General features: G+C 63.9%; 92 protein-coding genes and 1 pseudogene (2 of these 93 cut by a window edge). 49 read left to right on the top strand and 44 right to left on the bottom strand.

All coding sequences use genetic code 11. From position 1 onward, the window contains the following. From DGA31_RS01015 to DGA31_RS00980, 8 genes are all read right to left on the bottom strand, one after another. Window positions 1-912, bottom strand: the 5' portion of a protein-coding gene (locus DGA31_RS01015; protein WP_109511263.1) for a ligase-associated DNA damage response DEXH box helicase. 1,563 nt of this gene lie to the left of the window's left edge; 912 of the gene's 2,475 nt are visible here — the first part of the coding sequence; it begins with the start codon at window positions 910-912; its stop codon lies off the left edge, out of view. A 191-nt stretch (window positions 913-1,103) separates the two neighbouring features. Further along, window positions 1,104-1,868: an ABC transporter ATP-binding protein gene (locus tag DGA31_RS01010; protein WP_056834705.1), complete on the bottom strand. Its 765-nt coding sequence runs from the start codon at window positions 1,866-1,868 to the stop codon at window positions 1,104-1,106. Window positions 1,869-1,875: 7 nt separating this feature from the next. Next, a complete protein-coding gene (locus DGA31_RS01005; RefSeq protein WP_109511262.1) occupies window positions 1,876-2,988 on the bottom strand; it encodes a succinylglutamate desuccinylase/aspartoacylase family protein in 1,113 nt (370 codons plus the stop codon). 11 nt (window positions 2,989-2,999) lie between these two features. Then, complete coding sequence (locus DGA31_RS01000; protein ID WP_056834709.1) at window positions 3,000-3,710, bottom strand: ABC transporter permease; 711 nt, start codon at window positions 3,708-3,710, stop codon at window positions 3,000-3,002. Continuing rightward, window positions 3,707-4,435 carry an ABC transporter permease gene (locus DGA31_RS00995; protein ID WP_056834711.1) on the bottom strand — a complete coding sequence of 243 codons (729 nt, stop codon included), beginning with the start codon at window positions 4,433-4,435 and terminating at the stop codon, window positions 3,707-3,709. The genes DGA31_RS01000 and DGA31_RS00995 overlap by 4 nt, the downstream gene beginning before the upstream one ends. Before the next feature lie 72 nt (window positions 4,436-4,507). Next, a complete protein-coding gene (locus DGA31_RS00990) occupies window positions 4,508-5,290 on the bottom strand; it encodes a transporter substrate-binding domain-containing protein (protein ID WP_056834713.1) in 783 nt (260 codons plus the stop codon). 284 nt (window positions 5,291-5,574) lie between these two features. Further along, the gene (locus tag DGA31_RS00985; RefSeq protein ID WP_109511261.1) at window positions 5,575-7,278 is read right to left on the bottom strand and encodes an ATP-dependent DNA ligase; all 1,704 of its coding nucleotides are present in this window, start codon (window positions 7,276-7,278) and stop codon (window positions 5,575-5,577) included. After that, entirely contained in the window at window positions 7,275-8,309 is a 1,035-nt protein-coding gene (locus tag DGA31_RS00980) for a ligase-associated DNA damage response exonuclease (protein ID WP_056834717.1), read from the bottom strand. The genes DGA31_RS00985 and DGA31_RS00980 overlap by 4 nt, the downstream gene beginning before the upstream one ends. A 333-nt stretch (window positions 8,310-8,642) precedes the next feature. Here DGA31_RS00980 and DGA31_RS00975 point away from each other — a divergent pair, with 333 nt between their 5' ends. After that, complete coding sequence (locus DGA31_RS00975; protein WP_109511260.1) at window positions 8,643-9,146, top strand: GNAT family N-acetyltransferase; 504 nt, start codon at window positions 8,643-8,645, stop codon at window positions 9,144-9,146. A 59-nt stretch (window positions 9,147-9,205) separates the two neighbouring features. On the opposite strand, the gene DGA31_RS00970 is transcribed toward DGA31_RS00975, so the two are convergent. After that, window positions 9,206-10,096: a DMT family transporter gene (locus DGA31_RS00970; protein ID WP_109511259.1), complete on the bottom strand. Its 891-nt coding sequence runs from the start codon at window positions 10,094-10,096 to the stop codon at window positions 9,206-9,208. An 85-nt stretch (window positions 10,097-10,181) separates the two neighbouring features. On the opposite strand from DGA31_RS00970, the gene DGA31_RS00965 reads away from it, so the two are divergent. Next, window positions 10,182-11,513 carry an aminotransferase-like domain-containing protein gene (locus DGA31_RS00965; RefSeq protein ID WP_109511258.1) on the top strand — a complete coding sequence of 444 codons (1,332 nt, stop codon included), beginning with the start codon at window positions 10,182-10,184 and terminating at the stop codon, window positions 11,511-11,513. Window positions 11,514-11,589: 76 nt separating this feature from the next. Here DGA31_RS00965 and DGA31_RS00960 read toward each other — a convergent pair whose 3' ends face one another. The 4 genes from DGA31_RS00960 to DGA31_RS00945 all read right to left on the bottom strand — a co-directional run bounded on the left by DGA31_RS00960 (window position 11,590) and on the right by DGA31_RS00945 (window position 15,688). Beyond that, window positions 11,590-12,198 (bottom strand): DUF4304 domain-containing protein, encoded by a 609-nt coding sequence (locus tag DGA31_RS00960; protein WP_109511257.1) that lies wholly within the window; start codon window positions 12,196-12,198, stop codon window positions 11,590-11,592. Next, the gene (locus DGA31_RS00955) at window positions 12,185-12,604 is read right to left on the bottom strand and encodes a GFA family protein (protein ID WP_109511256.1); all 420 of its coding nucleotides are present in this window, start codon (window positions 12,602-12,604) and stop codon (window positions 12,185-12,187) included. Before DGA31_RS00955 ends, DGA31_RS00960 begins: the two co-directional genes overlap by 14 nt. A gap of 669 nt (window positions 12,605-13,273) precedes the next feature. Then, window positions 13,274-14,311 carry a sensor histidine kinase gene (locus tag DGA31_RS00950; protein WP_241509503.1) on the bottom strand — a complete coding sequence of 346 codons (1,038 nt, stop codon included), beginning with the start codon at window positions 14,309-14,311 and terminating at the stop codon, window positions 13,274-13,276. A gap of 90 nt (window positions 14,312-14,401) precedes the next feature. Beyond that, a complete protein-coding gene (locus DGA31_RS00945; RefSeq protein WP_161959127.1) occupies window positions 14,402-15,688 on the bottom strand; it encodes a DUF4303 domain-containing protein in 1,287 nt (428 codons plus the stop codon). 139 nt (window positions 15,689-15,827) lie between these two features. Between DGA31_RS00945 and DGA31_RS00940 the strand changes: the two genes are divergently transcribed. Then, entirely contained in the window at window positions 15,828-17,099 is a 1,272-nt protein-coding gene (locus DGA31_RS00940) for a DUF2254 domain-containing protein (protein WP_109511254.1), read from the top strand. 409 nt (window positions 17,100-17,508) lie between these two features. On the opposite strand, the gene DGA31_RS00935 is transcribed toward DGA31_RS00940, so the two are convergent. The 3 genes from DGA31_RS00935 to DGA31_RS00925 form a co-directional block, all read right to left on the bottom strand. Continuing rightward, entirely contained in the window at window positions 17,509-19,971 is a 2,463-nt protein-coding gene (locus DGA31_RS00935) for a TonB-dependent siderophore receptor (RefSeq protein WP_109511253.1), read from the bottom strand. A 113-nt stretch (window positions 19,972-20,084) separates the two neighbouring features. Then, the gene (locus tag DGA31_RS00930) at window positions 20,085-21,035 is read right to left on the bottom strand and encodes a FecR domain-containing protein (RefSeq protein WP_109511252.1); all 951 of its coding nucleotides are present in this window, start codon (window positions 21,033-21,035) and stop codon (window positions 20,085-20,087) included. Further along, the gene (locus DGA31_RS00925; protein ID WP_109511251.1) at window positions 21,032-21,538 is read right to left on the bottom strand and encodes a sigma-70 family RNA polymerase sigma factor; all 507 of its coding nucleotides are present in this window, start codon (window positions 21,536-21,538) and stop codon (window positions 21,032-21,034) included. The genes DGA31_RS00930 and DGA31_RS00925 overlap by 4 nt, the downstream gene beginning before the upstream one ends. Window positions 21,539-21,713: 175 nt before the next feature. On the opposite strand from DGA31_RS00925, the gene DGA31_RS00920 reads away from it, so the two are divergent. Further along, complete coding sequence (locus tag DGA31_RS00920; protein ID WP_109511250.1) at window positions 21,714-22,046, top strand: antitoxin YezG family protein; 333 nt, start codon at window positions 21,714-21,716, stop codon at window positions 22,044-22,046. On the opposite strand, the gene DGA31_RS00915 is transcribed toward DGA31_RS00920, so the two are convergent. The 5 genes from DGA31_RS00915 to DGA31_RS00895 all read right to left on the bottom strand — a co-directional run bounded on the left by DGA31_RS00915 (window position 22,043) and on the right by DGA31_RS00895 (window position 28,491). Further along, the gene (locus tag DGA31_RS00915) at window positions 22,043-22,429 is read right to left on the bottom strand and encodes a hypothetical protein (RefSeq protein WP_193551481.1); all 387 of its coding nucleotides are present in this window, start codon (window positions 22,427-22,429) and stop codon (window positions 22,043-22,045) included. The genes DGA31_RS00920 and DGA31_RS00915 overlap by 4 nt on opposite strands. Window positions 22,430-22,483: 54 nt before the next feature. Continuing rightward, window positions 22,484-25,000, bottom strand: a complete 2,517-nt coding sequence (locus DGA31_RS00910; RefSeq protein ID WP_241509502.1) for a PAS domain S-box protein — start codon at window positions 24,998-25,000, stop codon at window positions 22,484-22,486. A gap of 146 nt (window positions 25,001-25,146) precedes the next feature. Then, on the bottom strand, window positions 25,147-27,624 hold the full coding sequence (locus DGA31_RS00905; RefSeq protein ID WP_109511248.1) for a penicillin acylase family protein: 2,478 nt from the start codon (window positions 27,622-27,624) through the stop codon (window positions 25,147-25,149). Window positions 27,625-27,790: 166 nt separating this feature from the next. Continuing rightward, window positions 27,791-27,994 (bottom strand): SEC-C metal-binding domain-containing protein, encoded by a 204-nt coding sequence (locus DGA31_RS00900; protein WP_056834744.1) that lies wholly within the window; start codon window positions 27,992-27,994, stop codon window positions 27,791-27,793. Next, window positions 27,991-28,491 carry an LEA/WHy family protein gene (locus DGA31_RS00895; protein ID WP_056834745.1) on the bottom strand — a complete coding sequence of 167 codons (501 nt, stop codon included), beginning with the start codon at window positions 28,489-28,491 and terminating at the stop codon, window positions 27,991-27,993. The genes DGA31_RS00900 and DGA31_RS00895 overlap by 4 nt, the downstream gene beginning before the upstream one ends. A 113-nt stretch (window positions 28,492-28,604) precedes the next feature. Between DGA31_RS00895 and DGA31_RS00890 the strand changes: the two genes are divergently transcribed. Beyond that, on the top strand, window positions 28,605-29,144 hold the full coding sequence (locus DGA31_RS00890; RefSeq protein ID WP_109511247.1) for a hypothetical protein: 540 nt from the start codon (window positions 28,605-28,607) through the stop codon (window positions 29,142-29,144). A gap of 96 nt (window positions 29,145-29,240) precedes the next feature. Beyond that, entirely contained in the window at window positions 29,241-31,667 is a 2,427-nt protein-coding gene (locus tag DGA31_RS00885) for a TonB-dependent receptor (RefSeq protein ID WP_109511246.1), read from the top strand. A 163-nt stretch (window positions 31,668-31,830) separates the two neighbouring features. Here DGA31_RS00885 and DGA31_RS00880 read toward each other — a convergent pair whose 3' ends face one another. Together DGA31_RS00880 and DGA31_RS00875 are read right to left on the bottom strand one after the other, a co-directional pair. Further along, entirely contained in the window at window positions 31,831-32,301 is a 471-nt protein-coding gene (locus DGA31_RS00880; protein ID WP_109511245.1) for a YchJ family protein, read from the bottom strand. Window positions 32,302-32,304: 3 nt separating this feature from the next. Then, the gene (locus DGA31_RS00875; RefSeq protein WP_056834753.1) at window positions 32,305-32,802 is read right to left on the bottom strand and encodes a DUF6231 family protein; all 498 of its coding nucleotides are present in this window, start codon (window positions 32,800-32,802) and stop codon (window positions 32,305-32,307) included. 297 nt (window positions 32,803-33,099) lie between these two features. Here DGA31_RS00875 and DGA31_RS00870 point away from each other — a divergent pair, with 297 nt between their 5' ends. The 3 genes from DGA31_RS00870 to DGA31_RS00860 all read left to right on the top strand — a co-directional run bounded on the left by DGA31_RS00870 (window position 33,100) and on the right by DGA31_RS00860 (window position 34,988). Next, complete coding sequence (locus tag DGA31_RS00870; protein WP_056834755.1) at window positions 33,100-33,807, top strand: PA1041 family peptidoglycan-binding anchor lipoprotein; 708 nt, start codon at window positions 33,100-33,102, stop codon at window positions 33,805-33,807. Window positions 33,808-33,961: 154 nt separating this feature from the next. Next, window positions 33,962-34,237 (top strand): DUF1145 domain-containing protein, encoded by a 276-nt coding sequence (locus DGA31_RS00865; protein ID WP_109511244.1) that lies wholly within the window; start codon window positions 33,962-33,964, stop codon window positions 34,235-34,237. Continuing rightward, window positions 34,230-34,988, top strand: a complete 759-nt coding sequence (locus tag DGA31_RS00860; RefSeq protein ID WP_056834759.1) for a hypothetical protein — start codon at window positions 34,230-34,232, stop codon at window positions 34,986-34,988. The genes DGA31_RS00865 and DGA31_RS00860 overlap by 8 nt, the downstream gene beginning before the upstream one ends. Window positions 34,989-34,997: 9 nt before the next feature. Here DGA31_RS00860 and DGA31_RS00855 read toward each other — a convergent pair whose 3' ends face one another. Further along, window positions 34,998-35,462 carry a CopD family protein gene (locus DGA31_RS00855; protein ID WP_109511243.1) on the bottom strand — a complete coding sequence of 155 codons (465 nt, stop codon included), beginning with the start codon at window positions 35,460-35,462 and terminating at the stop codon, window positions 34,998-35,000. 148 nt (window positions 35,463-35,610) lie between these two features. On the opposite strand from DGA31_RS00855, the gene dinG reads away from it, so the two are divergent. The 5 genes from dinG to DGA31_RS00830 all read left to right on the top strand — a co-directional run bounded on the left by dinG (window position 35,611) and on the right by DGA31_RS00830 (window position 41,688). Further along, window positions 35,611-37,755, top strand: coding sequence for an ATP-dependent DNA helicase DinG (dinG, locus tag DGA31_RS00850; RefSeq protein WP_109511242.1), 2,145 nt, complete (start codon window positions 35,611-35,613; stop codon window positions 37,753-37,755). A 118-nt stretch (window positions 37,756-37,873) separates the two neighbouring features. After that, window positions 37,874-39,022, top strand: a complete 1,149-nt coding sequence (locus DGA31_RS00845) for a serine hydrolase domain-containing protein (RefSeq protein ID WP_109511241.1) — start codon at window positions 37,874-37,876, stop codon at window positions 39,020-39,022. A gap of 153 nt (window positions 39,023-39,175) precedes the next feature. Beyond that, on the top strand, window positions 39,176-40,279 hold the full coding sequence (locus DGA31_RS00840; RefSeq protein WP_109511240.1) for an OmpA family protein: 1,104 nt from the start codon (window positions 39,176-39,178) through the stop codon (window positions 40,277-40,279). Between the two features lie 130 nt (window positions 40,280-40,409). After that, window positions 40,410-41,057: a pyridoxamine 5'-phosphate oxidase gene (gene pdxH / locus DGA31_RS00835; protein WP_109511239.1), complete on the top strand. Its 648-nt coding sequence runs from the start codon at window positions 40,410-40,412 to the stop codon at window positions 41,055-41,057. A gap of 166 nt (window positions 41,058-41,223) precedes the next feature. Continuing rightward, complete coding sequence (locus DGA31_RS00830; RefSeq protein WP_109511238.1) at window positions 41,224-41,688, top strand: outer membrane lipoprotein; 465 nt, start codon at window positions 41,224-41,226, stop codon at window positions 41,686-41,688. An 11-nt stretch (window positions 41,689-41,699) separates the two neighbouring features. Here the strand turns inward: DGA31_RS00830 and nhaA are convergent, their stop codons facing one another. Then, the gene (nhaA, locus tag DGA31_RS00825) at window positions 41,700-42,884 is read right to left on the bottom strand and encodes a Na+/H+ antiporter NhaA (protein ID WP_109511237.1); all 1,185 of its coding nucleotides are present in this window, start codon (window positions 42,882-42,884) and stop codon (window positions 41,700-41,702) included. A gap of 241 nt (window positions 42,885-43,125) precedes the next feature. Between nhaA and DGA31_RS00820 the strand changes: the two genes are divergently transcribed. Continuing rightward, complete coding sequence (locus tag DGA31_RS00820; protein WP_109511236.1) at window positions 43,126-44,220, top strand: PLP-dependent cysteine synthase family protein; 1,095 nt, start codon at window positions 43,126-43,128, stop codon at window positions 44,218-44,220. A gap of 14 nt (window positions 44,221-44,234) precedes the next feature. Here DGA31_RS00820 and DGA31_RS00815 read toward each other — a convergent pair whose 3' ends face one another. Continuing rightward, window positions 44,235-45,944 (bottom strand): GMC family oxidoreductase, encoded by a 1,710-nt coding sequence (locus tag DGA31_RS00815; protein ID WP_109511235.1) that lies wholly within the window; start codon window positions 45,942-45,944, stop codon window positions 44,235-44,237. Between the two features lie 240 nt (window positions 45,945-46,184). Here DGA31_RS00815 and DGA31_RS00810 point away from each other — a divergent pair, with 240 nt between their 5' ends. After that, the gene (locus DGA31_RS00810; protein WP_109511234.1) at window positions 46,185-47,255 is read left to right on the top strand and encodes a helix-turn-helix domain-containing protein; all 1,071 of its coding nucleotides are present in this window, start codon (window positions 46,185-46,187) and stop codon (window positions 47,253-47,255) included. Here DGA31_RS00810 and DGA31_RS00805 read toward each other — a convergent pair. From DGA31_RS00805 to DGA31_RS00775, 7 genes are all read right to left on the bottom strand, one after another. Then, a complete protein-coding gene (locus DGA31_RS00805) occupies window positions 47,168-48,781 on the bottom strand; it encodes an NAD(P)/FAD-dependent oxidoreductase (RefSeq protein WP_109511233.1) in 1,614 nt (537 codons plus the stop codon). The genes DGA31_RS00810 and DGA31_RS00805 overlap by 88 nt on opposite strands. A 268-nt stretch (window positions 48,782-49,049) precedes the next feature. Next, complete coding sequence (locus tag DGA31_RS00800; RefSeq protein WP_109511232.1) at window positions 49,050-49,733, bottom strand: COG3650 family protein; 684 nt, start codon at window positions 49,731-49,733, stop codon at window positions 49,050-49,052. Between the two features lie 166 nt (window positions 49,734-49,899). Next, window positions 49,900-50,601 carry an ABC transporter ATP-binding protein gene (locus DGA31_RS00795; RefSeq protein ID WP_056834782.1) on the bottom strand — a complete coding sequence of 234 codons (702 nt, stop codon included), beginning with the start codon at window positions 50,599-50,601 and terminating at the stop codon, window positions 49,900-49,902. Continuing rightward, window positions 50,602-51,369: a high-affinity branched-chain amino acid ABC transporter ATP-binding protein LivG gene (gene livG, locus DGA31_RS00790; RefSeq protein WP_056834784.1), complete on the bottom strand. Its 768-nt coding sequence runs from the start codon at window positions 51,367-51,369 to the stop codon at window positions 50,602-50,604. Next, window positions 51,366-52,622: a high-affinity branched-chain amino acid ABC transporter permease LivM gene (locus DGA31_RS00785; RefSeq protein WP_109511231.1), complete on the bottom strand. Its 1,257-nt coding sequence runs from the start codon at window positions 52,620-52,622 to the stop codon at window positions 51,366-51,368. Before DGA31_RS00785 ends, livG begins: the two co-directional genes overlap by 4 nt. Further along, entirely contained in the window at window positions 52,619-53,548 is a 930-nt protein-coding gene (gene livH / locus DGA31_RS00780; protein WP_056834788.1) for a high-affinity branched-chain amino acid ABC transporter permease LivH, read from the bottom strand. Before livH ends, DGA31_RS00785 begins: the two co-directional genes overlap by 4 nt. Before the next feature lie 201 nt (window positions 53,549-53,749). Beyond that, complete coding sequence (locus DGA31_RS00775) at window positions 53,750-54,877, bottom strand: branched-chain amino acid ABC transporter substrate-binding protein (protein WP_109511230.1); 1,128 nt, start codon at window positions 54,875-54,877, stop codon at window positions 53,750-53,752. A gap of 418 nt (window positions 54,878-55,295) precedes the next feature. Between DGA31_RS00775 and DGA31_RS00770 the strand changes: the two genes are divergently transcribed. Next, complete coding sequence (locus DGA31_RS00770) at window positions 55,296-55,601, top strand: DUF2288 domain-containing protein (RefSeq protein WP_056835340.1); 306 nt, start codon at window positions 55,296-55,298, stop codon at window positions 55,599-55,601. A 216-nt stretch (window positions 55,602-55,817) separates the two neighbouring features. Here DGA31_RS00770 and DGA31_RS00765 read toward each other — a convergent pair. After that, window positions 55,818-57,975 (bottom strand): annotated as a pseudogene (locus DGA31_RS00765) (putative bifunctional diguanylate cyclase/phosphodiesterase); the annotation flags it as partial. 273 nt (window positions 57,976-58,248) lie between these two features. On the opposite strand from DGA31_RS00765, the gene DGA31_RS00760 reads away from it, so the two are divergent. Next, the gene (locus tag DGA31_RS00760; RefSeq protein WP_109511228.1) at window positions 58,249-59,574 is read left to right on the top strand and encodes a spinster family MFS transporter; all 1,326 of its coding nucleotides are present in this window, start codon (window positions 58,249-58,251) and stop codon (window positions 59,572-59,574) included. 198 nt (window positions 59,575-59,772) lie between these two features. On the opposite strand, the gene rapA is transcribed toward DGA31_RS00760, so the two are convergent. Next, the gene (gene rapA, locus DGA31_RS00755; RefSeq protein WP_056834796.1) at window positions 59,773-62,619 is read right to left on the bottom strand and encodes an RNA polymerase-associated protein RapA; all 2,847 of its coding nucleotides are present in this window, start codon (window positions 62,617-62,619) and stop codon (window positions 59,773-59,775) included. A 229-nt stretch (window positions 62,620-62,848) separates the two neighbouring features. Here rapA and DGA31_RS00750 point away from each other — a divergent pair, with 229 nt between their 5' ends. The 3 genes from DGA31_RS00750 (at window position 62,849) to DGA31_RS31020 (ending at window position 63,709) form a co-directional block, all read left to right on the top strand. Beyond that, entirely contained in the window at window positions 62,849-63,193 is a 345-nt protein-coding gene (locus tag DGA31_RS00750; protein WP_109511227.1) for an aspartate-semialdehyde dehydrogenase, read from the top strand. A gap of 74 nt (window positions 63,194-63,267) precedes the next feature. After that, a complete protein-coding gene (locus tag DGA31_RS29945) occupies window positions 63,268-63,423 on the top strand; it encodes a hypothetical protein (protein ID WP_109511226.1) in 156 nt (51 codons plus the stop codon). Window positions 63,424-63,595: 172 nt separating this feature from the next. Beyond that, complete coding sequence (locus DGA31_RS31020; RefSeq protein WP_056834800.1) at window positions 63,596-63,709, top strand: hypothetical protein; 114 nt, start codon at window positions 63,596-63,598, stop codon at window positions 63,707-63,709. 205 nt (window positions 63,710-63,914) lie between these two features. Here the strand turns inward: DGA31_RS31020 and DGA31_RS00740 are convergent, their stop codons facing one another. Together DGA31_RS00740 and DGA31_RS00735 are read right to left on the bottom strand one after the other, a co-directional pair. Beyond that, complete coding sequence (locus DGA31_RS00740) at window positions 63,915-64,385, bottom strand: MaoC family dehydratase (RefSeq protein ID WP_056834802.1); 471 nt, start codon at window positions 64,383-64,385, stop codon at window positions 63,915-63,917. Window positions 64,386-64,422: 37 nt separating this feature from the next. Continuing rightward, window positions 64,423-65,367: an alpha/beta hydrolase gene (locus DGA31_RS00735; RefSeq protein ID WP_109511225.1), complete on the bottom strand. Its 945-nt coding sequence runs from the start codon at window positions 65,365-65,367 to the stop codon at window positions 64,423-64,425. Window positions 65,368-65,777: 410 nt separating this feature from the next. Between DGA31_RS00735 and fadD1 the strand changes: the two genes are divergently transcribed. Then, a complete protein-coding gene (gene fadD1, locus DGA31_RS00730) occupies window positions 65,778-67,469 on the top strand; it encodes a long-chain-fatty-acid--CoA ligase FadD1 (RefSeq protein WP_109511224.1) in 1,692 nt (563 codons plus the stop codon). A 184-nt stretch (window positions 67,470-67,653) separates the two neighbouring features. Here the strand turns inward: fadD1 and DGA31_RS00725 are convergent, their stop codons facing one another. Continuing rightward, on the bottom strand, window positions 67,654-73,212 hold the full coding sequence (locus tag DGA31_RS00725) for an NEL-type E3 ubiquitin ligase domain-containing protein (RefSeq protein ID WP_109511223.1): 5,559 nt from the start codon (window positions 73,210-73,212) through the stop codon (window positions 67,654-67,656). A gap of 339 nt (window positions 73,213-73,551) precedes the next feature. On the opposite strand from DGA31_RS00725, the gene DGA31_RS00720 reads away from it, so the two are divergent. The 20 genes from DGA31_RS00720 (at window position 73,552) to DGA31_RS00620 (ending at window position 99,029) form a co-directional block, all read left to right on the top strand. Further along, window positions 73,552-75,174, top strand: coding sequence for a methyl-accepting chemotaxis protein (locus DGA31_RS00720; RefSeq protein WP_109511222.1), 1,623 nt, complete (start codon window positions 73,552-73,554; stop codon window positions 75,172-75,174). Between the two features lie 9 nt (window positions 75,175-75,183). Then, on the top strand, window positions 75,184-75,720 hold the full coding sequence (locus DGA31_RS00715) for a chemotaxis protein CheW (RefSeq protein WP_056834812.1): 537 nt from the start codon (window positions 75,184-75,186) through the stop codon (window positions 75,718-75,720). Further along, entirely contained in the window at window positions 75,717-77,033 is a 1,317-nt protein-coding gene (locus DGA31_RS00710) for a CheR family methyltransferase (protein WP_109511221.1), read from the top strand. The genes DGA31_RS00715 and DGA31_RS00710 overlap by 4 nt, the downstream gene beginning before the upstream one ends. Next, window positions 77,030-77,719 carry a chemotaxis protein CheW gene (locus tag DGA31_RS00705; protein WP_109511220.1) on the top strand — a complete coding sequence of 230 codons (690 nt, stop codon included), beginning with the start codon at window positions 77,030-77,032 and terminating at the stop codon, window positions 77,717-77,719. Before DGA31_RS00710 ends, DGA31_RS00705 begins: the two co-directional genes overlap by 4 nt. After that, a complete protein-coding gene (locus DGA31_RS00700) occupies window positions 77,716-80,130 on the top strand; it encodes a hybrid sensor histidine kinase/response regulator (protein WP_109511219.1) in 2,415 nt (804 codons plus the stop codon). Before DGA31_RS00705 ends, DGA31_RS00700 begins: the two co-directional genes overlap by 4 nt. Beyond that, window positions 80,127-81,137, top strand: coding sequence for a chemotaxis response regulator protein-glutamate methylesterase (gene cheB, locus DGA31_RS00695; RefSeq protein ID WP_109511218.1), 1,011 nt, complete (start codon window positions 80,127-80,129; stop codon window positions 81,135-81,137). The genes DGA31_RS00700 and cheB overlap by 4 nt, the downstream gene beginning before the upstream one ends. A gap of 45 nt (window positions 81,138-81,182) precedes the next feature. Continuing rightward, window positions 81,183-82,190 carry a response regulator gene (locus tag DGA31_RS00690; protein WP_056834822.1) on the top strand — a complete coding sequence of 336 codons (1,008 nt, stop codon included), beginning with the start codon at window positions 81,183-81,185 and terminating at the stop codon, window positions 82,188-82,190. A 176-nt stretch (window positions 82,191-82,366) separates the two neighbouring features. Next, entirely contained in the window at window positions 82,367-83,635 is a 1,269-nt protein-coding gene (locus tag DGA31_RS00685) for a cystathionine gamma-synthase family protein (RefSeq protein ID WP_109511217.1), read from the top strand. A 133-nt stretch (window positions 83,636-83,768) separates the two neighbouring features. Next, window positions 83,769-85,205 carry an amino acid permease gene (locus DGA31_RS00680; RefSeq protein WP_109511216.1) on the top strand — a complete coding sequence of 479 codons (1,437 nt, stop codon included), beginning with the start codon at window positions 83,769-83,771 and terminating at the stop codon, window positions 85,203-85,205. A 51-nt stretch (window positions 85,206-85,256) separates the two neighbouring features. Beyond that, window positions 85,257-86,147, top strand: a complete 891-nt coding sequence (locus DGA31_RS00675) for a LysR substrate-binding domain-containing protein (protein ID WP_109511215.1) — start codon at window positions 85,257-85,259, stop codon at window positions 86,145-86,147. A gap of 9 nt (window positions 86,148-86,156) precedes the next feature. Then, window positions 86,157-87,545 (top strand): threonine synthase, encoded by a 1,389-nt coding sequence (thrC, locus tag DGA31_RS00670; RefSeq protein ID WP_109511214.1) that lies wholly within the window; start codon window positions 86,157-86,159, stop codon window positions 87,543-87,545. Continuing rightward, window positions 87,542-87,979 (top strand): Lrp/AsnC family transcriptional regulator, encoded by a 438-nt coding sequence (locus tag DGA31_RS00665; protein WP_056834830.1) that lies wholly within the window; start codon window positions 87,542-87,544, stop codon window positions 87,977-87,979. Before thrC ends, DGA31_RS00665 begins: the two co-directional genes overlap by 4 nt. 129 nt (window positions 87,980-88,108) lie before the next feature. Beyond that, entirely contained in the window at window positions 88,109-89,149 is a 1,041-nt protein-coding gene (locus tag DGA31_RS00660; RefSeq protein ID WP_109511494.1) for a homoserine dehydrogenase, read from the top strand. A gap of 13 nt (window positions 89,150-89,162) precedes the next feature. Then, window positions 89,163-90,581, top strand: coding sequence for an aldehyde dehydrogenase family protein (locus tag DGA31_RS00655; RefSeq protein WP_109511213.1), 1,419 nt, complete (start codon window positions 89,163-89,165; stop codon window positions 90,579-90,581). A gap of 125 nt (window positions 90,582-90,706) precedes the next feature. Beyond that, a protein-coding gene (gene prfB, locus DGA31_RS00650; RefSeq protein WP_109511212.1) for a peptide chain release factor 2 occupies window positions 90,707-91,802 on the top strand; the annotation gives its coding sequence in 2 pieces (ribosomal slippage) (window positions 90,707-90,778 and window positions 90,780-91,802; 1,095 coding nt in all). A gap of 246 nt (window positions 91,803-92,048) precedes the next feature. Continuing rightward, window positions 92,049-93,551: a lysine--tRNA ligase gene (lysS, locus tag DGA31_RS00640; RefSeq protein ID WP_109511211.1), complete on the top strand. Its 1,503-nt coding sequence runs from the start codon at window positions 92,049-92,051 to the stop codon at window positions 93,549-93,551. A gap of 223 nt (window positions 93,552-93,774) precedes the next feature. Beyond that, window positions 93,775-95,052, top strand: a complete 1,278-nt coding sequence (locus DGA31_RS00635) for a flavohemoglobin expression-modulating QEGLA motif protein (RefSeq protein WP_056834854.1) — start codon at window positions 93,775-93,777, stop codon at window positions 95,050-95,052. Between the two features lie 203 nt (window positions 95,053-95,255). After that, window positions 95,256-96,125 (top strand): alpha/beta hydrolase, encoded by an 870-nt coding sequence (locus DGA31_RS00630; protein WP_161959134.1) that lies wholly within the window; start codon window positions 95,256-95,258, stop codon window positions 96,123-96,125. Then, entirely contained in the window at window positions 96,122-96,430 is a 309-nt protein-coding gene (locus DGA31_RS00625; protein ID WP_109511209.1) for a PA3694 family proteiin, read from the top strand. Before DGA31_RS00630 ends, DGA31_RS00625 begins: the two co-directional genes overlap by 4 nt. 58 nt (window positions 96,431-96,488) lie before the next feature. After that, complete coding sequence (locus DGA31_RS00620) at window positions 96,489-99,029, top strand: ATP-binding cassette domain-containing protein (protein WP_109511208.1); 2,541 nt, start codon at window positions 96,489-96,491, stop codon at window positions 99,027-99,029. Between the two features lie 38 nt (window positions 99,030-99,067). Here the strand turns inward: DGA31_RS00620 and DGA31_RS29745 are convergent, their stop codons facing one another. Next, window positions 99,068-99,238, bottom strand: coding sequence for a hypothetical protein (locus DGA31_RS29745; RefSeq protein ID WP_153811663.1), 171 nt, complete (start codon window positions 99,236-99,238; stop codon window positions 99,068-99,070). Window positions 99,239-99,815: 577 nt separating this feature from the next. Here DGA31_RS29745 and ycaC point away from each other — a divergent pair. Together ycaC and DGA31_RS00610 are read left to right on the top strand one after the other, a co-directional pair. Beyond that, a complete protein-coding gene (ycaC, locus tag DGA31_RS00615) occupies window positions 99,816-100,448 on the top strand; it encodes an isochorismate family cysteine hydrolase YcaC (protein ID WP_109511207.1) in 633 nt (210 codons plus the stop codon). 74 nt (window positions 100,449-100,522) lie between these two features. After that, a complete protein-coding gene (locus DGA31_RS00610; protein ID WP_109511206.1) occupies window positions 100,523-102,136 on the top strand; it encodes an MFS transporter in 1,614 nt (537 codons plus the stop codon). 30 nt (window positions 102,137-102,166) lie between these two features. Here the strand turns inward: DGA31_RS00610 and DGA31_RS00605 are convergent, their stop codons facing one another. Next, window positions 102,167-104,611 carry a TonB-dependent receptor gene (locus DGA31_RS00605; RefSeq protein WP_082481275.1) on the bottom strand — a complete coding sequence of 815 codons (2,445 nt, stop codon included), beginning with the start codon at window positions 104,609-104,611 and terminating at the stop codon, window positions 102,167-102,169. A gap of 180 nt (window positions 104,612-104,791) precedes the next feature. On the opposite strand from DGA31_RS00605, the gene DGA31_RS00600 reads away from it, so the two are divergent. From DGA31_RS00600 to DGA31_RS00585, 4 genes are all read left to right on the top strand, one after another. Further along, the gene (locus DGA31_RS00600; RefSeq protein ID WP_109511205.1) at window positions 104,792-105,739 is read left to right on the top strand and encodes an aldo/keto reductase; all 948 of its coding nucleotides are present in this window, start codon (window positions 104,792-104,794) and stop codon (window positions 105,737-105,739) included. Window positions 105,740-106,043: 304 nt separating this feature from the next. Next, the gene (locus DGA31_RS00595; RefSeq protein ID WP_109511204.1) at window positions 106,044-106,502 is read left to right on the top strand and encodes a cell division protein; all 459 of its coding nucleotides are present in this window, start codon (window positions 106,044-106,046) and stop codon (window positions 106,500-106,502) included. Next, window positions 106,499-108,937, top strand: coding sequence for an alpha/beta hydrolase (locus DGA31_RS00590; protein WP_161959126.1), 2,439 nt, complete (start codon window positions 106,499-106,501; stop codon window positions 108,935-108,937). Before DGA31_RS00595 ends, DGA31_RS00590 begins: the two co-directional genes overlap by 4 nt. Window positions 108,938-109,035: 98 nt before the next feature. Then, window positions 109,036-109,401, top strand: a complete 366-nt coding sequence (locus tag DGA31_RS00585) for a hypothetical protein (protein WP_109511203.1) — start codon at window positions 109,036-109,038, stop codon at window positions 109,399-109,401. 54 nt (window positions 109,402-109,455) lie between these two features. On the opposite strand, the gene betT is transcribed toward DGA31_RS00585, so the two are convergent. The 4 genes from betT to DGA31_RS00565 all read right to left on the bottom strand — a co-directional run bounded on the left by betT (window position 109,456) and on the right by DGA31_RS00565 (window position 113,449). Next, window positions 109,456-111,426 (bottom strand): choline BCCT transporter BetT, encoded by a 1,971-nt coding sequence (gene betT, locus DGA31_RS00580; protein ID WP_109511202.1) that lies wholly within the window; start codon window positions 111,424-111,426, stop codon window positions 109,456-109,458. Window positions 111,427-111,587: 161 nt separating this feature from the next. Beyond that, window positions 111,588-112,370, bottom strand: a complete 783-nt coding sequence (lptF, locus tag DGA31_RS00575) for a lipotoxin F family OmpA-related lipoprotein LptF (RefSeq protein ID WP_056834878.1) — start codon at window positions 112,368-112,370, stop codon at window positions 111,588-111,590. 59 nt (window positions 112,371-112,429) lie between these two features. Then, window positions 112,430-112,843: a DUF4398 domain-containing protein gene (locus tag DGA31_RS00570; RefSeq protein ID WP_056834879.1), complete on the bottom strand. Its 414-nt coding sequence runs from the start codon at window positions 112,841-112,843 to the stop codon at window positions 112,430-112,432. A 279-nt stretch (window positions 112,844-113,122) separates the two neighbouring features. After that, the gene (locus DGA31_RS00565) at window positions 113,123-113,449 is read right to left on the bottom strand and encodes a hypothetical protein (protein WP_109511201.1); all 327 of its coding nucleotides are present in this window, start codon (window positions 113,447-113,449) and stop codon (window positions 113,123-113,125) included. 135 nt (window positions 113,450-113,584) lie between these two features. On the opposite strand from DGA31_RS00565, the gene ppc reads away from it, so the two are divergent. Further along, window positions 113,585-115,343, top strand: the 5' portion of a protein-coding gene (ppc, locus tag DGA31_RS00560) for a phosphoenolpyruvate carboxylase (protein ID WP_056834883.1). The gene runs 878 nt beyond the window's last position; the window shows 1,759 of its 2,637 coding nt (coding positions 1-1,759); its start codon is at window positions 113,585-113,587; the stop codon falls past the right edge of the window.

Below are 115,343 nucleotides of genomic sequence, written 5' to 3'. Positions count from 1 at the left end.
GCGCTCCACCCAGTCACGCACCTCGCGTGACAGCGAGCCGTGGTGCAGGGCAATCAACCCGGCCCAGTCCGGCCGGGCGCCGAGCAGAGCCTGGTACCACAGCTCCGATTGCGCCCGGGTATTGGTGAACAGCAAACAGCTGCGGCTGCCGTCGACTTCGGCCACCACCTGCTTGAGCATGCTCAGGCCCATGTGTCCGGACCACGGAAAGCGCTCCAGCGTCGCTGGCAGCAGGGTGTCGACCTGCAAGTCCTTGATGACCTTGCCTTGCACCGTGATGCCGGCATCGCCCAGCAGCACCTGGCGGGCGTGTTCCTGGTTGCCCAGGGTGGCCGAGATGCCCCACACGATCAGGTGCGGATGCCAGCGCCGCAATCGGGCCAGTGCCAATTGCAGTTGTACGCCGCGCTTGTTGCCGATCAGTTCATGCCACTCATCGACCACCACCATCTGCAGGTTGCCCATGGCGGCCTGGGCATCGGCGCGAGCCAGCAACAGGGTCAGGCTTTCAGGGGTGGTGACCAGGGTCGTGGGCAGGCGCCGGCCCTGGCGCGCACGCTCGCTGCTGGAGGTGTCGCCGGTGCGCAGGCCCACTGACCAGGCAATCGCTTGATCGGCCAGCGGCGCCAGTAACGAGCGCTGGGTGTCGGCTGCCAGGGCGCGCATGGGCGTGATCCAGATCAGCGTCAGCGGTGCGCTCTTGTCCTTGCCTTTGGGCGGCGTTTTCGGGGTACGGACAAACGCATTGAGGGCCGCCAGCCACACGGCATAGGTCTTGCCCGAGCCGGTGCTGGCATGCAGCAGCCCCGACTCGCCACGCTTGACCGCTGACCACACCTGCTTCTGGAACGGGAACGGTGTCCAGCCCAGAGAGGCGAACCATGACGTTGCAATGTCGGGCTGTTTGCTCATGCGCGGTGGCAGGTTCCTGAAGGGGTCAGGATACGGACCACAGGCCCGGGCCATTGGTGCGATCCGGCCCGGAGACGCTCTGCCAAATATTTTCACCCTGGCGCAGGAGCGACCAACCGTCGCGAAAGGGCCGGTACAGACACAGCATTTTTCAGCGTCTGTCCCTCGGTCTTCGCGACCGTTGGTCGCTCCTACTTCAGATTGCCGCTCAGAAACTGCTTCAGGCGCTCGCTCTGCGGGTTGTTCAACACCTCGTCCGGGTGCCCCGATTCCTCGATTCGGCCCTGATGCAAAAACACCACCTGGGTCGCGACCTTGCGCGCAAAGCCCATCTCGTGGGTGACCAGGATCATGGTCCGGCCTTCCTCGGCCAGGCCCTGGATCACCTTGAGCACTTCGCCCACCAGCTCAGGGTCCAGTGCCGAGGTCGGTTCGTCGAACAGCATGATGTCCGGCTCCATCGCCAAGGCCCGGGCGATGGCCACGCGTTGTTGCTGACCGCCGGACAGGAACGCCGGGTACTGATCGGCCACTCGCTCGGGCAGGCCGACCTTTTCCAGGTACTTGCGCGCCCGCGCCTCGGCTTCGGCCTTGGGCACGCCCAATACCCGGCGCGGGGCCATGGTCACGTTTTCCAGCACCGTCATGTGCGCCCACAGGTTGAAATGCTGGAACACCATGGCCAGGCGCGTGCGCAGGCGTTGCAGTTCGTCGGCGTCGGCCACGCGCATGCCACCGCTGTCCTGGACCATGCGCACCGGCTTGTCGTCCAGGCTCATGGCGCCGTCGTTGGGCTGTTCGAGAAAGTTGATGCAGCGCAGGAAGGTGCTCTTGCCCGAGCCGCTGGCGCCGATCAGGCAGATCACGTCGCCACTCTTGGCCTTGAGCGACACGCCCTTGAGCACTTCGTTGTCGCCGTAGCGCTTGTGCAGGCCTTCGATGGTCAGTTTGTACATAAAGTCCTCAAGGAGAAAGCAGGTAGCCGCTGCGGTGGGCCTGGGTGCCGGCGACGTGGGCGATGACCATCCCGGCGGTGGTCATGCGGCGCAGCGAGCGGGCATACAGCAGGCCGGCCTGCGGGGCGCGGACCTGGGTCACGGTGTCGTTGAGCGGGTCGATGATATCGGCCAGCAGTTGTCCGGCCTCGACGTATTCACCGGGCATGGCGCAGAACACCAGCAGCCCGCCGAACGGCGTGGTCACCGGGTCCACGGCCGCCAGGGGCGTGGCCGGGTAGAGCAGTTCGGGCGGCTCGATCCGCTCGCCGTCGATGGCACCGAAATCGGTCAGGTAAAGAATGATGGCCTGGCAGTCGCGGCTGGCCACGGCATGGCTGACATCGGTCTGGCCACGCAGCTCCACCGTCACCGAAAAGCTGCCCATCGGCACTTGCGTGCCAAAGCGTTGCTGCAACTGCCACCAGACCAGGGTGAAGCACTCATCGAACGACTGGCCGCCCGAGTCGGTGGCCAGCAGATTGGCCTGCGAGCCCAGATAGCGCGCCAGGGGTTCGACCTGTGGCCAGGCTTCGGGCGTGGTGTACAGGTGCTCGACCGCCTCGAAGTCGCAGTGCAGGTCCAGCACCATGTCGGCATCGCAGGCCAGGCGCTGCAACACCAAGCGCTGCGATTGCAACTGTGTGCTGGCGCCGTGCTCAAGCAGGGCCTGGCGCAAGTGCGTGCGGATCAGCCGGGCATTGGCCTGCACATCGGCTGTCAGCAGGTCCTGCACGGCATTGCCGACCTGTTGCGCCAGGTCGACGAAATGGCGATTGAAGTTCTGCCCGCTTTCCAGCTCGTAGCGGCCCAGCGGCGTGTCCATCAGCACCTGTTCCAGGCCGGCCGGGTTGGCCACCGGCACCACGACGATCTCGCCCTTGAGCTTGCCGGCGCGCTCCAGTTCGTCCAGGCGCTGCCTGAGGTACCAGGCCACCAGCATGCCTGGCAGCTCGTCGGCGTGCAGCGCCGCCTGGATATACACCTTGCAGGTGCCGTTGTCCGGGCCGTAGTGAAAACTGTGAATCTGCCGCGCGGTGCCCGGCACCGGCGACAGCAGGTCATGAGTAAGTTGGCGCATGAGAGGCGGTCCTAGTGAGCGGGGCCGAGAAAGGCCAGCCAGCGCCGTTCGGCCAGGCGAAACAGCCCGACCAGGATGAACGTGACACTCAGGTACAGCAGGGCGGCGATGCCGAACGACTGAAAGGTCATGAAGGTCGCCGAGTTGGCATCCCGCGCCACCTTGAGAATGTCCGGCACGGTGGCGGTGAAAGCCACCGTGGTGGAGTGCAGCATCAGGATCACTTCATTGCTGTAGTACGGCAGCGAGCGGCGCAGCACCGACGGCATGATCACATGCGCATACAGCTTCCAGCCGCTCAGGCCGTAGGCCTTGGCCGCCTCGATTTCGCCGTGCGCCATGCTGCGAATGGCCCCGGCAAAGATCTCGGTGGTGTAGGCGCAGGTATTGAGCGTGAAGGCCAGCAACGTGCAGTTCATGGCGTCGCGGAAAAAACTGTCGAGCAGCGGCTGTTCGCGCACCGCGGCAATGCTGTAGATGCCCGTGTAGCAGATCAGCAACTGGATATACAGCGGCGTGCCGCGAAATACATAGGTGTAGAACTGCACCGGCCAGCGCAGCCAGAAGCTGTCCGAGACGCGGGCGATGGACAGCGGGATCGACAGGCAGAAGCCGATGGCAATCGAGGCGCTGAGCAGCCACAGGGTCATGGCCAGGCCGGTGATGTGCACCCCGTCGCTGTACAGGAAGGGGCGCCAGTACTCCTGGAGCAATTCGATCATCGTCTGGCCTCCCGGCTGCCGGCGGCGTAACGCCGTTCGGCCCAACGCAGGGCCAGGTTGGAGGCGCTGGTGATCATCAGGTAGATGAAGCCGGCCACCACCAGGAAATAGAACAGTTGATAGGTGCTCTTGCCGGCATCCTGGGACGCCTTGACCAGATCGGCCAGGCCGATGATCGACACCAGTGCGGTGGCCTTGAGCAGCACTTGCCAGTTATTGCCGATGCCCGGCAGGGCGAAGCGCATCATCTGCGGGAACACCACATGGCGAAAGCGCTGGCCGCGCTTGAGGCCATAGGCGACGGCGGCCTCGACCTGCCCGCGCGGCACCGACAGGATCGCGCCCCTGAAGGTTTCGGTGAAATACGCCCCGTAGATGAACCCCAGGGTAATCACCCCGGCGCTGAACGGGTCGATCTCGATGTATTCCCAGCCCATGGCGTCGGTGAACAGGCTCAGCCAGGTCTGCAGGCTGTAGAAGATCAACAGCATCAGCACCAGGTCCGGCACGCCGCGGATCAGGGTGGTGTAGATCTGTGCCGGCACGCGCAACACTGCACTGCCTGACAGTTTGGCGCTGGCGCCCAGCAGCCCGAGCACAATGCTCAGCAGCAGCGACAGCACCGAAAGTTTGAGGGTCATCCAGGTGCCTTCGAGCAACAGCGGGCCGAAGCCCCTGAGGCTGAACGCCGAGAGTCCCAGGTGATTGAGCAAGGTGTCGAGCATGGATAAAGACTTCCAGCGGTCAGCAACGAGAACGCCCGGCGAGCGCAGTGGCTCACCGGGCGTCGGGCTTTTTTATTTGCCGCTGTACAGGTTCAGGTCACCGAAGTGTTTTTTCTGGATTTCGGCGTAGGTGCCGTCAGCGTGTAACGCTTTGATACCTTTGTTCAGGAGTTCCTTGAGCTCAGTGTTACCTTTGGCGATACCGATGGCGGTCTTGGACGGCAGCAGCGGGTTGTCGACCGGTTCGCTGACTTCATAGTCGGCGCCCTTGGGCGACTTCAGAAAGCCCAGTTCGGCTTGCAACATGTCCTGGATCGAGGCGTCCAGACGGCCCGAGGTCAGGTCGGCGTAGACCTGGTCCTGGTTGGCGTAGGCCTTGGTGGTCACCCCGGCCTTGTCCAGTACGGCCTTGGCGTAGGCTTCCTGGATGGTGCCTTGCTCGTAGCCGACGGTCTTGCCCTTGAGGGTGGCCAGATCGGTGCTCAGGCCTGCCCCCTTTTTGAACACCAGCGAGGTCGGGCCGGAGAACAGCTCATCGGAGAAATCGATGGCCTTTTCGCGTGCCGGGGTCACGGTCATCGACGAGATCACACCGTCGAACTTGCGGGCCTTAAGGCCCGGAATCATGCCGTCGAAATCGCTCTCGACCCATTTGCAGGTGACTTTCAGTTCCTTGCAGATGGCATTGCCCAAGTCAATGTCAAAGCCTTGCAGGCTGCCGTCGGCGGCCTTGGACTCGAACGGTGCATAGGATGGATCGACACCAAAACGCAGTTCCTTGTATTCCTTGGCCATCGCGCTACCGGCGGCGACGCACAGAGCCAGTGCGGACAGGGTCAACCATGCTTTTTTCATGCTCAGTTCCTAAAACCAGAAGAGGGCGCAACAGCCTTCAAGACTGCTACCGGCGGATGCCAGACAGTCATCAGGTAGCAATTTCTGAACCAACGGACAAAACATGTGTTTGAAATATAAGGAGGTGTCGCAATTGTGTCTTTTTGCTACATCTGGAGATCAACGCTTCTGTAGGCGCGGCTTCAGCCGCGAAAGACCGAGCACGTTCGCGGCTGAAGCCGCTCCTACGGATCCGTGAGGCCCCAAAAAAGAGCATTATTGCTTGCTTGCACTTGTTTGGCGCATCAGCCCAGCAGGTCCTGCAACGTCGCCAGGCTGTCGGCTTCCTCCACCGGCTTGTCATGGCGCCAGCGCAACATCCGCGGGAAGCGTACGGCGATGCCGCTCTTGTGCCGCTTCGACAGGGCGATGCCTTCAAAGCCCAGCTCGAATACCAGGGTCGGGGTCACGCTGCGCACCGGGCCGAATTTCTCTACCGTGGTCTTGCGGATGATGGCGTCCACCTTGCGCATTTCTTCATCGGTCAGTCCTGAATACGCCTTGGCAAACGGCACCAGCGTGCGTTCGCGGGCGTCGGGTGGGCCGTCCCACACGGCGAAGGTGTAGTCGCTGTAGAGGCTGGCACGCCGGCCATGGCCGCGCTGGGCATAGATCAGCACCGCATCGACACTGAACGGGTCGAGCTTCCATTTCCACCACACGCCCATGTCCTTGGTGCGCCCCACGCCGTAGAGCGATTCCCGCGCCTTGAGCATCATGCCTTCGACGCCCAGGCTGCGCGCGGCTTCGCGTTGGCGCGCCAGATCGTCCCAGTCATGCCCGGTGATGACGGGCGAGGGCAGCAGCACCGGGCTCTGGCTGGTCTGGATCACCTGTTCCAGTTGCGCGCGCCGTTCATGCTGCGGGCGGCTGCGCCAGTCGTGGCCTTGCCACTCCAGCAGGTCGTAGCCGAGCACCACCACCGGTGCATCGCCGAGAATCTTCTTGCCCAGGGTCTTGCGGCCGATGCGTTGCTGCAACAAGGCAAACGGCTGTACCCAGGGCTCAGGCGCCTCGGCGTCACTGTCCAGCGCAAACTCGCCCTCGACCGCAGGCGCAGTGTCCGGCGCCTTCCAGACCACGATCTCGCCATCGATCACGGTGCCATCGGGCAGGCACTGCGCCAGGCTGTGCAGCTCTGGAAAGCGCTCGGTGACCAGCTCTTCGCCCCGCGACCAGACCCACAAGCGGCCCTCGCGCTTGACCACCTGCGCCCGAATGCCGTCCCACTTCCATTCCACCTGCCAGTCCTCGGCAGGCCCCAGCAGCGCCTCGAACTGCTCCACCGGTTGCTGCAGCGCGTGGGCCAGGAAAAACGGGTAGGGCTGGCCGCCGCGCTGGGCATGCTCATCGTCCGACTCCGGGGCGATCAGCTTCAGATAAGACGGCGCCGTGGGGCGGTGCGACAGGTCGGTATAGCCCACCAGGCGCTGGGCCACGCGCTTGCTGTCCAGGCCGGCCATGGTCGCCAGGGCGCGGGTCACCAACAGTTTGGAAACGCCAACGCGAAAGCTGCCGGTGATCAGCTTGATGCACACCATCAGGCTGCTGCGATCCAGTTGCGCCCACAACGCCGGCAACCGTTCGGCCAGCACCTCGGGCGCCAGGCCGCGCAGGGGCAGCAGCTTTTCTTCCAGCCACACCGCCAGGCCTTCGTCATTGTCATGGTCGGCGTGCGGCAACAGCAGCGACAGGGTTTCAGCCAGGTCGCCCACGGCCTGGTAGCTTTCCTCGAACAACCACGGCGCCAGCCCGCTCAGTTCGGTGGCCTGCTCGCGCAGCACACGGCTGGGCACCAGTTGGCGCGGACGCCCGCCGGCCAGGAAGAACACCGCCCAGGCCGCGTCGTCCGGGGCGGCCTGGGTAAAGTAATCGTGCAGGGCGGCCAGCTTGGCATTGCTGGACGTGGTGGCGTCCAGGCGCGTGTACAGCTCGGCAAAGGCTTTCATGTCGATTGCCCGGTGGCTGGTGTGGTGGCCGCTGCGGCGTCGTCTTCCTCGTCACCGTATTCGGTGTCGAAGCCCTGGGCGTCCAGGCCCAGCTCGCGCAGGTAGCGCACCAGGATCGGCACCGATCCGTGGGTGACCATCACCCGTTCGGCGCCGGTCTGCTCGATGGCCCACAGCAGGCCGGGCCAGTCGGCGTGGTCGGACAAGACAAAGCCGCGGTCCACGCCGCGCCGCCGGCGCGTGCCGCGCAGCATCATCCAGCCGCTGGCAAAGGCATCGCTGTACTCGCCGAAGCGCTTCATCCAGGTGCTGCCGCCGGCCGACGGCGGGGCGATGATCAGCGCCTGGCGCAGAATGGGATCGGTTTTCTTGAAGTCGCCGGCGTACCGGGTCTCGGGAATGCGGATGCCGCCGGCGCGATACACCCGGTTCAGCGGCTCCACCGAGCCGTGCGCCAGGATCGGGCCGATGTCGGAGTCGATGCCATGCAGGATGCGTTGTGCCTTGCCGAAGGCATAGGCGAACAGCACGCTGGCCTTGCCTTGCGCCGCATTGCTGCGCCACCAGTCATTGATGCCGGCAAAGATCTGCGCCTGCGGGGTCCAGCGGTAGATCGGCAGGCCGAAGGTCGACTCGGTGATGAACGTGTGGCAACGCACCGGCTCGAAGGTCTCGCAGGTGCCGTCGGGCTCGACCTTGTAGTCACCGGACGCCACCCAGACCTCGCCCTGGTATTCCAGGCGCACCTGCGCCGAGCCCAGCACATGCCCGGCCGGGTGCAGGCTGATGGTCACGCCGTGATGGGTCACGGTTTCGCCGTAGGCCAGGGTCTGCAGGTTGATGTCCTGACCCAGGCGCCAGCGCAGGATGCCCTCGCCACTGGCCGTGGCCAGGTAATGCCCGCTGCCGGTGCGCGCATGGTCACCATGGCCGTGAGTGATGACGGCGCGGTCCACCGGCCGCCACGGATCGATATAAAAGTCTCCGGGCGGGCAATACAGACCTTCGGGACGGGCAACGACAAGATCCATGGGGCAACCAGTGCAATGGGCGTGTCAGTTATGAGCCGCCGCGCCCCGCGCAAGTTCAGCGCTCTAAACCACCGCCTTTGCACCTCGATCTGTAGGAGCGGTCGCGAATGTGCAGATCCGAGCGCCGACCGGCCCCTCCCACCCGTGCGGCTCATCGCGGGGTGCGCGGTTTATTGTCCGAGGGGGCGGGCGCTGCCACACATTGATGCAGTGTCACAGTTGCCATTGGCGGCGTTTTGTAAACAATAGCGGCCCTGATGTTTCTGCTGCCGAGACCTGCATGTCCGTTTCTCTTGTTTATATAGACGCCACGTCGCGACCCAAGGCCCTTTCATGACTGAACTCACCATCGAACTGATTCCGGCCGGACCCGATGATATCGATATGATCAGCAACCTGTACCAGTTCTACGCCTACGAGTCTTCGGACTGGGAGTCTCAGGACGTCGAAGAGGATGGTCGCTTCTATGTGCATGAAGGTCACCTGATCCGTTATTGGGAAGAGCAGGACTGGAGCGCCAACCTGTTGTGGGTCAACGGCCAACTGGCGGGGTTCGTGCTGATCGAACGCAGCGAAGTGCCGGGTATCGATGCGCTGGAACTGGCCGACCTGTTCATCCTCAAGCGCTACCGACGCAAGGGCATCGGCAGCGCCATGATGGAGCAGGTGCTGATGGGCGGCCATGAAAACTGGCTGGTGCGTTACTTCCCGCAGGACGAAGTCGCTCATGCCTTCTGGACCAAGGTCCTTGAAGCGCTGCCCCGCCCGACCCGCGCCATCGACCTGGACGACGATCCCAACCTGGTCAATTACCTGGTGACCCGGGTCATGCATTGAGCCATACAGGGTGGCGGACCTCATGACTTGCCGGGCAACTCGGACAACGACCCGCTGGATCATGACCGGGCAAACCGCCTCGCCCCGACCACGCAGCCGATCACCGCGACGGTCACTGCCAGCATGCCCGGGCTGACCGGCTCGCCGAGCAGGGTCGCCGCCAGCGCCAGGCCAAAGAACGGTTGCAGCAACTGCAACTGGCCCACGGCCGCCACGCCGCCCTGGGCCAGCCCGCGATACCAGAACACGAAGCCCACCAGCATGCTGAACACCGAGACATAGCCCAGGCTGAGCCAGGCTGGCAGGGTAATGGCGTCCAGGGTTGCCGGCAGTGTCCACAGGCTCAGCACCAGCATGAACGGCAAGGCCAGCACCAGCGCCCAGCAGATCACCTGCCAGCCGCCGAGCGTCCTGGACAACTGTGCGCCTTCGGCATAGCCCAGGCCGCAGGCCAGGATCGCCAGCAGCATCAGCCCGTCGCCCAGCAGGTTGGCGGCCACGCCCTGGCTGAAGGCAAAGCCGGCGACCATCAAGCTGCCCAGCCCCGAGAACAGCCAGAACACCGGGCGGGGACGCTCGCCGCACCGCAGCACGCCAAACAGCGCGGTGGCCAGTGGCAGCAGGCCGACAAACACGATGCTGTGTGCCGAGGTCACCTGTTGCAGGGCCAGGGCCGTCAGCAAGGGAAAGCCCACTACCACGCCGGCGGCGACGATACCCAGTGACAGCCACTGTGAGCGGGCCGGGCGTGGCTGGCGAAACAGCCACAACACGCTCAGCGCCAACACTCCGGCAATGCTGGCTCTGGCAAAGGTCAGAAACAGCGGCTCGAACTGCGCCACCGCCAGACGCGTCGCGGGCAGCGAGCCACTGAAGATGATTACGCCGATCAGGCCATTGAGCCAGCCGGCCAGTGCAGGCGTCGGTTGCAGGGCAAGAGTAGGGGGCATCGGGGCTGACTCATGGCGGTTGCGAGAACCCCATGCTAGGCACCACTATCAGCACAATCAAAAAATTGTCATGGATACATTGCCCATGCCCCGTGCACGTTACAAATCCCTGGTCGACAGTCTGGCGGCAGACATTCGGGCCGGTCGCCTGCTGCCCGGATCACGTCTACCGACTCACCGTCAACTGGCCAGCGAGCAAGGGCTGGCGCTGGTCACCGCCTCGCGGGTCTATGCCCAGTTGCAGACCATGGGCCTGGTCAGCGGCGAGACCGGGCGTGGGACCTTCGTGCGCGACCCTTCGCTGTCAACCGGACTGGGCATTGACCAGAAGCAGGTGGCGGTCGGCATGGCGGATCTGAATTTCAATTACCCGGCGTTGCCGGAGCAGGCCGACTTGTTGCGCAGTGCCTTGCGCCATCTGGCAGCGAGCGGTGACCTGGACGCGCTGCTGCGCTACCAGCCTCATGCCGGGCGCGCGCATGAGCGTGCCTGTGTGGCGCGACACCTGGCGGCGCGCGGGCTGATGGTGAGCGCCGCGCAGGTGCTGATCGTCAATGGCGCGCAGCAAGGACTGGCCGTGACGCTGATGGCGCTGTTGAAGCCGGGGGATGTGATTGCCGCCGATGCCTTGACCTATTCGGGCTTCAAGGTGCTGGCCGAGGCCCTGCATCTGGAAATCGTCGCCATCCCGGTGCTGGCGCACGGCCCGGACCTGATGGCACTCGCCAAGCTCTGTGAACGGCGGCGGGTGAGGGCGGTGTACAGCATGCCGACGCTGCACAATCCGCTGGGCTGGGTCATGGATACCGCGCAACGGGCGCAGCTGGTGGACATCGCTCGCCGCCACGACCTGCTGCTCATCGAAGACGCCGCCTATGCCTTTCTGGTCGAAGACGCACCGCCACCACTGGCCAGCCTGGCGCCGGAGCGCACGGTGCATGTCTGCGGGCTGTCCAAAAGCGTGGCCACCGGATTGCGCGTCGGCTTTATCAGCGCGCCGCTGGACCAGGTGCCGGCGCTGGAGCGCATCATTCGGGCGACCACCTGGAACACGCCGGGCGTGTTGACCGCCATCGCCTGCCAGTGGCTGGCGGACGGCACGGTGATGCAGCTTGAAGAACAAAAACGCCAGGACGCACAGACCCGCCAAGGCATTGCCGCCCAAGTGCTGCAAGGGCTGGGCGTGTGCAGCCATCCGGCTTCGTATTTTCTCTGGTTGCCCCTGGTCGAAGACGCCCGTGCCGAGCCGATTGTCGCCGCGTTGCAGCGCGAGCAGGTGGCCGTGTCCAGCGCCGAACCCTTTGCCATCACCCGCCACGTCCCGCAGGCTTTGCGCCTGGCGCTGGGTTCGGTGGACCTGACCACGCTGCGTACGGCGCTGGAAAAGGTGAAGTGGGTGGTGGAGGCGCATACCTGATTGCCGCGCGTGACGCGGGAGCGACCCACGGTCGCGAAAGGGCCGGCGCAGGCCCACCATTTCTGGCGCCTGGCGATCAGTTTTCGCGACCGCAGGTCGCGCTTACCTGCGCCAGCTCTGCCTTGAGCGTGGTAGCCCGTTCCGGCGCCCGGGCCAGGCCGATCTGCACCAGGTCATGGGCACGCTCGCTCTGGCCCAGGTGCATGGCAATGCGCGCCAGGTGCAGGGCGGTGCGGCCGTGGATCGTGTCCGGGTCTATTTCGCGCTGCAGCAAGGCCTCATAACTTTGCGGGTAACGGGCATGTTGGGCAAAGAACGCTCGCCCCACGCGTGCCCATTCGCTGAGGATGAACGCGATGGTTTCTTCGGCCTCGGCTGCATCGGCGCTGTAGGCCCAACCGAAGGCCGGCCCGGTGGGAGGATCGATGCGGTCACGGAAGATGCAGTGCGACTCGGTCATGGCTTGTGCAGTAACCGGCAAACCACCCTCGGGCGGGATAAAGTCCAGGTGTGCCCCCAGGTTCAGGTAGCACTGGTCGCCACCGCGCGCACCCTGCACGTTGAACACATGAATCAGCGGCCCGTCGAGTCGGCGCAAGGTCTGGCCCGAGCCCTTGAAGCCTTCGGCGCGCAGCACCGGATACAGCCTTTGCGCCAGAAGCTTGAAAAAATCATTGCGGTTCATGGGGCATGGCCTCAAGGAGTTGAACCATGGCCGTGTCAGACCAGGGCAGACGCGAATCCAGCCAGACATGCCGGCTCTTGCCTGGCACCCACGGCGTATCCAGCGTGGCCACGGCCAGTGAAATCCAGTCGGCAAACTGCCCGCTGGTATCGTGCCAGAACAGCGACGACCCGCAGTGCGCACAGAACTGCCGGGTGACGCCGGGCGAGGATTGATAACCCTTTAGCGCCTCAAGGCCGCTGACGATCGACAGCGCTGTGCGCGGCACGCTGGCATAGGAGGCGAAGGCGGCGCCGTGGGCTTTCTGGCATTGCGTGCAGTGGCAATGGCTCAGCGCCTTGAGTTTATTGAACAGTTGATAGCGAATGGCGCCGCACAGGCAACTACCGTGGTGAAGTGCTTGCATGCAATGAAAGCCCCTGGGGTTCATGAGGGATCACCCTGTGTTGCTGACACAGCGCTTTCGTGCAGCAAACATGGAATCGGTGTAGGAGCGCGCTTGCCCGCGACTGGGCGCGAAGCGGCCACAAAATTGATGAAACGCTGCAATTTTACGACTGCTAACGCAGCCGGTCGCGGGCAAGCGCGCTCCTACACCGGCTCCATGTCTGCTGCGCGAAGGCGCTCTCACCAAACATAAAATAACTTATTGATTTTATTGGCTATAAAATTCACACCTGTAGGAGCGCGCTTGCCCGCGACCGAGTGCGAAGCGCTCGCAGAAATCTGTGAAACGCTGCAATTTTACGACTGCTGCGCAGCCGGTCGCGGGACAAGCGCGCTCCTACACCGGGTCCATGTCTGCTGCGCGCAAGCGCTCTCACCAAACATAAAATAACTTATTGATTTTATTGGCTATAAAATTCACACCTGTAGGAGCGCGCTTGCCCGCGACTGGGCGCGAAGCGGCCACAAAATTGATGAAACACTGCAAATTTACGACTGCTAACGCAGCCGGTCGCGGGACAAGCGCGCTCCTACAGTATTGAATTTAATATCTAATAAAATCAGTAAGTTATTTTTTCTGATGAAAGCCCACAGGCTATCCGGTTTTCAAGCCCATGACACCTTGCGGCTAAAGCGATGGCCCATCGACCCTGGCCGGCAGCACCAGCTCCACCACCGTGCCATTGTCGTTGCGCCAGACTGGCGTCGCACCCAGCTGCGCAGCAAAGCTGCCAATGATCTTCAGGCCCAGGCTGTGCCGTCCGGCCGAGGGTTCGGGGCCGGCAAAGCCACGGCCATCGTCGGCCACGCGCAGACGCAGGGTGTCGAGCGGCAGGCGTTCCAGTGACACACGAATGGTGCCCGGCTGGTTGGGCGCAAAGGCGTGCTTGAGGGCATTGGTCACCAGCTCTGCGACCAGCATCGACAAGGTGGTCAGGCGGGTCAGGTCCAGGCGCACATCGCCGGGCTCGACAATGCACCGGACAGCGTTCTGGCCGCTGACGCTGAGCAGGTCCTGGCACAGTTCGGCCAGGCACGCCGAGGCCGGCAGGTCGGCGCGGCTGGGGTCGTACAGGCGGCGGTGGATGCGCGAAATGATCTGCAGGCGCTCTTGCGCATCGCCCAGCACCGCAAGGGCGTCGGCACCACGTTGCACCTTCTGGCGGCCGACATACAGGATGCTGGAAATGAACTGCATGTTATTGGCCACCCGGTGCTGCAGCTCGGTAAACATGAAGTTCTGTTGCTCATAAAGCTGGCCAATGACCTGTTTGTCGCGGCGCAGGCGCGTGCTGCTGCGCTGCATGTAGTGGATCAGGGCAATGTCCACGGCCACGATAAAGGCATAAAACGCCAGCGCCAGCAGGTCGCTGCCACTGGTGGAGAATGGCTTGCCCGGTGAGATGAACCAGGCCCATGAGGCAACCCCCGACAACACCGCGCACAGAATGCCCGGGCGGGTGCCGCAGAAGAAGGCAGTGAGAATGACCGCCGGAAAAAATGTCAGGAAAGGAAAGCCGACCGGCAGGTCGTCCATCAGGTGCAGGCGTGCATACAGGCTGGCGCCGAAGATCCCCAGGCTGGCGGTGTAGGCGAGCCATACGCAGTTGCGCAGCAAGGCCGCAAACGCGAAGACGCGTTGCAGGAGTGGCCGTTTTTCAGACAAGCAATTCCCCCAGGGGCGGCGGATCAGTGAGCGGGCGATGCGGATGGCCCGGCATCCTATCCCAGCCGCCTGGCCTGTGGGGAGGTATTTTCAGCCTGGCAGCGGCCTGACGGTCATCGCTGCCAGGCCGCTGTCAGCCCGCTCGCGCACCTGCTCATCTTCATCGGCCTGTGCGGCCCGCAAACCCTGCACGGCGCGCTGCCAATCCGCCTCTTCAAGGTCACGATGATTCAAGGCCTCCACCGCATGCCGACGGATCGCAACCTGCGACACGCCCAGGCCACGCAGCGCTTCGCTGACATCGGCAGGAGTGCCGTCCATGCCGCCGTTTTGTTCGCCCAGAGTGTCTTCGATCATTGCCGTCCATTCCGGGCGCTGTTCCAGCAAGCGCTGCAGCGGCGCGTAATCAAGCACCGGGCGGCGGGCGCCCTTGCGGCGAAAGCTGTCGAAAGGGGCGCAGAAGCCGCTGACGGCAACCTCCTGGGCCTGCTCGATCAGCCAGTCGAAATCACCCAGGTAACCCAGGGCGCTGGCGCACCAGTTACGCAGGGGCGCCTGCCGGGTGCGCAAGGCCTGCTGGCGCAAAGCGTCAATCACGACCGGGTCGGCACGTCCCGCCAGGCCCAGAATGCGGGCGGCAGGCGTGGCGTCCTTGCGATGCATCAATTGCTCGATCAGGCCCTGCTGCGCGGCGGCGCCGTGGGCGATCAGCCAGGGTTCGGCGACTTCGCCGGACACGCCATCAACGCGGTGCAGGCGCCCAAGGTAAAATGCCGCCTGCTCGGCCTCCGATTGTGTGGCCACGGCTTTCAAGGTGGTCTCGATGGCCAGCTCTACCGGAAACAGGGATTCGAACTGCTGGCGACTGATGCTGCGCCGGGCCAATCCGATATCGCCGTCGAAATCGTGAAAGATCACCACGAAATCGGCCGTCACCCCGGGATGTCCGGCAAAGTGCGCCCCCAGCGCCCGGGCGGCCCGCGCCACACTGACCATAAAGCGGCGCTCGGCGTGGCGCCACTGGCGCGGGCCGGCGCGATTGGCAAAGGCTTGCAGGGTCTCATCCAGCGCCAGCAGCGCCGGTGTGGCGTATTCGGTGTCCAGGTCGTGGCGCCAGTCCGCCGGGTTCCATTTCACCGAGCTGAAGCTTTGATCCGTCTCGTCGGCAAAGTCTTCGTCCAGGGCCTGCAGGCTGTTGAAGGCCAGGGAGGGCAGCGACAGCACCGCTTCCTCTTCACGGTAACTGCCATGAAAAGCGGCCGCATACAACGGTGCCCCGGCCTGGTCGAGGTGCGCGTGCAGTGCCTGGCGGGCCGAGTCGAACATGTGCTGCTCAAAGGCTTGCCAGTTCATGGCCCGGTCGTGATAGGTGCTCATGGAAGGTCCTTGTCGATGATCGCAGCGCAGGATCATAGCAACACCGGGGCCGTACTGAACCTTGGGCGCATGCGTCGATCAATCAGTCATGCCTGAGCCTCAGGCCAACCGATCAATACGGATGCAAGGACAGTCGAACATGGTGGCACGCTGGCAGTGGCTGTTGACGCAATCGACCAAGCGGCTGTGGTTCCGGGCCAGCCTGTTCTCCTTGCTGGGCGTAGTCACCGCGCTGATGGCCATGATCCTGAAGGATTATGTGCCGATCACCCTGTCGGCAAAGATCGGTGCCGACGCGGTCGACAAGATTCTGGGCATCATTGCGTCGAGCATGCTGGCGGTCACCACGTTTTCGCTGAGCACCATGGTCGCCGCCTACAGCGCGGCCAGCAGCAGTGTTACCCCGCGTGCCACGACGCTGCTGATGGAGGACAGCACGACCCAGAATGCGCTGGCCACCTTCATTGGTTCGTTCCTGTTCAGCCTGGTGGGCATCATCGCCCTGAGCACCGGCGCCTATGGCTCGCAAGGCCGGGTCGTGCTGTTTGCCGTGACCCTGGTGGTGGTGATCCTGATCGTCTACACACTGCTGCGCTGGATCGATCATCTGTCGCGGCTGGGGCGGGTAGGAGAGACGATCGACCGGGTCGAAGCGGCCACCCTCAAGGCGGTCCGCGATCGCGCCGAACGCCCTTGCCTGGGCGCCTGTGCCTACCCGGCCGGGCTGGCCAGGGCCGATACGCAGGTCATTGGCAGCCAGGCGATTGGCTATGTGCAACACATCGACGTGCAGGCGCTGGAAGGGCTGGCCGACACATATTGCCTGCAGATTTTCCTGGAGGTCGTGCCCGGCGACTTCGTGCATGAAGGCACCGCGATCGCACAGCTCGCGTTTCAGGAGCCCGCTTCAGCGCAGCAGACTGATCGGCTCATCGAGGCCCTCCTGGCGTCGCTGACCATCGGCCTGCGCCGCACCTTCGAGCACGACCCGCGCTTTGGCGTGTCGGTGCTGTCGGAGATTGCCTCGCGGGCCTTGTCACCGGCCGTCAATGACCCCGGCACCGCCATTGATGTGATCACCCGTGGCGTGCGGGTCTTTGCCGCACTGGGCAAGCCTGCGGCCGCAACACAGGCCCCTCCGGCATGCACCCGGGTGTACCTGCGCTGCCTGCAAGCCAGTGATTATTTCGAGGACTTTTTCTCACCCATTGCCCGTGACGGTGCCAGCCTGATCGAGATCAACCTGCGGCTGGTCAAGGCGCTGGCCAGCCTGCGCCAGATGCAGCCCGGCTGTTTCAAGGCGCTGTGTGACCAGCACATCGAACTGATCTGCGCGCGGGCCGAATCAGCCATGACCCTGGCGCACGACAAGCAACGCCTGCGCGAGTGTGTGGCCCGGCTGGCCGAGTGACCGGACCTGGCTTGACTTGACGCATGCCCGAACCGGACCGGACTTGACGCATGCCTGGTGGGCGCGCGCTTGCCGGTATGCCGGACCACCGCGACCGAGTGCGAAGCGCTCGCAGAAATCTGTGAAACACTGCAATTTTACGACTGCTGCGCAGCCGGTCGCGGGACAAGCGCGCTCCTACACCGGGTCCATGTCTGCTGCGCGAAAGCGCTCTCATCGAACATAAAATAACTTATTGATTTTATTGGCTATAAAATTCACACCTGTAGGAGCGCGCTTGCCCGCGACTGGGCGCGAAGCGGCCACAAAATTGATGAAACGCTGCAATTTTACGACTGCTGCGCAGCCGGTCGCGGGCAAGACGGATGGCCGCCCCCGCGTTCCTGCGGGGGACGTCGGACTCATGCCATCACCAGTTGTAGGTGACGTCCGCTGTCAACGTGCGGTTCTGGCCGTAATAACAGTCCAGGTCGCTGCCGCAGCTGCTGACGTATTTCTTGTCCGTCAGGTTTTCCAGGTTGAGCTTGAGCGCCACACCCTTGACGTGCAGTGGGGATTTTTCCAGGTCGTAGGACAGCATCGCGTCATACACGGTGTAGGACGGAATCTGGAAGGCGTCGTCATAGTCGGAACCGTAGTTGCCACGCACATAACGCACGCCCAGTCCGGCGCCCAGCCCGGCCAGGGGGCTGGCATCGAAACGGTAGTCGACCCAGGCCGAGGCGGTCAGCGGCGGACGCGAGGCCACGGTCCGGCCTTCACGGCCGTCGTTGCTGCTGTGCCATTTGTTCTGGTTGCGCGACACGGCCGCCATCAGGCGCAGGTTCTGCGTGACATTGAGCTTGCCTTCCAGCTCTACGCCGCGTGAGCGTACGGCACCGCTCTGGGTGCTGAACATCGGGTTGGCCAGGTCGGTGGTGAGCATGTTTTCCTGGTCGATCTGGTACACCGACAGCTGGATAAACCCGTCGATGGCCTGGGGCTCGTACTTGATGCCCGCTTCGTACTGTTTGCCGCTGGTAGGCTCGAACGGGCTGCCACTGGCGTCAGTGCCGGTCTGCGGCAAGAACGATTCGGCGTAGCTGATGTACGGCGTCAGGCCATTGTCGAACTGATAACCCAGGCCGGCGCGGCCCGTGAACTGCTCATCCTTGACGTTACTGTGGGTGCCGGCCAGCGGCGCCTTGTTATCGGTCTCGGCAAAATCATAACGACCGCCCAGGTTCAGGAACCAGTTGTTCCAGCGCAGTTGTTCCTGGGCATAGAGGCCGGTCTGGCGGATGGTGTTGTCCCAGCGATAGGGCGCGGTGAAGTTGAACGCACTGCCATACACCGGGTTGTACAGGTCGATGCCTGCGCCGCTGCGGTCGTAGCGACCCAGAAACTGCGAGTTGAAGTGGTAGTAATCCAGGCCCAGCAACACGGTGTGGTCCAGCGCGCCGGTGGTGAATTTCGCCTGGGCGATGTTATCGATGCCGTAGACCTTGTTGGTCTGCGCCCAATCCACTCCGTAGCGGGTCTGGTAGCTGCGGTCGTTCAGGCCGGTGACCGGGTTGGCGGGAAAGGCATAGCCGTGCAGCGGTGCCACATAGCGGTCGTCGACGTAGGCGTAGCGGGCGTTCTGCCTGAGGGTCCAGACGTCGTTGAGTTCGAAGGCCGCTTCATAGCCGACCACGAACTGCTCGCGATCGTAGCGGTTCACCCCCGGCTCGCCGATGAACAGCGAGCGGCTGATGCGTCCGTTGGGCGTGCTGTACAGCGTGCCGTAGGCCGGCAGGCCCTGGGCTTCGGGGGTGTCGCGGTCTTTCTGGTACTGGGCGAACAGGGTGATGCGGGTGCGTTCGTTGGCAAGCCAGGTCAGGCTTGGCGCCAGCAGCAGGCGATTCTGGTCGGCATAGTCGATGGACGAGCCGCTGTCGTTGACCACGCCGTTCAGGCGATACAACCACTGGCCCTGATCGTCGAGCGGGCCGGCCACATCGAAGGCGCCGTACTTGCGGTCAAAGCTGCCACCGCCCAGCTTGATTTCATGCAGCGGTGTGGCGGTCGGGCGCTTGCTGACCATATTGACGATACCGCCGGGCTGGTTCTGGCCGTACAGCACCGAGGCCGGGCCCTTGAGCACCTCGATGCGTTCCAGGGTGTACGGGTCGATCTGCAGGGCGCCGCCGGTGCTGCCGCCGCCGTAGGGCAGGTGCAGGCCATCGAGGTACAGCGGGGTGGGCGAGAAGCCGCGCGAGGTGGGCTCGTCGAACACCTTGACCCGGTCCGAGAAACCGCCATCGGTCATGCCCGGGGTGTAGCGCAGGGCTTCGGTCACGGTCCTGGCGCCGCGCAGCGTGATTTCGTCGCGGGTGACCACGTTGATGGTCTGCGGGATTTCGCTCAGCGCGCTGTCGGTCTTGCTGCCGCTGGCGCTGCGTCTGGCCACGATGCCCTCGACCGGTCCCCACGCCGACTCAAGGGCTGTGCCGGAAACCGTCGTGGCGCCCAGGGTCAGCGCATCGCCTGCGCTTGCGTCGGCCCGCCTGGCCAGCCCATACACGCCCTCGCTCAAACGCACGGCTTCAAGCCCGGAGCCGGCCAGTAACGTGGCCAGGCCTTGTTCCACGCTGAACGGGCCGTTGAGTCCTTTCGAGGACAGGCCACGGGTCAGCTCCGGGGCGAACTGCACCGTCACCTGCGCCTGGGCGGCGAACTGCGCCAGTGCCTGCGACAGGCGGGTGGCCTGGATGCTGTAAGGATGCGTACCGCTGGCCGGCGCCGCCCAGCCGGCAGCAGGCAGGCCATTGAGCGCGGCGGCGAACACACACAGTGCCAGCAGGCGGCGCTTGCCGGGTACGAGGGGCGATGGAGGCGAGCGGTGACTCATGAAGTGTGTCCTTCGATTAGAGTTGGCAGATTCATATCAAAGGACTGATGACCCGAAAAAAGGGGCCAGTTTATTTTTGCTGCTCCGCCATCGCAGGCGCGGCCGGATGGCACTCATGGCCCGGCCGATTTCACCGTGACCCAGTAGCGCGTCCGGGCCAGGACCTGCACCGGGAGGGTGGTCGGTAGCGCCGCGAGAATGGCGTCGGTGTTGTCCAGTTGAAAGCCGCCGCTGATGTGCAATCCGCGTATCGAGGGATCGCAGCGCAACAGGCCGGGACGGTAGCGCCCCAGCTCCCGTATAAAATCCTCCAGCGGCATGTCGTCGGCGATCAACCGGCCCTTGCTCCATAGCGTGTCCTGCTCGATGGCGGTCTGCGTCGGTCCGATGCCGGTTGCATTGAAGCGGACCTGTTCGCCGGCGCTGACCACCCTGGGCACGCCTTGCTTCGGGCTGGCGCGCACCTGACCTTCGAACACCGCCAACTGCGTTTGCGCCTCACGCTGGCGTACGCTGAAACGGGTGCCCAAGGCCTGCATCCGGCCGTCCCGGCTTTCGACACTCAAGGGTCGATGCACCGGGCTGTCACGGTCGGCGCCGCTCTTGATCAGCAACTCGCCACGCAGCAAGCGGATCAAGCGCTGTTGCGCGCTGAAATGCACATCCACGGCGGTGTCGGTATTGAGGTCGAGCAGGCTGCCGTCAGCCAGTTCGATCTGCCGGCGCTCGCCCACGGCGGTGCGGTAGTCAGCGGTCCATTCGCGCCACGGCGCAGAGCGATAGCCCAGGTAGCCGGCCGGCAATACCGCGGCCAGCACCAGCAAGGTCTTGAGTGCCTGGCGTCGCTGGCGATTCAGGGTGCCCATGGCCATGGGCGGCGGCAGCAGCCCCAGTTGCTGCTGGACCCGCTGGACCCGCTGCCAGGCGCGTTCATGTTCCGGCTCGGCGCAGCGCCAGCGATCGCAGGCCTGCTGCTGGCTGGCACTGAGCGGGCCGTCGTGCATCAGCATCAGCCAGTGCGCGGCTTGCCGGGCGACGTCGCGGCTGATCGGCGCCTCCATCATTGATCCCACTCGAACAGGATGCAGGCCTCGAAGGCCTGGGCCATGTGCCGCTTGACCGTACGCTCGCCAATCTCCAGTTGGCGGGCGATCTGCGCGTAGTTCAGCCCTTCCAGCTGGGCGAGCAGAAACACCGTGCGCACGACGGGCTTGAAGGTGTCGAGCAGCGCGTCCAGCGCCGACAGGGTCTCGCGCATCTGCCACAGGTCCTGCGGCGACAGCGCCAGGGTCTCGGGCATCAGTGCGAGCATGTCCAGGTACGCCTGCTCCAGCGATTGACGGCGCAGGTGGTCATACACCAGGCGCCGGCCGACGGTCGCCAGATAGGCGCGTGGGCGTGTAAGGTTCAGGGGGTGCGCGGCTTTGCGCTGTGCTTGCAGCAGCCGCATGAAGGTGTCTTGCGCCAGGTCCGCGGCCTGGCTGCAGCAGCCCAGCCGGCGATACAGCCAGCCCTTGAGCCAACTGTTGTGCTCTGCGTACAAAAGCCCGAGATGATCGTTGCCCACGGCGCACTCTCCCTGAAGAAGCGCGCAAGATAAATGGTAATGATTCTCAAATCAATAAGGCTTGCCTTGTGCATCCCGGCAACAAACGCACCGCTGCGGTCATTGATACGGTAAAACAGGAAACTTTTGCACGTTCATTGCCTCTGACCGTGCGACGAAATGAATCAGGTGAGCCATGACAAGGGACGATGCGATTTATCAGGAGTTGGGCGAGATCTTGCTGGCCATTGTGCCCAAGCGCGCCTGTGTGGCGTATCTGGATGCCTGGGTTTCCCGCGAGGCCGACCATGCCAGGCTGCAGTTCAACTACCTGGACGAGCAGGGTGAGTTGCAGGCATTCATGTCGCCCAATGCCCGTACCGATCACGACATCCTGATGCTGCTGGCCCGGTTGCGCGAGTTCTTCGTGGTCAACGGCCTGTATGCCGGTGGCCAGCCCTGGAGCGGCTGCCAGGTCACCCTGCCACTCGACAGTGCCAGGGTCAGTGTGGATTTCACCTACGATTAACGGCCGGGGTCGTAGGCCGACAGGGCGACGTCCCACTCGATCACATGGTCCTCGACCGCCACGCGCCACTCACAGGCCGGCAACGCGTTGCGCAACTGGCTCAAACACAGGCACCAGTGCTGCACGCCGATCCAGGTGGCCTCATCGGTGTTGTCGGGCAACGTGCTTGAACCGCTCAGGACCGTGTATTTGTCGTGCACGGCGTCGTAGGTGGCATTGACATCCAGATCAAACGACGACCAGTTCAGGCCCTCGCCGCTGGCCAGATAATCCTCAATGGATCGATCCTTGCTGAAACGCCCGGCGATGGCCGTGGCTTCGGCTTGCTGATCAGGTGTCAGCGGGGTATCGCTCATGGCGGTGCAGTAGATGGCAATGGCCATGGAACCTCTTGAGCCGCACGCGGTGTCGAGCGGCCAATGGAAGGGGAAGGGCGACTACACCGAACGCTCGATCAACTGCGCCACCCGTGCCGCAATATCGTCACGGCGAAACGGCTTGGCCAGCACTTCAAATGCCTGCAACTGCGCAGGCTTGAGGTTGGCATAGCCGGTGATGATCAACACCGGCAGGTCCGGTATCGACTGGCGGACTTCGACGGCCAGTTGCGCGCCGGTCTTGTTGGCCATGAGGTGATCGGTGATCAGCAGGTCGGGGCGCAGGCCGGCTTCGATCATCTGCAGGGCATTGTGCGCCGTGGCCGTGTCGGTCACCTGGTAGCCCAGGTCGCGCAGTTGCAGGGCCGTGGCGTAGCGCGCCAGGTCTTCGTCATCGACCAGCAGAATATGCGTGGGGCAGGGCGCGACCGGTGCGCTGGCCTGCGCGTCGGTTTCACGGGCGACAGCCGCTTCGGTCACCGGCAGCCAGAGCATCACCTGCGTGCCCTGGCCATCCTGCGAGGTGATGTCGAAGCCGCCGCCCGATTGCAGCGCCAGGCCCTGCACCATCGACAGGCCCAGTCCCGTGCCCTTGCCCACGCCCTTGGTCGAATAGAACGGCTCGACGCAGTGCTTGAGGGTTTCTTCGTCCATGCCGCGGCCATTATCGGCCACCACCAGTTGCACATAGTGACCGGCGCCCAGGCCGTTGACCTGGCCGTCGCTGACGACTGCCAGGTCGGCGGTGATGCTCAGTTGCCCGCCCTCATCCATCGCATCGCGGGCGTTGACGGCCAGGTTGAGCACTGACAATTCCAGTTGGTGCGGGTCGACGAACACCGCTGGCAGTTGTTCGGGAATGTCGATCAGCACCTCGAACAATGGCCCCAGCGAACGCTCGACCAGTTCGTTCATGTTGTTGATCAGGCTGTGCAGGGCCACGGCCTGTGGCTTGAGGGTCTGGCGCCGGCCGAAGGTCAGCAGGCGACCCACCAGGATGCGTGCCCGGTCGGCCGCCTGCAACGCGCCGTCGATCAGGCGGCTGTGCTGCGGGTCAGGCGAGCGCCGGCGAATCAGCTCCAGCGAAGCCATGATCGGGGTCAGCAGATTGTTGAAATCGTGGGCCATGCCGCCGCTGAGCTGGCCGATCATTTCCAGCTTGCGCGACTCGTGCAACTGCACGATGGCCTGCTCGCGCTCGGCAAGGCTGGCGGCCACACGCTGTTCAAGGCTGTCATTGAGCTCGCGCAGTTCAAGCTCGGCCTGGATGCGCGCACTGATGTCGACGCACACGCACAGCAAGCCATTGAATTGTTGCTGGTCATCATGCAGCGGCGTGATGTGGTTCTGTACCCAGACCAGGCGGCCGTCGGGGCGGGTATAGCGCTTGGTGATTTCGAAAGGGGTGGCGTTGTCGAGGTTATGCCCGCCGGCCAGGGTATGCAGCGTGGCGTCATCAGGGTGGGTGATGGTTTCGATGGGCCGCTGGAGCAGGTCCTCACGGCGGCGGCCGACGATGGTGCAGTACTGATCATTGACCCGCACCAGGGCGCCGCTTGAGTCACAGACAGCAATGCCGGCGCCGGCCTGGTCAAACATCGCCGACAACTGCGCCGAACTGGTGCGCAAGGCTGCCTCGGCACGGGCATGATCGATCCACAGCCAGCCCAGCTTGGCGGCTTCCTCGGCCAGCAGGACCTCGTGGCTGTCGAAGCCGGTCGAGCGGTTGCGCTGCACATCAAGCACCGCCTCAAGCTGGCCGTGACGCAGCACCGGCACCAGCAGGCGTGACGCGGGTGCGAGGCTGACGCCCTGTTCAGGCGCCACCTGAAGTACGCTTTTGCCTGCAAGCAACGGCGTCAGTTGTTGCGCATCCAGTTGCAAGGGCAGGCACAGCTCAGGCGTGTCAGAAGGGGCGTGAGGCGAAAGCCGGTCATCGGCGCTGGCGCTCTCGACCAGAAAGGCCTGTGCATCGCCCAACACCTCGCACAGCCGTGTGAGCACCAGGGTCTGCATCTGCCTGGGCGCGGTGATCGAAGGCAAAAGCTTGCCCAGCTCCAGGGCAAAGGCCTGGCGCCGCTCGAACTGCACCCGCTCGGTGGTCTCGGTGACGATGCACAGCACGCCGCCCACCGAGCCGTCGGCTTCGCGCACGGCCGAGTAGGACACATCGAACCAGACGTTTTCACCGCGACCATGGCGCTCGATATAGAACGGCCGGTCCTTTGCCGAAAAGGTCTGGCCGGTCTCGCGTACCCCGCGCAGCAGCGGTTCCAGGTCGTCCCACAGTTCACGCCAGTGCTCGATGGCCGGCCGGCCGAGGGCGGCGGGGTGCTTGTTGCCGATGGTCGGCGCATACGCGTCGTTGTACAGCGCGACATACTCCGGGCCCCAGAACACCACGATCTGCGCCTGCACCGGCAAGACGGTGCTCATCAGGGTTTTCAGGCTGGCCGGCCACTGGTCGGGCATGCCCAGGGGAGAATGTGCCAAGGCACCGTTTTGCAACAGCGCACTCATTTCCCCGCCGTGGGCAAGAAAATCCCAGGTGCAGGGCGCGGCTTCGCCAGTATTCATCCTGCTGAGCAGTTCCATGACTGAGTAGGCTCGAGTGGCACAGGGTGGAATAAGTGATCTGGCGGTTAGAGCGGCAAAGGGGGATGGATGTTCCCCAAAAGGTCGATACGGCCGCGCTCGCAGCAGGTGCAAGGCGGCCGTGCGGGTTATTTTTCCGGGGTCAGGGTCAGGCGCTGTTTACCGTAGCCGCGCTCATAGTTCTGCTGTTGCAACGGCAGGGTGGTGTACTGGCCCTTGAACCAGGCCTCGATACTGTTGGCGTGGTAGGGGCTGGCCGGGTTGCCGGACTGACCGGTGGAAACCTGCGCCTGCAGTGGCTCGGCCTGACTGAAGTCGACCAGCATGCGCAGGCTGGCGACCGGTCGTGTGTCAAAGTCCTGGCCCCAGGCCACTGGCGTGGCGTTGAGCGTGGTGTTGTCGCCACCGATCGGCACCGCCGCCCCACGCGCAAAGTTGCCGTCGTCGCCCAGATAACGCGCCAACGGGGCGCGTGAGGGCGTCCAGTCCAGACGATGCAGGTTGCCCCATTGCCATGCCTTGCGGTCCTGGCCCAACCGGCTTTCGCCGGCAGTGATCGTGGCCGCCAGGCTGCGCGCCAGGATGGCTGGCTTGTCTTCCTGCTGCGGGGTGCGGGTGTCGTTCCAGAACGGGCTGTCCTCGCGGCCCAGCAGGTGATCGACCTGCGGCGACCAGGCCGAGCGGGCCTGGGTCACCAGTGCCTGCCAGGCCGGGCTGTCGGTCGGGCCCAGTTCATCGGCAAAGATCTGCTGCGCACTCTGCTGCAGGAACAGCTCGAACAGCGCCGCATCGGCCGAGGTGGCGCTCAGCTTGCCGTCGAAGGCCATCAGCCGGCTGTAGGCCTCGCGGGCCTTGGCGCGGTCGGTCTCGGGCAGGGCATCGATGGCCTGCTTGAGCGGCTTGATCATGCCGGGCGCCTCGAACATCTGCTTGAGTTTTGCCGCCAGGGGCGTGGTCTGGTCGTTTTGCAGGGCAATGCTGCTGCGGCTGTCATGCTTGCCGTTGCCGGCCACTTCGGCCAGGCGTTCGGCGCGTTCCGGGTAGCCCCAGGTGTTGGACAGCTGCATGCCATAGCCCTTGGGGATCACGCGGTTATTGGCGGTGCCCAGCCAGCCCTGGCGCGGGTCCTGGTCGTAGGGGTGCAGCATGGCGTCGGCAAAGCCGTCCCAGTCGTAACGGCTGTCCCAGCCCGGTGACGGCACCAGGCCCTGGCCATCGCGGCGGTTCGGGTAACGACCGGTCACCTGCCAGGCAATATTGGAGGCGGTGGCAAACACCATGTTCAGGCCGATGGCGCGGATCTCGCGGGTGCTGTCGAAGCCTTTGTCGACTGTGCCGGCCCGCGACAGATCGAAGAACGCGTCCAGGCTCTTGTCGTCCTTGAAGTCCGGCATCTGCAGCGCCAGGCCCAGCGCATTGGCCGACTGGCCGGCGTCGAGCAAGGTGCCGTGGCGGGTGGCATAGACGGTCTCGCGCACCGGCTGGCCGCCCTTGACCAGGAAGGTTTCCTGATGACTGGCCGCTGGCAGCCACTTGCCGTCGGCCTGGTACATCAGGCGATTGTTGTCGCGGCCGAGCTTTTCCAGAAACAGGTCCTGGTTGTCGCCCTTGAGGTTGCCCATGCTCCAGGCCAGCTTGCCGTTGAAACCGCTGAGAAACAGCGGCATGCCGGCCAGGGTCACGCCGGACACCTGGTACTTGGGTGCGCGAATCTGCACCAGGCTCCAGGCCGAGGCGGGGCCGGCCGGCACCTGCATCTCGCCGGCCAGCAGGCTGACGCCGCTGCGGGTGCGTGGCGGCGCCAGCGCCCAGTTACTTGAAGCGGCAGCGCCCAGCAGGTTGAAGTCCGCCAGTTGCATCGCCACCTTGTTCAGGTCGTTGAGCGCCGATGCTTGCCCGGCCAGGCTCAGGCCCTTGAGCTTTTCGGCCTCGGCCACCGGCAAGGCCTCGTCGGGGTAGGTCGGCAGCAGCCAGGCGAGCCGGTCGGCGCCGACTTTCTGGTTGAGGGCCAGGGCGGCCAGTTCCTGTTGCAGGTTGACCGACAGATTGAAGCTCAGCAGGCTGAAGATCAGCGCCGAATCCTCAGGCTGCCAGTACTCCAGGCGCATGCCGGCACTGGCCAGGTCGCCCGGCAGCTTGTCGCGGTAGCGGAACAGATAGGCGTTGACGCCGCGGGCATAGACTTCGAAGAACCGCTGCAGGCGCGGCGACGAGGCCTTGTACAGCTCACTGGCACTGCGCTTGAGGTTGGCCGCGCGCATCAGCCGGTCGACCGGCAACGCCTCGGCACCCGCCACCTCGGCCAGTCGCCCCTGGGCCAGCAAACGCATATGCAGCATCTGCCCGATGCGGTCGCCGGCATGCACGTAGCCCAGGGTAAACAGCGCGTCATGGAACGAGCTGCTTTCAATCAGTGCCATGCCCTGCGGGTTACGCCTTACCGAGACGTTCTGTGCCAGCCCCTTGACCGCAAAGGTGCCAGCGTCAGGCAACAGGGTCGAGGCATCGCCACCGCCCAACTGGCAGCCGGCAAGGCCCAGAAAAGTGGTGGCCAGGGCGGCGGTACCAAAACGGGAAAAGGCATGAAACGAGGCGGGCGAGGCCATGGCGAAACTCCGGCGACGAGGCAACTGCAAAGGTCGCTACGTTAGAGAGCAGGCTGGCGACGCGCAAGCGCGCAGGCGAGGTTTATTGCGGAATATTTCCCAAGGCATTACCCACGCATGAAAACGGCCTGCAAGGCAGGCCGTTGACGTGAAGCGAGGCGTTGTATCAGGCGCCGTGGCACTTCTTGAACTTCTTGTCGCTGCCGCACGGGCACGGGTCGTTGCGACCGACATCCTTCAGGGTGTTGCGCACCGGCTCCTGAGGGGCGTGGTTGCAGTGCGGACCATGGACATGACCGTGATCATGGGCGTGATGGTCATGATCATGGTCGTGGTTGCAGTCAGGGCCATGGACATGGGGCTGGTTCATCTGGGGTACTCCGTCATTGAATCGGCGGGTAGTATCTCGCCATTGAAGCCAATACGCACGCTGTCCCTGAACAGCAGGCCGGTCTTGAGCTTGCCTTCGAGCCGGTAGGGGATCGGCCGGTCGCGGTGCTTGAGGCGCTGGGCAATGGGCTTGGCGTAGCGCCACAGGTTGGTGCGCACCGGCACCACCAGCACTTCATGGCTGTTGCCGGCGACAAAAAACCAGTCGCTGACCTTGTCGTCGATCAGCGGCATGCCGTCGAGCTCCACCGTGTAGCGCAGGCTGCGCACCAGCAGGCGAGTGTCATTGGGGTTGTCGATCTCGAAATACAGGCGCAGGTCCTGTTGCAGCAGGCGAATCTTGACCGCCTCGACCTTGAGCAGGCGCACATGCGGCGGCTGATAGGCCGATGCGCCCCACCAGCTGGAGCACCCGCTGAGCCCGCACAGCAAAAAGACGATCATCAGGGTTCTGTGCATGGGGTGTTGAGTGGTCATGGTGCGCTCCGTTCACGACATCGGTGGCAAGGGGATGGACCGTCCAGCCCCTCGGCTTGTCGCTGCGATTGACGCTGCGCCATACTCGGGCCACATGGTGAAGAGTGCCCATAATGCCCTTTTACGAGATCGTCTTCAGCGGTCAGGTGCTCGAAGGCGCCCAGCCCGATAATGTCAAAGCCAACCTGGCCCGGTTGTTCCAGGCCGATGCCCAGCGCATGACCCTGCTGTTTTCCGGGCGCCGGCTGGTGCTCAAGAACAATCTTGATGCCCAGGCGGCGGAAAAATACCGTTCCACCCTGGCGCGTGCCGGTGCTTTGGTCGAGATGCTCGAGATGCCGCCACACATAGAAGAAGTGGAGCTGGCGCCGCCGCCGGACGCACCCACGTGGCTGAAAAAGGCCAGGCCGGCCGACGGACGGTTGCAAGTGGTGCCGCGCGACAACTATATGGCCGCGTTCGCTGCCGTCGATGCCCCGGACCTGTCGCTGGCCGAGGTCGGCAGCCCGATGCAGGACCCCAGGCCTGCGCCCCAGGCGCCACGGCTGGACCTGACCGGCCTGAGCCTGGCACCGGCCGGCAGTGACATGGGCCAGGCGAAGAGGCCACCGGCCGGTCCGCCGCCGGACACTTCGCATCTCAAGTTGCGCTGAAAACAACAGGCCAGAAAATATTGCACCGGCCCTGTCACTTTTCGCTTTTCATCCGGCTAGGGGACATCGACCTGTATTCCCGACCGGAGTTGCTCCATGTCCCGCTCTCTCGACACCGTATTACGGCCCGGCCTGCTGGCCGTCGCCATTGCCCTTGGTACGCCGTTGGCCAGCCCCGCCCTGATGGCGGCCAGCCAGGCAAGCGGTGTCAGCGCCTATGACCTGCCGGCCGGTGCCCTGGCCGGCACCCTGAACCAGATTGCCAGCCAGGGCGGCCTGGCCCTGAGCCTGGACCCTGCGCTGGTGGCCGGCAAGCGCAGTGCGCAAGTGCGTGGCCAGTACGATGCGCCGTCTGCCTTGCGCGAGGCGTTGCGCGGCACCGGCCTGCAACTGGTGCAGAGCGGCGCCGGGACCTACACGCTGATGGCGATCGAAAGCGGCGCGATCAACCTTTCGGATGTGAACATCAATGCCAGCGCCACGGCCCGTGAAGGCAGCGAGGCGGCGGGCTATCGCAGCGAGAATGTCAGCAACGTCGGCGCGCTGGGCAGCATGAAGCTGCAGGACACACCGTATTCGATGAGCGTCATGCCCCAGGCCATGCTCAAGAACATCCAGGCCACCTCGCTGGACGATGTGATCAAGCACAACCCGTTCACCCAGATGTACTCGCCCACCAGCGCAGGCTACGCCAGTGCCGTGAACATGCGCGGCTTCAGCAGCGCCGGCAGCCTGAATATCGCCAATGACGGCCTGCGCTTCACCAATGGCGCCGACGGCAACAATTACCTCGAAGAGCAGGAGCAGGTGGAAATCATCACCGGCTTGAGCGGCTTCCTGTATGGCCCGGCCTCACCGGGCGGGCTGGTCAACTACGTGCTCAAGCGCCCGACCTACGAGCGCTACAACAGCGTGACCCTGGGCAATGCCGGTGGCGACAACTATTACCTGCACGGTGATTTCGGCGGCCCGATCGACCCTGAGGGCCGGTTTGCCTACCGCGTCAACGTCCTGACCCAGGACGGCGAGACCGCCATCGACATGAACAAGCGCCGCCGCGAAATGCTTTCGGTGGCGCTGGACTGGAACGTCACCGACGACCTGCTGCTGCAGTTCGATGCCTCGCACAAGAAAACCGAACAGCGTGGCCTGAGCAGCTACTGGTATTTCGGCAATGAAGCGTTTCGCCCCAGCGCTGCGTCATTGAAGAACGACGAGCTGTACAGCCAGAAATGGTCGTACTCCGACTTCGAAAGCGACAAGGCCGGTGTGCGCGGCACCTGGCGCCTGGACGACACCTTCACCTTGCGCGGCGCGTTCTATGCCACGCAATACACCAGCAAGAACGCCTACACCGGCCCGACCGTCTACAGTGCCGGCCGCTATTCGCAGCCGTTGTACGCCTTCGCGCCCATCGACACCGAAGAGAAGACCGGCTACCTGTTTCTGGATGCGGCCTTTGATACCGGGTTTATCGGTCACAAGCTGACCGCCGGTTACCAGGGCAATACTTCGCGCCAGCGCCAGTACGAAGACCACATTCCGTACCCGGGCCCGCAATACGTCTCGCCAGTCGGTGAAATCCCGCTGAGCGAGCGGCCGCAGGTCGGCAAGCCGTCCTACTCCATCGGCCATGGTGACCAGCGCCTGGCCAATGTCACCGAGACCAACAACTTTTTGATCGGCGATGTCATCACCTTCAACGAGCAATGGTCGACCATCCTTGGCGTGACCCATACCCGGATCAAGACCTACGCCAACGAGTTCGTCTACGCCCGGGCCTTCGGCAGCCCCGAGACCGAGACGCGCTATGACCAGAGCGAGACCTCGCCCAGCCTCTCGCTGATCTACAAGCCAGTGCCCTGGCTGACCACCTACGTGACCTACATCGAAGGCCTGCAGTCCGGCGGCGTGGCGCCCAGCGGCACGGCCAATGCCGGCCAGACCTTTGCCCCGCAAGTCAGCGAACAGTATGAAATCGGCGCCAAGGCCACGTTCGGTGAAACCCTGCTGACCCTGGCGCTGTTCAATATCGAGAAGCCCAACGGCTACACCACCGGCGGTAACGTCTATGTGGTCGATGGTCGCCAGGAGAACAACGGCCTGGAATTCAGCGTGACCGGCAAGGTGCTGCCTGAGCTGACCGTGGTGGGCGGTTTTACCTTGCTCGATCCGCAGGTGAAGAAAACCGGCGTGGCCGCCAACGACGGCAATGTGCCGACCAATGTCGCCAAGCAACTGGCCAAGGTGTATGCCGAATACGACCTCAATCCGGTGCCGGGCCTGGCCCTGACCGGTGGCGCGTTCTACACCGGCAAGCAGTACACCGATCTGGCCAATGACTATGACCTGCCGGCCTTCACCACCTTCGACGCCGGCGCCCGCTACCGGATGAACATTTCACAGAACGACCTGACCTTGCGCATGAATGTCAGCAACCTGACCAATAAGGAGTACTGGCTCAACAGCAGTTACCTGGGCGACCCACGCACCGTGACGTTCTCGGCCCAACTGGAGTTTTGATCGCCGGCTGACAGGGGCAGCGGTCGCGAACGCGAATGCTGAGACTCTTTCGCGACCGTTGGTCGCTCCTACGGGATAGGTGGCGTGCGCAGGGTCTGGGCGCGGCACAACCATTGGAGCGATCAGCAGTCGCGAATGCTGACGAACCGGCGGCGCAGGTCTGTCAGACATACCCCGCGCAGCACTTCTTGAACTTCTGTTCGCTGCCGCACGGGCAGGTATCGTTGCGCCCGGCCTTGAACGCGACCGTGGGGTCGATGAAGTACCAGCGCCCCTGGCTCTGCACGAAGGCCGAGCGTTCGCGGTGGCTGTGTTCGCCGCTTTCGTCATGCCAGCGGGCGGTGAAGGTCACGAAGGCATGCTCGGGCTTGCCGCCCAGCACCTCGGTGTCTTCCACCTCCAGCCCCAGCCAGGTGCTCTGCGCGCTCCACCGGGCAATCGCCTCGCGGTCCAGGCCTGGTTGCTGCGCCGGCAGTGTGGTAGCCAGCAGGTAATCCACCCGCCCCAGCACATAGGCGCTGTAGCGCGAGCGCATCAGTTTTTCGGCGCAGGGCGCCGGCAGGCCGCCGTGGTAACGGTCGCAGCAGGCCAGCAACAGGTCCCCGCTGCCGCAGGGGCAACTTGTACTACTCATCGATCACCACCAGTATTTGCCAAAGTTTTCCGGGTTGGCCCAGAACTTCGCGTTCAGCCAGTCAGGCACCTGCTTGTATTCGCGCAAGTCGTAGGTGAACAGCGTCAGGACCTGTTCGTCACGGGCAAAGCGTTCGCTGGCCTGCAGGGCCAGGGAGAAGAAATCGGTTTCCTGCCAGCCGCAGGCCACCAGGTCGGCCAGCACCGCGATGCGGCTGGCATTGAGGTTGCGGATGCCGCCCAGCAACTGCAAGCCTTCACGGCGCGGAATGTGTTCCAGGCAATCGACCACTATTGCCAGGTCGAAGCGTTGTGCGGCCAGTTCGGCCGGCAGCGGGCCTGGCGCACTTACCGCCACTTCCGTCTCGGGGTGCGCTTCGCGAAACGCCTGCAGGGCCGGAAACTCATGGGCACCGATCAGCAACAGACGCTGCGGGGCGTAGCGGTCGAGCAGGGCGGCCAGCGCCTGCTGGGGCGTGCGGGTAGAAAAACCGGCGGTCATCAAAAATCCTCGTGAAAGCCTGCAAGACAGCCTGGCAATGAAAGAAACACGCCTGCGCAGTCTACTGGATCAGGTTGGCGTTCGACACGCACGCGTCTATTTCAGGCCTTGGCTTAAAAGCTTGGCCGTCGCCCGGATTCAAGGCCAAAACTGCATCTGCAAGCAGATCACCGGTCCATGAACTTAAATGCTTGCGGGGGGTGAACCTTCTTGAATTCACAACGGACAAACCTTAGCGCAATGGCAAAGTGCCGTCGCATCAGCGGCAGAACCGCCGCCCCATGGGAGTAAACAATAATGACCATGTTTCGGACAGCAGTACCTTTGATTCTGGTGACCAGCGTGTTGACCGGCTGTGCCGGTCTGCAAAAGACCGATTGGCCCAAATGCGCCGCCGGTGGCTTTCTCGGCGGGGCGGCGGTGGGTGCATTCCAGACGGCGGCCGTGGCGGCCAGCCTGGGTGGCGCGGTGGGGGTAATGGCCGGTGCCTATTGCTGGGTGCACGGTGATGGCGACGACGATGGCGACGGCGTGATGAACAGCGTCGACAAGTGCCCCGATACGCCACGAGGCACACCGGTCGACGCCACCGGTTGCCCGTTCCCGCCGCCGGCCCCTGAAGTCATGCCGGTCGCTCCGGTGCCACCACCGAGCGAAGAAGTCATCGTGATCAACAAGGAAGTGCTGTTCGAGTTCGACTCGGCGCGCCTGACCCCTTCGGACCGCAATGGCCTGGACGCGGTAGCCACTCGCCTGCGTAACGAGGCCCCCAATGTGCAATTGCGCGTGACCGGCCATACCGACAGCGTCGGCAGCGATGCCTACAACCAGAAGCTTTCCGATCGTCGTGCCCATTCGGTCACCGACTACCTGATCGGTGCCGGCATCCCGCGCGCCTCGTTCGTCTCGGTGAGCGGTGAGGGCGAGGCCCGTCCCGTGGCCGATAACAGCACCGCCGACGGCCGTGCGCAGAACCGCCGCGTGGAAATCAAGATCAACCGCTAACGCTCCTGCCTTCGATCTGCGGCCTGGCCCTTGAGGGCCAGGCCGGCAGTCTGTCCCGTGTGTTCAATGCTGTATCGGCGCTGGCATAGTCCTTATGCTTGGCGTTACTGTGCGTGCTGGAAAAGGCAGGCATTACAACGATCGGGGGCATGACATGAAGCTGTTCTGGGGGCTGGGCAAACTGTTGACGCTGGGGTTCTGGATCGTGGTGCTGGTCAGTGCGGTGATCGATACGCCCAAACCGTTCGGTGCGCTTATCTCGATGGCCGCCCTGCTGATCCTGCTCATTCATGTCTTCGAAGTGCTGTTCTTCAATGCCAGCTTGCGCGGGCGCACGCACCCGTGGCGTGATCGCGGCAAGATCATCCTGTTCGGCATCTTTCATCTCCAGGCCATCGGCCGCTCCCACCTCGGAAACCGTCATGCGTAAATTGCTGTTGCTCACCGCCTTGTGCAGCCCGATGGCCATGGCCCAGACCCTGGTGGTCGAGGCCAACTCGCTGATGCGCCTGCCGGCCAGCGGCACCACCTTGCAGCTCGATCGTCTTGAGGTCGCCGATTATGGCACCTTGCTGGTGCCGGGCGGCGTCACCGAACTGAAGGTCGGGCAACTGCTGCTCGGCCATGAAGCGCGTATCGCCATCGTGCCCAGTGCCCAGCCGCTGAGCGTGCAGGTGAGCCACGCACAGTTGGGCAGCGGCAGCCAGATCACTGCCCGTGGTGCACCTGGCACTTACCAGAAGTTCGCCACGCCAGGACGCACGCTGACGTTGCGCGTGCAGCAACTGGACGCCGAGCAGTTGTCGGTGGACGCCCGGGGCGGCGCTGGTGCGCCGGGTTTTGTCGGCCTCGATGGCGCCAATGGCCAGGCGCCGGGCTGCACCTGGGGGCAGGCCGGTCGAGGGTATGACGGTGATGCCGGAAGCAATGGCCATAACGGCGCGCCCGGCGGCCAGGTGCGCCTGGAGCTGCCACTGGCGTATGCCGCCGAACGCATCAAGGTCAATGTCGACGGCGGTGCCGGCGGGCCTGGCGGCAGCGGCGGCAAGGCCGGCAAGGGGGGTGATTCCAAGGGTTGCATCGTCTACCGTGCCGACGGCGGCAAGGCCGGTGTGTCGGGCCAGGCCGGTCAGGCCGGCAGCGCGGGGCCGGCGGGCACTGTGAGTGTGCAGCGGTTTTAAGCCGGCCCTTTACAGCGAAGGCCGGGCTGCGGCAATCGCCACCACCGCCAGACCAATCAACAGGTTGATGCCCACCAGCCGCCGAATGCGCCCCAGCACCGCCGCGCCTTCGGCCCATTGCTGGGCCTGCACGGCTTTTTTCAGCTCGGGCAACTGTAACGAATGAATGCGCAGAAACAGCGCGACCATTACCACATACAGGCCCATCATCACCTGCACGTAGCGCGGCGCATGCTCAAGGCTCGGGTAGTTGAGGTGGACCATGCCGACCCCGGTCACCGGCAACACCACCACCGCGGCCCAGACCCAGACGAAAAAGCGCGGGAACACCTCGACCCACAGCTTCAGGCGCGTCGGCCCCTCAAGCGCTGCGATGATGGCCGGGCGCAGCACCATCCAGGCGAAAAACATGCCGCCGACCCAGACCAGGGCGGCCAGGACGTGCAGGGTGTAGACAGAAGCGAAGGCGGTCATGCAAAACTCCAGAGGTGCCGTTCGGCCGGCTGTAACGTTTTTTACCAATGCGCGTTCTGCGCGATTGAAAATAGCGCGCTATGATAGCGCCCACCCGCAAACACTGAAAATTTATCCAGCCTTTCAGGGCTGCGTCTGAACCGAGCCGATGATCACCACAGAACTCAAATCCCAGATCCAGGGCGCCTACACGCGTTTTCTGGAAGCCAAAAGCCTCAAGCCGCGCTATGGCCAGCGCCTGATGATCGCCGAGGTGGCCAAGGTGCTGGGTGATGTAAAAACCGACGACGAAGGCCGCCGCCTGGGCGACCCGGCCGTGGTCGCGGTGGAGGCGGGCACCGGTACCGGCAAGACCGTCGCCTATGCCATCGCCTCGATTCCCGCGGCCAAGGCGGCCGGCAAGCGGTTGGTGATCGCCACCGCCACGGTCGCCCTGCAGGAGCAGATCGTCTACAAGGACCTGCCCGACCTGATGCGCAACAGCGGGCTGAATTTCAGCTTCGCCCTGGCCAAGGGGCGCGGGCGCTACATGTGCCTGTCCAAGCTCGACATGCTGCTGCAGGAGGGCGACCAGACCAATGCCACTGCGCAACTGTTCGAAGAGGAAGGCTTCAAGATCGAAGTCGACGAAGCCAGCCAGAAGCTGTTCCACAGCATGTTGCAGAAACTGGCCGGCAACAAATGGGACGGCGACCGCGACAGCTGGCCCCAGGAGCTGGAAGATCAGACCTGGTCACGCCTGACCACCGACCACAGCCAGTGCACCACACGCCATTGCCCCAACTTCCAGCAGTGCGCCTTCTACAAGGCCCGCGAAGGCATGGGCAAGGTCGATGTGATCGTCACCAACCACGACATGGTCCTGGCTGACCTGGCGCTGGGCGGCGGTGCGGTATTGCCCGACCCGCGCGACACCATGTACGTGTTCGACGAAGGCCATCACCTGCCCGACAAGGCCATCGGTCACTTCGCTCATTACACCCGGCTGCGCTCCACCGCCGACTGGCTGGAGCAGACCGCCAAGAACCTGACCAAACTGCTGGCCCAGCACACCCTGCCCGGTGACTTGGGGCGCCTGATCGAACAGGTGCCTGAGCTGGCTCGGGAGATCAAGGGCCAGCAGCAGTTCATGTTCGCCGCCTGCGAGCAACTGGCCGACTTTCGTGCCGGTGAAGACATGGAAGGCCGCGAGCGGCCGCGCCACCGCTTTATCGGCGGGGTCATCCCGGAGCACATTCGCGACATTGGCATCGAACTCAAGAAGGGCTTTTCACGCCTCAACGACCTGTTCACGCGCCTGACCGACCTGCTTAAAGAGGGCATGGACGGCGAGGTGAGCATCGGCATCGCCAGCCACCAGGCCGAAGAGTGGTATCCGCTGTTCGGCAGCCTGCTGGCGCGTGCCGAGGGCAACTGGGAACTGTGGACGGCATTTACCGCTGAAGACCCCGAAGACAACCCGCCCATGGCCCGCTGGCTGACCCTGGCCGACAGCGGTGCGCTGTTCGATATCGAAGTCAACGCCAGCCCGATCCTGGCCGCCGAGATGCTGCGGCGCAACCTGTGGAATGTCGCTTATGCGGCACTGGTGACCTCGGCCACCCTGACGGCACTGGGCAAGTTCGACCGCTACCGCATGCGCGCCGGCCTGCCTCGGGACGCGGTCACCGCCGTGGTGCCCAGCCCCTTCCACCATGCCGACGCCGGCGTGTTGCGGGTGCCGGACCTCAAGGCCGACCCGCGCGATGCGCCCGCGCACACGGCCGCGATCATTCGTGACTTGCCCGCGCTGGTCGAAGGTTCGCGCGGCAGCCTGGTGCTGTTCTCGTCACGTCGGCAGATGCAGGACGTGTTCGATGGCCTGGAGCGCGACTGGCGCAAGCAGGTATTCATCCAGGGCAACCTGTCCAAACAGGAAACGCTGAACAAGCACAAGGCGCGGGTCGACAGCGGCGAGTCCAGCGTGCTGTTCGGCCTGGCCAGCTTTGCCGAAGGGGTCGACCTGCCCGGCGCCTATTGCGAGCATGTGGTGATCGCCAAGATTCCTTTCGCGGTGCCGGACGATCCGGTCGAAGCCGCGCTGGCCGAATGGATCGAGGCGCGCGGGGGCAATCCGTTCATGGAAATCGCCGTGCCCGACGCCTCGCTGCGCCTGATCCAGGCCTGTGGCCGGCTGCTGCGCACCGAGGCTGATCGCGGCACCATCACCTTGCTCGATCGCCGGGTGGTCACCCAGCGCTATGGCAAGGCGATTCTCAATGCGCTGCCGCCGTTTCATCGCGAGATTTCCTGAGGTTCACAACGCCTGCAAACACTGGAACAATGCAGGCCAATTTTGTGTCGGGCCTTCGCGGCGGCTCCTGCGGTTCAATGCAGGAGCCGCCGCGAAGACCTTGATAAGGAGCCCCCCATTGCAGATCCAGGGTCATTTCGAGCTTGAATTCGAAGCTGTGCGCGAAGCGTTCGCGGCGTTGTTCGACGGCCCCCAGGAGCGAGGCGCGGCCTTGTGCATCCAGGTCGGTGGCCGCACCGTGCTCGACCTGTGGGCCGGTACGGCCGACCAGCAGGGCAGTGAGGCCTGGCACAGCGATACCCTCGCCAACCTGTTTTCCTGCACCAAGCCCTTTGCCGCCGTGACGGCCCTGCAACTGGTCGAGGAGGGCAAGCTCCACCTCGATGAACCCGTGGCCCGTCTCTGGCCTGAGTTCGCCGCCGCCGGCAAGGCGTCGATCACCCTGCGCCAGTTGCTGTGTCACCGGGCCGGCCTGCCGGCGCTGCGCGAGACCCTGCCCGCCGAGGCCCTTTACCAATGGGACACCATGACCGCGGCACTGGCCGCCGAGACCCCGTGGTGGACGCCCGGCCAGGAACACGGCTATGCCGCGATCACCTATGGCTGGCTGGTGGGCGAGATGTTGCGCCGCGCCGACGGTCGCCAGCCGGGCGATGCGATTGTGGCGCGGGTGGCCCGCCCACTGGGGCTGGACTTTCATATTGGTCTTGCCGACGAAGAATTCCACCGGGTGGCGCACATCGCCCGTGGCAAGGGCAATGCCGGCGATGACGCCGCCCAGCGCTTGCTGCATGCCACGATGCGCGAGCCTGACTCGATCACGGCCCGTGCCTTCACCAACCCGCCGTCGATCCTGACCAGCACCAACAAACCCGAGTGGCGCCGTTTCCAGCAACCTGCCGCCAACGGGCATGGTCATGCACGCAGCCTGGCGGGCTTCTATGCCGGCCTGCTCGACGGCAGCCTGCTGGGCTCTGACATGCTCAACGAACTGACCCGTGAACACAGCGTGGGCCAGGACCGTACCCTGTTGACCTCGACCCGCTTCGGCTTGGGCTGCATGCTCGACCAGCCCGAGGTGGCCAACGCCACCTACGGGCTCGGGCCGCGGGCCTTCGGCCATCCGGGGGCGGGCGGCTCGGTGGGTTTTGCCGACCCCGATTACGACGTGGCCTTCGGTTTTGTGACCAATACCCTGGGCCCTTACGTGCTGATGGACCCCAGGGCGCAGAAACTGGTGGCGGTGCTGCGTGAGTCTTTGCAATAACAATCGCCCATAAGTACTTGTAAAATACCGACTGTCAGTTAATGAGGCCGAACCTGAACCACAGGACGGTTTCTTTTTCCAACGCAGCCGTGATGCGTGTTATATGGACGCTCCTGCGTTCTTCTGTCTGATCAATCTTGCTGTAGGCCTTCCATGTCCGTGAATAAAAGCCTCGTTCTTGCCCTGTGCATCGCCGTGACCGGCTGCGCCCAAACGCCAAAAACCGACTCTGCCAGTGCTGCAGGCCCCTGGTACTGGCCGTTCAGTTCCGAAGCCACCGCTGATGCCAGCCCGCAAGAGGCCGCAGGCAAGGCTGCGCAAAAGCCTGAGGTCAAGCCGGCGCCGGCGGTAGCCGCCAAGTCCGAGAGCGACAGCAAGTGGTACTGGCCATTCGGCTCGGACGCGACCGCCGATGCCAAGGCGCAACCCTCGGCCGACAAGGCAGCGCAGAAACCCGAGGCCAAGCCGGCGCCGGCCCTGGTGGCCAAGTCCGAGACCGACAGCAAGTGGTGGTGGCCGTTCGGCGCCAGCAACAGCGCCGACACGCCACAGGCGGCCAAGGCCCTGCCGATGCCGGATCCCAAGATCACCCAGGCCTGGCTGGACGAGTACGAGCCACGCGTGCGTCTGGCCATCAAGGACAGCAATTTTCAGGTCGAGCGTCGTGAAGACCTGCTGATCGTCACCGCGCCGGTCGACGGCTCGTTCAACCCGGATCGCCCCGCCATGCTGCTGCCGGTGAGCCTGGGTCCGATCACCCGCCTGGCCAAGGCGGTCGAGGCCGACCCGAAGACGGCTGTACTGATCCTGGGCCATGCCGACACCACCGGTGCTGCGGCCGCCAATCAGAAAATCAGCCAGGAACGCGCGCAGTCGATCTCTGCCATCTTCCGCCTCAGTGGTCTTGAGCGTAATCGTCTGAGCAACCGTGGCATGGGCGCGGTCATGCCGCGTGCCGCCAATGACAGCCCGCAGGGTCGTGCGCTCAACCGCCGTGTGGAAATCCTGCTGACTCCACAAGACACCATGCGCGCCCTGATGAGCCGCTACGAAGTGCCAGCGGTTGCACCGACCATGGTCGCCGTGCAGGACGCCAAGCCGGCCGCCCCGGCACCCGCGGCGAAAAAGGCCGCCCCGGCCAAGAAAGAAACGGCCAAGAAAGCCACTGTAGCCAAGAAAGCCGCTACGCCGGCGAAGAAGGCCCCGGCCAAGAAAGCCGAGCCCGCCAAGAAAAGCAATACCCAGGCCAGCAACTGACCTGTGACCGTACCGCCTGCGTCCTCGGCTTGAGGGCGCAGGCCTGCACGGTCTGCGCTTCGAACTACCCGCTGCCAGGCGGTTGTGCTTAACTGCCAGGCCTCGCACCGTTTCGAAGGAGCCCCGCCCCATGACCTCTTCCCTGGCCGATATGCGCCGCGACTACACCCGTGACGGCCTGACCGAAGCCCAGGCGCCGGACGAACCCTTTGCCCTGTTTCACCAATGGTTCACCGAGGCGGTCAAGACCGAACAGGCGCCGGTGGAAGCCAACGCCATGACCCTGGCCACGGTCGATGCCGACGGTCGCCCGCATTGCCGCGTCTTGTTGCTCAAGGCGCTGGACAGTCAGGGCTTCACCTTCTTCACCAACTACGACAGCGCCAAGGGCCAGCAACTGGCGGCACAGCCGTTCGCCGCCATGACCTTCTTCTGGCCGACCCTGGAGCGCCAGGTGCGCATCGAAGGGCGGGTGGTCAAGGTCAGTGCGCAGGAGTCCGATGCCTATTACCAGGTTCGTCCGCTGGGCAGCCGCCTCGGCGCCTGGGCTTCGCCACAGAGCCGGGTGATTGCCGACCGTGACCAGTTGCAGGACCTGCTGCGTGAAACCGAGCAGCGTTTTCTCGATACCTTGCCGCATTGTCCCGAGCATTGGGGCGGCTACCGGCTGTTGCCCGACCGCATTGAGTTCTGGCAGGGACGCTCCAGCCGCCTGCATGACCGTTTGAACTATCGTTTAAAGGATGACGCCTGGATTCGCGAGCGCCTGGCGCCCTGATCGACGACGCCTGCCGTGGGTGAATTATTCCCCGCCCACGCCGTCTTAAGCTGTGTGGGCGGGTGCTGTATGCCGCCTGAATGAATTCGATATGTACGAGCCGGCACCGTGACGTCCCCTCTGGGTGGGCGTTTAATGGCGACTGGTTCTTCTGGAGATACCCCTTATGCGCAAGTCTGAACTGCTGGTTGCTTCCTTCACGGCCATGGCCTTGACCCTGGGTGGCTGTACGTCAAACCTGACCGGTGATTCCTACTCGCGCAGTGAGGCGCGCGCGGTCCAGACCGTGCGCCTGGGCACCGTGGAGTCGCTGCGCCCGGTCAAGATCGAAGGCACCAAGACCCCGATCGGCGCCGGTGCCGGTGCGGTGGTCGGGGGTGTCGGCGGCAGCGCCATCGGCGGTGGCCGTGGCAGTGTCGTGGCGGCGGTGATCGGTGCCGTGGCCGGTGGCCTGCTCGGGTCGATGACCGAAGAAGGCCTGACCCGCACCCAGGGTGTGGAAATCACCGTGCGTGAAGACGATGGCGGCATGCGCGCCTACGTGCAGCAGGTCGAGGAAAACGAAATTTTCCGTGTGGGTGATCGCGTGCGCGTGATGACCGTCAACGGTACCAGCCGCGTCACCCACTGATCATCTGCTGATCAGTCCGTTTCGTTCCGGCGGCTGGCCAGGGCCATGACCCCATAGCCCAGCACTGCCGCCAGGATCGACCCGGTGAGAATACCCATGCGGTCCACGCCGGCAAATGGACTGACGCCGGCCTCGAAGGCCAGCGAGCCGACGAACAGGCTCATGGTGAAGCCGATGCCGCACAGGATCGACACGCCCAGCACCTGGCCCCAGTTCGCCCCGTTGGGCAGCCTCGCCAGACCACAGGCCACGGCCAGCCAGGTCAGCCCGAACACTCCCACCGTCTTGCCCACCAACAGCCCTGCGGCAATGCCCATGGCTACCGGGTGGGTAAAGCTTTCCAGGGTCAGTCCGGCCAGTGGTACGCCGGCATTGGCAAAGGCGAACAGCGGCAGGATAGCAAAGGCCACCCAAGGGTGCAGGCTGTGTTCCAGGATCAACAGGGGGGATGCCTCCCTGGCCGGATTCTGTGCATTGCGCAGCGGAATGCAGAAGGCCAGGGCAACGCCTGCCAGCGTGGCATGCACGCCGCTCTTGAGCACACACACCCAGAGCACCACGCCAATCAGCAGGTAGGGCGCCAGCCTCACCACCCCCAAGCGGTTCATCAGCACCAGCGCCACCAGCGAGGCGGCCGCCAGGCTCAGGGCCATGCTGGACAATTCGCCGGAATAAAACAGCGCAATGACAATGATCGCACCCAGATCGTCGATGATCGCCAGGGTCATGAGAAACAGCTTGAGCGACAACGGCACGCGCTTGCCCAGCAAGGCCAGTACCCCCAGCGCGAAGGCGATGTCGGTGGCCATCGGGATGGCCCAACCGGCCATGGCCGTGGTGTCGTGCCTGTTGAGGGCCACGTAGACCAGCGCCGGTATCAGCATGCCACCGATGGCCGCCGCGCCCGGCAGCACGATTTGCGAGGGTTTCGACAGGTGGCCTGCCAGGATTTCACGCTTGACCTCAAGGCCGATGACCAGGAAGAACAGGGCCATCAACCCGTCGTTGATCCACAGCAGCAGCGGCTTGGCGATCTGCACGGCGCCGATGCCGGCGACCACCGGGGTTTCCAGAAAAGCGTTGTACAGCCAGGCCAGCGGCGAGTTGTTGATGATCAGGGCCAGGGCGGCTGCGGCAATCAGCAACAGGCCGCCGGCTGCCTCGAGCTGGAAAAAGCGAATGATGGTATGGCGCATGGGGCGGGACCGCTCTGCGAAGGTTGACAGGGAATCGACGCTTTGGCTGATTGGGCACGGCCTGCGGCCATTGTGAGTGGCCTGGCAGCGTTCGCCAAAGTGCGCGAAAGTCTAACAATCACAGGGTTAATTACTGCGTGGCTGTATCTACTTGTGCTGTAGGACTCTTCCTAAAATAGCGGCCTGTCGTTGCATGCCTGGCAGTTCGAAGGTCTTTTAGGGTTTTGGGAGCAAACGATCAATGAGCAATAACCGCCAGTGGGTCCGCAATGCAATCCGCATCATCGAAGCCGATTTCCAGCGCAGTGCCGATACCCACCTGATTCCATTGCCTTTGCCCGGCCTGCCCGGTGTCGACCTGTATTTCAAGGACGAGTCCAGTCACCCCACCGGTAGCCTCAAGCATCGCCTGGCCCGCTCGCTGTTCCTGTATGCCTTGTGCAACGGCTGGCTCAAGCCCGGCGCGCCGGTGATCGAGGCCTCAAGCGGTTCCACGGCGGTGTCGGAAGCCTATTTTGCAAGGCTGCTGGGCGTGCCGTTCATCGCCGTGATGCCCGCCAGCACCTCCAGGATCAAGATCGAGCAGATCGCCTTCTATGGCGGGCAGTGCCACCTGGTCGATGACCCGACGCGCATTCACGCCGAGTCCGAGCGGCTGGCCCGGGAAAGCGGCGGGCATTTCATGGACCAGTTCACCTATGCCGAGCGCGCCACCGACTGGCGCGCCAACAACAACATTGCCGAGTCGATCTTCCAGCAGATGCGCCTGGAGCGTTATCCGCAGCCGAGCTGGCTGGTCTCCAGCCCCGGCACCGGAGGCACCACCGCGACCCTGGGGCGCTATGTGTGCTATCGCCAGTACGACACCCGGGTACTGTGTGCCGATGCCGAGCGCTCGGTGTTCTTCGAGGCGTACTGCAGCGGTGACTCGACCCTGCGCCTGGACCATGGCTCACGCATTGAAGGCATTGGCCGGCCACGGGTCGAGGCCTCCTTTTTGCCGCAGGTCATCGATGCGATGGTCAAGGTCCCGGATGCGCTGTCGCTGGCGGCCATGCACTACCTGGCCGGGCGCCTGGGCCGCAAGGTCGGTGGCTCCAGCGGCACCAACCTGATCGGTGCCTTGCAGGCGGCCTGGCAGATGACCCAGGCCGGTGAGCAGGGCTCGATCGTGGCGATCCTGTGCGACGGTGGCGAGCGCTACGCCAGCACTTATTACGATGACGCCTGGCTCAAGGCCCAGGGCTTTGAGTTGCCGGGGCTGATCGACGCGGTGGCTGCCTGCGCCGAGCAAGGCGCACCCTTGCCCGAGGGTGTTGCGCGCCAGGGTATCTGAGCCGGCTGTGCGGCTCACACCGACACCGCCTCCCGTTGCCCGGCACGGGCCAGCGGGTGTGCCGGGTCTTGCTCAATGGCCTTCAGCGGTGTGGCCAGCAACATATCGGCCGCTTTTTCACCGATCATGATCGCGCCGGCATTGGTGTTGCCGGTGGTCAGGGTCGGCATGATCGAGGCGTCGGCCACGCGCAGTCCCTGCAGGCCATGAACCCGTAACTGGTCGTCAACCACCGCCAGATCGTCGTGGCCCATCTTGCAGGTGCCCACCGGGTGGAAGACAGTCCCCAGGTTATTGAGCACCCATTGTTCGAGCCCGGCCTGGCTGTCGATGGCCCGGCCGGGAATCAGCTCGCCCTTGAGACGGACGGCAAAGGCCCGGGTGTCGGCCAGTTGGCGCACCAGGCGCACACCGGCCACCAGCTTGCGCAGGTCCTCGGGATGGCTGAGGAAATTGGCCTCGATAATGGGTTTGTCATGCGGGTCGGCGGAGTTGAGTCGTACCTGCCCGCGGCTTTGCGGGTGCATGACACCAATGTGCAGGCTGATGCCATGGCCGACCGGCACCAGGCGCTGCGGCTGGTTCTTGAGGGCCGGGGCCACGATCAGGCCCAGCTCCGGCACCTCATCGTCCGGCGACAGGCGCAGGAATGCCCCCGATTCCACCGTGTTGGAAGTCAGCGGCCCCTGGCGGCGCGCCAGGTAGTGCAGAGGCGAGGTTGCCAGCGGCCACAGCCCCTTGGCTGACAGTCCATAGCTCAAGTCATGGTCGCTGCGGTACATCAGCACCACATCCTGGTGGTCCTGCAGGTTATGGCCCACACCGGGCAGTTCATGTTGCAGGGCGATGCCGTGACGGGCCAGTTCCTGCGCAGGGCCTATGCCCGATAACAGCATCAATTGCGGCGAATTGATCGAGCCGGCACTGAGGATGACCTCGCGGCGGGCCTGTACCTGCGTCACGCTGCCGTTCTGGCTGATCTCCACGCCCGTGGCCCGTTTTCCTTGCAGCAGGACCCGATGCGTCAGGGTCGAGCTCAGCACCGTCAGGTTGGGGCGTGCCAGCGCCGGGTGCAGAAAAGCCCGTGCAGCACTGCAGCGCTCGCCGTTGATCTGGGTGACATGAAAAGGCCCGTAGCCTTCCTGTTCTTCGCCGTTGAAGTCGGGGTTATAGCGCCAGCCCAGTTCGGCGGCAGCGTCATAGAACACCTGATTGACCGGGGCCGGGCTGCGCAGGCTGGCCACGTTCAGCTCGCCTTGCTGGCCATGCCAGGGCGAGTCGCCGGGCTCGAAGTGTTCCGAGCGGCGGAAATATGGCAGCAGTTCGTCGTAGCTCCAGCCCTGGTTGCCGGCGGCTGCCCAGCGGTCGTAATCATTGCGATGGCCGCGAATGTAGATCATGCCGTTGATGGCGCTGGAGCCGCCCCACAGCCGGCCACGCGGGCAGGGGATAGTGCGCTCGCCGCTGTCGCTCTGGGCGCTGAACTGATGCATCCAGTTCCACCTGGGGTTGGCGATCAGGCGGATGATGCCGGCCGGCGTGCGCACATAGGCGCCGGGCAACAGGCTTTGATCGCTGGGGCCGGCCTCGATCAGGCAGACCGTGGTCTGCGGATTGGCAGACAACCGGTTGGCCAGTACGCAACCGGCCGATCCGGCGCCGACCACAATGTAGTCGAACGAGCGTGGGGCGTTGCGGGCAGGAAGTGGGGGGGATACGGGCATGGTCGGCCTCTGATTGTTGTCGTGGGAGGGACATTCAGGAGGACTTTAAAGCCGACGCCACGTGCCGGTTTGATTGGATCGGACCGGTTTGTTGCCGCGATCGGACAAGACGGCCAGGCGCTCGTGGATCCGCGTGGCAAGCGTTGACAAGGTCCAAGGTTCATATGTTAATGAATGGGCAAGGCTCGCCATTCCACCTTGTCGCTCCTGCGGAACCCGTCACCCATGAAAAAAACAATAATGACGTCAAACGCACTGCTCGAAATCCGTCACGCCAGCACCCAGACCATAGCGCCGGAGCAGCGGCTGGCCTTCTGGGAGCAGTACAACGCCGCCTCGCTGGTGGGGCTCAAGTGCAACAGCTGGTGCGAGAGCGGCTTCGTCGGCCGCCAGGATAACCTGCAGCTGGATGAACTGGCCCTGGCCCGCGTGGCCGGCAACCAGCATGTCGTCGAACGCGACAGCACGATGATCCGCACTGTGCCCAAGGAGTCGGTGTTCGTGGCGCTGGTAACCGGCAGTGGGTCGTTCTTTTACCAGGACGGCGATTGTCAGTTACTGGCGCCGGGCGAACTGATCATCTACCGCACCGACAAACCCTACCTGATCGGCTTTTCCGGCCCCTGCGAGCAGTTCATTTTCGATATCCCGCAGGTGCAGTTTGCCGAACGCTGCCTGAGGCAGTTCGGCAAGTCATTGAAGATCAGCGCCGACAACAGCGTGCAACGCTTGCTGCTGCGCACACTGGGCGAACAGACCGGCGCGTTTTTCCGGCGCCCGGACTGTGAACAGGCCACGGTCTACAAGGAACAGGTGTTCGAACTGCTGGGCAATATCATTGCCGGGCAACTGGGCACGGGACGCATCAATGCCCTGAGTGCGTCTTACCTGCTGGCGGCCAAGCAGTGCATCCAGGCGCAACTGGGCGACTCGGCGCTCAGCTGCGAGCGGGTGGCCCTGCAGATCGGCATTTCCTCGCGGCACCTGACGCGCTTGTTCGCGCTGGAAGACACGCTGCCCAGCCGGTTCATTCTGGAGCAGCGCCTGCTTCAGGCCCGTGAGCTGCTGGCCGGTCGGCGGGGGGCGGGGCTGGATGTCAGCGAGATCGCCTATCGCCACGGCTTTACCAGCCAGGCGCATTTTGCCCGGGCGTTCAAGGCCCGGTTCGGGATCACGCCCAGCCAGGCGCGCGAGGCGTGCGTGGCTGGGCCATCAGGGGCGGATCAACCGGGGATCCCGAGCAGATCACGCGCCACTGCTTCAGCGATACGGATCCCGTCCACGCCGGCCGACAGGATGCCGCCGGCATAGCCTGCGCCTTCACCGGCCGGGTACAGGCCCTTGACGTTAAGGCTTTGCAGGTCGGCGCCACGAGTAATGCGCACCGGTGCCGAGGTCCGGGTTTCAAGCCCGGTCAGGACGGCGTCGTGCAGGGCGTAGCCCTTGATCTGCCGGTCGAACACCGGCAGGGCTTCGCGAATGGCGTCGATGGCAAAGGCCGGCAGCGCCTCGGCCAGGTCCACCAGCTTGACGCCCGGCTTGTAGGACGGCTCGACACTGCCCAGCGCCGTCGACGGCCGCCCGGCCATGAAGTCACCGACCAGTTGCGCCGGGGCCTCGTAGGTGCCGCCGCCCAGCGTATAGGCCAGCGACTCCAGGCGCTCCTGCAGTTCGATACCGGCCAATGGGCCGCCCGGATAGTCACGCTCCGGGTCGATGCCCACCACCAGCCCCGAGTTGGCATTGCGCTCGTTGCGCGAATACTGGCTCATGCCGTTGGTGACCACCCGCTCCGGTTCCGAGGTCGCCGCCACTACGGTGCCGCCAGGGCACATGCAGAAGCTGTAGACCGAGCGACCGTTGCTGGCGTGGTACACCAGCTTGTAATCGGCGGCGCCGAGCTTGGGGTGGCCGGCGTATTTGCCCAGGCGCGCCTGGTCGATCAGCGATTGCGGGTGTTCGATGCGAAAGCCCACCGAGAACGGCTTGGCTTCCATGTACACGCCACGGCTGTGCATCATGCGGAAGGTGTCCCGGGCGCTGTGACCCAGGGCCAGCACCACATGGCGCGACTCGATACGCTCGCCATTGGCCAGCTCGACGCCGTGCAACTGGCCGTCATCGATCAACAGGTCGCTGACCTTGTGCTCGAAACGCACCTCGCCACCCAGCGCGATGATCTCGGCGCGCATGTTCTCGACCATGCCGGTCAGGCGGAAGGTGCCGATGTGCGGCTTGTTGACGTAAAGGATCTCGTCCGGCGCGCCGGCCTTGACGAACTCGTGCAGCACCTTGCGACCCAGGAAGTTCGGGTCCTTGATCTGGCTGTAGAGCTTGCCATCGGAAAAGGTCCCGGCACCGCCCTCGCCAAACTGCACGTTGGATTCGGTGTTGAGGACGCTCTTGCGCCACAGGCCCCAAGTGTCCTTGGTGCGCTGGCGCACTTCCTTGCCGCGCTCCAGCACGATCGGCTTGAAGCCCATCTGCGCCAACAACAGGCCGGCAAAGATGCCGCACGGGCCAAAGCCGATCACCAGCGGGCGGGTGCTGAACCCTTCGGGAGCATGGCCGACGAATGTGTAGCTGACGTCCGGCGCCGGGACAATCTGGTGGTCGTGGGCCAGCTTGCCGAGCAGGGCGGCTTCATCGCGCACGCTGAAGTCCAGGGTGTAGATGAACAGCAATTCAGAGGATTTCTTGCGCGCGTCATAGCTGCGCTTGAACACGCTGAAGTCCAGCAGCTCGCTGCCGTCGATGCCAAGGCGCTCCAGCAGGGCGTTGCGCAGTGCCTCTTCTGGGTGATCCAGGGGCAGCTTGAGTTCGTTGATTCGTAACATTGAAAAGATCCAGTTTCCGGGCCGCAGGTCCAGCCCGGCAGCACTACAAGAACCGGGCATTATAAGCGGCATCGCCAACCAGATGTTGTGCGTTTGGGCTCTGTACGAAAAGTCGGTGAGCGCCGCCGATTAGCGTAAAGGGCCGGGCCTGTTTTGCCGCGATACTGCGTTACTCGCCACTCATCTGGAATGACCAGACTTCGCGGCTCCTGCCTTGCCTCGCGGCAAAACGGGCGCCGGCGCGGCCGTGATGAAACGGCAACAGACCCTAATCGTTGCGTGCGCCGCCGTAGTACCCACACCCGCGCACGGTCGTGCCATTCACGCGCAACTCGGCGCTCAGGTGGCGCACCGCACCGTTCCGGCTGTCGACGCAACGCTGCGGTGCAACCCAGAGTTCGACGCGCTGGCCGTTGGCTTCGCTGCTGAGGTTGAAGCGTCCATCGGGCAGTTGTTCTTCGAGGTAAGGCAGGGCGACGGGCGGCTGCCCGGCGACGTCGATGATCATGCCCTTGCCGCTGACATTGACGCTCCAGACTGGATCAAGGCCTTCGGCGTGCAGGGTCAGGCGCTTGAAGTTGGGGTCTTCGCAGGCGGTTCCGGTGCGTTCGACGCGGTACAGCTGGTGAAGATCAAGCTGGCCGTCGCTGCCGGCGGCCTTGCTGGCCGTGAAGTGGCCGCGCAGGTCGGCGAACACGCGGTTCTGGCTGTCCGCCAGGCTTGCCGCCTCCTGCAGGATGCCGGTAGCACCGCGATCGAGCACGACATAGCGGCGCCGCTCATGGCAGGGTTCGAACAGCAGCTTTCCGGCTTCGCCGGTGAGATCGCCCTGCATGCGGACCATGCTGGCCGTGGACACCCTGGCAGGCGCCTGCGATTGCAGCCCCAGCCATTGGCAGCCGGCGAACAGGGGCAACAGAGAACATACAAGGGCGGTGCGAACAACGGACATGGGCAGCCTCCAGACAGGAGGTGCCACGTTACGCAGGGTGGGAATGGATCTCAAGAGGGAAGCGTGCGATGTCAGGCATTGTTCATTCATGTGCTTCGCGGCTGAAGCCGCTCCTACCGATGAGGCAAGTCGTAGGAGCGGCTCGCAGCGAACAAGGCGCAAGGACTCAACCGCCCAGATACGCCTCGCGCACTTTCGGGTCGGTCAGCAATTGCTCGCCCGAGCCCTCCATCACCACCCGGCCGTTTTCCAGTACATAGGCGCGGTCGGCGATCTTCAGGGCCTGGTTGGCGTTCTGCTCGACCAGGAACACCGTCACGCCATCGCGGCGCAGTTGCTCGATGATGTCGAAGATCTGCTGGATGATGATCGGCGCCAGGCCCAGCGATGGCTCATCGAGCAGCAGCAGCTTGGGCTTGCTCATCAGCGCCCGGCCGATGGCGAGCATTTGCTGCTCGCCGCCGGACATGGTGCCGCCGCGCTGGCTGAAGCGTTCCTTCAGACGCGGAAACAAATGCAGCACCTTGTCCATCTGCTCCTGATAGTCGCCCTTGTCGGTGAAGAAACCGCCCATGGCCAGGTTTTCCTCGACGGTCAGGCGGGCGAACACGCGGCGGCCTTCAGGCACCACCGCAATGCTCTTGCGCATGATCACCGAAGACTCCTGGCCGACCAGTTCCTCGCCCAGGTAGCGGATGTTGCCGCTGTGGGCCCGCGGTGAGCCGCACAGGGTCATCAGCAACGTCGATTTGCCGGCACCGTTGGCACCGATCAGGGTGACGATCTCGCCCTTGCGCACCTCGACATTGACGCTGTGCAGCGCCTGGATCTTGCCGTAGAAGGTCGAAACGTTCTCGAACTGGAGCATTTACGCTTCCCCCAGATAGGCTTTGATGACGTCCGGATTGTCACGGATCTCCTGGGGCACGCCATTGGCCAGGGGCGTGCCCTGGTTGATCACGAAGATGTGGTCGGAAATGCTCATGACCAGCTTCATGTCGTGCTCGATCAACAGCACCGTGGCGTTGTGATCGTTGCGCAGCACGCCGATCAGGGCCTTGAGGTCTTCGGTTTCTCGCGGGTTGAGGCCGGCGGCCGGCTCGTCGAGCATCAGGATGCGTGGGCGGGTCATCATGCAACGGGCAATTTCCAGGCGCCGTTGCTGACCGTAGGCCAGGGTGCCGGCCGGACGGTTGGCAAATTCCTTGAGGTTGACCGCTTCCAGCCAGTACTCGGCGTATTCCATGGCCTCGCGCTCGCTGCGGCGAAACGCCGGGGTCTTGAACAGGCCGGCCAGGAAGTTGGTGTTCAGGTGGCGGTGCTGGGCAACCAGCAGGTTTTCCACGGCGGTCATTTCCTTGAACAGGCGCACGTTCTGGAAGGTGCGCACCACGCCCTTGCGGGCGATCTGATGCCCGGCCAGGCCCTGGATCGGCTCGCCGTCGAGCAGGATAGTGCCGGAGGTCGGCTTGTAGAAGCCGGTCAGGCAGTTGAACACCGTGGTCTTGCCGGCACCGTTGGGGCCGATGATCGACACGACCTGCTTTTCATTGACGGTCAGGGCCACGCCGTTGACGGCCAGCAGGCCGCCGAAGCGCATGGACAGGCCCGAGGCCTGCAATAGTGGGCGGCTCATTTGCGCAGCTCCATATGAGGACGTTGCATGGGCAGGAAGCCTTGAGGACGCCAGACCATCATCAGCACCATCAGGGCGCCGAACATCAACATGCGGTATTCGCTGAATTCACGCATCAGTTCAGGCAGCAGGATCATTACGATCGCGGCCAGGATCACGCCCAGCTGCGAGCCCATGCCGCCCAGCACGACAATGGCCAGGATGATGGCCGACTCGATGAAGGTGAATGATTCCGGGGTCACCAGGCCTTGGCGCGCGGCGAAGAAGCTGCCGGCGAAACCGGCGAACGCTGCGCCCAGGGTGAAAGCCGACAGTTTGATGATGGTCGGGTTCAGGCCCAGCGCGCGGCAGGCGATCTCGTCTTCGCGCAGCGCTTCCCAGGCACGTCCGATGGGCATGCGCAGCAGGCGGTTGATCACGAACAACGCCACCAGCGCCAGCATCAGCGCCACCAGGTACAGGAAGATCACCTTGTTGATCGAGTTGTACGGCAGGCCGAAGAACTCGTGGAAGGTCTGCATGCCTTCAGCGGCCTTGCGCTCGAACGACAGGCCGAAGAAGGTCGGCTTCTCGATGTTGCTGATGCCGTTGGGGCCGCCGGTGACGCTGGTCATGTTGCGCAGCAGCAGGCGGATGATCTCGCCGAAGCCCAGGGTCACGATGGCCAGGTAGTCACCGCGCAGGCGCAGCACCGGAAAGCCCAGCAGAAAGCCGAACAGTGCCGCCATCATCCCGGCGATCGGCAGGCAGATCCAGAAGCCCCAGCCCAGGTAGAACGACAGCAGGGCGTAGCTGTAGGCACCCACGGCGTAGAAGCCTACATAACCCAGGTCCAGCAAGCCGGCCAGGCCCACCACGATGTTCAGGCCCAGGCCCAGCATCACGTAGATCAGGATCAGGGTGGCGATGTCCACCGCGCCGCGCGAGCCGAAGAACGGCCAGACCAGCGCGACCATGACCATGGCCAGGATGATCCAGCGCTGGGTGCTCGGCAGGGTCAGGAAATTGCTGGCCTTGGCCGGCACCACCGGCAAGCCGGGCGAGGAGCGCCAAAGGGCCGCAATCTGTTCGTGGAACAGGACGCGCAGGAAGATCACCAGGGCGCAGCCCAGGATGATGGCGATGGTCGAGCTGCTGGCATTGATGACGGTCAGGTTGACCCCGACGATCTCCAGCTTCAGGCCCAGTACCGGGTAGGCGACGGCGAGCACCAGCAAGGCACTGAAAAACGCCGATTTGAGATTCTTGCTCATACTTTTTCAACCTCCGGACGACCCAGCAGGCCCGTCGGGCGGAACAGCAACACCAGCACCAGCAGGCTGAACGCCACGACATCCTTGTACTGGTCGCCGAATACATCAGCACCAAAGGCTTCGGCAATGCCCAGCACCAGGCCACCGAGCATGGCGCCGGGAATGCTGCCGATACCGCCCAGGACCGCCGCAGTGAACGCCTTGATACCCACCAGGAAACCCGCGTTGGGGTTGATCACCCCGTACTGCATGCTCAGCAGCACGGCCGCCACGGCCGCCAGGGCCGCACCGATCACGAACGTCAGGGCAATGATGTTGTTGGTGTTGATACCCAGCAGGTTGGCCATCTTGATGTCTTCGGCGCAGGCGCGGCAGGCACGACCCAGGCGCGAACGCGAGATGAACCAGGTCAGGGCCAGCATGGTGATCACGGTGACCACGAAGATCAGCACCTGCATGTAGGAAATGACCACTTCATGGGTACTGGCCGAGCCGAACACGAAGTTGCCCGGAATCAGGTTGGGGATCGACTTGTCCTTGGAGTCCTGCGACAGCAAGACCGTGTTCTGCAGGAACAGCGACATGCCGATGGCGGAAATCAGCGGGATCAGCCGGTTGCTGCCACGCAGCGGCCGGTAGGCGACCCGTTCGATGGTGTAGCCGTAGGCACTGGTCACCACGATGCTGGCCACGAAGGCGGCAGTGATGATCAAGGGCAGACTGCCCAGGCCCATCATGGTCAGGCCTGCGATGGCGATGAACGCCACGTAGGAACCGATCATGTACACCTCGCCGTGGGCGAAGTTGATCATGCCGATGATGCCGTAGACCATGGTGTAGCCAATGGCGATCAAGGCGTAGGTGCTGCCAATGGTCATGCCATTAACCAGCTGTTGAAAGAAGTGATAGATGTCTATCTCGGGCATTACAGCGCTCCTGAAAACCTGCACGGCAGTCGTTGTGTGCTTGCGCGCGTGGTATCGCTCCACGTTGGCACAAGCCCGCTGAGCCTCGGGCACGGCTTCGAGTTGTTCGGGTACGTGTGGCGTCTTGTGGACGCCATGCACCTCGCAAAACAAAGCCCACTGCGATTGCAGTGGGCTCTGGTATTCATCGAAGGGGTGAAATCACTTCACTGGCGCTTCGGTCTTGGTGCCGTCCTTGTGCCAGGTGTAGACCACGAACTTGAAGTCCTTCAGGTCGCCCTTGTCATCGAAGGCCAGGTCGCCGGTCGGCGTCTTGAAGGTGTTGGCGCGCAGGGCGGCCGCGACCTTGTCGGTGTCTTCGCTCTTGGCCAGGGTGATGGCGTCGGCGATGACCTGCACAGCCGCGTAGGACGGGAACACGAACGGGCCGCTGGAATCTTCCTTCTTGGCCTTGAACGCATCGACCAGCGCCTTGTTGGCCGGGTCCTGGTCGAACGAAGCCGGCAGGGTGACCAGCAGGCCTTCGGAGGCATCCTGGGCGATCTGCGAGATCGACGCGTTACCCACGCCTTCAGGACCCATGAAGCCGGCCTTCAGGCCTTTTTCCTGGGCCTGGCGCAGGATCAGGCCCAGCTCCGGGTGGTAGCCGCCGTAATAGACGAAATCGACGTTGGCCTGCTTCATCTTCGCGATCAGCGAGGAGAAGTCCTTGTCGCCGGCATTGACGCCTTCGAACAGGGCGACCTTGATGCCGTCTTTTTCCAGGGTCTGCTTGACGGCCGTGGCGATGCCTTCACCGTATTGCTGCTTGTCGTGAATGACGGCCACGACCTTGGGCTTGACCTGCTTGGCAATGTAGTTGCCGGCGGCCGGGCCCTGGGCGCTGTCCAGGCCGATGGTGCGGAACACCAGCTTGTAGCCACGGGCGGTGAGTTCCGGGCTGGTGGCGGCTGGCGTCACCATGATGATGCCTTCGTCTTCGTAGACATCCGAAGCCGGCTGGGCAGAGCTGGAGCACAGGTGGCCGATGACGAACTTCACGCCATCGTTGACGATCTTGTTGGCCACGGCGACCGCTTGCTTGGGATCGCAGGCATCGTCGTACTCGACCGCTTCAAGCTTCTTGCCATCGACACCGCCCTTGGCGTTGATCTGCTCGATGGCCATCTTGGCACCGCTGAACTGCATGTCGCCGTATTGGGCTACAGCGCCGGTCTTGGGGCCTGCGATGCCGATCCTGATGGTATCGGCCGCGAACGAATGGCTTGCAACGCCTGCCATTACCAGTGCCGCAAACAGCTTGGAAAGCTTCTTGGTACCCTTGATCATGATGCTCCACTCTTGCGTTGTAGTTTTTATAATCCTGACGGCCAAGGCTGCAGGACCGGATGGGGTGCGACCGGTCTTTCCCGCCCTGCCAACTGTACCGGCACAGTTTAGAGTGCCGCTGGATCGATTGAAAAGCTGGCAGTTCGGATAAGAATCGCTGCATGTCGCCTGATCGACAGGAAATTACATAATTACGCTGTCATGTTCGGCTTTCGACGCGTTGTCGGCAGCCGTTCAGGTGAGATGCGGTGTTACTGGTGCCACGTGGGTGCAGCCTTTCGCTACGGTGTCGACACGGTCAGGCGTTGACCTTCAGTGCCGTCGAAAAGCCGTAATTGCCCGCGTATGCGGATGTTGCCGGTGTTTATCCGGAAAAGGCGGCGCTATGATTACGTCGATTTTTCACTCGGTAAAACCCATGAACCAAGAACCAAGCACCCTCTATGCCAAAATCCTCGGTGAGACGGCGATTATTCCCTGGCATCAATTGCAACCATTCTTTGCAAAGGGTGCCCTGTTGTGGGTCGACGCTGCGCTTGACCTGATCGCGGTGGGCGAGGCGCTGGCCGAAGACAAGGCTGCCACCCTGGCGACCTGGATGGAGGCCGGGCAAGTGGCCAAGGTGTCTGAAACAAGGGCGCTGGACTTCTTCGAACGTGATGCGCAGCTGTGGGCCGTGGTGGTTTCGCCCTGGATCCTGATCCAGGAAAGAGCAAGCAGCTGATTAATGCGCCTTTTTGGTGCGGATTGATGCGCTGTTATGGTGTCTTGCCAGTCTGTCTTCAATCCGACCACCGTGTGCGCTTGGTGCGTAGCGGATTGCCTGACGCACGATGGCCTGTCGGTACAGGCAGGTCGCTGAACAGGTCCAGTGACCTGGGCTCATTGTCCTCCAGGAGCCGGTCCTGCAGCATCAGGGTGGCCGGCCACAGGCTGGCGGCCTCACGCTGGTTCATCTGCGTGATCATCGGCAGCAGGCGCTCCAGCGGTTGCGGCTTGCTGAACAGATAGCCCTGCACATAGTCGCTGGCGTACTGGCTGAGAAACTCCAGCTGTGCCGGTGTTTCGACGCCTTCGGTAACTACCTTCAGCTGCAGGGTATGGGCCATGACGATGATTGCATGAACGATTTCCATGTCCTGGGGCGAGCGGGGAATGTCCTGAATGAATGAGCGATCAATCTTCAAGGTGTCCAGCGGCAGGCGCTTGAGGTAGGCCAGCGACGAGTAACCGGTGCCGAAATCGTCGATCGACAATGACACGCCCAGGCTGCGGATGTGTTTGAGCAGCACGATGGTGTTGCTGATATTGCCCATCAGGGCGTTTTCGGTCACCTCCAGTTCCAGCCGCCCCGGCGCGACGTCGGCCTGGCGCAGTGCGTTCTCGACTTCATCGCCCAGTTCTTCACGGGCCAGGTTCAGGGCCGAGCAGTTCACTGCAATGATCAACTGCTCGAACCCGTCCAGGCGCAAGGCGCCCAGATCCTTGCAGGCCCGGCGCAGCACCCAGTTGTCCAGTTCGGCAATCAGGCCGTTGGCTTCGGCAATGCCGATGAAGCGATCCGGGGTCAGCAGGCCATGTTGCGGATGTTCCCAGCGCACCAGCGCTTCGAGCTTGGCCACATGCCCGGTACGCAGGTCGATGATGGGCTGGTAATACACCTGCAGGCCGGTTTCCTCGCGCAGGGCATTGCGCAGTTCTTCTTCCAGGTGCAGTTCCAGGCTGGCCTTGGTCTTGAGTGCGGGGTTGAAGAAGTTCGCCCGGTTGCGGCCGTTGCCCTTGGACTGATAAAGGGCAAGGTCGGCATGCTTGAGCAGTTCGTCGGTGGTCGAGCCGTCGCGGGGGAACACTGCAATGCCGATACTGGTGGTCATCACCATGCGACGCCCGGCCAGGGCGATCGGCTCTTTCATTTTTTGCATGACCCGGTTGGCCAGGTGCCTGGCCTCTTCGTAATGCGGGATGCTGATCAGGATGCAGAATTCATCGCCGCCAAAGCGGGCGACCACGTCCTGCACGCGGGTGGCGCTGCGGATGCGCTCGGCGATCACCTTGAGCAGCTCATCGCCGGCATCATGGCCCAGGCTGTCATTGATGCGCTTGAAGTGGTCGATGTCCAGAAACATGACGGCCAGCAGGCCTTGTGTCGTGGTGTGCTCGGCGAGCCTTTCGGCAAACAGCTGGTTGAAGCCGCGACGGTTGACCAGGTTGGTCAGCGGGTCGTAATGCGCCACTTGCTGCAGCGACACCCGGGCCTGGTCGAGCTGGGTGAGCAGGGCGTTGACCCGCTGCAGGTCACGCTCCTTGCCTTGCAGCTTCTTGTCGGCCATCGCGGCGCTGATGCTGCCGGCGATGATCAGCAAGGTAATGGTGGCCAGGGTCAGGCCCAGTTGCTGACTGTTCTCGGTATTGGGCAGTTGCGGGACGCTGCCTTCGGGCAGCACCAGGTGCAGGGCATGCATGCCGACCAGGTGCATGGCCAGCAAGCCGGCGCCCAGCAGCAGGCTGGCGCCATAGCGGAACAGCTGATGAAACAGGCCACGGTTCTTGCGCAGCAACCGGGGAGCCACCAGCAGCGCTGCGCTGGCCAGGATCGCCACAAGGATCGACAGGCCAAACAGGGTCGGCTCGTAATGCTGGCGGGCGTCGGAGCGCATGGCCGCCATGCCGACATAATGCATGGCACTGATGGCCAGGCCGATCAGTACGGCGTTGAACATCGCGCTGGGGATCGTCAGGGTGTCCTGGCACAGGCTGCGGATCGCCAGCGCACCGGCAAACAAGACGATCAGCAACGAGGCAAGCGTAATGCCCAGGTCGAAGGTGATATTCAGCGGGGCCTGGAACGCCAGCATGCTGATGAAATGCATGGCCCAGACACCGCCTGCCAGGCATAAAGCGCCCAGGCATTTCCAGAGTTGCCGGGTATGCCGGGCCTCGACATGAATGGCCCGGTCGGCGATGTCCACCGTAGCAAAGCACGCCGCACAGATCACGCCATAGGCCAGCGCAATGAGAAAGACATTATGGGTGCAGTCGATCAGCACTTGTCCCGTCGTCGGCAGGCCGACAAACACATGCAACCCCGGCCATTCCATAGCGAGCCCTATCTGTTCACTGCAGGGTCGCCAAGGGCGCAAAGCCGCTCCTGTGGCGAGTCGAGTACCAGTATAGAAGCTGATAAAAACTCGCCAGTTCCATCGGTGATTAATTTGTCTGCAATTAATCTGCCGGGGTGGATTGAACCGGGAGGAGAGGGCGTGAGGGTTTAGTAACGAATGTTTACAGACTATGCCCGGTGGTTGCCCGTGATCATGGCCTAGGCTGAGTACGCCGCTGTATCAATCTGATCGCACCGCAAGGATGCCTGCATGAACAAACCCCTGCCGGATGGTTCTACCCAGGCCAGCAATGCCTGGCGCGTGCTGTTTCTCTTGTTCCTGGCCAACCTGTTCAATTTTTTCGACCGGGCCATCCCCTCGATCGTCACCGAGCCCATTCGCCTTGAGTGGCACCTGAGCGACTTTCAACTGGGGCTGATGGGCACCGCCTTCACCCTGGTGTATGCCATTGCCGGCCTGCCGCTGGGGCGCCTGGCCGATAACGGCTCACGCAAGGCGATCATGGGCGGCGGCCTGGCCGTATGGAGCGCGCTGACCGCGGTCAATGGCATGGTCAGCAGTTTCTGGGCGTTCGTGCTGGTGCGCATGGGCGTGGGCATCGGCGAGGCCAGTTATGCGCCAGCGGCCAATTCGTTGATTGGCGACCTGTTCCCGGCCCGGCGCCGGGCACGGGCCATGGGCATCTTCATGCTCGGCCTGCCGCTGGGCCTGATGCTGGCGTTCTTTACCATCGGGGCGCTGGTCAAGGCCTTCGACAGCTGGCGCGCACCGTTTTTCATTGCCGCCGTGCCGGGCCTGATCCTGGCGTTGTTCATGCTTTTCATTCGCGAGCCACAGCGGGGCGCGGCAGAGGGCGGGGTGATGTCGCAGGCCAGGATCGAGCGGCCCATCCGTCGGCTGCTGGGCATTGCCACCTTCCGCTGGCTGATGCTGGCAGGGCTGGCCTACAACTTTGCTGCCTATGCCTGCAATTCGTTCATGGTGCCGATGCTGCAGCGCTATTTCCAGGTGTCCTTGCAGGAGGCGGCCGTGGCCACCGGGGTAATCGTCGGCGTGACCGGTCTGTTTGGCCTGACACTGGGCGGGGTGGTGGCTGACAAGCTGCACGAGCGCTCGATCACCGGGCGTCTGTGGTTTGCCGCCTTCAGCATGCTGGTCGCCACCCTGGCCACCGGCTATGCCCTGCACGCGGGGCTGGTGGCCATCACCTTGTTCGTGGCGGTGTTCAGCCTGGGCTGGCTGTTTGCCTATAACTTCTATACCTGCGTCTATCCGGCCATTCAGGACGTGGTCGAGCCCCGCTTGCGGGCGACGGCCATGGCGTTGTTCTTTGCCGGGTTATACCTGCTGGGCGGTGGCCTGGGGCCGGTGATGGTAGGCCTGCTGTCTGACCATTTTGCCCAACAGGCAATGCTGGGCGCCGGCGCCACGCAGATGACCGAAACCTTCAAGGCGGTCGGCCTGCATGGCGCCTTGTACCTGATCCCGGCGGCCTTGCTGGCGACCCTGGTGTGCCTGCTGCTGGCCACCCGCAGCTTCGGACGCGACGCCGAAGCGATGCAGGCCAGGATGTAGCAATAACCGCTCGACCTGTAGGAGCGCGCTTGCCCGCGACCGAGTGCGCAGCGCTCGCAAAATTTGTGTGGCCGCTGAAAATTTACGACTGCTAACGCAGCCGGTCGCGGGCAAGCGCGCTCCTACCTGGCCCCGCCGCCTTGGCGTGGCACCAGGGCGGCGGGTAATCTTCTACAGGGCTGTTTCAAGCACAAGAAATCAGCCGGCCACCAGCACGCGGATCGATTCCAGGCGCAGCGCGGCCTTGTCGAGCATGGCCAGGCCTTGCTCGCGCAGCTTGCGCAGGGCTTCCAGTTCGCTGTCGCGCACAGTCGGGTTGACCGCTTGCAGGGCGGTCAGGCGCGCCAGTTCTTCTTCGGTGTCGGCGGCCAGGCGACGCTGGGCCTCGGCCACGCGCTCGGCATGACGCGGGGCGATCTTGGCTTCGCCGGAGTTGATCTTCGGTGTCAGCACATCGCGCTGCGCCTGGATGAACTTGTTGGCGCTGGCCCGTGGCACGCTTTCGAGCTGGTCATTGAGGGTGTTGAACGACACCCGGCCCGACAGGTCGTTGCCGTTGCCGTCCAGCAGACAGCGCAGTGCCGCCGGTGGCAGGTAGCGACCCAGTTGCAGGGCGCGCGGGGCGACCACTTCGCTGACGTAGATCAACTCCAGCAGCACGGTGCCCGGCTTGAGCGCCTTGTTCTTGATCAGGGCCACGGCGGTGTTGCCCATCGAGCCGGACAACACCAGGTCCATGCCGCCCTGCACCATGGGGTGTTCCCAGGTAATGAACTGCATGTCTTCGCGGCTCAGCGCCTGGTTGCGGTCGTAGGTGATGGTCACGCCTTCGTCGTCGCCGAGCGGGAAGCTGGCATCGAGCATCTTTTCGCTGGGCTTGAGGATCAGGGCGTTTTCCGAATGGTCTTCGCTGTCGATGCCAAAGGCGTTGAACAGGGTTTCCATGTAGATCGGCAGGGAGAACTGGTCGTCCTGCTCGAGGATCGCCTCGACCAGTGCTTCGCCTTCGCCCGCACCGCCGGAGTTAAGCTCCAGCAAGCGGTCGCGGCCGCTGTGCAGCTCGCCTTCGAGGCGCTCGCGTTCGCTGCGGGCCTCGTCGATCAGGGCTTGCCACTGCTCATCGTCACCGCCTTCGAGCAGCGGCAGCAGGCGCGGGCCGAACTGATGCTGCATGGCGTTGCCGGTCGGGCAGGTGTTGAGGAAAGCATTGAGCGCTTCGTGGTACCACTGGAACAGCCGCGCCTGCGGGCTGGTTTCCAGGTACGGCACGTGCAGTTCGATGGTGTGCTTCTGGCCGATCCGGTCCAGGCGGCCGATGCGCTGCTCCAGCAGGTCGGGGTGCGAGGGCAGGTCGAACAGCACCAGATGATGCGCGAACTGGAAGTTGCGGCCTTCGCTGCCGATTTCCGAGCAGATCAGCACCTGGGCGCCGAACTCTTCGTCGGCGAAGTAGGCTGCCGCCCGGTCGCGCTCCAGGATATTCATGCCTTCATGGAACACCGTGGCCGGGATGCCGGAGCGCACGCGCAGGGCGTCTTCCAGGTCCATGGCGGTTTCGGCGTGGGCGCAGATCACCAGCACCTTGACGCGCTTGAGCATTTTCAGGGTGTCGATCAGCCACTCGACCCGTGGGTCGAAGCGCCACCAGCGTTGCTCGTCACCCGTGTCGGCCTGGGCCTGGAAGCTCACTTCCGGGTACAGGTCGGCATGCTCGCCCAGCGGCAGTTCCATGTACTCGTCCGGGTTGGGCAGCGGGTAGGCGTGCAACTGACGTTGCGGGAAGCCCTGCACGGCGGCACGGGTGTTGCGGAACAGCACGCGGCCGGTGCCGTGGCGGTCGAGCAGTTCGCGGACCAGCCGCGCCTTGGCTTCGTCGTCGCCGGCATTGACCGCCTTGATCAGGGTTTCGCCTTCGTCGCCCAGGAAACCCACGATGGTGGCCGTGGCTTCGGCCGACAGCTTGCCCTGGTCGAGCAACTGCTGGACGGCTTCGGCAACCGGGCGGTAATGCTCGCTCTCGGCGCGAAAGGCTGCCAGGTCATGGAAGCGGTTCGGGTCAAGCAGGCGCAGGCGCGCAAAATGGCTGTCCTGGCCCAGTTGTTCCGGGGTTGCGGTCAGCAGCAGCACGCCGGGGATGACCTCGGCCAGTTGCTCGACCAGCGAGTATTCGCTGCTGGCCTTGTCTTCGTGCCAGACCAGATGGTGAGCCTCGTCGACCACCATCAGGTCCCAGCCGGCGGCAAACAGCGCGTCCTGGGCCTTTTCGTCCTCGACCAGCCACTCCAGCGCCACCAGCGCCAGTTGGGTGTCTTCGAACGGGTTGCTGGCATCGCTTTCGATGAAGCGTTCGCTGTCGAACAGCGCGACCTGCAGGTTGAAGCGACGGCGCATTTCCACCAGCCACTGGTGCTGGAGGTTTTCCGGTACCAGGATCAGCACGCGATTGGCGCGGCCGGACAGCAACTGACGGTGGATCACCAGGCCTGCTTCGATGGTCTTGCCCAAACCCACTTCGTCGGCCAGCAGGACCCGCGGCGCAATGCGGTCGGCCACTTCACGGGCGATGTGCAACTGGTGGGCGATCGGCTGGGCGCGTACACCGCCCAGGCCCCATAGCGAGGATTGCAGCTGGCGGCTGGTGTGCTCCAGAGTGTGGTAGCGCAGCGAGAACCAGGACAGCGGGTCGATCTGCCCGGCAAACAGGCGGTCGGTGGCCAGGCGGAACTGAATGAAGTTCGACAGCTGGGTTTCCGGCAGGGTCACCAGCTCGTTCTGGCTGTTGAAGCCGTGGTAGACCAACAGGCCGTCGACGTCTTCGACTTCGCGTACGGTCAGCTTCCAGTTGTCGAAATGGGTGATCAGGTCACCAGGGGAGAAGCGCACGCGGGTCAAGGGCGCGTTGCGCAGGGCGTACTGGCGGGTGTCGCCAGTGGCCGGATAGAGCACGGTCAACAAGCGGCCGTCCTGTGCCAGAACGGTGCCTAATCCCAGCTCGGCTTCGCTGTCGCTGATCCAGCGTTGCCCCGGTTGATACTGCTGCGCCATGCTGCCTGTCTCCGCGATGAAAAAGCGGGCTATGGTAACGGAACCTGCTGCCCAAGACCAAAGGCGACATGAAAAAACCGCAGGTTTTCGCTTGTCGAGACACTCATCCTGTCAGTCAGGGGGCACTAATAGCTTAAAACGTAGTCGAAAAGTTTCTGCCGTAAAGGCTGATGGGTGCCCTCAAGTTGAGGAAGTGGCCGCCGAAAGCCTGATAACAGGAGAACAAACCATGTTGCAACCGATGCTTCCTTTAAGTGTGGTCCCTGTGACCTCGCAACTGGACCCGGCCAAGCGCTTGCCGGACGTCCCTCCTGTTGCGCCGGTGCAACCGAGTTCCAGCGAGACCACCATCGACCTGCGTTACGAAGACGCCGAGCGCTCGGCACTGCTGCTGCGCGAAGAGCAGGAGCGTCAACAGCGCCAGCAACGTGGTGATGCACCGCCCGAACACGATCATGACGACGAACTGCTGGTCGTTCCCGGCAACTCGCTCAACGCCGACAACACCGTACCGGTGGTGCCGCTGATCGACAATGAGCCGCGCCAGGGCTTGTGGGTGGACGTCGAGGTCTGATACATCTGGCCGTGTCGATGCGATGACGCATCATTGAGCCCGGTCCCAGCCCCGTTGTCAGAGAACTGCCCGTCATGAGCGATGAAGCCCAACTGATCGATTTCAGCGCCGAGCGCGCCAAGCGCATCCATGATGCCAACGACAAGCGCCTGAACGATATGCGCAAGGCTTTCGAGCAGGTCATGCCGCTGAGTAGCAAAAAAAAGCCGAAGAAGCCGAAAAAGCGCTGAATCCCCACCTTTGCTGCCCGGCGCCAGCCCCCTCGGCTGGCGTCGGGCACACTCGTATCCTGTGCCAAGCCCCCTGCCAACCTGACGGATCACTGATCCAGGTCAATACCTGCCCGTACGCCCCGGATTAATCTTGCTCCATCGAACAGCAACACACCGGAGGAAGGCCATCATGTTCCTGGAAAATTCGGACACCGTCGTCACCGTAGGCTACGTCACCCTGACCATGCTGGCCTTGTTCTTCACCGGCATGGGGCTGTTTATCTGGAAAGACTCGCGGTCCTGACAGGCGACGCTTTTCACAACGAGCACGCAAGGCATTTAGGGCGACTTCGGTTGCCCATTTTTTTGTCTGGGTTTTTTGGGGTGGCAGGCGCCTTCACTGGCTTTGGCGATCTTCGAGAGAGGGGTGGAACCTCTATTGCAGACCGACACGACCAGCAGGACCAACCCTCATCAACACGGCAGTCCTGCAACGGCCCGCCTGACTATCAACCGAAGGAAATGTCCGGCAATACCGTCAGCTCAACGGTCTGTTGCTTGCGCGGTGCCAGGATCTCGGCTTCGCCGTCGACCACCAGCTCTTCGTTCTGGTTGAACACACGAGTGGCGATGCGCACGCGGAACTTGGGCAGCTTTTCCAGGATTTCCAGGCGCACGGTCAGGGTGTCGCCCAGTTTCACCGGTTTCTGGAAGGTCATGGTCTGGCCGATATAAATGGTGCCAGGTCCCGGCAGCTCGCAGGCCACGGCGGCGCTGATCAGGGCGCCGCTGAACATGCCATGGGCGATACGCTCCTTGAACATGGTCTTGGCCGCATACTCGGCGTCCAGGTGCACCGGGTTGTGATCGCCGGACATGGCGGCGAACAACTGGATATCGCGTTCTTCAACGGTCTTGCTGTAGCTGGCGGTCTGGCCGACTTCAAGGGCTTCGTAGGGCGTGTTGGTGACCTGGGTCATTCGTTTATCCTGACTATTAAAAGAAAAGGCCGAGACGTCATTCGGCTCTGGGCGGTCGTGGTTGTTCAATGGCCCACTGCAGCCAGTCGATCACGTCACGCATCACTTCATCACGGTTAACTTCGTTGAACAGCTCATGGCGGGCGTCGGGGTAGAGTTTAAGCTGCAAGGCCTGATGCCCCACCCCGGTCAAAACATGGGCCAGTCGTCTCAGACGCTTGCCGTGGCTGACCGGATCACATTCGCCGCCGATAATCAGCAGCGGCAGCTGCGGGTCGATCTGCGCCAGGCTCGAAGGCTTGCTGATTTTCGTCAGCCCCCACAGCAGGTCGAGCCACAGCTGATTGGTGCAGCGAAAGCCGCACAAGGGGTCCTGAACGTAGGCATCGACCTCTTGCGGGTCGCGGCTCAGCCAGTCAAAGCGGGTGCGTGCGGGCTTGAACGCCTGGTTGAAGGTGCCGAACGACAGCGCGTCGATCAGGGCGCTGCGGCCACGCGGCCCCTGACGCACCCGCTCCAGGCGTGCGATCAGGCGGGCGCTGCGGTACAGGGATGCCGGCTGGTAGTTCGAGCCACTGAGAATGGCACCCTGCAGGCTGGCGCCGTGGTGCATCAGCCAGGCCTGGGCGATGTAGCTGCCCATGCTGTGCCCGAGCAGAAACAGGGGCCGCTGCGGGTGCAGCTCTTCGAGTGTGCGGGCCATCAGCGCCAGGTCGCCCAGCACCTTGCTCCAGCCGTCCCGGTCGGCGTAATGCCCCAGCGTGCCCTGCGCGGCGGTCTTGCCATGGCCGCGCTGGTCGTGGGCATACAGGGCGATGCCTTGCGCATTCAGGGCCGCGCCCAGCTGTGCATAGCGGCCGCCGTGCTCGGCCATGCCATGCGACAGCATCACCACGGCGCGCACCTCGCCCGCCGGGACCCAGGCGTTGACGAACAGGCGGCAATGATCGGGGGTGTCGAGCCAGAAAGTCTGCTGTGTCATGGCGATGTCCGCGAGCGACGGCGATAGGGATCAGTGTATACCGACGCAGGTGGAACAGACTGCGCAACCGGGTGCATGATTCGGATCTGTCTGGATATTTTGTAGGGCTATTCGACAGGTATTCCCCAGGCCTTGGTGTGCACGCAGAATCTGTCACGCTTCCCCTCCCGGGCAGGAAGGTAAAGGTGTGATGAGCTGCCAGGAAATTCGTGACTATTTGTTGCTGTTTAGTCGCTTTTGTGACTGGTGATGACTCGTTTGCTGCTGGTCGCTGTTTGGCAAAGCTGCTAATCTCGGCCCGCTTTTTGACTCGTCATCAAGCGAAAGCGTGAATCGCATAATTCCAATACATTCACTCAGCATCGCCTGCGCGATGTGCAGAGTTCGCTGTCGCTAAGGAGCTGGCTTGCATGATCGAAAACTTCTGGAAGGACAAGTACCCCGCTGGTGTGGCTGCCGAGATCGATCCTGACGAGTATCCGAATGTCCAGGCCGTACTCAAGCGGTCCTGCCAGCGTTTTGCCGACAAGCCAGCCTTCAGCAACCTGGGCAAGACCCTGACCTATGGCGAGCTGTATGAGTTGTCCGGTGCCTTCGCCGCCTGGATCCAGCAGCACACCGACCTCAAGCCTGGCGACCGTATCGCCGTGCAGTTGCCCAATGTCCTGCAATACCCGGTGGCGGTGTTCGGGGCCATGCGCGCCGGCCTGATCGTGGTCAACACCAACCCGTTGTACACCGCCCGCGAAATGGAGCACCAGCTCAACGATTCCGGCGCCCGGGCGTTGTTGTGCCTGGCCAACATGGCGCACCTGGCCGAGAAGGTCGTGCCCAAGACCCAGGTCCGGCATGTGATCGTCACCGAGGTGGCCGACCTGCTGCCGACGCTCAAGCGCCTGCTGGTCAACAGTGTCATCAAGTACGTGAAGAAGATGGTCCCGGCCTATCACCTGCCACAGGCCGTGCGTTTCAACGATGCCCTGGCCAAGGGCCGTGGCCAGGCGATCAATGAAGCCTCGCCCGCCAGCGAAGACGTGGCCGTGCTGCAATACACCGGCGGCACCACCGGCGTGGCCAAGGGCGCGATGCTCACCCACCGCAACCTGATCGCCAACATGCTGCAATGTCGCGAACTGATGGGCTCGAACCTCAATGAAGGCTGCGAGATCCTTATCACCCCGTTGCCGCTGTACCACATCTACGCCTTTACCTTCCATTGCATGGCCATGATGCAGTGCGGCAACCACAACGTCCTGATCACCAACCCGCGCGATCTGCCAGCGATGGTCAAGGAGTTGTCGAAGTGGAAGTTCAGCGGCTTTGTCGGTCTCAATACCCTGTTTGTGGCCTTGTGCAACAACCAGGACTTCCGCAACCTCGATTTTTCCGCCCTGAAAGTCACGCTGTCTGGCGGCATGGCTTTGCAACAGGCGGTGGCCGAGCGCTGGAAGGCAGTCACCCAGTGCCCGATCTGCGAAGGCTATGGCATGACCGAAACCAGTCCGGTGGCCACGGTCAACCCGATCCAGAACATCCAGATCGGCACCATCGGCATTCCGGTGCCCTCGACCCTGTGCAAGGTGATCGACGACGCGGGCACCGAACTGGCCTTCGGCGAAACCGGCGAGCTGTGCATCAAGGGCCCGCAGGTGATGAAAGGCTACTGGCAGCGCGCCGAGGCTACCGACGAGATTCTCGATGCCGAGGGCTGGCTCAAGACCGGTGACATCGCGGTAATCCAGCCTGACGGTTACCTGCGCATCGTCGACCGCAAGAAGGACATGATCCTGATCTCCGGTTTCAACGTGTACCCCAACGAACTCGAAGACGTACTGGTTGCCTTGCCGGGCGTACTGCAATGCGCGGCGATCGGCGTGCCGGACGAAAAGTCCGGCGAGTCGATCAAAGTCTTCGTGGTGGTCAAGCCGGGCATGACCCTGACCAAGGAGCAGGTCATGGAGCACATGCGCGCCAACCTGACCGGCTACAAGGTCCCCCGCAGTGTCGAATTCCGCGATGCGCTGCCCACCACCAACGTCGGCAAGATCCTGCGCCGCGAATTGCGCGATGAAGAATTGAAAAAGCTGGGTGTGAAGAAATAGCACTGCCACGCCTTGCGGCGTGACAGTTGAATGATGGCGCCCCGGGCTCGCGAATGCAGGCTGTCAGACACTGAAGGTGTTGAATGCACCGGCCCTTTCGCGACCGCTGGTCGCTCCCACAGCGAATGCAGGCTGTCAGGCACTAAAAAGGCTCAACGTGCCAGCGCCTTTCGCCAGCGCTGTGTCAGTGATCCGACATCGAGTCCTGGAGATTGGTCAGTTCCTTGATCAAGGTCTTCTGGTCATGCATGTACTGGCGCTCCAGGTCGCGGGCGGCGCGTTCGTAGGCCGGGTCGTTGAGGCTCTCGAAGCGTTCGCTCAAGGTGCTCAGGTTATCCCGGTAGGCTTGTTCCAGCGCAGCAAAGCGCTCGGCATACTGTTCGCGCAGCCAGCCGGTCCAGAAATCCTGGCCTGCCGCGTACTCCAGAAAGGCATCACCTTGCTCGGCGGTCCTGACCTGCAGCAGGGCACTGTCCAGTTCGCCGTGGCGCAAATTGGCGTGGGCCTGGTAGAGCATGTGCCGGGGCGGCACGGGCAGGTCCAGCTCATGGGCGGCGTGCAAGCGATAGGCCAGGCGCACTTCTGCTTCATCACGGCCCATGGCCTGCGCCCGGGCAACCGCGTCCAGCGCTTGCAGGCGATAGAGCCGACGGACCAGGTTCAGCAACGAGGCACCGCGCTGTTCGCCAGGCATGTCACGCAGCGACTGGCGGGTGAAGACCAGCACCTCCATCTGGTTGAACTCAAGAATCACCCCGTCATGACAGGTGTCCGCGTTGAGCAGTTGTTGCAACGGCTCATCGGCGATGGCCTCCAGGGTCGCACGCAACTCGGCGTCCTGATCGGCGGCCTGCAGCACTCGCCAGACACGCTCGGTCAGCGCTGATCGGCTGTCTGCCTTGCGAAAGTCGGCGGTGTGGCGCAACTGCTCCACCAGCTCCAGCAGGCGGCTGGCAGGCGCCTGCTCCAGACGCTGCCAGACGGCACGGTGCATGGGGGTCTCGGGCGCCAGCAGGTCCAGCCATGGGTCGATGCCTGGCGTCGCCGGGCTGTAGTGACTGGCGGGGCTGTGCGCATGTCCGGGCGATGTAGCACTGGAGGTCTGCGAATCCGAATCATGGGCTTCGTGCCAGTCGATACGCCTGATGTCCTCGGGCAGGTCCAGCTGGAACGTGAAGACGCGGTTGTAGGCTTCGGAGGTGTGGGCGCGTAACAGGCTGTCGCGTGACAGCGGGTTGTTGAGCAGGCTGATATCGCAGTGATGATATTCATTGCGTGGGTTGGCCAGCAGTTGCTCGTCAATCCCGGCCAGACGGTTATTGTCCAGGATCAGGGTTTCCAGCTGGTCAGATGGCAAGTCGATGAGCCACTGCGGCCACTGGGCCAGTTGCATGTCACGTAACGACAACCAGCGCAGGTTCTGCGACCTGAGCGCCGAGGCATCGTGGATCTCACCCAGCCGGTTGCCGTCCAGTTCAAGCACTTCCAGTGACTGCAAACGCCCCAGCTGTTCGATGGCGGCCTGATCGATTTGCCAGCCCTGGTCGATCAGGCTCAGTGTCCTGAGACCCGACAGGTGCATCAGTGCGCCAGGCAGTTCGCTCAAGGGGCGGACATGGCCTTCCATCTCCAGCAGGGTCAGGCCTGGAAAGCGTCTGAGCAACTCATCGAGTTGCAAAGGCGTGGCATTGACACGGTTCAGGTGCAGGCCGCGCAGGCGGGTGCGCATGAAGGCCGGCAGGCGCCTGGGAAATTGCGCCAGGTCGACGGCCTCCAGGACCAGCGGGGTGTTGGCGAAACCTCGGGTATAGACGTGCCAGTATTCAAGCAGTGCTTGTCCGATACGTTGCCGCTCATTGATCGATTGCGCCGTCAGCGGCGCGCCGGAGCTGGAGGCATTGACCCAGCCTTCAATGGCTTCGGCCAGGGCATTGCGCTCACCGAGCAAGCTGTCGAGGTGGGTTTGCAAGTCTGCGGGAATATCCAGTGTAAAGGCCCATGACGCATTGACTGCCTGCTCGCTGAGGCGCATGCGCAGCAGCAAAGTATGGGTCAGTGGGTTGCCGCGCAGGTCAATAGTACGAGGAGGGCGAATGCCCGCCGGGTTGTTCAGGATGGTTTCCGGCAAGGCGCTGAGCCGGTTATGGGCCAGTGACAGTTCGCGCAGCGGGCCCGCCAGCAGTGGAACGAGCCAGTCGGGCCAGATATCCAGGCCGGTGCGTTCCAGCACCAGCCGCTCCACAGGCAGCCAGGCCAGGTCCAGGGGCATGAACGGGTTGAAGCGGTTACCTGACAGGTCCAGGCGACGCAGCCGGGTCAAGGGCCGCAAGGCATCCATGTAGCGCTGGTCGAGCAACTGGCTCTGCCCGGTCAGGCTCAATTCTTCCAGCAAGGGCAGGCTGGCAGCCACCCGCGCCGGCAGGTCGACAAAGCGCGGGAACAGACCGGCCGTTGACGCAGGCTCGTTCAGGCTCAAGGCACGCACCTGGGCAAAGGGTCTGAGAAAGCGTTCCAGCGCCTGGCCATTGCCGGTCAGGCCCGAGGCGGCGGCATGGCTATCGGCATAGGCGGTCACGTTCTCAAGCGCCAGGTGCGTGACCCGCGCCAGGAAAAAGTCCGGCAGTGAGTCCGGAAAATCTTCCAGGGCAACGTCACGCAGCGTCAGGGTTGCTGGACCGCGTTGCAGCTCGGGCAGGTTGTTCATGCGCCAGTGGCGCCAGAGTTCGTCTGCCAGGCGGGTACGGCTGGCCATGCGCGGCGCATTGCTGTTCAGCCCAAGGATATCGGCACTGCGTGTAGCCCATTGGTCAAGGCGGGCGCGCAGCGTCTGTTGTTCGTCCAGCAGGGCATTGAGGCGGGTGTCGATTTGCACGCGGCTCAGTCCTTGTGCCACGAGTTGTTCAAAAAGCTCGTCGGGGTACAGGTCCTCCAGCTCCAGCAGACGGATCTTGTCCAGCAGGGTCTCGCGGGTGAACGCCCGCTCGGGCAGGCCGCGGCCGCTGAGCGGGTAGCCCAGGCGACCATCGGCCAGGCGCATGGGCGAGCGAAACCCGGGCTTGACCGGCTGCATGCCCAGGACCGTGCGGGCAATGCGCCGTGGCAACGGTGGATGCCCGAGCAGAATGCGCAGGTCGTTGCCGGCCTCGGTGGCTGAAAGCGCCAGGTCCTCGCGCAGGCCTGGTGGCAAGGCGTCGGCGATGGCGGCAAACAGCGTCATGGGCCTGGCCGGGCCGGGCGCCTGTGCAGCGGCCACGGCATAGCCGTCAAGCGTGCGGATCAGTACCTGGCGCACCGGTGCCTCCGGGGCTCCGATGCTGTCGATCAAGGCGCCTTCGGCATGGCCGTCGCGCACTTCAAGGCGAATGTCCGCCGGCCAGTCGGGCAGTCGTTCCAGGCCATGCAGTGCCAGCCGGTCTGTGTCCGGGTTGCGCAGTCCTTGCAGGTACAGGCCTTCATAGGCCCGGGCCAGGCGCACTTGTTGGGCATAGACACGGGCCTCTTCGGCCAGGCGCAACGGGATCTTGCCGCCTTCGGCCAGTTGCGCCCGTTCTGCTGCAGTGGCGTGGCCCAGCAGTTCTTCGGCCACAGCCCTGGGCAGCGGCGCCGGCAGGCGCTGTTGCAATGCCGCCAGCAACGCATCGTCCGGGGTTTGCAAGGCCTGATAGCGTGGCTGGAATTGCTCGAGCTGGCCGGCCTCGTCCAGGTGCTGATAAAGCTCGAAACGCTCGGCCGTGTCCATCAGCAGGGCGGCGGGGCGCTCGCCTTCGCTGAGGGCACGGCGCAGAGCCATTTCGGGCACGCCACTGACCTTGAGCAGCATCCTGATCGTGATGTTGGAGAACTCGCCGGGCAGGTAGCCCAGGCGTCGCATCAGGGTCAGGCCTTGCATTTGCCTGGGGTGCTCAAGTGTGCTCAGCCAGGCGCGGTGGCCGTTATGGCGTACCTCAGGCTCATGGCCCAGAGGGTTTCGAGGGTGTTCGAACACATGACCTGCACCGTCGCGGGCCAGCCTGACCGAGTAAGGGCGGTCTTCCAGTACCAGCCAGTGCTTGCCTTTATAAGGGATAAGGCCCGAAGCATCGGACTTGAGCCCGGCCGGCAGCACGATGTCGTGGGCAAAGGGCGCCAGGTCCGGCTTCCACAACTTCATGGCGCCGCCGGGCAGCGTGACCGGTTCAAGGGCGCCGATCCATGCCGGGGCCTCGATGGCGGGCAGCTTGCCGGCTTGACCTGCGGCAGAGCCCAAAGCGGTGATCAGCGCCAGGTTCTGCACCACATCCACCAAGTATGTCAGTGCCTGGTCCTTCTCGCCCTCGGTCCAGCTTTCGATGCCTTCGAACACTTCATAACCCAGTTGCGCCACGGTCACCGCCAGCATGACCTCGCCCAGCACAGGGACGAAAAACGCCGCGACATTGAGGGTGTTGAGCGCCAGGTCGCGCCACCACGCCCGGCGCTCGCTGGCACTGCGCGCGTCCTGCTCGGCCGTCGGTACGCCATGAAAGCGTGCATTGTCTTTTATCGCCTCAAGCTTGCGCTGGTACATGGCCTGGAACACCGGGCCGGTCAGCACGGGACCGCCGCCCTTGAGCCGGGCATCGGGGTCGGCTTGCTCGGCATAGTAGCCAGGACCCAACAGCGGGCCTTGCCATACCTCGGGAAACAGCTGGCGGTGCAGCCTGTTCATGAGCCGGGCACGCTGGCGGGCAGGAATGAACCGGCTGAAGAAATTCCGGTAGCGCTCATCGAACAGCCGGTTGCGCAGGGCGTCGTGAAAGTCGTCCAGCGAGGCATAGGTGATCAAGGGGGCTACCGGGTCTTCCGGAATGTACACCGTGACCGGTTGTGGCAGGTCGCGCTCGCGTGGTTCGGTGAAGATCACCAGGATGTCGGTCAGCCCGGTGTCCCACAGTCCCAGTGTGCAGCACTCGGGTGCAGGGCCGGCGGCAGCCGGGTCTGCCAGGCTCAGCAGGGCCTGATGGGTAACCGCGTCGATCCGCTGGCGCAGGCGGGCCAGATGGGTGTGCAGGATAAACGCCGAGCCCTCCATGGCCTGCATGTCCAGCATCGCAGGCTCGGTAAGCACGCGGTCGATGTGCGCCTGGTACTGGCCGCCCAGATCAAGGTCACGGGCCAGGGCCGCGAATTCGTGCGCGGCAATGGCCAGGGGCGTGCCGCGCAGGCCTGGCCCCAGGATTTCGTACTGACTGAATACAGCGGCCTTGAGCTGTGTGTCCTGGTCCATGGCGCCGGGCTGCGTGTCGGCGGCCTGGAAATTCTGCAAGGCCGCGTCGAGCAGCGGTCGGATGGCGCCGCGCAAGGCCTTGTTGGCCTCGATGAGCGGGTCTTTCGAGGCGCCCATGAAGGTCGGGTCGGTCAGTGCATGGCTGGCATGCAGCAGCCAGGTGTTGCGCACGTCCAGGTCCAGGCCGAAGCGCGCCTTCAGCGCCGCTTTCAGCCGCGGTTCGGCAAAGTCCTGCAGGGTGCCCAGTTGCGCCAGGTGCGATGCTGCACGCTGTTGCAGCTGGCGGTGTTCGCTGTACTGGCGGTGCAGTGCCGCAGTCACCTCGGGCATCCCGGCCTGCGCGGCCAGCCAGGATCGGTCCGTGGCCGTCTGGCGGACGCGGCGCAGCGCGGCATGCGTGCCGGCCGGTGCCTGCCTGAGCCAGGCAGGCACATGAGTGGCAATGAGCGGTTGATGAACCGCCGGTGATGTCGTTGCGGTCGGAGTATCCATGTCCATATGAAGCACGCCTTGTGGCTGTTGAATAAACGTAAAAGCTTACCGAGGGGGGCGTGGCGTCCTGGCGTTAACTATTTATTAATGCGTTCGGCATGAGTTGTTAAAGGCGTGTCATCAATGCCTTGCAGGCCGTATTCCTGAGGGTATTGGCAGAAATTTCCTGCGCGTCTGCCGCCTTTAAAAAGCCGGGGCGCCAATCACTAATGACACGCGCCTGCTAACTTGCCGACAGACACGCTAATGCACTAACGGTTGGGCTATACTCCAGCCCGCCTGGGCCATCATGCGGTCCATTTCATGAACACGGCCATGCCGGTGTTGAACCCTTGAGGGCTGACTGTGAAGAACTGGACGTTGCGTCAACGGATCCTGGCGAGTTTTGCCGTAATCATCGCCATCATGTTGTTGATGGTGGTGGCGTCCTATTCGCGTCTGCTGTCGATCGAGACCAGCGAAGAGCAGGTCCGCCGGGATGCCTTGCCCGGCGTCTACTACAGCACCCTGGTGCGCAGCGCCTGGGGCGAAAGTTATATCCGCACCCTGGAGCTGATCGGCGAAGGGCAGGGGCGGGCCTTGAGCCCGGCCGAGCGCGAGCAGTTCCAGGGCTTTGAAGATGCCCTGCAAAAGCAGATCGACGGCTATAAGCGCTCCATCTTCGATGACATCGACAAGGCCAACTTCCAGCAGTTTGAAAAGCAGCGCGAACTGTATTCACGCTTGCTCAAAGAAGTGCATGTGACCTACGAGCGCGGTGACTTCGCCGCCGCCAAGGAAGAATTCTACGAGCAGGTCAATCCGGTCTGGACCCAGGGCCGCAAGCAGCTCAACGAAATCATTGTCGCCAACAAACAACTGGCCGATGACGCGACCGATAACATCGTCAAGGCCGTGCTGGCCGCCAAGGTCGGCATGATCGTCTCGCTGCTGATTGCCGTGCTCGCCGCCGGGGCCTGCGGCCTGCTGCTGATGCGCTCGATCATCGCGCCCATGCAGCGGCTGGTCGAAATCCTCGGCATCATGCGCAACGGCGACCTGAGCCAGCGCCTGAACCTGTCGCGCAATGATGAATTCAACGTGGTGCAGACCGGCTTCAATGACATGGTCACCGAGCTGACGGCGCTGGTGGCCCAGGCCCAGCGCTCGTCGGTGCAGGTCACCACCTCGGTGACCGAGATCGCGGCCACCTCCAAGCAGCAACAGGCCACGGCCACTGAAACCGCGGCCACCACCACTGAAATCGGCGCGACGTCGCGTGAAATCGCCGCCACCTCCCGCGACCTGGTGCGCACCATGACCGAGGTGACCTCGGCCGCCGACCAGGCCTCGACCCTGGCCGGCTCCGGCCAGCAGGGCCTGGCGCGCATGGAAGAAACCATGCACCAGGTGATGGGCGCGGCCAACCTGGTCAATGCCAAGCTGGCGATCCTCAACGAGAAGGCCGGCAACATCAACCAGGTGGTGGTGACCATCGTCAAGGTGGCCGACCAGACCAACCTGCTGTCGCTCAATGCGGCCATCGAGGCCGAGAAAGCCGGCGAATACGGGCGCGGCTTTGCCGTGGTCGCCACCGAAGTACGGCGCCTGGCCGACCAGACCGCCGTCGCCACCTATGACATCGAGCAGATGGTGCGCGAGATCCAGTCGGCGGTGTCGGCCGGCGTGATGGGCATGGACAAGTTCTCCGAAGAGGTGCGTCGCGGCATGTTCGAGGTCACCCAGGTGGGTGAGCAACTGTCGCAGATCATCCATCAGGTGCAGGCCCTGGCGCCGCGCGTACTGATGGTCAACGAGGGCATGCAGGCCCAGGCCACCGGTGCCGAACAGATCAACCAGGCCCTGGTGCAACTGGCCGACGCCAGCAGCCAGACCGTCGAGTCCCTGCGCCAGGCCAGCTTCGCCATCGACGAACTGAGCCAGGTCGCGGTCGGCCTGCGCAGTGGCGTCTCGCGTTTCAAGGTCTGAGCCGCCGCCATGCGCGATCACTCACTCAGACGCCAGACGGTTGCACAGGCCCGCGATACGCTGTTTCTGCTGTTTCGCATCGGCGAAGAGCGCTACGCCCTGCAGGCCACGGAAATCGCCGAGGTGCTGCCGCGCCTGAAACTCAAGGTCATCCCCAAGGCGCCGCACTGGGTCGCGGGCATCTTTGCCCATCGGGGCGAGATCGTGCCGGTGATCGACATCAGCGCCTTGAGCCACGGCACCCAGGCGGCAGCGCGCACCAGTACGCGCATGGTCCTGGTGCATTATCGCCATGACGACCGGCATCCGGCCCAGTGGCTCGGCCTGATCCTGGAGCAGGCCACCGAAACCCTGCGCTGCCCGGCCTCGCAGTTCAAGGAGTACGGGCTGGAAAACCGCCTGTCGCCTTATCTTGGGCCGGTGCGCGAAGACGAACTGGGCCTGTTGCAGTGGATCCGTGTCGAAGAGCTGCTCAGCGAGCCGGTACGTGAACTGCTTTACCCGGTCACGCCTCCTGACATCGACCAGCTCGAGGACGCGCCATGAGTGATGACGCGCGCTTTTTTGCTTTCCTCAAAGAGCGCATCGGGCTAGATGTCGCCTCGGTGGGCGAGGCCATCGTCGAGCGGGCCTTGCGCCAGCGCTGCACCGCCAGCGGCGCGGCTGACAGCGACGCCTACTGGCTGTTGCTGCTGGGGTCGCAGACCGAACAACAGGCACTGATCGAGGCGGTGATCGTTCCGGAAACCTGGTTCTTTCGCTACCCCGAATCGTTCGTCACCCTGGGCCGGCTGGCAGTGGCCCGGCTGCAGACGCTGGCCGGCGTGCGGCCGCTGCGCATCCTGAGTCTGCCCTGTTCCACGGGCGAGGAGCCTTACTCGATGGCCATGGCACTGTTCGATGCCGGCCTCGGCGCGGCGCAGTTCAGGATCGATGCGATGGACATCAGCCCCTTGTCGATCCAGCGCGCCCAGCGCGCCATCTATGGCAAGAACTCGTTCCGTGGCATGGACCTGAGCTTTCGCGAGCGTCACTTCACGCCGTTCGCCGAAGGCTGGCAGGTCGCCCAGCGGGTGCGCGATAGCGTGGACTTTCGCCCTGGCAACCTGCTCGACCCTGCGCTGCTCAACCGGCCGGCCTACGATTTCGTGTTCTGCCGCAACCTGGTGATCTATTTCGACCGCCCGACCCAGCAGCGCGTCTTTACGGTGCTCAAGCGCCTGACCCTGGAAGACGGCGTGCTGTTCATCGGCCCGGCCGAAGGCAACCTGATGAGTCACATCGGCATGCGCTCGATCAATGTCGCGCAGTCCTTCGCCTTCCGGCATGCGAGCGAAGAAGACGCCCCCCCGGTGTTTGCCAGCCCCGCCTTGCCTGCTTCGGCAACAGTCCCGACGTCCCAACGATTGCCACCACCGATTACGCCCGCCACGCCCCGGCCCTTTGCCCCGGGCGCGGCGGCACGGGTCACGGCGGCCGGCCCGGCATTGCCCGGCACTGCGGCACAGGCGGCTGCAGCCGGCACCCTGTCGGGACCTGCCGACAATGATCTGAGCGCCATTGCCCGCCTGGCCAACCAGGGGCAGAGCCGCGAAGCCGTGGCAGCCTGCGAGCGTTACCTGCAACAGCACGGGCCGGCGGCGCCGGTGTTCTACTGGCTGGGCCTGCTCAGCGAAGTGGACGGCCATGTGAGCCAGGCGCAGGGCTACTACCGCAAGGCGTTGTACTTGCAGCCCCAGCATCCCGAGGCACTGGCACAACTGGCCGCGCTGCTGGCCGCCCAGGGCGACAGCACCGGCGCCCAGCGCCTGCTCGAGCGGGCTGCGCGCAGCGCCAATAAACCAGGAGGCAGCCGATGAACGAGGTCAGCCTTTCCAGCATTACCCAGGGCGATGATCAGGCCATCGACGATTGCTGGAACCGCATCGGCATTCATGGCGACCGGTCCTGCCCCATCCTTGCCGGACACATCCATTGCCGCAACTGCGAAGTGTACTCGGCCGCTGCCACACGTCTGCTCGACCGCTACAGCCTGGTGCAGGACTACCATGACCGCTCGCGCAGCAGCGAACAACAGACCCAGGTCCGTACCCGTTCGGTGCTGGTCTTCCGCCTGGGTGACGAGTGGCTGGGGCTTGCCACCCGCAGCCTGGTCGAGGTGGCGCCGATGCAGGCGATCCATTCGCTGCCGCACCAGCGTGCCCGGGCGTTGCTTGGGGTGGCCAATGTGCGCGGAGCGCTGGTGGCCTGTATTTCGCTGGTCGAACTGCTGGGGCTCGATGGCATGACGTCGGTCGCGCCGGCAGGTGGACGGATCATGCCGCGCATGCTGATCGTTGCCGCCCAGGGCGGGCCTGTGGTGGTGCCGGTCGATGAAGTGGACGGCATTCACGCCATGACCGAACAGTCGCTGGACTCGGCGTCGCTGTCCGGCACCCATGCCAACGCTCGCTTCACCCGTGGCGTGCTGCACTGGAAGGACCGCAGTCTGCGGCTGCTCGATGAGCAGGAGTTGTTGTCGGCGGTCAACCGGAGCCTTACATGACGCCTGATCAAATGCGCGACGCCTCGCTGTTCGAGCTGTTCACCCTGGAAGCCGAGGCGCAGACCCAGGTGTTGAGCGCCGGCCTGCTGGCGCTGGAGCGCAGCCCGACCCTGGCCGACCAGCTCGAAGCCTGCATGCGCGCGGCGCACTCGCTCAAGGGCGCGGCGCGCATTGTCGGGGTCGACTTCGGGGTCAGCGTCGCCCACGTCATGGAGGATTGCCTGGTCAGCGCCCAGGAAGGCCGGCTGGTGTTGCAGGCCGAGCACATCGATGTGCTGTTGTCCGGCACGGACATGTTGATGCGCATCGCCACACCCGGCGATGGCAGCGTTGACCAGGCCGCCGTCGACGCCTACGTGCAACGCATGAACACCCTGATGAACTCTGGCGCCGGGGCCGGGCGCAGTGCCGTGCGCCCACCCGACCCCTTGCTGGCGCCTGGCCTGCTGGCCGACCCGTTGCTGCGCGCCTCCTTGCCCGGACAGGCCTTGCCGGAAATCGACCTGTCCCAGGCGTCGCACTGGCTGCAGGCCGATGCTGCGGCGGCCGGGCCGGTGCCTGTGCTGCCTGAACCGACCCCGGTACAGCCCGAACCGGCGGCACTCGGTGCCGAGACCGACCCGGCCTCGCGCCCGCTGCGTGAGCGACGGGTAGCCGAGGGCGGTGAGCGGGTCTTGCGGGTCACCGCCGAGCGCCTCAACGGCCTGCTTGACCTGTCGAGTAAATCCTTGGTGGAAAGCCAGCGCATCAAGCCCTTGCTGGCCGGGATGCAGCGCCTCAAACGCCTGCAACTGGGCAGCGACCGGGCCTTGCAGATGCTGGAGGCGAACCTGAGTGTCAGCGCCGTGAGCCCCGAGGCCCAGCGCGCGCTGGAAGACGCTCGCAGCCTGTTGTCCCAGGCACAGAACATGCTGATCGAGCAGGCCGCCGAGCTGGATGAATTTGGCTGGCAATCGGCGCAACGCGCCCAGTCACTCTACGACAGCGCGCTGGCCTGTCGCATGCGCCCGTTTGCCGATGTGCTGGGCGGGCAGGCGCGCATGGTGCGTGACCTGGGGCGTGAACTGGGCAAGCAGGTGCGCCTGGACATCGAAGGCGACAAGACCCAGGTCGACCGCGAGGTGCTGGAAAAGCTCGAGGCGCCCCTGACCCATCTACTGCGCAACGCCGTCGACCATGGCATCGAAATGCCCGAGCAGCGCCTGGCACAAGGCAAGGACAGCGAGGGTGCCATTTGCCTGCGGGCCTCGCACCAGGCCGGCATGCTGGTGGTCGAGTTGAGCGACGATGGCGGCGGCGTGGACCTGGAGCGTCTGGCGCAAGCCATCGTTCAGCGCAAGCTGTCGCCGGCTGAAAGCACCGCGCAGATGAGCGAAGAAGAGCTGCTCAGCTTCCTGTTCCTGCCCGGCTTCAGCATGCGCGACAAGGTCACGCAGATTTCCGGCCGTGGCGTCGGCCTGGACGCGGTGCAGCACATGGTGCGCCAGTTGCACGGGGGCGTGACCCTGGAGCAGACGGCCGGGCAGGGCAGTTGTTTTCGCATCGAGGTGCCGCTGACCCTGTCGGTGGCGCGCAGCCTGGTGGTGGACGTCGGCGGTGAGGCCTATGCCTTCCCGCTGGCGCATATCGAACGCATGTGCGACCTGGAGCCGGCCGACATCGTGCAGCTGGAAGGGCGTCAGCATTTCTGGCACGAGGGGCGGCATGTGGGCCTGGTGTCGGCCAGCCAGTTGCTCAACCGCCCGCCCGGCACCCAGGGGCAGGAAAGCCTCAAGGTCGTGGTGATCCGTGAACGTGACGCGGTGTATGGCGTGGCGGTGGAGCGTTTCATCGGTGAGCGCACGCTGGTGGTCATGCCCCTGGATGCCCGGTTGGGCAAGGTGCAGGACGTCTCGGCCGGCGCCTTGCTCGACGATGGCTCGGTGGTGCTGATCATCGATGTCGAAGACTTGCTGCGCTCGGTCGAGAAACTGCTCAATACCGGCCGGCTGGAGCGCATCGACCGCCAGAGCCGCAGTGTTGGCCATGTGGCCCGCAAACGCGTTCTGGTGGTCGATGATTCATTGACGGTGCGTGAGTTGGAGCGCAAGTTACTCGTCAGCCGCGGCTACGAAGTGGCGGTGGCCGTCGATGGCATGGATGGCTGGAATGCTTTGCGCAGTGAAGATTTCGACCTGCTGATCACCGATATCGACATGCCGCGCATGGACGGGATCGAACTGGTGACCCTGTTGCGCCGCGACACGCGCCTGCAATCGTTGCCGGTGATGGTGGTGTCCTACAAGGACCGTGAGGAAGACCGCCAGCGTGGCCTGGAGGCGGGTGCCGATTATTACCTGGCCAAGGCCAGTTTTCACGATGATGCCTTGCTCGATGCCGTAGTGGAATTGATAGGAGAAGCACAGGCATGAAGATCGCCATCGTCAACGACATGCCCATGGCGGTCGAAGCGCTGCGCCGGGCCCTGGCCTTCGAGCCGGCGCATCAGATCGTCTGGGTGGCCCATAACGGCGCCGACGCGGTGCAGCGCTGCGCCGAACTGACCCCGGATGTGATCCTCATGGACCTGATCATGCCTGTCATGGATGGGGTCGAGGCCACCCGGCGGATCATGGCTGCCACGCCATGCGCTATCGTTCTGGTAACGGTTGATCGCGAGCAGAACGTCCACCGCGTGTTCGAGGCCATGGGCCACGGCGCGCTGGACGTGGTCGACACCCCGGCCATCGGTTCAGGCAACCCCAGGGAAGCGGCGGCCCCTCTGCTGCGCAAGATTCTCAATATCGGCTGGCTGATCGGCCAGAGCAGCACCCGCGAGCGCAACCAGGGCCAGGCCCTGCGCCATGCGGTCAGGCGCGACGGGCTGGTGGCCATCGGCTCATCGGCCGGGGGACCGGCAGCGCTGGAAGAATTGCTCAAGGGGCTGCCGGTGAATTTTCCGGCGGCCATCGTCCTGGTGCAGCACGTCGACCAGGTGTTCGCCACCGGCATGGCCGAGTGGCTGAGCAGCGCGTCCGGCATGCCGGTGCGCCTGGCGCGCCAGGGCGAGCCACCGCAGGCCGGCCAGGTCGTGCTGGCCGGCACCAATCACCATATTCGCCTGCTCAAGGACGGGACGCTGGCGTACACGGCAGAGCCTGTCAACGAAATCTACCGGCCCTCGATCGACGTGTTCTTCGAGAGTGTGGCCCGCTACTGGAGTGGAGAAGCTGTGGGAGTTTTATTGACCGGCATGGGGCGTGACGGTGCCCAGGGGCTCAAGGCCATGCGTCAGCAGGGGTTTCTGACGATTGCCCAGGACCAGGCCAGTTGCGCGGTCTACGGCATGCCCAAGGCGGCCGCCGCCATTGACGCCGCTGTCGAGATCCGGCCGCTGCGCACCATTGCACCTCGCTTGCTTGAGGTATTCGCTCAATGATATTCCAGGTGAACTCACCCGCCGCCGGTGACCAGGAGACGCTTCATGCATGACTTGCAGATCGAAGAGATCAAGGCCTCGGATGAAAATGCCGCCATGGTGCTGCTGGTCGACGATCAGGCGATGATCGGTGAGGCGGTGCGTCGCGGGCTGGCCAACGAAGCGATGATCGATTTTCATTTCTGTGCCGATCCGCACCAGGCCATTGCCCAGGCGATCCAGATCAAGCCCACGGTCATCCTGCAGGACCTGGTCATGCCGGGCCTGGACGGCCTGACGCTGGTGCGCGAGTACCGCAACAACCCGTTGACCCGGGACATCCCGATCATCGTGCTGTCGACCAAGGAGGACCCGCTGATCAAGAGCGCCGCCTTTGCCGCCGGTGCCAACGATTACCTGGTCAAGCTGCCGGACAATATCGAACTGGTGGCGCGTATCCGCTATCACTCGCGCTCCTACATGACCCTGTTGCAGCGCGACGAGGCCTACCGGGCCTTGCGCGTCAGCCAGCAGCAGTTGCTCGACACCAACCTGGTGCTGCAACGGCTGATGAACTCCGACGGCCTGACCGGGCTGTCCAACCGTCGCCACTTCGATGAATACCTGGAGCTGGAGTGGCGTCGGGCCTTGCGCGAGCAGAGCCAGTTGTCGCTGATGATGATCGATGTCGACTACTTCAAGGCCTACAACGACAACTTCGGGCATCTGGAAGGCGATGAAGCCTTGCGCCAGGTCGCCAAGGCAATCCGCGCCAACTGCAGTCGTCCCTCGGACCTGCCGGCCCGCTATGGCGGTGAAGAGTTTGCAATGGTGCTGCCCAATACCACCCCTGGTGGTGCGCGGTTGCTGGCCGAAAAACTGCGCCAGAGCGTCGTCGGCATGAGCATCCCGCACATCGCCCCGGACCAGGGCGCGCATCTGACCATCAGCATCGGCGTCGCCACGGTGGTGCCCCAGCCGGGCAGCAACAGCCGGCAACTGATCCTGGATGCCGACAAAGGCTTGTACGCGGCCAAGCACAACGGCCGTAATCAGGTGCAAGTCGGCGGGTAGGGCGCAGGACCGGCCGGGCGGCGATCGCCGCTTCACCGGCAACAGCGCAACGGCGGCCATTAAAAAAAGCCACCCTTACTCCCCGATATCATGATTTTTCACGCCCGCACACCTTCCCTATAGTCCTCGCAAGCCCACTCGGAACACGCAGGTGTTCCCTTGATGCGAGAGACTTCATGGACAACAGCAAATACGCCGCACCGTCTTCGGATGTCGGCATGGGCACCCGGGTCGTCTGGGGCGGCGAGCAGGTCCGTCACCCTTACAACGCCACCCAGGCGCCTATCGTGGTCAGTGCCGCCTATGGCTATGACGACATCGATAACTGGTACGACGTGGCCCTGGGCAAGGAGCCCGGCTTCATCTACAGCCGCATGAGCAATCCCACCGTCGAGGTGCTGGAGCATAAACTTTGCGAACTGGAGCGCGCCGAGTCTGCGGTTGCGTTCAGCACCGGCATGGCGGCCATCAGCGGTGTGTTGCACACCTTCCTGGCCTGCGGGCAGCGTGTGGTGTCGACTCGCGACAGCTACGGCGGCACCAACAAGATTTTCGAGGAATTCCTGCCGCGCATGGGCGTGCAGGTCACCCTGTGCGACACGCTCGACACCGAGCAGCTCGAACGGGAAATAGCCAAGGGCTGCAACGTCCTGTACCTGGAAACCCCCACTAACCCTACGCTCAAGATCGTCGACATTCGCCGGCTGGTCGCAGCGGCAAAACGTGTGGGCGCGCTGGTGGTGGCTGACAACACCTTCGCCACGCCGCTGAACCAGAATCCGCTGGCGCTGGGGGTGGATGTGGTCGTGCACAGCGCTACCAAGTTTCTCTCCGGTCACGGCGATGCCATGGGCGGCGTGGTGTGCGGCGCCGAAGCGCTGATGGCGCAGGTGCGTCATTACCGTGAAATCAATGGTGCCTCGCTGGATGCCTTTTCGGCGTTCCTGATCATTCGCGGCATCAAGACCCTGGCGCTGCGTCTGCGTCAGCAGCAAGCCAGTGCGCAGTTGCTGGCCGAATACCTGTGCACCGAGCCGTTGGTGGAGTCGGTGAACTACCCGGGGTTGCCACAGCATCCAGGCCATGCCATTGCGTGTACGCAAATGAACGGCTTCGGCGCCATCGTCAGCTTCGTGCTCAAGGGCGGCATGCCGACCGTGGCCCGCTTGCTGCCGCAACTGAAGTACGCCCACCGGGCTGGCAACCTCGGAGCGGTCGAGACCATCTACGGCCCGGCGCGCACCACCAGCCATGTCGAGAACACCCCACAAGAGCGCCAGGCCCTGGGCATTTCCGAAGGCCTGGTGCGTGTGTCCGTCGGCATTGAAGAGTCGGCCGACCTGCTGGCTGACCTGCAACAGGCCTTTGCCTTCGTGCGAAGCCAGCCAGGCGCTGCACCCGTTCATCCAGACCCTGCGCACTCATGGGTTGATGCAGGCGCCTGAGGACGGGCAAGGCCCGGGAACGTCATCCCGGGCCGTTCATGAAGCATGAAAACAATAAAATCCAGCGACAGGAAAATTGCACTGCCCAAACGGTTGCAAGGCCTTTGTTCGCGCATTTCATGAGACCACTACCATGTCGACGCACTTGAAAGATCACCAGCCCGACCCCGCCTCACAGTTCCAGAAGCAGATGCAGACCCGCCATATCGTGATGCTGGCCCTGGGCGGCGTCATCGGCACCGGGCTGTTCCTGACCTCCGGGTATACGGTCAATCAGGCCGGGCCACTGGGGGCTGTGATTGCCTACATGATTGGCGCGGTAATGGTCTACCTGGTCATGGTCTGCCTGGGTGAACTGGCTGTGCAGATGCCGGAAACCGGCTCGTTCAGCAGTTACGCCACACGCTACCTGGGCCCGGGCACCGGCTATACCGTGGCCTGGCTCTACTGGCTGACGTGGACGGTGGCGATCGGTTCGGAATTTACCGCTGCTGGCATCCTGATGGTGCGCTGGTTCCCCGATACACCGGTGTGGATCTGGAGTGCGCTGTTTGCCATGACCGTATTCGTCAGCAACGTGGTGTCAGTGCGCCTGTTTGCGGAAACCGAGTTCTGGCTGTCGTTGATCAAGGTGCTGACCGTGATCACCTTCATTCTGATTGGCGGGGCCGCGATCCTGGGGTTGTTTGAGGTGCAGAGCCTGCAAGGGGCCGGGCTTTCCAACTTCACCCGTGAAGGGCTGTTCCCGACCGGCTTCATGCCCATCGTCATGACCCTGCTGGCGGTGTCCTTTGCCTTTTCCGGCACCGAACTGATCGGCATTGCCGCCGGTGAAGCGCAAGACCCGCAAAGCAGCGTGCCCAAGGCCATCCGCACCACCGTGGTCCGCCTGGCGCTGTTCTTTGTCGGCACCATCTTTGTGTTGGCCACCTTGCTGCCCCGCGAACAGGCCGGCCTGGTCGAAAGTCCGTTCGTCATGGTGTTCGAACTGATCGGCATTCCGTACTCGGCCGACATCATGAACTTTGTCATTCTCACGGCGCTGATTTCCGCCGCCAACTCAGGGCTCTATGCCGCCTCGCGCATGCTGTGGACGCTGAGCGACCAGGGCCACATGCCCAAGTGCTACGCCAGGCTCTCGCGGCGCGGCACACCGGTGAACGCCATCATCCTGAGCATGGCCGGTGCTGCAGCGTCCCTGCTCAGCAGTGTGTTTGCCCCCGACACCGTGTACCTGGCGCTGGTGTCCATTTCCGGCCTGGCCGTGGTGGTGGTGTGGATGAGCATCGCCGCCAGCCAGATCGCGTTCCGTCGGCACTATGTCGCCCATGGCGGTCGCGTCGAAGACCTGCACTTTCGCGTGCGCGGCTACCCGTGGGTGCCCATAGCGGCCTTGTTGAGCTGCACGCTGGCGTGCGTGGGCATCGCCTTCGACCCGGAGCAGCGCGTGGCCCTGTACTTCGGCCTGCCCTTTATTGCCTGGTGCTATTTCATCTACTGGATCACCCGCAACAAGCGGGCCGAGCGCCTGGCGCTGGAAGCCGCCGTGCATTCCTCTGGTACGCCATGAAGGTCTCGGGCAATGATTGCGCCCTAATAAAGCACTGATGAGGTCGCGCCGATGAGCCAGAAGTCACTCCCTCCCTTGAACTGGCTGAGGGCCTTTGAAGTGTCGGCGCGTTACCTGAACTTCACCCACGCCGCCGATGAACTGCACCTGACCCAGGGCGCGGTGAGCCAGCAGATCCGTCAGCTGGAAAGCCACTTGGGCGTGGCGTTGTTCAAGCGCCTGCCGCGTGGCCTGGGCCTGACCGAGGAAGGGCAGTCGTACCTGCCGGTGGTGCAGGATGCGATCAGCCGCCTGGCGGTGGGCACCAACGAGATTTTCGGCCAGCACCATCGCCGGCATCTGAAAGTGCGCGGCAGCTTGTCTTTTCTGCACTACTGGCTGGCGCCGCGGCTGGCCGATTTCTGCCGGGAATACCCGCAGATCGATATTCGCTACATCAGCAACCTCTGGGTCAAGGAACCGGACGGCGAAGATGACCTGGAGATTCGCTGGGGCTGCGGCCGCTGGCCTGGGCTGCATGCCCAGCGCCTGACCTGGGACCTCCTGCAACCGGTGTGCTCGCCGGCCCTCATGCTGCGCTCGCCCATCCATGAACCGCGCGACCTGATGCACCATTCCCTGCTGCATGTGCTGGGGTACGAGGAAGGCTGGGGGTACTGGTTGCGGCGGGTGGGCGCCCATGACGTCGACGCTTCCCGGGGTCTGCAGTTCGACACGTTGATTTCCACGATCCGCATGGCCGAACTGGGGCAGGGCGTGGCGCTGGCACGCTCTTCTGTGGTCGAAGATCAGTTGCGAAGCGGGCAATTGGTGGCGCCCTTCAAGCACCGTATCGAGGCCAGCGAATCCTTTTACCTGGTGCATGAACAGGCCGAGACGCTGTCGCCTGATGCCGCCAGTTTTTCGACCTGGCTGGTGGCTCAAGCCCATCGCCTTCAGTGAGGAGTTTGCATGGAGTATGTAAGTACACGCGGCGGTGACCTGCGCGCGGATTTTCGCCGCGTGGTGCTGTCGGGACTGGCCGAGAACGGTGGCCTGTATGTGCCGGCCCGCTTGCCGCTGTTCACCGAGAAGCAGATCGCCAGTTGGTCATGGCTGCCGTTCGATGAACTGGTGTGGCGTGTGATCTCGCCCTTTGTCGGCACCACCATGGATGAAGGCACCCTGCGGGCCTTGCTCAGCGACAGCTACCGGGCCTTCAGGCACCGGGCGATCACGCCGCTTGAGCAGATCGGCCATAACGAATGGATCCTGCAGCTGTTCCACGGCCCGACCGGTTCTTCCAAGGACTTCGCCGCCCAGTTGCAGGCGCGCCTGGTCGGGCATTTTCTGCAGGAACTCGACAAGGACGCCTGGGTGATCGGCGCCACCAACGGTGATACGGGCCTGGCGGCGCTGCAAGCCTTTGCCGATTGTCCGGCGGTGCGCATGGCGATCCTGTACCCGCGCGACGGGCTGGCACCCGGACAGCTCGCCGCCTTGCAGGCCGCCGACCCGCAGCGGGTCAAGCTGTTGGCCGTCGAAGGCAACTTCGATGACTGCCAGACCCTGGTGGCGCGGCTGTTGCGTGAGTGGCCCGCGGACGCGCCGGTGCCGGTGTGTTTCAACTCCACCAACTGGATCGGCGTGCTGGCGCAGATCGTTTTCTATTTCTATGCCGCCCTGCAACTGGGCGGCGGCTCGCGGCCGGTCGGGTTCAGCATTCCGGCGGCCAGTTCGGCCGAGATCTACGCCGGCTACATCGCGCAGAAAATGGGTTTGCCGATCAACCAGGTGATCATTTCCACCAACCGCAACGATGCGCTGCATCAGTTCTTTCATTGCAACCGCTACTCGACCCGGCGCACCGACCGCACGGTGTCGCCGGCGATGGACTTCTCGTTGTTCTGCAACCTGGAACGCTTTATCTGGGAGGTGTACGAGCACGATGGCGCTGCTACCCGGGCGCTGATGGAGCAGTTTGAACGCCACGGCGAAATGAGCATCGGCAACCCGCAATGGTTGCGCGGGCGCCTGCTGTTCGACTCCTATGCAGTGGACGAAGCCCAGGTGCGCGACGAAGTGGTCGCGCTGTTCCGCGAGACCGGCTCGGCCATCGACCCGCACACCGCAGTCGGCGTGCTGGCCGGCCGCTTGCATCGGCGTAGCCTGGGCGCACCGATGGTCACCTTTGGGCAGATTGCGCCAGGCAAGTCGGCCGCCTTGCTGGCCGAGCTGGGTGTCTGGTCGGCCAGTGTGCCGCCGACACCAACGGTGAGCGCACAACCGCCGTACCTGGCCAAGGGCGATCTGCAAGGCCTGTTGCAGGCCCTGCAACTGACACCGTCGAGGCTGGCATGAAGCGCATCCTCGATCCGCTGGATGAGCGCATCCTGGCCGAACTGACCGCCAATGCACGCATCGCCCATATCGAACTGGGCGCCAAGGTCAACCTGTCGCGCAACGCGGTGCGCCAGCGCATCGAACGCCTTGAGCGCGACGGGGCGATTCAGGGCTACACGGTGCGGCTCGGGGAGTCGCGCCGGCCGGCCTCGCTCATCAGCGCCGTGATCTTCGTCTACCGCTATGACCGCATGCGCGGCGAGGCCGTGCTGGCGGCGTTGCGAGGATTGCCGGAGGTGGTGCAGTGTGAAGTGCTCAGCGGCGAATTCGACCTGATGCTGCGCGTCAACGCCGCCACGCCCGAGCGCGTGCACCAGGTGTGGAAGGACATCGCCGCCATGCCGGGGGTGGAAAACACGGTCACCTCGTTCGTGTTGTCGGCGGTGTTCTGACCCGGCTGTGAGCGGTGCGGGCATGGGCAAAACGCTCAATGAATACAGCAAACTGGCCTATTCAACTGCCAGTGCCCGGCTCTTAGGATGGTCCTGTCGAACAACAACATCCCTGAGAGAGACGCCTTCATGACTGAGTACAAGATAGCCCTGGTAGGATTCGGTGGCGTGAACCGTGGCTTCGCCCAACTGGTGGCCGAGCGCAATGCCCAGTGGCAGGCGTCCCTGGGCTTCACGATCAGGATTGTCGGGGTCACCGACCTGTTCCTGGGCTCTATCGTGGCCCGCGAAGGGCTGGATGCCGCGCAACTGGTGGCACTGCCGAGCGAGAAGGGCGCATTCGCCCGGTTGCCGGGCGGCCATGCCGAGGCGTTCAACGAAAACGTGATCAAGCACTCCGGTGCCGATCTCATTGCCGAGGCGACGTTCACCAACCCTATCGATGGCGAGCCGGCCACCACCTTCTGCCGCTGGGCGCTGGAAAGCGGCATCCATGTGGTGACCACCAACAAGGGCCCCGTGGCCTTGCACGCGGCCGAGCTCAAGGCCCTGGCCCGTCGCAACAACGTAGCTTTCGAATACGAAGGCGCGGTCATGAGCGGCACGCCGGTGCTGCGCCTGGCCCGCCAGGCCCTGGCTGGCGCTAACGTGCAAGGCTTCGAAGGCATCCTCAACGGCACCTCCAACTATGTGCTCAGCCAGATGAAAAACGGCCTGGCCTTCGCTGATGCCGTGGCCCAGGCACAACAGCTTGGCTACGCCGAAGCGGACCCGACCGCCGATGTCGAAGGTTTCGATGTACGCCTCAAGGTGGTCATCCTCGCCAACGAGCTGCTTGATGCGCGTTTGCAGCTCAGCGATGTGGCCTGTTCGGGCATCAGCGCCATCAGCGCCCAGGACATTGCCGATGCCAGCGCCAACAACGCCAGCTGGAAACTGATCGGCGCGGCCGAGCGCCAGGCCGATGGCTCGGTGCAGGCCCAAGTGCAGGCGCGCCTGCTGCCCAATACACACCCGCTGGCGGGCATCGGCGGGGCGATCAATGCGGTGACCTTCACCACCGAGCTGCTGGGCGCGGTCACCGTATCCGGGCCTGGCGCTGGACGTATCGAGACCGCCTTCGCCCTGCTGTCGGACATCGTTGCCATCCACGCCGCCCGCGGCCATTGATCAGGAGTGCCTCATGAGCGTATCCAGCCTGGCCAGCATCATGCTGCCTGAACCTGCCCAGATCGATGTTCTGAGCCCTTTCGATGGGCGTCTGATCGGACGCGTGCCGTGCCTCGATGCTACGGCCGTGCCCGGCTTGCTGGCGCGTGCGCGCATCGGCGTGCGCGACAGCGCCGCTCTGCCGCGCCACCGTCGGGCGCGCATTCTCGAAGACGCCGCCCACGCCATTGAACGAGACGCCGAAGCCTTTGCCCGGCTGATCGTGGCCGAGGCGGGCAAGACCCTGCGCCAGGCCGAAAAAGAAGTGAAGCGCTGCGTCAACACCCTCAAGCTTTCGGCCGAGGAAGCGCGGCGCAACGCCGGGGAAGTGATTCCGTTCGGCGCCTATGAAGGCTCCGAATCGCGCCAGGGCTGGTTCACCCGTGAGCCGCTGGGTCTGATCGTGGCGATCACGCCGTACAACGACCCTCTCAACCTGGTCGCGCACAAACTGGGCCCGGCCATCGCCGGTGGCAATGCCGTGATCCTCAAACCCTCGGAGCTGGCGCCGCTCTCGGCCCTCAAGCTGGTGGAGTACCTGATCCAGGCCGGCCTGCCCGATTCGGTGGTGACCGTGGCCACCGGCGGCGTCGACCTGGGCAAGGCCCTGGTAGAAGTACGCGAGGTACGGATGATTTCCTTCACCGGCGGCTTTGCCACCGGCGAGGCCATTGCCCGCAGCGCCGGCCTGAAGAAACTGGCCATGGACCTGGGCGGCAATGCCCCGGTGCTGGTGCTGGAAGATTGCGATCTGGAGGCGACCGTAGAATCGTGCGTGTCCGGCGCCTTCTGGGCGGCCGGGCAAAACTGCATCGGCACCCAGCGCATCCTGGTGCACCGCTCGATCTACGCCGACTTCCGTGAGCGCTTTGTCCACCAGACCCGCGCCCTGGTCACCGGCGACCCCGCCCTGCGCAGCACGGATGTCGGCCCGATGATCAGCGAACAGGCCGCGCATCGCACCGAGCAACGGGTCAGCAGCGCCCTGGCCGAAGGCGCCGTGCTTTTGTGCGGGCACCAGCGCCAGGCCGGCAGCTACGCGCCGACCGTGCTGGAGCAGGTCAGCCACAGCAGCGCCCTCTGGCAGCAGGAAGTCTTTGCCCCGGTGGTGATCCTGGAACCGTTCGAACACCTGGACGACGCCGTGGCCCTGGCCAACGCCCCCGAATACAGCCTGCACGCCGGCCTGTTCACCCGCGACCTGGGCAAGGCGCTGAAACTGGCCCGACAGATCGAAGCCGGCGGCGTGATGATCAACGACTCGTCCGACTACCGCTTCGACGCCATGCCCTTCGGCGGCTTCAAGTACGGCAGCCTGGGGCGCGAGGGGGTGCGGTTTGCGTATGAAGACATGACGCAGCCGAAGGTGGTGTGTATCAATGGGGTGGAGTGAGGGGGCGGAGCGCAGGACCCTCGTGTAATGACGGCGCACCACCCCATCCGAAGAGGCTGCTTTCCCGACAGCCTCTGGGGTATACTCGCCGGCTTTGTAATTTTCGCCTGCGAGTGCTGACGACCATGGAAATCAATCCGATCATAAACAGCATCAAGGACCTCTCCGAGCGTTCCCAAACCATTCGGGGGTATCTTTGACTACGATCACAAACATGATCGTCTGACCGAAGTGACCCGCGAGCTCGAAGACCCCGCTGTCTGGAACAAACCCGAATACGCCCAGAACCTGGGCCGCGAACGCGCCCAGCTGGCGCTGATCGTCGACACCCTCGACGAACTGGCCAGCGGCCTGGCCGATGCCCGCGACCTGCTGGACATGGCCGCCGAGGAAGAAGACGAAGGCGCTGTGGCCGATGTGTCGGCCGAGGTCGAGCGCTTGCGCGAGGCGCTCGAAAAGCTCGAGTTCCGCCGCATGTTCAGTGGCGAGATGGACCCCAACAACGCCTACCTCGACATCCAGGCCGGCTCCGGCGGTACCGAGGCTCAGGACTGGGCCAACATCCTGTTGCGCATGTACCTGCGCTGGGCTGACAAACGCGGTTTCGAAGCGACCATCATGGAGCTGTCGGCCGGTGAAGTCGCCGGCATCAAGGGTGCGACCGTGCACATCAAGGGCGAATATGCCTTTGGCTGGCTGCGCACCGAGATCGGCGTGCACCGTCTGGTGCGCAAAAGTCCGTTCGATTCCGGCAACCGTCGCCACACCTCGTTCTCGGCCGTGTTCGTCTCGCCCGAAATCGATGACAACATCGAAATCGAGATCAACCCGTCCGACCTGCGCATCGACACCTACCGCTCCTCCGGTGCCGGTGGCCAGCACGTCAACACCACTGACTCGGCGGTGCGCATCACGCACGTGCCGACCAACACCGTGGTCAGTTGCCAGAACGAGCGCTCCCAGCACGCCAACAAGGACACCGCCATGAAAATGCTGCGGGCCCGGTTGTACGAGCAGGAAATCCAGAAGCGCAACGCCGCCTCCCAGGCGCTGGAAGACACCAAGTCCGACATCGGCTGGGGTCACCAGATTCGCTCCTATGTCCTGGATGCCTCGCGCATCAAGGACCTGCGCACCAGTATCGAGCGCAGCGACTGCGACAAGGTGCTCGACGGCGACCTGGACGAGTATCTGGTCGCCAGCCTCAAACAAGGCCTGTGAGGGCACCTCTAAAAACTACCTGCGTTGTCATCGCTGCGTTAAAAACAGGCTAAAAATGCTCATTTACAATCTGTAAAGTCGAACGCGACTCCGACCGTTTTTCGCCTGTTTTTGCCTTGCGCTGACTGCCTCGGCAACGTTTTTAGAGGCACCCTAGGGCGACACAACAGCAGCGGGCAGCCCGACTGCCCGCCATCCCTTGCCGCAGGCGAGGGACAACGTACCTGTGATGGAATAACTGAAGACATGAGCGACCAACAACCCGACTCGCAAGCCCTGCAACAGGAAGAAAACACCCTGATCGCCCTGCGCAAGGAAAAGCTTGCCGCCGAACGCGCCAAGGGTCAGGCCTTCCCCAACGACTTCCGTCGCGACAACTACTGCAACGACCTGCAGAAACAGTACGTCGACCACACCAAGGAAGCGCTGGCCGAGGCTGCCATCCCCGTCAAGGTTGCCGGTCGCATCATGCTCAACCGCGGGGCCTTCATGGTCATCCAGGACATGACCGGGCGCATCCAGGTCTATGTCAACCGCAAGACCCTGCCCGAGCAGACCCTGGCCGAGGTCAAGACCTGGGACCTGGGCGACATCATCGCCGCCGAAGGCACCCTGGCCCGTTCCGGCAAGGGCGACCTGTACGTCGAAATGACCGCCGTGCGCCTGCTGACCAAGTCGCTGCGCCCGCTGCCGGACAAGCACCACGGCCTGACCGACACCGAGCAGCGTTATCGCCAGCGCTACGTCGACCTGATCGTCAACGAAGAGGTGCGCGACACCTTCCGCGTGCGCTCGCAGGTGATCAGCCATATCCGCAGCTTCCTGGCCAAGCGCGACTTCCTTGAAGTCGAGACGCCGATGCTGCAGACCATTCCGGGCGGTGCGGCAGCCAAGCCGTTCGAAACCCACCACAACGCGCTGGACATGCCGATGTTCCTGCGCATCGCGCCGGAGCTGTACCTCAAGCGCCTGGTGGTGGGTGGGTTTGAAAAGGTGTTCGAGATCAATCGCAACTTCCGCAACGAAGGTGTCTCGACCCGGCACAACCCTGAATTCACCATGCTGGAGTTCTACCAGGCCTACGCCGACTACGAAGACAACATGGACCTCACCGAGGAGTTGTTCCGTGAGCTGGCGCAACTGGTGCTGGGCAGCACTGACGTGCCATACGGTGACAAGGTGTTCCATTTCGGCGAGCCGTTCGTGCGCCTGTCGGTGTTCGACTCGATCCTCAAGTACAACCCCGAGCTGACCGCCGATGACCTGCAGGACATCGACAAGGCCCGCGCCATCGCCAAGAAAGCCGGCGCCAAGGTGCTGGGCTTCGAAGGCCTGGGCAAGCTGCAGGTGATGATTTTCGAAGAGCTGGTCGAACACAAGCTGGAGCAGCCGCACTTCATCACCCAGTACCCGTTCGAAGTGTCGCCGCTGGCGCGCCGCAACGACGACAACCCGAACGTCACCGACCGCTTCGAGCTGTTCATCGGCGGCCGTGAAATCGCCAACGCCTACTCCGAGCTCAACGATGCCGAAGACCAGGCCGAGCGCTTCCAGGCCCAGGTGGCCGACAAGGACGCCGGCGACGACGAAGCCATGCACTACGACGCCGACTTCGTCCGCGCCCTGGAGTACGGCATGCCACCAACGGCGGGTGAGGGCATCGGCATCGACCGTCTGGTCATGCTGCTGACCAACTCGCCGTCGATCCGCGATGTGATCCTGTTCCCGCACATGCGCCCACAGGCGTAAGCGGCAACGCCCCGAACCGCCTGTTTCGCGTGATGTGGACAGGCGGTTTTTTTATGCCCGGCATAAAGAAAGGCGCCAGCCAGACAGCCGGTGGGCGCGAGCCACGGTCGCGAAGGCGGCCAGGCGCTCTTGAATCATCAGTATTGACGCGCCTTGTGCGGCGCAGGGAAGATCGGGCTCCGTGCCCAGTCAGAACGTCAACAGCAGGATCAAGGAGTACCGCGTGGACGATTACCAGCAGACTATTCGTACGTTATCCGACCGTATCGTGGCGGCGCAGACGCCGATCCGCGTGCTGGATGCAGTGAAGTGGGACGAAGGGGTACGCAAGACCTTCCTGGCCGCCAAGGGCAAGGAGCTGCCGATCGTGGACCGTGCCTATTACGAGAACCGTTCGTTGGGCTTCGATGCCGGTGCGCTCAAGCAGGAATTCCAGAACATCGAGCGCGACATCACCCGCCAGTTGGGGCAGTTCAATCCGGCCGGGCAGATCATGCGCCGCATGTGCCGCGAGTACCGCATGGTGGTGCGCATGCTCGAAGCGCGCGGCACCCAGGATTTCGGCCTGATTTCCCAGGAACTGTATGGCGCGGCCTCCGATGCCTTTCATGCCGGTGACCCGACCCTGTCGGACCTGGGCCTGATGCTCTCGGGCTACCTGAACAACATCGCCGGCCGTGGCGACCTCAAGGACGAGCCCAAGACCCTGACCGCCAAGGATGCGGTGGCCATGCTGCAAAGCCGCTTGAACCGGGTGTTCGGCGAGGCCGAGGACACCGTCCGGGTGTTCGAGTCTGACGGCATCGTGGCCGATGCGGCGGCCGGTGCCGACTACATCAAGGTGCGCTCCGACGCCATGTTCAACGAGCGTGACGTGCGCGCCCTGGAAGTGCATGAGGGGCTGGTGCATGTGGCCACGACCCTCAATGGCCAGAACCAGCCCATCTGCACCTTCCTGTCCAAGGGCCCGCCCTCATCGACCGTGACCCAGGAAGGCCTGGCGATCCTGATGGAAGTGATCGCCTTCGCGTCCTACCCCAGCCGTTTGCGCAAACTGACCAACCGCACCCGCGCCATCCACATGGCCGAGGAGGGCGCCGACTTCATCGAGGTGTTCGACTTTTACCGTGAGCAGGGTTTCGGCATGTCGGAAAGCTACGGCAACGCCAGCCGCGTGTTCCGTGGCTCGACGCCCAACGGCCTGCCCTTCACCAAGGACCTGTCGTACCTCAAGGGCTTCATCATGATCTACAACTACATCCAGCTGGCGGTGCGCAAGGGCAAGCTGGAGCAGGTGCCGTTGCTGTTCTGCGGCAAGACCACCCTGGAAGACATGCGCACCTTGCGCCAGCTGGTGGACGAAGGCCTGGTGATCGCGCCCAAATACCTGCCCGAGCAGTTCCGCGACATGAACGCGCTGTCGGCCTGGATGTGCTTCTCCAACTTCCTGAACCACCTGAGCCTGGACCGGATCGAAGCGGATTACTCAAATATCCTGTGAGGGCCTTGTAGGAGCGCGCTTGCCCGCGACCGAGTGCGCAGCGCTCGCAAAATCTCGGAAACGCCACAAATTTACGACTGCTACCCCGTCAGGGATTGATGAAACGCCACAAATTTACGACTGCTTACGCAGCCGGTCGCGGGCAAGCGCGCTCCTACTGGCGGCAACATTCAAGGGGTGTGCATTTGAAACTGATCGGTCTGATGGTCCTGCTGCTGAGCCTCGGCGGTTGCAGTGGCCTGCTGTTCTACCCCGAGCGCGGCCAGCCCTTTACCCCGGAAAAGGCGCAGCTGGCGTACCGCGACGTCACCCTGACGGCCGCCGACGGCACGCGCTTGCATGGCTGGTGGCTGCCGGCCAAGCCCGGCGTGGCGGTCAAGGGCACGGTGCTGCACCTGCATGGCAACGGCGGCAACCTGGCCTGGCACCTGGGTGGAAGTGGGTGGCTGCCGGAGCAGGGCTATCAGGTGCTGATGCTTGATTACCGCGGCTACGGCCTGTCCCAGGGCGCGCCCAGCCTGCCGGCGATCTACCAGGACCTGGACGCCGCCTTTGCCTGGCTGGACGCCGCACCCGAGGTGCAGGGCCATCCACGCATTGTGCTCGGGCAAAGCATCGGTGGCGCGCTGGCGGTGCATTACCTGGCCCGTCACCCCGAGCATCGCGGTCGCCTCAAGGCCTTGGTGCTCGACGGTGCGCCCGCCAGCTACCGCGACGTGGCCCGCTACACACTGGGCACCTCGTGGCTGACCTGGGCCTTTAAACGGCCACTGTCCTGGCTGGTGCCCGATGCCGACAGCGCGGTCAACAGCCTGGCGGGCCTCAAGGGCACGCCCATGCTGATCTTCCAGAGCCTGGACGACACGCTGGTGCCGCTGGACAACGGCCTGACGCTGTACAAGGCCGCGCCCTTGCCCCGGGTGCTGCAACTGACCCGGGGCGGCCACGTGCAAACCTTCGCCGACCCCACCTGGCGCCAGGTAATGCTGCGCTACCTCGACGACCCGCAGCACTTCAACGGCCTGCGCCGCCTGGGCGAAATCCCCAATTACCCGGACCAGGCCGAGCCGTGAGCCAGGAGCGCAACCTGATCCCGCTGATCCTCACCGCCGTGGCCAGCATCGCCGGCACCGTCGTCTGCCTGGGCTACTACGGCTACCTGCATTTCGCTAAACCCGAAGACGCGCTGCGCCTGGAGCAGTTTACGTTTCTCAAGACCGTCCCCGGCCAGGAGTACCGCGCCAGCGTGACCCCGGCGGATCCGGTGGCGCAGTGCATTGATGGCGTGCTGGTGCTGTTCGACACCACACAGAAAGGCTTGAGCGGCGTGCTGGTTGATGAGCGTCAGCGCGTGGTGCGCTGCACATCGGGGCAGTAGAACCGTTTTACGTGCGGTCCATTGCCTTACCGCCTTTGCCGTTTCAAGGAAAAACCCAATGCCTTCGCGTCTCGACACCCCTTTGCCTCCCGCCTTGCCCGGCAGTTCCGGATTCGTCCGGGTGCGCGGTGCCCGGGAACATAACCTCAAGAATGTCGACGTCGATGTGCCCCGCGATGCGCTGGTGGTGTTCACCGGGGTGTCGGGGTCCGGCAAGTCGTCGCTGGCCTTCTCGACGCTCTATGCCGAAGCGCAGCGCCGCTACTTCGAGTCGGTGGCGCCTTATGCGCGCCGTCTGATCGACCAGGTCGGGGTGCCCGATGTCGACGCCATCGAGGGCCTGCCGCCGGCGGTGGCCCTGCAACAGCAGCGCGGCACGCCCAGTGCGCGCTCCTCGGTGGGCAGCGTCACGACCCTGTCGAGCCTGATCCGCATGCTCTATTCACGCGCCGGTCGCTACCCGGCCGGCCAGCCGATGCTCTATGCCGAAGACTTCTCGGCCAACACGCCGCAAGGCGCCTGCCCGCAATGCCACGGTATCGGAAGGGTGCATGAAGTCACTGAAGCGTCCATGGTGCCCGACCCTTCGCTGACCATCCGCCAGCGTGCCGTGGCGGCCTGGCCGCTGGCCTGGCAGGGCCAGAACCTGCGCGACATCCTGGTGACCCTGGGCTATGACGTCGACATCCCGTGGCGTGACCTGCCCAAGGCGCAGCGCGACTGGATTCTGTTCACCGAAGAAACCCCCACCGTGCCGGTGTACGCCGGGCTGACCCCGGCGCAGACCCGCACCGCGCTCAAGCGCCAGCTCGAGCCCAGCTACCAGGGCACCTTCAGTGGCGCGCGGCGCTACCTGCTGCACACCTTCATGCATTCGCAGAGCGCGCAGATGCGCAAACGGGTGTCGCAGTACATGCGCGCCAGCCCGTGCCCGGCGTGCGCGGGCAAACGCCTCAAGCGCGAGGCGCTGACCGTGACCTTCGCCGGGCTGGACATCGCCGAGCTGTCGCAGCTGTCGTTGCAGGCGCTCAGCGAAGTGCTCAAGGACGTGGCCGGTGCCGATTACCTGGCGCACGAAGACCCTGACCTGTCACTGGAAAAGCGCCTGGCCGCGCAACGCATCGCCCATGAACTGCTGGAGCGCATCACCACCCTGATCGACCTGGGCCTGGGCTACCTGGCGCTGGAGCGCAGCACACCAACCCTGTCGTCCGGCGAGTTGCAGCGTCTGCGCCTGGCCACCCAGCTCAACTCGCAGTTGTTCGGCGTGATCTACGTGCTCGACGAGCCGTCCGCCGGCCTGCACCCGGCCGACAGCCAGGCGCTGTTCGATGCCCTGCAACGGCTGAAAGCCTCGGGCAACTCGGTGTTCGTGGTCGAGCATGACCTGGACACCATGCGCCGCGCCGACTGGCTGATCGACGTCGGCCCGGCGGCGGGCGAGCAGGGCGGGCGGATCCTCTACAGCGGCCCGCCGGCCGGTCTTGAGCAGGTGGCCGACTCCAGCACCCGCGCCTACCTGTTCAGCGAGCCGGACCCGAGCCCGCACACGCCGCGCCAGGCGCAGGACTGGCTGCGCCTGGAGGGCATCACCCGCAACAACCTGAACAATCTGAGCGCCGAGTTTCCGCTGAGCTGCTTCACCGCCGTGACCGGCATTTCCGGCTCGGGCAAGTCCAGCCTGGTCAGCCAGGCCTTGCTGGAGCTGGTCGGCAGCCACCTGGGTCAGGCGCCGGCCAGCCCCGAGACCGGCGAAACGGACCTGGAAGACGAACCGCTGCACACCAGCGGCGGCCAGATCAGTGGCGGGCTCGAAGGCCTCAAGCGCCTGGTGCAGGTCGACCAGAAACCCATTGGCCGCACGCCGCGCTCGAACCTGGCGACCTACACCGGGTTGTTCGATCACGTGCGCAAGCTGTTTGCCGCCACTGAACAGGCACAAGCGCTGGGCTTCGACGCCGGGCAGTTCTCGTTCAACGTCGCCAAGGGCCGTTGCCCGAATTGCGAAGGCGAAGGCTTTGTCAGCGTCGAATTGCTGTTCATGCCCAGCGTCTATGCCCCGTGCCCGACCTGCCACGGCGCTCGCTACAACCCCGAGACCCTGGCGGTTACCTGGCAGGGCCTGAATATCGCCCAGGTGCTGCAACAGACCGTCGATCAGGCCTTCGACACCTTTGCCGAGCAACCGGCGGCCCGCCGTGCCCTGCAGGTGCTCAAGGACATCGGCCTGGGCTACCTGCGCCTGGGCCAGCCGGCCACTGAACTGTCGGGCGGCGAGGCGCAGCGCATCAAGCTGGCCACCGAACTGCAGCGCATGGCCCGCGGCAAGACCCTGTACGTGCTGGACGAACCCACCAACGGCCTGCACCCCCAGGACGTCGACCGCCTGATGGTACAGCTCAACCGCCTGGTCGATGCCGGGCACACGGTGATCGTGGTCGAGCACGACATGCGCGTGGTAGCGCAGAGCGACTGGGTGATCGACATCGGTCCCGGGGCCGGCGAGGCGGGCGGCAAGGTGGTGGTGGCCGGTCCGCCACAGGCCGTGGCGCAGTGTGCCGAAAGCCGCACGGCGCCGTTTCTGGCCAGCGCGTTGTAGCCACTGCCGAACCGGCCATGCGCTTGCGAAGGGCCGGTTCAGGCGCCGGCCTGCAAGGCATGTCTTCTCGTACCTTCCTGATCGGCGCGAGCCTGTTCGGCCATGATTTCCCGGAGGGCTTTGTAGTTGGGCCCGTCAAAGGTGCGCAGAAAATCGGCCGCGCACTGAGCGCCTTCAAGAAAGAGCCGGGTCTTTTCAGCGTCAGGCATAGTGAAGTCCAGCCAGTTGAAGCCTTTTGCCGGAATCCAGGTGACCAGTTGCCTGTAGTCGGGGTTAGTCGCGCCAGCGGATCCATGCGTCGTTGCGCCAGTCGAGCAGTTGCAAGGTGTTGCCCAGCCATTCCAGCCCGCTCAGGTTCGGCTCTTGCGGCCGGCATTCGGTACGGCGGTGCTATTCGGGGATGACCCCGTGGTTCAGTCATTGGCGCAGGATAATCAGGCGGCTTGGGCATGACCAGTCGTGGACAGGCCGATCCGGAAAGTTCGGAAGTGAACTACAAGGGTGGGGACGACTTGTTGTAGGAGCGCGCTTGCCGGAATGCCGGACCACCGCGACCGAGTGCGCAGCGCTCGCAAAAATTTGTGAAACGCCACAATTTTACGACTGCTAACGCAGCCGGTCGCGGGCAGAGCGCGCTCCTACCCAAGCAGCATCACGAGCGGCTGATTGTCGCATTCAGGTTGACGGTCATACGCATTCCAGCCGATTTATCCCTCAATCAATCGCCCTTAATCTGTGCCCATGTTGAACGCAACCACTTACTCACTTAAGCAAAGGGATTCGATCATGAGCGCAGCCACTTACAACCGCCTGAACAAAGACGACGCCATCGTACTGCTGGTCGACCACCAGACCGGCCTGATCTCGCTGGTGCAGGACTTCTCGCCCAACGAGTTCAAGAACAACGTGCTGGCCCTGGCTGATCTGGCCAAGTTCTTCGAGCTGCCGACCATCCTCACCACCAGCTTCGAGCAAGGTCCCAATGGCCCGCTGGTGCCGGAGTTGAAAGAGATGTTCCCGGACGCGCCGTACATCGCCCGCCCTGGCCAGATCAATGCCTGGGACAACGAAGACTTCGTCAAGGCAATCAAGGCCACCGGCCGCAAGCAGATCATCATTGCCGGTGTGGTCACCGATGTGTGCGTAGCCTTCCCGACCCTGTCGGCGCTGGCTGAAGGCTTTGAAGTATTCGTGGTCACCGATGCCTCGGGCACCTTCAACGAGACCGTGCAGCAGGCCGCGTGGAACCGCATGAGCCAGGCCGGTGCGCAACTGATGAACTGGTTCTCGGTGGCCTGCGAGCTGCACCGCGACTGGCGCAACGACATTGAAGGCCTGGGTAACCTGCTGTCGCAGCGGATTCCGAACTACCGCAACCTGATGAATGGCTACGCCGCGCTGACCGCCCACAAAGGCTAAGCCGCTGCCCATGCCCTGAAAGCCTGCCTTGACCCGCAGGCTTTTTTTCAGCCCAAGGATTTGTGAGAGCCGCCATGCACACGCCGACCGCCACATTGCCCGCTGCATCAACCGCATCGCCCTGGAAACCCCTGCACACCCGCGTCTTCCTGTGGTTGTGGCTGGCCAGTATTGCCTCGAACATCGGCACCTGGATGCACGAAGTCGGTTCCGGCTGGCTGATGACCTCGCTGTCGGCCAGCCCGCAAGCCGTGGCGCTGGTGCAGGTGGCTGGCGCCTTGCCAGTGTTTTTGCTGGCGCTGCCGGCCGGGGCCCTGGCCGACATCGTCAACAAGCGCCGCTACCTGCTGGCCGTGCAGGGCTGGATGGCGCTGGTGGCCCTGGCGCTTACCCTGCTGACAGTAACCGGTCAGATGTCGGTGCCGCTGTTGCTGACCCTGACCTTTGCCATGGGCATCGGCAGCGCGCTGATGATGCCGGCCTGGTCGGCGCTGGCCCCGGAGATCGTCGCCCGTGAGGACGTACCGGCCGCGGTGGCATTGTCGAGCCTGGCGATGAACGTGGCGCGGGCCATTGGTCCGGCGATTGCCGGGGTGCTGGTGAGCCTGAGCGGGCCGTGGCTGACCTTTGCCTTGAACAGCGTGTCGTTTCTGGCGGTGATCGTGGCCCTGTATGCCTGGCGCCATACGCCGGCTCCGGCGACCTTGCCGGCCGAGCGCTGGTGGGGCGCGATGCGCGCCGGGGTGCGCTATGCCCGCGGTTCGCGGTCGCTGCGGGCGGTACTGGTGCGCACGGCAGCGTTCTTTGTCGGTGCGGTGGTGGGCATGGCCTTGCTGCCGTTGCTGGTGCGCCGCGAGATCGGCGGCACGGCGCTGGACTACGGCATTCTGCTGGGCTGCGTGGGCATCGGTGCGGTAGTGGGCGCGGTGCTGCTGCCCAGGTTGCGGGCGCGCTTGAGCGCCGACCTGATCGTGGTGGGGGCCAGTGTGGTGTATGCGCTGGTGCTGTTCGGCCTGGCGTGGGTGCGTTCGATGGCGGCGCTGGCGCCGCTGATGCTGATCAGTGGCGTGGCCTGGATTGCGGTGTTGAGCAGCCTGCAAGTGGCGGTGCAGACCACGGTGCCTTCATGGGTCAGGGCGCGGGCGGTGTCGCTGTACATTCTGGTGTTCTTCGGCTGTTCAGCCGGCGGCGCGGCCGGGTGGGGGGCGGTGGCCAGTCATGTGTCGATGAATGCGGCTTTCATGGGCGCCGGCGTGGTGTTGTTGGTCGGCATCCTGCTGCGCTGGCACTTCCCGCTGCCGACCGGCGAGATGGACGAGATGCAGCCATCGAAGCATTGGGCCGCGCCGCAACTCGACGAGGCGCTGCCAGCCGAGCGCGGGCCAGTGATGATCACCGTGGAGTACCGGATTGCCCAGGAGCACGCGGCGAAATTCAGCCACGCCATGCAGGCGGTCAGCCACATGCGCAAGCGTAATGGTGCGTTTTCATGGGGCTTGATGCAGGACGCGCAGGACCCCCGGCTGTGGCAGGAGTACTTTTTCGAGGAATCCTGGGTCGAGCACCTGCGCCATCACGACCGCGTGACCCGCGCCGACCAGAAGCTGGAAGTGGCCGCACGAAGGTTCCAGGAAGAAGGCGTGCCGGTGAAGATCCGGCACTTGTTGAATCAGGCGGCGGGGCATTGAGAAACACCCCGCCCTGGTGAGGGGGGGGTTCTAGAAACCCACGGTAGCCGAGAGCAGGTAGGTACGTGGCGTCGACAGGGTCAGGCCCGGCTCGCTGTCATCCGAGGCGCCAGCCGAGGCCCAGTAGGCCTTGTCCAGCACGTTCTCGACATTGGCGCGCAGGGTGATGTCCTTGCCTTCGACCTTGAAGGCATAGCGGGCGCCGAGGTCGAAGCGTTCCCAGCCGTCGATCGACTTGCTGTTGGCCTGGTCCAGGTACTGCGAGCTGGAATGGATGCCGCGTGCGGTCAGGGTCACGCCTTGCACGCCCGGCACGTCCCATTCGGCGCCCAGGTTGACGTTGTACTTGGGTGTGGCCGGGGCGCGGTTGCCGTCGTAGATACCGCCGGCGGTGTTGGTCAACTCGCTGTCGATGTACATCAGGCCGCCCAGCAGGCGCACGCCTTCGACCGGTTCACCGAAGACGCTCAGCTCGACACCGGTGTTCTCGCGCTTGCCGCTGGGGCCGAACACGCGGGTAGTGGCGTTGGTCTCGTAGGCCGGTTGCTTGATGCGGAACACGCTGGCGGTGAAGGCCACCGAGCCCAGGTCGTACTTGGTGCCCAGCTCGACCTGGCGGCTGATGAACGGCGCGAAGATCTGGTTTTCGTTGATGGAGGTCGAGGGCGCGATTTTGCCCAGGCTCAGGCCTTCCATGTAGTTGGCGTACAGCGACCACTGGTCGGTGACCTTGTACACCACGCCACCAGAGGGCGAGAACTTCTTCTCGTCATAGGCGGTGGGGCCCTTGACGCCGTCGCTCCAGTCCTCGACCTGCACGCGCTGGAAACGCCCGCCCAGGGTCAGCAGCAGGCGGTCATCGAAAAAGCCCAGGGTGTCGGCAATGCCGATGCTGTCGAAGCGGTTCTCGGTGTAGTCCTTCGAGTCCTGGCGGGTCGGGGTGCCGGGTTCCGGGCGCTGGATCGGGTTGTAGATATTGCCGCCAGCGGTGGCGTAGCGCGAGCCGCCATTGGTGAAGTCCATGTAGAAGTGCGTGGCCGAGATGTTCAGCTCATGGCTGACGGGGCCGGTGTGGAACCACTTGCGTGCCCCGACGGTGGCGGTGCGCACGCTTTCGTCACGGGTGAAATAGCGCGGCGAAATGGTGAAGTCGCCGGCGTCGTTGGTGACACTGACCGCGTGGCGCAGGAAGTCATGGTTGCTTTCGCGGGCACCGACCGCACCGTAGACCATGAACGAGTCGCTCAGGTCGTATTCGGCGTTGAGGTCGCCGAAGGTGTCGTTGGTGCTGGCCTGGCTCCAGTGCTGGGCGTAGTTCCTGTTGATCGAACCGGCACTGGGCACGCGGGCGTTGGCGCCGACCTGGATGCGCTCCTGCGGGGCGTCGGTGTCGCGCTCGGTGCGGCCGATGTCGGCCGAAACGCGCAGGCGTTCGCCACGGAAATCCAGGCCCAGCACCGACATTTCACGGTCGACGTTCTGGTGGTCCCATTCGGTATCACCCGACTGCTTGACGCCGTTGAAACGGATGCCGTACTGGTCTTCGTCGCCGAAGCGCCGGCCAATGTCCACGCCACCGCCGACCTGGCTGTCGGAAGCCAGGCTGCCGGTGAATTCGGTGATCGGCTTTTCCGTGGCGCGCTTGGCGACCACGTTGATGCCGCCGCCGACGCTGCCGCGCGGCGAGATGCCGTTGAGCAACTGGTTGGTGCCCTTGAACACGTCGATGCGGTCGGCCATTTCCATGTCGATGGAGTAGGTCGGCAGCACGCCGTACAGGCCGTTGTACGACACGTCGGTATTGAACAGGCTGAAGCCACGGATGGTGAACTGCTCGAAGCGTCCGCCGGCCGGGTTGGTGGCACGCACCGACGGGTCGCTGGCCACCAGGTCGGTCAGGGTGCGTGCCTGCTGGTTCTTGGCTGCTTCGCTGGTGTAGGTGGTGATGCTTTGCGGGGTGTCCATGAAGTCGCGCGAGCCCAGCAGGCCCAGCGAACCGCGCCGCGCCACCTGGCCACCGGCATAGCGCTCGCCGTCGCCATTGAACGACAGGATGCTGGTGCTGACGATGTCGGTGGCGTTGAGCTCCAGCGTGCCGGCCGTGGCTGCGGCCGGTGCCGGCATCAGGGTGTAGCTGCCGCTGGCGACCGGTTGCAGTTGCAGGCCGCTGCCTTGCAGCAATTGGCTGAAGCCGCTTTCGACGCTGTAGGTGCCGTTCAGGCCCGCACTGCGCCGGCCGTTGACCAGCGCCGGGTCCACCGACAGGCTGACCCCGGCCAGGCCGGCAAAGCGGGTCAGCACTGAGCCCAGGTCACCGGCGGCAATGCTGTAGCTTTGCTGCTGGCTTTCGGCCAGGGCGACGGGCGCAGTCAGCAGGCTCAGGCCTATGGTCGTGCCGAGCGTCAATTGCAGACACAGCGTGGCACGGGAAATCGATGACGCCAGGAACGACCTGTGGCGTGGCAGTGCGGGCATTGGAGGACTCTCTTCGATGGGTTCACTTGTAGCTCATGACACGCCAGCGGCAAAAAGGGGACATGGTGTTGCCCACTATTTTGTCGTGGCCGTGGTTTAACCGGTTTTCGATCGAACCGGCAGGGCAATCGAGTGTTCCGATGTGCAGACCTTCAGAACGCACGCGCCAGGGAGACGATCATGCAACGACGCACTTTGGGAACCACCGGCATCGACATTGCGCCACTGGTGTTTGGCGGCAACGTCCTGGGCTGGACCCTTGACGAGCAGACCGGCTTTGCCGTGCTGGATGCCTTTATCGATCACGGCTTCGATGCCATCGACACCGCCGATGTGTATTCGGCCTGGGCCGAGGGCAACCAGGGCGGCGAGTCGGAAACCCTTATCGGCAAATGGCTGCAGGCGCGACCGGGCCTGCGCGAAAAGATCAAGGTGTTCACCAAGGTGGGCGCGGACATGGGTGGCGAAGGGCGCAAGGGCCTGTCGCAGCGCTGGATCAGCCAGGCCGTGGAAGACTCGCTCAACCGCTTGCAGAGCGACTACATCGACCTGTACTTCTCGCACTGGCCCGACCCCGAGACGTCCTACCCGGAAACCCTGAGTGCGTTCGGGCAACTGCTGGGCGACGGCAAGATTCGCAGCGTCGGTGCCTCCAACCTCAACTATCAACAACTGGCCGAGGCCCTGAGCGCCGCCGGACAGCCGGGGTTGCCGGCGTACCAGGTGTTGCAGCCCGAATACAACCTGTACGACCGCCAGGGTTTCGAGGGTGACCTGCAACAGTTGTGCATTCACGCCAATATCGGCGTGGTCACCTACTACAGCCTGGCGTCGGGCTTTTTGTCCGGCAAATACCGCTCGCCGGCCGACCTGGGCAAGAGCACGCGCGGCCAGGGCGTCGCCAAGTACCTGGATGCCCGCGGCCTGGCAATGCTCGACACCCTGGACGACATCGCTGCGAGTCATCAGGCCAGTCCTTCGGAAGTCTCCCTGGCCTGGCTGCTGCGCCAGCCGGGCGTGACCGCGCCGATTGTCAGCGCCACCAGCGTGGCCCAGGTCCAAAGCCTGGCACGGGCCGCGACCCTGGTGCTCAGTGATGAGGACGTGGCGAGGCTTGATCGGCTTTGAAGGGACGTTCTGCTCCGGATGGTGATCCGGCAATAGCTGACTTACAGGCATCGCACAGATGTCGCTCATGCCAGCCTCATCGCGGGCAAAGCCCCCTCCCACAGGTTGATGTGACCCTGAGTGGCGTGTCTGATACCAGACGGGTGTCAGGCACTGAATCAGTAGGCGACATCAACGCGGGGTGAGGGGGCGGTAGGGCCAGAGCAGCAACACACATTCGTAAAGCGTCACCCACTTCTATGGCCTGCTTGTCCTGTCAGTTCGATTACACTCGCCCGTCCTTCAGCCTCACTCGAGACCTGCAATGCCGCGCTCACTTTCGACCTTGCGACGCACCCTGGTGTACTGGCTGTACGCCGTGGCCCTGGCTCATCTGCTGGGTGGCCTGCTGGTCAGTTGGGCGGGCGGTTCTGTGCTGTTCGATGGCTACCTCGCTTCCCTGGAGCAGGCTTTCTGGCCCGAGGCGGCGCCGGTTTTTGCCCGCCAGCAGCAGGTCTGGTGGCTGGCGTTGTTCGGTGCCACGGTGCAGAGCTTTTCGTTGTACATGCTGGCGCTGGTGCACATTGGCAGCCAGATCCGCCAGCCCAGGGTCTGGGCCTGGCTGATTGCCGGGCTGTTGCTGTGGGCGCCGCAGGACCTGTTTTTTTCGCTGCAGGCCGGGATCTGGTCACATCTGCTGATCGATTCGCTGGCCTTGCTGGCGTTGTTGCCGCCCTTGTTCTGGCTGTATCGCCATGATGGGCAGCCCCGGGGTGACGCATGAACAAGCCGGTGATGTACCTGCTGGCCGGCAACGGCAGCAGCGCCCGTTGGTGGGATGATGTGCTGGAGCACTTTCAGCGCTATGAAGTGATACCGCTGGAGCTGCCGGGGTTCGGCGCCAACCCGGCGCCACCGTGCGAGGACCTGCCGGCCTATACCGAGGCGCTGTTGGGTGCGACAGTAAAAGGCCGCGCAATCATGGCCGTGGGCGTCAGTGCCTTGCTGGTGCTGCATGCCTTGCAGCGCCGACCCGGGCATTTTTCGCGCAGCGTGTTGCTGGCACCGGTGGGGGCCTTTCTGTGGCAGCGGCGCTTGCCGGCGCTGATGTCGCCCATGCCGATCCGCAAGACCATCCACTGGTTGCTGGCGCATCGCCCGACGTTGTTTGCCGGCAAATTTTCAAGGCACACCTGGAGCGCCGCCCAGTACCAGCGCATGGGCGAGGGCTATGCCCGGTGCCGGGCGTTCGTGCCGTACTGGGACCTGCTGCGCGCCGATACGGCTCTGCCGCTGCTGGAGTGGATCAAGGACCCGGTCGAGCTGGTGTGGGGCGATCAGGACGGTGTGCTGGGCATTGAACAGGCCGCCGCCTGGTCGGCGATCCTGGCGCGTGCCGACCTTACCATCAGCCTCAAGCCGGGCTGGGGCCACTATCCGTGGATCGACGCGCCGGCCGAATTTGCCCAATGGCTGGAGTCGGGCGCGCCGGGTTTTGTCGCTCACACCAAGGGTGGACGCCTGCGCCTGGCGGAACTGGCCGGGCAGCCGGTGCCCACCGCGCTGTCGCTGCACGACGCCGATGACGGACGTCTGCCAACCTTGTTGGCCAGCCAGCCCGAAGCACTCTGGGCGGTGCGCTCGTCCAGCTATGGCGAAGACCAGGCCGACTCGGCCAATGCCGGGTTGAGCACCACCTACCTGCGTGTGCCGGCGGTTGACGTGGCCGAGCGTGTGAGTGCGTTGTGCAGTGCCGGCGTCGAGGAAGTGGTGGTCCAGCGCTTCATCACTCCGGTGCTGTCGGGCATTGCCTTTGTGCGCCATCTGGCCGTGGAGCTGGAATGGGTCGAAGGCCATCTGGAGGCGCTGGCCGACGGTCAGGCCAGCCCTGAACGAGCGGTCATTTCCAGGCTGGGCGAGGGCTGGAGCAGCGGCACCTTTGCCACCTTGCACGGCTTGCACCAAGAACAGCTGTGGGACTTTCTGCAAGGCGTGCTGCGGGTGTTCCATTATGTCCCCGGTGACGTCGAGTGGGCCTGGGACGGCCAGCAACTGTGGTTGTTGCAGTACCGGCCGATCAGCGACTATGGCTGGCGCCGGCACCTGACCGCCGCCAACATCGCCGAGATCCTGCCGCCGCAACCGAGCCGTTTTGTCGAATATGGCCAGCGCCGGGCGGCGGCCAGCATACCGGCGATCATGGCGCGCTGGGATGCGCGGGTGTTGCAGGATAACGAGCCGTTCACCGCCGTATTCGGTGGTGCGTCGTACATCAACAACGACCTGTTTCTCGCCCGCCTGGCGGATTGGGGTATCGCCGCCAGCCGCTATGCCGGCGAGGTGGGTGGCGCTACACCGTATCTGCCCTGGCGGCCGGCACGTTTGCTGCGTTCATTGCCGGTGTTCATGCGCATGCAGCGCCAGGCGCGCGGGCATCTGCCGACGCTTGAACGGCAACTGCAACGCTTTGACCGGGAGCTGGCCACGCTGAGCCGGCAAGGCGCGGACGGCCAGCAACTGGCCGACTGGTTCACGCGGTTCTATGTCTTCGTGGTGCAGGGCAACCTGTGCATTGCCACTGCCCTGGCCAGCAGCGGCGGCGATGCGCTGGGCCGGCCACCCACCGCCTACGATGACCTGCACGATTGCCCACACCGGCTGCCCTGGGAAACCGACCCGGGCACCCCGCGCCCGGGCCTGAGCGACCTGCCGCTGCAAGCCTTCCCGCACTGGCCACGGCGGGTGCGCCTGGCCCATGCGGCAGGCCTGCCGGGGCTGCGCGGTTATTACCTGCAAGTGCGCGAGTGGTACCGCGACAACCTGATGCGGGTGTTTTTCCGCCTGCACCATGCCATGCCCCAGGCCGAGCGCGAGCACTGGTTTGCCCCGCACCCGGACATTCGCAGCCGCGCCGGCAGTTTCTGGCAGGACGGTCGCGAGGGTGCCGAACAGGCCGCCGGCTTCATGATCTACCCCGGCCAGGTGCAAGGCATCCTCGGCCGCGACATTCTGCTGGAGGACACCCTCGACCCCGGTCGTCACGCCCATTACCAGGCCGCACGTGCGGTGATCGCCCGCATGGGTGGGCGCCTGTCTCACGGCTCGACCCTGCTGCGTGAACTGCGCAAGCCTTCGGCGGTGTTGCCGCAGGTGGACATGACGTGGGTGGGGCGTGAAGTGGTGTATGCGGACGGGGAGTTGCGGCTGGTAACGCCCTGACGAACTTGGATCCAGAACCCGGGTCTATTGCAGTCGATTTTCCTCGCGCGGTTGCGCAGCGCCGGAAACTTCATGCACTGGAAAAGGATAAGCAAGCCGTGTCTATCAAGCGATTGTTCACTGCCGCGTTGCTGGGGGCCCTGCTGGGTGGTTGTGTCGAATATCGTCATGTGCCGCCGGCAACGGCCGAGGGACAGCAGTGCGTGGAGCAGTGCTCCGGTCAGCAGGCGGCCTGCGTCGACAAGGCGCAGCACTCGGTGCAGGACGATCAGGCCTTTTACAACTGGCAGATGACCAACTACCGATCCTGTATGTCGAACATGAGCGGTGAGGGCACGTGGAAGTATGCGTGTGGCGGCGAGCCCTCTTCGCCCTCCAGGCCCGACACCCGTCATTGCACCTCGTCCTACGACAGTTGTTTCACCCGCTGTGGCGGACGGATCGAGAAGGTGCCGCGCCAGTAGTTGCTGGCAAGGAGCGAAACGGGCAGGGCGCATGGCCCCGCCCGTTTATTAGTATCAGTCCCCGACCAGGTGCAGGTAGTGCATGTGGCGTTCGTACTGGTCGAGGATGTCGCCGATGACGTCCTCTTTCGACCAGCCCATCACGTCATGGTCCTGCCCGCCTTCGCGCAGATGCACTTCGGCGCGGAAATACTTGCGCTCTTCGCTTTGCGTGTCACCCATCACGAAGCTGGGCATGGCGTAGGCTTGCGGGCGAACCTCGTAGAGGTACTCCGGGTTGTCGGCCGGGCCCACGGTCAGTTGCACGCGACCGTCCTCACCGTCCTCGACGCTGCAGCTGTAGCCCTGGCGCCGCCATTCCTCGGCCACCGAAAGGCAGGCGGGCTTGGCCACTTCGCTGATGAAACGCACCACATGCGAACGACGCGGGAACATCGCCATGTTGCGCAGGCGTCGCTGCCAGCTGCCTGGCGTGCGGGCCGCCGAGGGTGACAAGGCGTGATGACGCAGGCCGCGCTTGGTGGCGTCCAGCTTCAGGGCCTTGAGCAGGCCGCGCATGCTGAACAACAGGGCGATGGTAAAGGGCAGGGCGCTGGCGATGGTCGCCGTTTGCAGCGCCTTGAGCCCATCGGCCAGCAGCAGGGCAATGGCCACCACCCCCATGGCCGAAGCCCAGAAGATCCGCTGCCATACCGGCGTCTTGTCGTTACCGCCGGAGGCGAGCATGTCGACCACCATGGCGCCGGAGTCGGCCGAGGTGACGAAGAACACCACCACCATGATGATCGCGACCACTGAAATGAAACTGGCGAACGGGAAGTGTTGCAGGAACGCAAACAGGGCCAGGGCCGTGTCCTTGTCGATGGCCGCCGCCAGGTCGGTCATGCCTTGGTCAAGAATCAAGTGAATGGCGGTATTGCCGAACACAGTCATCCACAACAGGGTGAACGCGGTCGGCACCAGCAGTACCCCGCTCACAAACTCCCGGATCGTGCGGCCGCGTGAAATACGCGCGATGAACAGGCCCACGAAGGGCGACCAGGCCAGCCACCAGCCCCAGTAGAACAGGGTCCAGCCGCCGATCCAGTCGGTGGGGTCATAGGCGTACAGGTTCAGGGTACGGCTGACGATTTCGGTCAGGTAGCCGCCGGTGTTCTGCACGAAGGTCTGCAGAATCAACACGGTCGGACCGAGCAGCACCACCATCAGCATCAAGAGGACGGCCAGGCCCAGGTTCAGCTCCGAGAGCCTGCGCACACCCTTGTCCAGGCCCGAGACCACCGACAGGGTGGCCAGCGCCGTGGTGCCGATGATCAGGCCGATCTGCACGCCGGTGTTGATCGGCAGGCCGAACATGCTGTTCAGGCCGGTGTTGATCTGCGCCACGCCAAAGCCCAGCGAGGTGGCCACGCCGAGCACGGTGCCGATGATGGCGAAAATATCGACGGCATGGCCGATGGGGCCATGGATACGTTCGCCGATCAGCGGGTAGAGCGCCGAGCGCAAGGTCAGCGGCAGGCCGTGGCGGTAGCTGAAGTACGCCAGGATCAGCGCGACGATGGCGTAGATCGCCCAGGCATGCAGGCCCCAGTGAAAGAAGGTGATCTTCATCGCTTCGCGGGCGGCTTCGATGGTGTTGCCATCACCGACCGGCGGGTTGAGGAAGTGCATGACCGGTTCCGCCACGCCAAAGAACATCAGGCCGATGCCCATGCCCGCCGAGAACAGCATGGCGAACCAGGTGGTGCTGCTGTAGTCGGGCGTGCTGTGGTCGGGGCCGAGCTTGATATCGCCATAGCGGCTGACACCCAGGTACACCACAGTGCCGAGGATGATCGCCACCGCCAGGATATAGAACCAGCTGACATTGGTGATGATCCAGTCCTGGATGTGACCGAACAGGGCCTGGGCGGTGTCGCGAAAGATACTGGTGAACAAGACCAGGACCAGCAACAGGATCGCAGACGTCCAGAACACAGGTGCATTGAGTGCCGACTGGGGCACGGGTGGGTTTTTTTCAACCATGGGCTAAGACTTCTCCATGTACGCCGTGGCGCGTCGTGTGTGTAAGTAGAGGCGAGGGTGTTGACCCTCGCCAGCCGCGAGGGTTTCTTGTTGATTTCCTGCAGGCCAAAAAAAGCCCCGCCTGCACAGGGCAGGCGGGGCTTGGACGACAGCTCAGGCGATCAACGCAGGGTCGAACGTGGTGCCACTGGCTGGTTGTCGTTGGAGATGGTGACTTCTACACGGCGATTCATGGCACGGCCAGAGTTGCTGCTGTTGTCGGCCACCGGGTATTCCTTGCCATAACCCTGGGCAACGATGCGCGATGGGTCAACGCCGGCGCGCACCAGTGCCATGCGTACGGAGTTGGCGCGGCGCTCGGACAGGCCCTGGTTGTAGGTGGCGGAACCGGTGCTGTCGGTGTAACCCTCGACAATCACTTTACGGTCGGCGTTTTCCTGCAGGAACTGAGCGAGCTTGAAGATATCGCCCTGGGCGTTCGGCTTGAGTTCGGCCTTGTTGTAGTCGAACAGGACGTCACCGAAAGTCACCAGCGTACCGCGCTCGGTCTGCTTGGCGTTCATGCTTTCTTTGAGTTTGGCAATCTGGGCGTCGCGGGCGTCCAGGCGGGCCTTGGCGCGGTCGGCGCTGGCTTTGCCCAGGTTGGCTTCAGCGGTGCGCAGCGCGATGGTCTGCTTGGCCACTTCAACGCGCTGGTTGGTCAGGTAGGCCAGTTGATCGACTTTCTTGGCGTCTTCGCCGTCACGGAAGGCCTTGTCAGCCTTTTCCAGCCATTCGCTGGCGTCTTTGGTTTCCAGCGCGGCGACCTTGGTGGCTTCCGGGTTGGTCTGCAGCGAAGTGTAGTTGGTGCGGGCCTGCTCCAGGCTAGGGTTTGGCTTGGTGGCACAGGCCGCCAGGGCAACGCTCATGGCCAGCAGGGCAGGGATCATCAGTTGTTTGCGCATAATAGTGTCGTCCTTAAATCAATGGCGAATACGTGAAAAGCAAAGGGCAAGGGGTCGGTTTACTGGACCTGGCGCATGCCTTCTTCACGGAGTTCGTTGACGCCCTGGCGAGCATCCTGCACAGCCTTCTCAGCCTTGGCGGCTTGTGCCTTGCGTTCGGCCAGACGGGCATCCCACTCGGCCTGTTGAGCCAGGCGACGCGCTTCGTCGTATTTCTTGTCCTGCATGGCCACGTCGGCGGCGCGCAGTTTGTCTTGTGCCGCCTTCATTTCGACAGCGGCAAACTCGGTACCACCGGCACTGACGGCGCTATTGACGGCCGACTGGGTCACCGCGTACTGCTCGGTAGGAGGGTTGCCAGCACAGCCGGCCAGGACCAGAGTGCTTCCCAGGGCCAACGCAGCCAGTTTCAGCCCGCGCAGACGTTTGAACGAGGTTTTGGCAGTGAGGGTGTTCATGGTCATCAACTCCATTGTTTAACTCCAAGTGCTTTGGTTTTCCATGACAGTCGGTGCCGGAGTCAGAGGTGTCAGGGCCATGGGCGGCTGCTACCTGCGGTCTTCCTGTAATGGCTATTGGCTGGGACCCGTGGGGTTTTTGAATAGTTCACTCGAATTTCTGTACTGATGAGTAAATTTTTTCCCAACCTATTGAAAACGTTGGTAAATATTGGATTTTATGGCGCGCAGGGACGCGCCTGCAGCACCAGGGAGGCTGCCTGAAAGTGGGGTGTCACAAAGGCGCCGGCCAGCTCAGCGGTGCGGCGTCTGTGCCTTGAGGATGCGTTGCTCGGCTTCGACGAAGGCTGGCGTACGGCCCTCGTCGGCGTACACCGCATCGCCTTCTTCGACACGGATGACTTCGGCGCCCTGTACATAGGGAATGGCCGCTTCGGCCTGTTCCAGAGCGACGTGCAGCAAGCCTTCGGTGACCTGGGCTTCGCTGATGTCATAGGCCTGCGCCAGGGCCTGGATCTTGACCAGGTCGTGGCGGTACAGGCTCAGGGTGACCTCGCTGCGTTCCTGCTGCTGGCGAGACTGGGTTTCCCATGCGTTGAGCAGGTCCTTGAAACTGTTCATGATGCCTCCGGTGCGATTGATGCAGTCAAAGGTGTGACTGCAACGAAGCGGCAGTGGTTCGATGACAAAGGATTTGGCGCAGTGAGGTTTTTGAGGCAATGTTCGTAACATAACAACAAACTGCAGGAGGTTAGGATGGCCGATATAGATGCCCGTTTGCGTGAAGACGTCCACTTGCTGGGCGAACTGCTAGGCAACACCATTCGCGACCAGCGAGGCGCGGATTTTCTCGACACCATCGAGCGCATTCGCAAGGCTGCCAAGGCGGGCCGGCGCGGCTCGGCCGAAGGCGCCGAGCAGCTCACTTCCAGTGTCGCCGGCCTTGAAGACGACGAACTGCTGCCTGTGGCCCGCGCTTTCAACCAGTTTCTCAACCTGGCCAATATCGCCGAGCAGTATCAACTGCTGCGCCGTCGTGACGATGCACAGCCATCGGCCTTTGAAAACCGCGTACTGCCTGAACTGCTTGAGCGCCTCAAGCGCGCCGGCCACAGCCAGGAGGCCCTGGCCCGGCAACTGGGCAAGCTCGACATCGAGCTGGTGCTGACCGCTCACCCCACCGAAGTGACCCGCCGCACGCTGATCCAGAAGTACGATGCGATGGCCGAGCAACTGGCCGCGCTGGACCACCGCGACCTCAATAGCCAGGAATACGAGCAGATCGTCACGCGCTTGCAACGGCTGATCGCCGAGGCCTGGCACACTGAAGAAATCCGTCGCACCCGGCCTACGCCCGTGGATGAAGCCAAATGGGGCTTTGCCGTGATCGAGCATTCGTTGTGGCAAGCCGTGCCCAACTACCTGCGCAAGGCTGACCAGGCGCTGCACGCCGCCACCGGCCTGCGCCTGCCACTGGAGGCCGCCCCGATCCGCTTTGCCTCGTGGATGGGCGGCGACCGTGATGGCAATCCCAATGTCACCGCCGGCGTGACCCGTGAGGTTCTGCTGTTGGCGCGCTGGATGGCCGCCGACCTGTACCTGCGCGATGTCGACCACCTGGCCGCCGATCTGTCGATGCAAGAGGCCAATGCGACCCTCAAGGCGCAGGTGGGCGACAGCGCCGAGCCGTATCGCGCCGAACTCAAGCGCCTGCGTGAGCGTCTGCGCGCCACGCGCAACTGGGCGCAGGCCTCACTGGCCAGCCCCCAGCCGGCGCCTGATGCGGTGCTGCATGACAACCGTGACCTGCTGGCACCGCTGCAACGGTGCTTCGATTCGCTGCACGAATGTGGCATGGGCGTGATCGCCGACGGACCTTTGCTCGATTGCCTGCGCCGGGCGGTGACATTCGGGCTGTTTCTGGTGCGGCTGGATGTGCGTCAGGACTCCAGCCGGCATAGCGCAGCGCTGACGGAAATCACCGATTACCTGGGCCTGGGCCGTTACGAAGACTGGGATGAAGAGGCCCGGATCGAGTTTCTCACTCAGGAATTGAAGAGCCGCCGGCCCTTGTTGCCGACGCACTTCACACCGGCCGCCGACACCGCCGAGGTGCTGGCCACCTGCCGCGAGGTTGCGGCAGCGCCTGCGGCTTCGCTGGGCTCCTACGTGATTTCCATGGCGGGCGCGGCCTCTGACGTGCTGGCGGTGCAGTTGCTGCTTAAAGAAGCCGGCCTGCAACGGCCGATGCGCGTGGTGCCGCTGTTCGAGACCCTGGCCGACCTGGACAACGCCGGTCCCGTGATCGAGCGCCTGCTGGGGCTGCCCGGCTATCGGACGCGCCTGCACGGGCCGCAGGAAGTGATGATCGGTTATTCGGACTCGGCCAAGGACGCCGGCACCACGGCGGCGGCCTGGGCACAGTACCGGGCGCAGGAAAACCTGGTCAGGATCTGCCGCGAGCAGCAGGTCGAACTGCTGTTGTTCCATGGTCGCGGCGGTACGGTCGGGCGCG

It is taken from the genome of Pseudomonas ovata (assembly GCF_003131185.1).
Classification (GTDB): domain Bacteria; phylum Pseudomonadota; class Gammaproteobacteria; order Pseudomonadales; family Pseudomonadaceae; genus Aquipseudomonas; species Aquipseudomonas ovata.
This window is presented reverse-complemented; position numbering and strand designations above follow the sequence as displayed.

Excerpts from the sequence above, each read along its gene's own strand:
- cheB (WP_109511218.1), top strand. The coding sequence starts at position 80,127 with ATGAAGATCGCCATCGTCAACGACATGCCCATGGCGGTCGAAGCGCTG.
- DGA31_RS00930 (WP_109511252.1), bottom strand. The coding sequence starts at position 21,035 with ATGATGGAGGCGCCGATCAGCCGCGACGTCGCCCGGCAAGCCGCGCAC.
- DGA31_RS00945 (WP_161959127.1), bottom strand. The coding sequence starts at position 15,688 with ATGAGCACCTATCACGACCGGGCCATGAACTGGCAAGCCTTTGAGCAG.
- DGA31_RS00610 (WP_109511206.1), top strand. The coding sequence starts at position 100,523 with ATGCACACGCCGACCGCCACATTGCCCGCTGCATCAACCGCATCGCCC.
- DGA31_RS00590 (WP_161959126.1), top strand. The coding sequence starts at position 106,499 with ATGAACAAGCCGGTGATGTACCTGCTGGCCGGCAACGGCAGCAGCGCC.
- DGA31_RS00820 (WP_109511236.1), top strand. The coding sequence starts at position 43,126 with ATGAGCAATAACCGCCAGTGGGTCCGCAATGCAATCCGCATCATCGAA.
- DGA31_RS00805 (WP_109511233.1), bottom strand. The coding sequence starts at position 48,781 with ATGTTACGAATCAACGAACTCAAGCTGCCCCTGGATCACCCAGAAGAG.
- DGA31_RS00940 (WP_109511254.1), top strand. The coding sequence starts at position 15,828 with ATGGTGGCACGCTGGCAGTGGCTGTTGACGCAATCGACCAAGCGGCTG.
- DGA31_RS00895 (WP_056834745.1), bottom strand. The coding sequence starts at position 28,491 with ATGACCACTCAACACCCCATGCACAGAACCCTGATGATCGTCTTTTTG.
- DGA31_RS00605 (WP_082481275.1), bottom strand. The coding sequence starts at position 104,611 with ATGCCCGCACTGCCACGCCACAGGTCGTTCCTGGCGTCATCGATTTCC.
- DGA31_RS00570 (WP_056834879.1), bottom strand. The coding sequence starts at position 112,843 with ATGGAGTTGATGACCATGAACACCCTCACTGCCAAAACCTCGTTCAAA.
- DGA31_RS00875 (WP_056834753.1), bottom strand. The coding sequence starts at position 32,802 with ATGACCGCCGGTTTTTCTACCCGCACGCCCCAGCAGGCGCTGGCCGCC.
- DGA31_RS00985 (WP_109511261.1), bottom strand. The coding sequence starts at position 7,278 with ATGAAAGCCTTTGCCGAGCTGTACACGCGCCTGGACGCCACCACGTCC.
- DGA31_RS29745 (WP_153811663.1), bottom strand. The coding sequence starts at position 99,238 with ATGCCTGACGCTGAAAAGACCCGGCTCTTTCTTGAAGGCGCTCAGTGC.
- DGA31_RS00600 (WP_109511205.1), top strand. The coding sequence starts at position 104,792 with ATGCAACGACGCACTTTGGGAACCACCGGCATCGACATTGCGCCACTG.
- DGA31_RS00750 (WP_109511227.1), top strand. The coding sequence starts at position 62,849 with ATGTTGCAACCGATGCTTCCTTTAAGTGTGGTCCCTGTGACCTCGCAA.
- DGA31_RS29945 (WP_109511226.1), top strand. The coding sequence starts at position 63,268 with ATGAGCGATGAAGCCCAACTGATCGATTTCAGCGCCGAGCGCGCCAAG.
- DGA31_RS31020 (WP_056834800.1), top strand. The coding sequence starts at position 63,596 with ATGTTCCTGGAAAATTCGGACACCGTCGTCACCGTAGGCTACGTCACC.
- lysS (WP_109511211.1), top strand. The coding sequence starts at position 92,049 with ATGAGCGACCAACAACCCGACTCGCAAGCCCTGCAACAGGAAGAAAAC.
- lptF (WP_056834878.1), bottom strand. The coding sequence starts at position 112,370 with ATGCGCAAACAACTGATGATCCCTGCCCTGCTGGCCATGAGCGTTGCC.
- DGA31_RS00680 (WP_109511216.1), top strand. The coding sequence starts at position 83,769 with ATGTCGACGCACTTGAAAGATCACCAGCCCGACCCCGCCTCACAGTTC.
- DGA31_RS00810 (WP_109511234.1), top strand. The coding sequence starts at position 46,185 with ATGACGTCAAACGCACTGCTCGAAATCCGTCACGCCAGCACCCAGACC.
- DGA31_RS00595 (WP_109511204.1), top strand. The coding sequence starts at position 106,044 with ATGCCGCGCTCACTTTCGACCTTGCGACGCACCCTGGTGTACTGGCTG.
- DGA31_RS00620 (WP_109511208.1), top strand. The coding sequence starts at position 96,489 with ATGCCTTCGCGTCTCGACACCCCTTTGCCTCCCGCCTTGCCCGGCAGT.
- DGA31_RS00685 (WP_109511217.1), top strand. The coding sequence starts at position 82,367 with ATGGACAACAGCAAATACGCCGCACCGTCTTCGGATGTCGGCATGGGC.
- DGA31_RS00935 (WP_109511253.1), bottom strand. The coding sequence starts at position 19,971 with ATGAGTCACCGCTCGCCTCCATCGCCCCTCGTACCCGGCAAGCGCCGC.
- DGA31_RS00905 (WP_109511248.1), bottom strand. The coding sequence starts at position 27,624 with ATGGCCTCGCCCGCCTCGTTTCATGCCTTTTCCCGTTTTGGTACCGCC.
- DGA31_RS00915 (WP_193551481.1), bottom strand. The coding sequence starts at position 22,429 with ATGGCCATTGCCATCTACTGCACCGCCATGAGCGATACCCCGCTGACA.
- DGA31_RS00865 (WP_109511244.1), top strand. The coding sequence starts at position 33,962 with ATGAAGCTGTTCTGGGGGCTGGGCAAACTGTTGACGCTGGGGTTCTGG.
- DGA31_RS00890 (WP_109511247.1), top strand. The coding sequence starts at position 28,605 with ATGCCCTTTTACGAGATCGTCTTCAGCGGTCAGGTGCTCGAAGGCGCC.
- DGA31_RS00955 (WP_109511256.1), bottom strand. The coding sequence starts at position 12,604 with ATGCAAGCACTTCACCACGGTAGTTGCCTGTGCGGCGCCATTCGCTAT.
- DGA31_RS01005 (WP_109511262.1), bottom strand. The coding sequence starts at position 2,988 with ATGCGCCAACTTACTCATGACCTGCTGTCGCCGGTGCCGGGCACCGCG.
- DGA31_RS01000 (WP_056834709.1), bottom strand. The coding sequence starts at position 3,710 with ATGATCGAATTGCTCCAGGAGTACTGGCGCCCCTTCCTGTACAGCGAC.
- DGA31_RS00770 (WP_056835340.1), top strand. The coding sequence starts at position 55,296 with ATGAACCAAGAACCAAGCACCCTCTATGCCAAAATCCTCGGTGAGACG.
- DGA31_RS00665 (WP_056834830.1), top strand. The coding sequence starts at position 87,542 with ATGAAGCGCATCCTCGATCCGCTGGATGAGCGCATCCTGGCCGAACTG.
- livH (WP_056834788.1), bottom strand. The coding sequence starts at position 53,548 with ATGCCCGAGATAGACATCTATCACTTCTTTCAACAGCTGGTTAATGGC.
- DGA31_RS00715 (WP_056834812.1), top strand. The coding sequence starts at position 75,184 with ATGCGCGATCACTCACTCAGACGCCAGACGGTTGCACAGGCCCGCGAT.
- DGA31_RS00830 (WP_109511238.1), top strand. The coding sequence starts at position 41,224 with ATGCGCAAGTCTGAACTGCTGGTTGCTTCCTTCACGGCCATGGCCTTG.
- DGA31_RS00675 (WP_109511215.1), top strand. The coding sequence starts at position 85,257 with ATGAGCCAGAAGTCACTCCCTCCCTTGAACTGGCTGAGGGCCTTTGAA.
- DGA31_RS00980 (WP_056834717.1), bottom strand. The coding sequence starts at position 8,309 with ATGGATCTTGTCGTTGCCCGTCCCGAAGGTCTGTATTGCCCGCCCGGA.
- DGA31_RS00735 (WP_109511225.1), bottom strand. The coding sequence starts at position 65,367 with ATGACACAGCAGACTTTCTGGCTCGACACCCCCGATCATTGCCGCCTG.
- DGA31_RS00775 (WP_109511230.1), bottom strand. The coding sequence starts at position 54,877 with ATGATCAAGGGTACCAAGAAGCTTTCCAAGCTGTTTGCGGCACTGGTA.
- DGA31_RS00740 (WP_056834802.1), bottom strand. The coding sequence starts at position 64,385 with ATGACCCAGGTCACCAACACGCCCTACGAAGCCCTTGAAGTCGGCCAG.
- DGA31_RS00880 (WP_109511245.1), bottom strand. The coding sequence starts at position 32,301 with ATGAGTAGTACAAGTTGCCCCTGCGGCAGCGGGGACCTGTTGCTGGCC.
- DGA31_RS00855 (WP_109511243.1), bottom strand. The coding sequence starts at position 35,462 with ATGACCGCCTTCGCTTCTGTCTACACCCTGCACGTCCTGGCCGCCCTG.
- DGA31_RS00900 (WP_056834744.1), bottom strand. The coding sequence starts at position 27,994 with ATGAACCAGCCCCATGTCCATGGCCCTGACTGCAACCACGACCATGAT.
- DGA31_RS00710 (WP_109511221.1), top strand. The coding sequence starts at position 75,717 with ATGAGTGATGACGCGCGCTTTTTTGCTTTCCTCAAAGAGCGCATCGGG.
- thrC (WP_109511214.1), top strand. The coding sequence starts at position 86,157 with ATGGAGTATGTAAGTACACGCGGCGGTGACCTGCGCGCGGATTTTCGC.
- DGA31_RS00995 (WP_056834711.1), bottom strand. The coding sequence starts at position 4,435 with ATGCTCGACACCTTGCTCAATCACCTGGGACTCTCGGCGTTCAGCCTC.
- ycaC (WP_109511207.1), top strand. The coding sequence starts at position 99,816 with ATGAGCGCAGCCACTTACAACCGCCTGAACAAAGACGACGCCATCGTA.
- DGA31_RS00760 (WP_109511228.1), top strand. The coding sequence starts at position 58,249 with ATGAACAAACCCCTGCCGGATGGTTCTACCCAGGCCAGCAATGCCTGG.
- rapA (WP_056834796.1), bottom strand. The coding sequence starts at position 62,619 with ATGGCGCAGCAGTATCAACCGGGGCAACGCTGGATCAGCGACAGCGAA.
- DGA31_RS00800 (WP_109511232.1), bottom strand. The coding sequence starts at position 49,733 with ATGTCCGTTGTTCGCACCGCCCTTGTATGTTCTCTGTTGCCCCTGTTC.
- DGA31_RS00700 (WP_109511219.1), top strand. The coding sequence starts at position 77,716 with ATGACGCCTGATCAAATGCGCGACGCCTCGCTGTTCGAGCTGTTCACC.
- DGA31_RS00970 (WP_109511259.1), bottom strand. The coding sequence starts at position 10,096 with ATGCCCCCTACTCTTGCCCTGCAACCGACGCCTGCACTGGCCGGCTGG.
- DGA31_RS00795 (WP_056834782.1), bottom strand. The coding sequence starts at position 50,601 with ATGCTCCAGTTCGAGAACGTTTCGACCTTCTACGGCAAGATCCAGGCG.
- DGA31_RS00885 (WP_109511246.1), top strand. The coding sequence starts at position 29,241 with ATGTCCCGCTCTCTCGACACCGTATTACGGCCCGGCCTGCTGGCCGTC.
- DGA31_RS00785 (WP_109511231.1), bottom strand. The coding sequence starts at position 52,622 with ATGAGCAAGAATCTCAAATCGGCGTTTTTCAGTGCCTTGCTGGTGCTC.
- DGA31_RS00870 (WP_056834755.1), top strand. The coding sequence starts at position 33,100 with ATGACCATGTTTCGGACAGCAGTACCTTTGATTCTGGTGACCAGCGTG.
- livG (WP_056834784.1), bottom strand. The coding sequence starts at position 51,369 with ATGAGCCGCCCACTATTGCAGGCCTCGGGCCTGTCCATGCGCTTCGGC.
- DGA31_RS00840 (WP_109511240.1), top strand. The coding sequence starts at position 39,176 with ATGTCCGTGAATAAAAGCCTCGTTCTTGCCCTGTGCATCGCCGTGACC.
- DGA31_RS00655 (WP_109511213.1), top strand. The coding sequence starts at position 89,163 with ATGAGCGTATCCAGCCTGGCCAGCATCATGCTGCCTGAACCTGCCCAG.
- DGA31_RS00705 (WP_109511220.1), top strand. The coding sequence starts at position 77,030 with ATGAACGAGGTCAGCCTTTCCAGCATTACCCAGGGCGATGATCAGGCC.
- betT (WP_109511202.1), bottom strand. The coding sequence starts at position 111,426 with ATGGTTGAAAAAAACCCACCCGTGCCCCAGTCGGCACTCAATGCACCT.
- DGA31_RS00975 (WP_109511260.1), top strand. The coding sequence starts at position 8,643 with ATGACTGAACTCACCATCGAACTGATTCCGGCCGGACCCGATGATATC.
- fadD1 (WP_109511224.1), top strand. The coding sequence starts at position 65,778 with ATGATCGAAAACTTCTGGAAGGACAAGTACCCCGCTGGTGTGGCTGCC.
- nhaA (WP_109511237.1), bottom strand. The coding sequence starts at position 42,884 with ATGCGCCATACCATCATTCGCTTTTTCCAGCTCGAGGCAGCCGGCGGC.
- DGA31_RS00860 (WP_056834759.1), top strand. The coding sequence starts at position 34,230 with ATGCGTAAATTGCTGTTGCTCACCGCCTTGTGCAGCCCGATGGCCATG.
- dinG (WP_109511242.1), top strand. The coding sequence starts at position 35,611 with ATGATCACCACAGAACTCAAATCCCAGATCCAGGGCGCCTACACGCGT.
- pdxH (WP_109511239.1), top strand. The coding sequence starts at position 40,410 with ATGACCTCTTCCCTGGCCGATATGCGCCGCGACTACACCCGTGACGGC.
- DGA31_RS00990 (WP_056834713.1), bottom strand. The coding sequence starts at position 5,290 with ATGAAAAAAGCATGGTTGACCCTGTCCGCACTGGCTCTGTGCGTCGCC.
- DGA31_RS00965 (WP_109511258.1), top strand. The coding sequence starts at position 10,182 with ATGCCCCGTGCACGTTACAAATCCCTGGTCGACAGTCTGGCGGCAGAC.
- DGA31_RS00920 (WP_109511250.1), top strand. The coding sequence starts at position 21,714 with ATGACAAGGGACGATGCGATTTATCAGGAGTTGGGCGAGATCTTGCTG.
- DGA31_RS00725 (WP_109511223.1), bottom strand. The coding sequence starts at position 73,212 with ATGGACATGGATACTCCGACCGCAACGACATCACCGGCGGTTCATCAA.
- DGA31_RS00565 (WP_109511201.1), bottom strand. The coding sequence starts at position 113,449 with ATGAACAGTTTCAAGGACCTGCTCAACGCATGGGAAACCCAGTCTCGC.
- DGA31_RS00910 (WP_241509502.1), bottom strand. The coding sequence starts at position 25,000 with ATGAATACTGGCGAAGCCGCGCCCTGCACCTGGGATTTTCTTGCCCAC.
- DGA31_RS00660 (WP_109511494.1), top strand. The coding sequence starts at position 88,109 with ATGACTGAGTACAAGATAGCCCTGGTAGGATTCGGTGGCGTGAACCGT.
- DGA31_RS00630 (WP_161959134.1), top strand. The coding sequence starts at position 95,256 with ATGGTCCTGCTGCTGAGCCTCGGCGGTTGCAGTGGCCTGCTGTTCTAC.
- DGA31_RS00960 (WP_109511257.1), bottom strand. The coding sequence starts at position 12,198 with ATGAACCGCAATGATTTTTTCAAGCTTCTGGCGCAAAGGCTGTATCCG.
- DGA31_RS00690 (WP_056834822.1), top strand. The coding sequence starts at position 81,183 with ATGCATGACTTGCAGATCGAAGAGATCAAGGCCTCGGATGAAAATGCC.
- DGA31_RS00815 (WP_109511235.1), bottom strand. The coding sequence starts at position 45,944 with ATGCCCGTATCCCCCCCACTTCCTGCCCGCAACGCCCCACGCTCGTTC.
- DGA31_RS01010 (WP_056834705.1), bottom strand. The coding sequence starts at position 1,868 with ATGTACAAACTGACCATCGAAGGCCTGCACAAGCGCTACGGCGACAAC.